General features: G+C 41.3%; 113 protein-coding genes, 1 pseudogene and 1 riboswitch (1 of these 115 cut by a window edge). Of the genes and pseudogenes, 39 read left to right on the top strand and 75 right to left on the bottom strand.

The window, feature by feature from the left end:
• The 7 genes from IQ19_RS16175 to IQ19_RS16150 all read right to left on the bottom strand — a co-directional run.
• Positions 1-678 carry the 5' portion of a 3-oxoacyl-ACP synthase gene (locus tag IQ19_RS16175; protein WP_144543406.1) on the bottom strand. 333 nt of this gene lie to the left of the window's left edge, so only the first 678 of its 1011 coding nucleotides appear in the window; the start codon lies at positions 676-678; its stop codon lies off the left edge, out of view.
• Between the two features lie 262 nt (positions 679-940).
• Positions 941-1117: a hypothetical protein gene (locus IQ19_RS27800; RefSeq protein ID WP_158638836.1), complete on the bottom strand. Its 177-nt coding sequence runs from the start codon at positions 1115-1117 to the stop codon at positions 941-943.
• A gap of 10 nt (positions 1118-1127) precedes the next feature.
• Positions 1128-2126 (bottom strand): branched-chain amino acid ABC transporter permease, encoded by a 999-nt coding sequence (locus IQ19_RS16170; RefSeq protein ID WP_144543405.1) that lies wholly within the window; start codon positions 2124-2126, stop codon positions 1128-1130.
• A gap of 4 nt (positions 2127-2130) precedes the next feature.
• The gene (locus IQ19_RS16165) at positions 2131-2991 is read right to left on the bottom strand and encodes a branched-chain amino acid ABC transporter permease (RefSeq protein ID WP_144543404.1); all 861 of its coding nucleotides are present in this window, start codon (positions 2989-2991) and stop codon (positions 2131-2133) included.
• 18 nt (positions 2992-3009) lie between these two features.
• Positions 3010-3717: an ABC transporter ATP-binding protein gene (locus IQ19_RS16160; RefSeq protein WP_144543403.1), complete on the bottom strand. Its 708-nt coding sequence runs from the start codon at positions 3715-3717 to the stop codon at positions 3010-3012.
• A complete protein-coding gene (locus IQ19_RS16155) occupies positions 3695-4468 on the bottom strand; it encodes an ABC transporter ATP-binding protein (protein WP_144543440.1) in 774 nt (257 codons plus the stop codon). Before IQ19_RS16155 ends, IQ19_RS16160 begins: the two co-directional genes overlap by 23 nt.
• Positions 4469-4577: 109 nt before the next feature.
• The gene (locus tag IQ19_RS16150) at positions 4578-5810 is read right to left on the bottom strand and encodes a substrate-binding domain-containing protein (RefSeq protein WP_144543402.1); all 1233 of its coding nucleotides are present in this window, start codon (positions 5808-5810) and stop codon (positions 4578-4580) included.
• A 185-nt stretch (positions 5811-5995) separates the two neighbouring features.
• Between IQ19_RS16150 and IQ19_RS16145 the strand changes: the two genes are divergently transcribed.
• Positions 5996-6325, top strand: coding sequence for a hypothetical protein (locus IQ19_RS16145; protein ID WP_242021025.1), 330 nt, complete (start codon positions 5996-5998; stop codon positions 6323-6325).
• 45 nt (positions 6326-6370) lie between these two features.
• On the opposite strand, the gene IQ19_RS16140 is transcribed toward IQ19_RS16145, so the two are convergent.
• The 5 genes from IQ19_RS16140 to IQ19_RS16120 all read right to left on the bottom strand — a co-directional run bounded on the left by IQ19_RS16140 (position 6371) and on the right by IQ19_RS16120 (position 14426).
• Complete coding sequence (locus tag IQ19_RS16140) at positions 6371-9634, bottom strand: winged helix-turn-helix domain-containing protein (protein WP_242021024.1); 3264 nt, start codon at positions 9632-9634, stop codon at positions 6371-6373.
• Positions 9635-9733: 99 nt separating this feature from the next.
• Positions 9734-10288, bottom strand: coding sequence for a signal peptidase I (gene lepB, locus IQ19_RS16135; protein WP_144543401.1), 555 nt, complete (start codon positions 10286-10288; stop codon positions 9734-9736).
• Positions 10289-10319: 31 nt separating this feature from the next.
• Positions 10320-10940: a TVP38/TMEM64 family protein gene (locus IQ19_RS16130; RefSeq protein ID WP_144543400.1), complete on the bottom strand. Its 621-nt coding sequence runs from the start codon at positions 10938-10940 to the stop codon at positions 10320-10322.
• A gap of 159 nt (positions 10941-11099) precedes the next feature.
• Positions 11100-12035 carry an LCP family protein gene (locus IQ19_RS16125; RefSeq protein WP_144543399.1) on the bottom strand — a complete coding sequence of 312 codons (936 nt, stop codon included), beginning with the start codon at positions 12033-12035 and terminating at the stop codon, positions 11100-11102.
• Positions 12036-12440: 405 nt separating this feature from the next.
• Positions 12441-14426, bottom strand: coding sequence for an alpha/beta hydrolase family protein (locus tag IQ19_RS16120; protein ID WP_144543398.1), 1986 nt, complete (start codon positions 14424-14426; stop codon positions 12441-12443).
• A gap of 274 nt (positions 14427-14700) precedes the next feature.
• Between IQ19_RS16120 and IQ19_RS16115 the strand changes: the two genes are divergently transcribed.
• Positions 14701-15090, top strand: a complete 390-nt coding sequence (locus IQ19_RS16115) for a YhjD family protein (protein WP_144543397.1) — start codon at positions 14701-14703, stop codon at positions 15088-15090.
• Positions 15091-15192: 102 nt separating this feature from the next.
• Here the strand turns inward: IQ19_RS16115 and IQ19_RS16110 are convergent, their stop codons facing one another.
• Complete coding sequence (locus tag IQ19_RS16110; RefSeq protein WP_144543396.1) at positions 15193-15762, bottom strand: competence protein ComK; 570 nt, start codon at positions 15760-15762, stop codon at positions 15193-15195.
• Positions 15763-15961: 199 nt separating this feature from the next.
• Here IQ19_RS16110 and IQ19_RS16105 point away from each other — a divergent pair, with 199 nt between their 5' ends.
• From IQ19_RS16105 to IQ19_RS28580, 3 genes are all read left to right on the top strand, one after another.
• Complete coding sequence (locus IQ19_RS16105; protein WP_144543395.1) at positions 15962-16198, top strand: IDEAL domain-containing protein; 237 nt, start codon at positions 15962-15964, stop codon at positions 16196-16198.
• Between the two features lie 64 nt (positions 16199-16262).
• Positions 16263-16661: a hypothetical protein gene (locus IQ19_RS28585; protein WP_242021027.1), complete on the top strand. Its 399-nt coding sequence runs from the start codon at positions 16263-16265 to the stop codon at positions 16659-16661.
• Positions 16579-16881 (top strand): Type 1 glutamine amidotransferase-like domain-containing protein, encoded by a 303-nt coding sequence (locus IQ19_RS28580; protein ID WP_242021026.1) that lies wholly within the window; start codon positions 16579-16581, stop codon positions 16879-16881. The genes IQ19_RS28585 and IQ19_RS28580 overlap by 83 nt, the downstream gene beginning before the upstream one ends.
• A gap of 83 nt (positions 16882-16964) precedes the next feature.
• Here the strand turns inward: IQ19_RS28580 and IQ19_RS16095 are convergent, their stop codons facing one another.
• The 3 genes from IQ19_RS16095 to IQ19_RS16085 form a co-directional block, all read right to left on the bottom strand.
• The gene (locus IQ19_RS16095) at positions 16965-18254 is read right to left on the bottom strand and encodes a M48 family metallopeptidase (protein WP_144543394.1); all 1290 of its coding nucleotides are present in this window, start codon (positions 18252-18254) and stop codon (positions 16965-16967) included.
• 498 nt (positions 18255-18752) lie between these two features.
• A complete protein-coding gene (locus tag IQ19_RS16090; protein WP_144543393.1) occupies positions 18753-19058 on the bottom strand; it encodes an AzlD domain-containing protein in 306 nt (101 codons plus the stop codon).
• Positions 19051-19779: an AzlC family ABC transporter permease gene (locus IQ19_RS16085; RefSeq protein ID WP_144543392.1), complete on the bottom strand. Its 729-nt coding sequence runs from the start codon at positions 19777-19779 to the stop codon at positions 19051-19053. Before IQ19_RS16085 ends, IQ19_RS16090 begins: the two co-directional genes overlap by 8 nt.
• 136 nt (positions 19780-19915) lie before the next feature.
• Here IQ19_RS16085 and IQ19_RS16080 point away from each other — a divergent pair, with 136 nt between their 5' ends.
• Positions 19916-20467 carry a helix-turn-helix domain-containing protein gene (locus IQ19_RS16080; RefSeq protein WP_144543391.1) on the top strand — a complete coding sequence of 184 codons (552 nt, stop codon included), beginning with the start codon at positions 19916-19918 and terminating at the stop codon, positions 20465-20467.
• Between the two features lie 515 nt (positions 20468-20982).
• On the opposite strand, the gene IQ19_RS16075 is transcribed toward IQ19_RS16080, so the two are convergent.
• The 7 genes from IQ19_RS16075 to IQ19_RS16045 all read right to left on the bottom strand — a co-directional run bounded on the left by IQ19_RS16075 (position 20983) and on the right by IQ19_RS16045 (position 28672).
• On the bottom strand, positions 20983-21777 hold the full coding sequence (locus IQ19_RS16075) for an ABC transporter ATP-binding protein (RefSeq protein ID WP_144543390.1): 795 nt from the start codon (positions 21775-21777) through the stop codon (positions 20983-20985).
• Complete coding sequence (locus tag IQ19_RS16070; protein ID WP_144543389.1) at positions 21752-22783, bottom strand: ABC transporter permease; 1032 nt, start codon at positions 22781-22783, stop codon at positions 21752-21754. Before IQ19_RS16070 ends, IQ19_RS16075 begins: the two co-directional genes overlap by 26 nt.
• Positions 22784-23090: 307 nt before the next feature.
• A complete protein-coding gene (locus IQ19_RS16065; protein ID WP_144543388.1) occupies positions 23091-24101 on the bottom strand; it encodes an ABC transporter substrate-binding protein in 1011 nt (336 codons plus the stop codon).
• A 195-nt stretch (positions 24102-24296) separates the two neighbouring features.
• Positions 24297-25073 carry an enoyl-CoA hydratase-related protein gene (locus tag IQ19_RS16060; protein WP_144543387.1) on the bottom strand — a complete coding sequence of 259 codons (777 nt, stop codon included), beginning with the start codon at positions 25071-25073 and terminating at the stop codon, positions 24297-24299.
• Between the two features lie 122 nt (positions 25074-25195).
• Entirely contained in the window at positions 25196-26752 is a 1557-nt protein-coding gene (locus tag IQ19_RS16055; RefSeq protein ID WP_144543386.1) for a fatty acid--CoA ligase family protein, read from the bottom strand.
• A 182-nt stretch (positions 26753-26934) separates the two neighbouring features.
• A complete protein-coding gene (locus IQ19_RS16050; protein ID WP_144543385.1) occupies positions 26935-27924 on the bottom strand; it encodes a lipoate--protein ligase in 990 nt (329 codons plus the stop codon).
• Positions 27925-27937: 13 nt separating this feature from the next.
• A complete protein-coding gene (locus IQ19_RS16045; RefSeq protein WP_144543384.1) occupies positions 27938-28672 on the bottom strand; it encodes an MBL fold metallo-hydrolase in 735 nt (244 codons plus the stop codon).
• A gap of 413 nt (positions 28673-29085) precedes the next feature.
• Here IQ19_RS16045 and yhfH point away from each other — a divergent pair, with 413 nt between their 5' ends.
• A complete protein-coding gene (yhfH, locus tag IQ19_RS16040; protein WP_144543383.1) occupies positions 29086-29220 on the top strand; it encodes a protein YhfH in 135 nt (44 codons plus the stop codon).
• Positions 29221-29273: 53 nt separating this feature from the next.
• On the opposite strand, the gene IQ19_RS16035 is transcribed toward yhfH, so the two are convergent.
• The 5 genes from IQ19_RS16035 to hemE all read right to left on the bottom strand — a co-directional run bounded on the left by IQ19_RS16035 (position 29274) and on the right by hemE (position 35811).
• Complete coding sequence (locus IQ19_RS16035; RefSeq protein WP_144543382.1) at positions 29274-31433, bottom strand: YhgE/Pip family protein; 2160 nt, start codon at positions 31431-31433, stop codon at positions 29274-29276.
• A 72-nt stretch (positions 31434-31505) separates the two neighbouring features.
• Entirely contained in the window at positions 31506-32078 is a 573-nt protein-coding gene (locus tag IQ19_RS16030; RefSeq protein ID WP_144543381.1) for a TetR/AcrR family transcriptional regulator, read from the bottom strand.
• Between the two features lie 138 nt (positions 32079-32216).
• A complete protein-coding gene (gene hemY / locus IQ19_RS16025; RefSeq protein WP_144543380.1) occupies positions 32217-33656 on the bottom strand; it encodes a protoporphyrinogen oxidase in 1440 nt (479 codons plus the stop codon).
• Between the two features lie 26 nt (positions 33657-33682).
• Positions 33683-34621 carry a ferrochelatase gene (gene hemH, locus IQ19_RS16020; RefSeq protein WP_144543379.1) on the bottom strand — a complete coding sequence of 313 codons (939 nt, stop codon included), beginning with the start codon at positions 34619-34621 and terminating at the stop codon, positions 33683-33685.
• A 143-nt stretch (positions 34622-34764) separates the two neighbouring features.
• Entirely contained in the window at positions 34765-35811 is a 1047-nt protein-coding gene (hemE, locus tag IQ19_RS16015) for a uroporphyrinogen decarboxylase (RefSeq protein ID WP_144543378.1), read from the bottom strand.
• A gap of 670 nt (positions 35812-36481) precedes the next feature.
• Between hemE and IQ19_RS16010 the strand changes: the two genes are divergently transcribed.
• Entirely contained in the window at positions 36482-36994 is a 513-nt protein-coding gene (locus IQ19_RS16010; protein ID WP_144543377.1) for an antibiotic biosynthesis monooxygenase family protein, read from the top strand.
• A 31-nt stretch (positions 36995-37025) separates the two neighbouring features.
• On the opposite strand, the gene IQ19_RS16005 is transcribed toward IQ19_RS16010, so the two are convergent.
• Genes IQ19_RS16005 through liaF form a run of 3 tightly spaced genes read right to left on the bottom strand, consistent with a single transcriptional unit; the run spans position 37026 to position 39547 of the window.
• Positions 37026-37673: a response regulator transcription factor gene (locus IQ19_RS16005; protein ID WP_144543376.1), complete on the bottom strand. Its 648-nt coding sequence runs from the start codon at positions 37671-37673 to the stop codon at positions 37026-37028.
• Position 37674: 1 nt separating this feature from the next.
• The gene (locus IQ19_RS16000) at positions 37675-38712 is read right to left on the bottom strand and encodes a sensor histidine kinase (RefSeq protein ID WP_144543375.1); all 1038 of its coding nucleotides are present in this window, start codon (positions 38710-38712) and stop codon (positions 37675-37677) included.
• Positions 38713-38722: 10 nt separating this feature from the next.
• Positions 38723-39547 (bottom strand): cell wall-active antibiotics response protein LiaF, encoded by an 825-nt coding sequence (gene liaF, locus IQ19_RS15995; RefSeq protein ID WP_144543374.1) that lies wholly within the window; start codon positions 39545-39547, stop codon positions 38723-38725.
• Positions 39548-39805: 258 nt separating this feature from the next.
• Here liaF and IQ19_RS15990 point away from each other — a divergent pair, with 258 nt between their 5' ends.
• Positions 39806-41212: a hypothetical protein gene (locus IQ19_RS15990; protein ID WP_144543373.1), complete on the top strand. Its 1407-nt coding sequence runs from the start codon at positions 39806-39808 to the stop codon at positions 41210-41212.
• A gap of 30 nt (positions 41213-41242) precedes the next feature.
• Here the strand turns inward: IQ19_RS15990 and IQ19_RS28575 are convergent, their stop codons facing one another.
• The gene (locus IQ19_RS28575) at positions 41243-41644 is read right to left on the bottom strand and encodes a phosphatase PAP2 family protein (protein WP_242021023.1); all 402 of its coding nucleotides are present in this window, start codon (positions 41642-41644) and stop codon (positions 41243-41245) included.
• Between the two features lie 332 nt (positions 41645-41976).
• Here IQ19_RS28575 and IQ19_RS15980 point away from each other — a divergent pair, with 332 nt between their 5' ends.
• Positions 41977-43185 (top strand): M20 family metallopeptidase, encoded by a 1209-nt coding sequence (locus tag IQ19_RS15980; RefSeq protein ID WP_144543371.1) that lies wholly within the window; start codon positions 41977-41979, stop codon positions 43183-43185.
• Between the two features lie 322 nt (positions 43186-43507).
• Here the strand turns inward: IQ19_RS15980 and IQ19_RS15975 are convergent, their stop codons facing one another.
• From IQ19_RS15975 to IQ19_RS15965, 3 genes are read right to left on the bottom strand one after another with little or no spacing between them, the layout of a single operon-like run.
• Positions 43508-44233, bottom strand: coding sequence for an EcsC family protein (locus IQ19_RS15975; protein ID WP_144543370.1), 726 nt, complete (start codon positions 44231-44233; stop codon positions 43508-43510).
• Positions 44234-44291: 58 nt separating this feature from the next.
• On the bottom strand, positions 44292-45521 hold the full coding sequence (locus IQ19_RS15970) for an ABC transporter permease (RefSeq protein ID WP_144543369.1): 1230 nt from the start codon (positions 45519-45521) through the stop codon (positions 44292-44294).
• Positions 45514-46254, bottom strand: coding sequence for an ABC transporter ATP-binding protein (locus IQ19_RS15965; protein WP_144543368.1), 741 nt, complete (start codon positions 46252-46254; stop codon positions 45514-45516). Before IQ19_RS15965 ends, IQ19_RS15970 begins: the two co-directional genes overlap by 8 nt.
• 860 nt (positions 46255-47114) lie before the next feature.
• Between IQ19_RS15965 and IQ19_RS15960 the strand changes: the two genes are divergently transcribed.
• From IQ19_RS15960 to IQ19_RS15950, 3 genes are all read left to right on the top strand, one after another.
• Positions 47115-47534, top strand: coding sequence for an HIT family protein (locus IQ19_RS15960; RefSeq protein WP_144543367.1), 420 nt, complete (start codon positions 47115-47117; stop codon positions 47532-47534).
• Between the two features lie 213 nt (positions 47535-47747).
• The gene (gene serC, locus IQ19_RS15955; RefSeq protein ID WP_144543366.1) at positions 47748-48830 is read left to right on the top strand and encodes a 3-phosphoserine/phosphohydroxythreonine transaminase; all 1083 of its coding nucleotides are present in this window, start codon (positions 47748-47750) and stop codon (positions 48828-48830) included.
• Between the two features lie 129 nt (positions 48831-48959).
• Positions 48960-49487, top strand: a complete 528-nt coding sequence (locus IQ19_RS15950; protein ID WP_144543365.1) for a tryptophan transporter — start codon at positions 48960-48962, stop codon at positions 49485-49487.
• A gap of 46 nt (positions 49488-49533) precedes the next feature.
• On the opposite strand, the gene yhzF is transcribed toward IQ19_RS15950, so the two are convergent.
• The gene (gene yhzF, locus IQ19_RS29435) at positions 49534-49725 is read right to left on the bottom strand and encodes a membrane protein YhzF (protein WP_144543437.1); all 192 of its coding nucleotides are present in this window, start codon (positions 49723-49725) and stop codon (positions 49534-49536) included.
• Positions 49726-50171: 446 nt separating this feature from the next.
• Here yhzF and IQ19_RS15940 point away from each other — a divergent pair, with 446 nt between their 5' ends.
• The 4 genes from IQ19_RS15940 (at position 50172) to IQ19_RS15925 (ending at position 52575) form a co-directional block, all read left to right on the top strand.
• Positions 50172-50531: a YtxH domain-containing protein gene (locus IQ19_RS15940; protein WP_144543364.1), complete on the top strand. Its 360-nt coding sequence runs from the start codon at positions 50172-50174 to the stop codon at positions 50529-50531.
• A gap of 301 nt (positions 50532-50832) precedes the next feature.
• Positions 50833-51408: an HTH-type transcriptional regulator Hpr gene (locus IQ19_RS15935; protein ID WP_144543363.1), complete on the top strand. Its 576-nt coding sequence runs from the start codon at positions 50833-50835 to the stop codon at positions 51406-51408.
• A 270-nt stretch (positions 51409-51678) separates the two neighbouring features.
• Entirely contained in the window at positions 51679-52227 is a 549-nt protein-coding gene (locus tag IQ19_RS15930) for a DUF3267 domain-containing protein (RefSeq protein WP_144543362.1), read from the top strand.
• 168 nt (positions 52228-52395) lie between these two features.
• Positions 52396-52575, top strand: coding sequence for a hypothetical protein (locus IQ19_RS15925; protein WP_009331432.1), 180 nt, complete (start codon positions 52396-52398; stop codon positions 52573-52575).
• A gap of 65 nt (positions 52576-52640) precedes the next feature.
• Here IQ19_RS15925 and IQ19_RS15920 read toward each other — a convergent pair whose 3' ends face one another.
• Positions 52641-52733, bottom strand: coding sequence for a YjcZ family sporulation protein (locus tag IQ19_RS15920; protein ID WP_144543361.1), 93 nt, complete (start codon positions 52731-52733; stop codon positions 52641-52643).
• A 69-nt stretch (positions 52734-52802) separates the two neighbouring features.
• Positions 52803-52886 (bottom strand): YjcZ family sporulation protein, encoded by an 84-nt coding sequence (locus IQ19_RS15915; RefSeq protein WP_064503397.1) that lies wholly within the window; start codon positions 52884-52886, stop codon positions 52803-52805.
• 302 nt (positions 52887-53188) lie between these two features.
• Between IQ19_RS15915 and IQ19_RS15910 the strand changes: the two genes are divergently transcribed.
• Entirely contained in the window at positions 53189-54079 is an 891-nt protein-coding gene (locus IQ19_RS15910) for a peptidylprolyl isomerase (RefSeq protein ID WP_144543360.1), read from the top strand.
• A 96-nt stretch (positions 54080-54175) separates the two neighbouring features.
• Here IQ19_RS15910 and IQ19_RS15905 read toward each other — a convergent pair whose 3' ends face one another.
• From IQ19_RS15905 to IQ19_RS15880, 6 genes are all read right to left on the bottom strand, one after another.
• Entirely contained in the window at positions 54176-54361 is a 186-nt protein-coding gene (locus IQ19_RS15905; RefSeq protein ID WP_144543359.1) for a sporulation YhaL family protein, read from the bottom strand.
• A gap of 125 nt (positions 54362-54486) precedes the next feature.
• Entirely contained in the window at positions 54487-55431 is a 945-nt protein-coding gene (gene yhaM, locus IQ19_RS15900; RefSeq protein ID WP_144543358.1) for a 3'-5' exoribonuclease YhaM, read from the bottom strand.
• Between the two features lie 239 nt (positions 55432-55670).
• A complete protein-coding gene (locus IQ19_RS15895) occupies positions 55671-56360 on the bottom strand; it encodes an LrgB family protein (RefSeq protein WP_144543357.1) in 690 nt (229 codons plus the stop codon).
• Complete coding sequence (locus IQ19_RS15890) at positions 56357-56716, bottom strand: CidA/LrgA family protein (RefSeq protein WP_144543356.1); 360 nt, start codon at positions 56714-56716, stop codon at positions 56357-56359. Before IQ19_RS15890 ends, IQ19_RS15895 begins: the two co-directional genes overlap by 4 nt.
• A gap of 153 nt (positions 56717-56869) precedes the next feature.
• Entirely contained in the window at positions 56870-59869 is a 3000-nt protein-coding gene (locus IQ19_RS15885) for an ATP-binding protein (RefSeq protein WP_144543355.1), read from the bottom strand.
• 30 nt (positions 59870-59899) lie between these two features.
• Positions 59900-61156, bottom strand: a complete 1257-nt coding sequence (locus IQ19_RS15880) for a metallophosphoesterase family protein (RefSeq protein ID WP_415802238.1) — start codon at positions 61154-61156, stop codon at positions 59900-59902.
• A gap of 442 nt (positions 61157-61598) precedes the next feature.
• On the opposite strand from IQ19_RS15880, the gene IQ19_RS15875 reads away from it, so the two are divergent.
• A complete protein-coding gene (locus IQ19_RS15875; protein ID WP_144543435.1) occupies positions 61599-62231 on the top strand; it encodes a LysE family translocator in 633 nt (210 codons plus the stop codon).
• Between the two features lie 50 nt (positions 62232-62281).
• Here IQ19_RS15875 and IQ19_RS15870 read toward each other — a convergent pair whose 3' ends face one another.
• Together IQ19_RS15870 and IQ19_RS15865 are read right to left on the bottom strand one after the other, a co-directional pair.
• Positions 62282-63532, bottom strand: a complete 1251-nt coding sequence (locus IQ19_RS15870; RefSeq protein WP_144543354.1) for an ABC transporter permease — start codon at positions 63530-63532, stop codon at positions 62282-62284.
• Entirely contained in the window at positions 63525-64424 is a 900-nt protein-coding gene (locus IQ19_RS15865; RefSeq protein WP_144543353.1) for an ABC transporter ATP-binding protein, read from the bottom strand. Before IQ19_RS15865 ends, IQ19_RS15870 begins: the two co-directional genes overlap by 8 nt.
• Positions 64425-65000: 576 nt before the next feature.
• Here IQ19_RS15865 and IQ19_RS15860 point away from each other — a divergent pair.
• A complete protein-coding gene (locus IQ19_RS15860; protein WP_144543352.1) occupies positions 65001-65186 on the top strand; it encodes a YhzD family protein in 186 nt (61 codons plus the stop codon).
• Between the two features lie 46 nt (positions 65187-65232).
• Here the strand turns inward: IQ19_RS15860 and IQ19_RS15855 are convergent, their stop codons facing one another.
• From IQ19_RS15855 to IQ19_RS15835, 5 genes are all read right to left on the bottom strand, one after another.
• Positions 65233-66024 (bottom strand): enoyl-CoA hydratase, encoded by a 792-nt coding sequence (locus IQ19_RS15855; protein WP_144543351.1) that lies wholly within the window; start codon positions 66022-66024, stop codon positions 65233-65235.
• 150 nt (positions 66025-66174) lie between these two features.
• Positions 66175-67800: a long-chain fatty acid--CoA ligase gene (locus tag IQ19_RS15850; protein ID WP_144543350.1), complete on the bottom strand. Its 1626-nt coding sequence runs from the start codon at positions 67798-67800 to the stop codon at positions 66175-66177.
• A 142-nt stretch (positions 67801-67942) separates the two neighbouring features.
• The gene (locus IQ19_RS15845) at positions 67943-69460 is read right to left on the bottom strand and encodes a coproporphyrinogen III oxidase (RefSeq protein ID WP_144543349.1); all 1518 of its coding nucleotides are present in this window, start codon (positions 69458-69460) and stop codon (positions 67943-67945) included.
• 473 nt (positions 69461-69933) lie between these two features.
• Entirely contained in the window at positions 69934-70800 is an 867-nt protein-coding gene (locus IQ19_RS15840; RefSeq protein WP_144543348.1) for a Cof-type HAD-IIB family hydrolase, read from the bottom strand.
• A gap of 224 nt (positions 70801-71024) precedes the next feature.
• A riboswitch (TPP riboswitch) is annotated at positions 71025-71125 on the top strand.
• 139 nt (positions 71126-71264) lie between these two features.
• Entirely contained in the window at positions 71265-72176 is a 912-nt protein-coding gene (locus IQ19_RS15835; protein WP_144543347.1) for a TIGR01777 family oxidoreductase, read from the bottom strand.
• Between the two features lie 157 nt (positions 72177-72333).
• Between IQ19_RS15835 and IQ19_RS15830 the strand changes: the two genes are divergently transcribed.
• Positions 72334-72534 (top strand): alpha/beta-type small acid-soluble spore protein, encoded by a 201-nt coding sequence (locus IQ19_RS15830; protein WP_144543346.1) that lies wholly within the window; start codon positions 72334-72336, stop codon positions 72532-72534.
• Positions 72535-72600: 66 nt separating this feature from the next.
• On the opposite strand, the gene IQ19_RS15825 is transcribed toward IQ19_RS15830, so the two are convergent.
• From IQ19_RS15825 to IQ19_RS15815, 3 genes are all read right to left on the bottom strand, one after another.
• Complete coding sequence (locus IQ19_RS15825; RefSeq protein WP_144543345.1) at positions 72601-73125, bottom strand: D-glycero-alpha-D-manno-heptose-1,7-bisphosphate 7-phosphatase; 525 nt, start codon at positions 73123-73125, stop codon at positions 72601-72603.
• A gap of 184 nt (positions 73126-73309) precedes the next feature.
• Complete coding sequence (locus IQ19_RS15820; protein WP_144543344.1) at positions 73310-73660, bottom strand: YlbF/YmcA family competence regulator; 351 nt, start codon at positions 73658-73660, stop codon at positions 73310-73312.
• A 119-nt stretch (positions 73661-73779) separates the two neighbouring features.
• Entirely contained in the window at positions 73780-74919 is a 1140-nt protein-coding gene (locus tag IQ19_RS15815) for a DUF445 domain-containing protein (RefSeq protein ID WP_144543343.1), read from the bottom strand.
• A 179-nt stretch (positions 74920-75098) separates the two neighbouring features.
• Here IQ19_RS15815 and IQ19_RS15810 point away from each other — a divergent pair, with 179 nt between their 5' ends.
• From IQ19_RS15810 to IQ19_RS15795, 4 genes are read left to right on the top strand one after another with little or no spacing between them, the layout of a single operon-like run.
• On the top strand, positions 75099-76481 hold the full coding sequence (locus IQ19_RS15810) for a YheC/YheD family endospore coat-associated protein (RefSeq protein ID WP_144543342.1): 1383 nt from the start codon (positions 75099-75101) through the stop codon (positions 76479-76481).
• Position 76482: 1 nt separating this feature from the next.
• Positions 76483-77586, top strand: a complete 1104-nt coding sequence (locus IQ19_RS15805) for a YheC/YheD family endospore coat-associated protein (protein WP_144543341.1) — start codon at positions 76483-76485, stop codon at positions 77584-77586.
• A complete protein-coding gene (locus IQ19_RS15800; protein WP_144543340.1) occupies positions 77564-78928 on the top strand; it encodes a YheC/YheD family endospore coat-associated protein in 1365 nt (454 codons plus the stop codon). The genes IQ19_RS15805 and IQ19_RS15800 overlap by 23 nt, the downstream gene beginning before the upstream one ends.
• On the top strand, positions 78925-80097 hold the full coding sequence (locus IQ19_RS15795) for a YheC/YheD family endospore coat-associated protein (protein ID WP_144543339.1): 1173 nt from the start codon (positions 78925-78927) through the stop codon (positions 80095-80097). Before IQ19_RS15800 ends, IQ19_RS15795 begins: the two co-directional genes overlap by 4 nt.
• 152 nt (positions 80098-80249) lie before the next feature.
• Here IQ19_RS15795 and IQ19_RS28135 read toward each other — a convergent pair whose 3' ends face one another.
• On the bottom strand, positions 80250-80420 hold the full coding sequence (locus tag IQ19_RS28135) for a hypothetical protein (RefSeq protein WP_199749487.1): 171 nt from the start codon (positions 80418-80420) through the stop codon (positions 80250-80252).
• Between the two features lie 105 nt (positions 80421-80525).
• Between IQ19_RS28135 and IQ19_RS15790 the strand changes: the two genes are divergently transcribed.
• Both IQ19_RS15790 and IQ19_RS15785 read left to right on the top strand, forming a co-directional pair.
• The gene (locus IQ19_RS15790) at positions 80526-80735 is read left to right on the top strand and encodes a YheE family protein (protein WP_144543338.1); all 210 of its coding nucleotides are present in this window, start codon (positions 80526-80528) and stop codon (positions 80733-80735) included.
• A 101-nt stretch (positions 80736-80836) separates the two neighbouring features.
• Positions 80837-81028, top strand: a complete 192-nt coding sequence (locus tag IQ19_RS15785) for a hypothetical protein (protein ID WP_144543337.1) — start codon at positions 80837-80839, stop codon at positions 81026-81028.
• A 66-nt stretch (positions 81029-81094) separates the two neighbouring features.
• On the opposite strand, the gene IQ19_RS15780 is transcribed toward IQ19_RS15785, so the two are convergent.
• Positions 81095-81355 carry a metal-sensitive transcriptional regulator gene (locus IQ19_RS15780; protein ID WP_026583956.1) on the bottom strand — a complete coding sequence of 87 codons (261 nt, stop codon included), beginning with the start codon at positions 81353-81355 and terminating at the stop codon, positions 81095-81097.
• Positions 81356-81486: 131 nt separating this feature from the next.
• Between IQ19_RS15780 and IQ19_RS15775 the strand changes: the two genes are divergently transcribed.
• Positions 81487-82380 carry a PucR family transcriptional regulator gene (locus IQ19_RS15775; protein WP_144543336.1) on the top strand — a complete coding sequence of 298 codons (894 nt, stop codon included), beginning with the start codon at positions 81487-81489 and terminating at the stop codon, positions 82378-82380.
• Between the two features lie 115 nt (positions 82381-82495).
• On the top strand, positions 82496-83605 hold the full coding sequence (locus IQ19_RS15770; protein WP_144543335.1) for an ABC transporter ATP-binding protein: 1110 nt from the start codon (positions 82496-82498) through the stop codon (positions 83603-83605).
• 65 nt (positions 83606-83670) lie between these two features.
• On the opposite strand, the gene IQ19_RS15765 is transcribed toward IQ19_RS15770, so the two are convergent.
• Positions 83671-83913: a hypothetical protein gene (locus IQ19_RS15765; RefSeq protein WP_110065483.1), complete on the bottom strand. Its 243-nt coding sequence runs from the start codon at positions 83911-83913 to the stop codon at positions 83671-83673.
• A gap of 294 nt (positions 83914-84207) precedes the next feature.
• On the opposite strand from IQ19_RS15765, the gene IQ19_RS15760 reads away from it, so the two are divergent.
• The gene (locus IQ19_RS15760; protein ID WP_009331467.1) at positions 84208-84426 is read left to right on the top strand and encodes an alpha/beta-type small acid-soluble spore protein; all 219 of its coding nucleotides are present in this window, start codon (positions 84208-84210) and stop codon (positions 84424-84426) included.
• Between the two features lie 69 nt (positions 84427-84495).
• Here the strand turns inward: IQ19_RS15760 and fumC are convergent, their stop codons facing one another.
• From fumC to yfcC, 12 genes are all read right to left on the bottom strand, one after another.
• Positions 84496-85878: a class II fumarate hydratase gene (gene fumC, locus IQ19_RS15755; RefSeq protein WP_144543334.1), complete on the bottom strand. Its 1383-nt coding sequence runs from the start codon at positions 85876-85878 to the stop codon at positions 84496-84498.
• A gap of 612 nt (positions 85879-86490) precedes the next feature.
• Positions 86491-88503: an ABC transporter ATP-binding protein gene (locus IQ19_RS15750; protein ID WP_144543333.1), complete on the bottom strand. Its 2013-nt coding sequence runs from the start codon at positions 88501-88503 to the stop codon at positions 86491-86493.
• Positions 88500-90257, bottom strand: a complete 1758-nt coding sequence (locus tag IQ19_RS15745; protein WP_144543332.1) for an ABC transporter ATP-binding protein — start codon at positions 90255-90257, stop codon at positions 88500-88502. The genes IQ19_RS15750 and IQ19_RS15745 overlap by 4 nt, the downstream gene beginning before the upstream one ends.
• Positions 90258-91267: 1010 nt before the next feature.
• On the bottom strand, positions 91268-92056 hold the full coding sequence (locus IQ19_RS15740) for an alpha/beta fold hydrolase (RefSeq protein WP_144543331.1): 789 nt from the start codon (positions 92054-92056) through the stop codon (positions 91268-91270).
• Between the two features lie 232 nt (positions 92057-92288).
• Positions 92289-92606, bottom strand: coding sequence for a YbjQ family protein (locus IQ19_RS15735; RefSeq protein WP_144543330.1), 318 nt, complete (start codon positions 92604-92606; stop codon positions 92289-92291).
• On the bottom strand, positions 92587-92790 hold the full coding sequence (locus tag IQ19_RS15730; RefSeq protein ID WP_144543329.1) for a hypothetical protein: 204 nt from the start codon (positions 92788-92790) through the stop codon (positions 92587-92589). The genes IQ19_RS15735 and IQ19_RS15730 overlap by 20 nt, the downstream gene beginning before the upstream one ends.
• 11 nt (positions 92791-92801) lie before the next feature.
• Positions 92802-93008, bottom strand: a complete 207-nt coding sequence (locus IQ19_RS15725) for a sigma-Y antisigma factor component (protein ID WP_144543328.1) — start codon at positions 93006-93008, stop codon at positions 92802-92804.
• A complete protein-coding gene (locus IQ19_RS15720) occupies positions 93005-93355 on the bottom strand; it encodes a YxlC family protein (protein WP_144543327.1) in 351 nt (116 codons plus the stop codon). Before IQ19_RS15720 ends, IQ19_RS15725 begins: the two co-directional genes overlap by 4 nt.
• Positions 93309-93872, bottom strand: coding sequence for an RNA polymerase sigma factor SigY (gene sigY, locus IQ19_RS15715; protein WP_144543326.1), 564 nt, complete (start codon positions 93870-93872; stop codon positions 93309-93311). Before sigY ends, IQ19_RS15720 begins: the two co-directional genes overlap by 47 nt.
• A gap of 379 nt (positions 93873-94251) precedes the next feature.
• Positions 94252-95538, bottom strand: a complete 1287-nt coding sequence (locus tag IQ19_RS15710; protein ID WP_144543325.1) for an MFS transporter — start codon at positions 95536-95538, stop codon at positions 94252-94254.
• Positions 95539-96112: 574 nt separating this feature from the next.
• A complete protein-coding gene (iadA, locus tag IQ19_RS15705) occupies positions 96113-97285 on the bottom strand; it encodes a beta-aspartyl-peptidase (protein WP_144543324.1) in 1173 nt (390 codons plus the stop codon).
• A gap of 99 nt (positions 97286-97384) precedes the next feature.
• Positions 97385-98887 (bottom strand): putative basic amino acid antiporter YfcC, encoded by a 1503-nt coding sequence (gene yfcC, locus IQ19_RS15700; protein ID WP_144543323.1) that lies wholly within the window; start codon positions 98885-98887, stop codon positions 97385-97387.
• A 164-nt stretch (positions 98888-99051) separates the two neighbouring features.
• Between yfcC and IQ19_RS15695 the strand changes: the two genes are divergently transcribed.
• Positions 99052-101070 carry a sigma 54-interacting transcriptional regulator gene (locus IQ19_RS15695; RefSeq protein WP_242021022.1) on the top strand — a complete coding sequence of 673 codons (2019 nt, stop codon included), beginning with the start codon at positions 99052-99054 and terminating at the stop codon, positions 101068-101070.
• Between the two features lie 416 nt (positions 101071-101486).
• Positions 101487-101810, top strand: coding sequence for an HPr family phosphocarrier protein (locus tag IQ19_RS15690; protein WP_144543322.1), 324 nt, complete (start codon positions 101487-101489; stop codon positions 101808-101810).
• 443 nt (positions 101811-102253) lie between these two features.
• Here IQ19_RS15690 and IQ19_RS15685 read toward each other — a convergent pair whose 3' ends face one another.
• From IQ19_RS15685 to IQ19_RS15675, 3 genes are all read right to left on the bottom strand, one after another.
• Entirely contained in the window at positions 102254-102709 is a 456-nt protein-coding gene (locus tag IQ19_RS15685; RefSeq protein WP_144543321.1) for a class I SAM-dependent methyltransferase, read from the bottom strand.
• A 69-nt stretch (positions 102710-102778) separates the two neighbouring features.
• Complete coding sequence (locus tag IQ19_RS15680) at positions 102779-104851, bottom strand: transglycosylase domain-containing protein (RefSeq protein ID WP_144543320.1); 2073 nt, start codon at positions 104849-104851, stop codon at positions 102779-102781.
• Positions 104852-105182: 331 nt separating this feature from the next.
• On the bottom strand, positions 105183-105374 hold the full coding sequence (locus IQ19_RS15675; RefSeq protein WP_110065496.1) for a hypothetical protein: 192 nt from the start codon (positions 105372-105374) through the stop codon (positions 105183-105185).
• A 177-nt stretch (positions 105375-105551) separates the two neighbouring features.
• On the opposite strand from IQ19_RS15675, the gene IQ19_RS15670 reads away from it, so the two are divergent.
• On the top strand, positions 105552-106094 hold the full coding sequence (locus IQ19_RS15670) for a universal stress protein (RefSeq protein WP_144543319.1): 543 nt from the start codon (positions 105552-105554) through the stop codon (positions 106092-106094).
• A gap of 430 nt (positions 106095-106524) precedes the next feature.
• Here the strand turns inward: IQ19_RS15670 and IQ19_RS15665 are convergent, their stop codons facing one another.
• Positions 106525-106995, bottom strand: a complete 471-nt coding sequence (locus tag IQ19_RS15665) for a helix-turn-helix transcriptional regulator (RefSeq protein WP_144543318.1) — start codon at positions 106993-106995, stop codon at positions 106525-106527.
• Between the two features lie 721 nt (positions 106996-107716).
• On the opposite strand from IQ19_RS15665, the gene IQ19_RS15660 reads away from it, so the two are divergent.
• Positions 107717-108850: a histidine kinase N-terminal domain-containing protein gene (locus IQ19_RS15660; protein ID WP_144543317.1), complete on the top strand. Its 1134-nt coding sequence runs from the start codon at positions 107717-107719 to the stop codon at positions 108848-108850.
• Between the two features lie 45 nt (positions 108851-108895).
• On the opposite strand, the gene IQ19_RS15655 is transcribed toward IQ19_RS15660, so the two are convergent.
• Positions 108896-110164, bottom strand: a complete 1269-nt coding sequence (locus IQ19_RS15655) for a dicarboxylate/amino acid:cation symporter (protein ID WP_144543316.1) — start codon at positions 110162-110164, stop codon at positions 108896-108898.
• Between the two features lie 215 nt (positions 110165-110379).
• On the opposite strand from IQ19_RS15655, the gene IQ19_RS15650 reads away from it, so the two are divergent.
• The 5 genes and pseudogenes from IQ19_RS15650 to IQ19_RS15635 all read left to right on the top strand — a co-directional run bounded on the left by IQ19_RS15650 (position 110380) and on the right by IQ19_RS15635 (position 114555).
• Positions 110380-110922, top strand: coding sequence for a GNAT family N-acetyltransferase (locus IQ19_RS15650; RefSeq protein ID WP_144543315.1), 543 nt, complete (start codon positions 110380-110382; stop codon positions 110920-110922).
• A 268-nt stretch (positions 110923-111190) separates the two neighbouring features.
• Positions 111191-112483 (top strand): hemolysin family protein, encoded by a 1293-nt coding sequence (locus IQ19_RS15645; RefSeq protein WP_144543314.1) that lies wholly within the window; start codon positions 111191-111193, stop codon positions 112481-112483.
• Positions 112484-112736: 253 nt separating this feature from the next.
• Positions 112737-112922, top strand: a pseudogene (locus IQ19_RS29025) (MerR family transcriptional regulator); the annotation flags it as partial.
• Between the two features lie 9 nt (positions 112923-112931).
• On the top strand, positions 112932-113138 hold the full coding sequence (locus IQ19_RS28565; protein ID WP_242021021.1) for a MerR family transcriptional regulator: 207 nt from the start codon (positions 112932-112934) through the stop codon (positions 113136-113138).
• Between the two features lie 64 nt (positions 113139-113202).
• A complete protein-coding gene (locus tag IQ19_RS15635; protein ID WP_144543312.1) occupies positions 113203-114555 on the top strand; it encodes a hemolysin family protein in 1353 nt (450 codons plus the stop codon).
• Positions 114556-114613: 58 nt separating this feature from the next.
• Here IQ19_RS15635 and IQ19_RS15630 read toward each other — a convergent pair whose 3' ends face one another.
• Positions 114614-115195, bottom strand: coding sequence for a YdcF family protein (locus IQ19_RS15630; protein WP_144543311.1), 582 nt, complete (start codon positions 115193-115195; stop codon positions 114614-114616).
• Between the last annotated feature and the right edge of the window lie 148 nt (positions 115196-115343).

The raw sequence follows: 115343 nt of genomic DNA, 5'->3' as shown, positions 1-115343 counted from the left end.
CTTCATACCCTCCGGATCGAGCACATCGAGCTGATATAACCCCTGTTGGAGTGCTTCAGGAGTCATAGGATTCTTTGTCCCTCCTGCAACAACAACGACATCTTCAGAAAAAGATCCATCTGTAATGATTTCGGTCTCATACAATAGATTTTTGCAGATGCCTTTTTTCAGGATTATGGCTCCGCCCCCTGCCCCCAGGTTATACATAAATCTTGTTCTAGGATTTTTGTATCTAATAAAATCGCCATTCCGGTATCCTCCGGCAAGCAGAACAGTGTTAATGCCCGGGTCAGCCATCATCATATTTTTAGCTACCTTCAAGGCCATAACAGCTGTTCCGCACCTTAGAGCTGCATCAAACGCCCAGGCATTGGCTGCCCCCAATTCCTCCTGCATCTTGATGCCAGCCGTCCAGAGAGGATACTCTTTATATTCCTCGCCGATATAAATGATCAGGTCGATTTCAAGGGGATCTATCCCGGCCTTTTTTATAGCTGTCCGGGCCGCCTTGATCCCCATTTCACATGTATGGTCATTCTCTCCCGGCACCGGCTTTTTCTTTATGCCCATTTTACCTTCCACAATCTCCCGGGGGATTCCTGCTTCCCTGGCAATTTCCTCCCCCGTTATATATGAATTCGGCAAATAGAAGCCAGTGCTTAAAATTCCAATGTTCAAAACAGGCACCTCTTTTCTTTTCAAATGGAAATCTGGCTTTTTCTCAGCGAACAGCGTGCTGTCCGGTAGCCTCCTGGGCGCATCACGCGCCTGCGAAGTCTCCCTTTGACCGGCTCTCCCGCAGACTTTGATTAATCATCCTCGACTAAACACCGCACGAAGAAAATGCGAATGCATTTTCGAGGATCTCGCGCCATCAGCTTCAATCAAAAGGGGCAAAATAAACAATATGCTTTATAAACACAGCCTCTATCTTAAGCTATTAATCTCCTATTATCGTTTTCATAAAGCCCATCGCTTCTTCCATCGTTTCAAAAAGGTTTACCTTTTCATCTTGGACATGTGTAACCTTGATGCGCCACTTTTTTTCTCCTGTCCGTTCATCCGTTTCTGCCAAATGAAAACGGACAATAAACGAAGCAATCTGTTTTGTCTCCATCCTTCTCCCCCTAACTGGCAATCTTCTCCCCTGCTTTTTGCTGTTTTTCTTTTTTACCCTTAAACTTAATATTTCTTAATGTGCCGACAATGCCCATTGGGAAGAACATGACGGCCAAAATATAAATGATGCCAAAGAAAATAATCCACCTTTCAAAAATCCAATGAACCTTTGCCAGTTCTGTCAGCCAATGATGGGCAAATTCAATCAGACCCGCACCGATGATTGCCCCAACTAGCGTTCCCACACCGCCAATAATCGTCATCAATAAGGCATCTAGCGTTATATCCATTGTAAAAACGCTTGTATTAACAAAACGAAGAGAAATCGCGTATAAAATCCCTGACATACCTGCCAAAATACCGGAAACAACACTGGCAATGACTTTATAATGAAGAACACTGTAGCCAAGGGATTCCGTCCTTTGTTCATTTTCCCTTATTGCCTGAAGCACCCTGCCCAGCGGTGAATTAGTAAATCTTTTTAAAAGAGCAAAGACAGCAATCATTGATACAAGGCAAATCAGGTAAAAGTCTGTTCTGTCCTTCAGCATATCAGGGACTCGAAATGTAAATCCGTCATTTCCATAAGTAACCGTACGCCATTTTTCAGCCAGCACAAGAAACAGCCCGGCCACCGCCATTGTCAGCATCGCATAAAAATGGCTTTTCAGCCGCAAAGTTAGCAGCCCTAATACATAGCTGACCAAGGCAGTTAATAGAATGGTAACCAGTATCGAAAGAAGCAGATTCGGAACTGTTGGCTCAAACCGTTTCATAAATACGCCAACTGTATACGCTCCAATTCCAAAAAACATCGCGTGCCCAAATGAGACAATTCCGGTATAGCCGAGCAATATATCATAACTCATGGCAAAGATCGCAAAAATAAAAACCTGTGTAAGCAAAATCAATAGTGTGCGTGATTCATATACAAACGGCAGAATAATCAGGAAAATCGCCACAGCCAAATAGACTGCATTCATTCTATTGCCCATCAATTGTTTCATCTTCTCACCCCTTCAATCCAAACAATCCCTGAGGCCTAAAAATAAGGACTGCCGACATTAACAGCATATTGACAGCCAGCGAAAGGGAAGGCACATAATAAGCCATAAAGGACCCTGACAGACCGACCAAAACTGCAGCCAGTATAGAACCGGGAAAACTGCCCATTCCGCCGATTACGACTACAATGAAAGCCAGTATGGCAAACTCCAGTCCCATCTCTGCATAAATGACGCCTGAATATGGGGCCAGCAATACACCACCCAGTGCAGCCATTGCCGCTCCTACCATGAACACCATCATAAATATCTTTTGGATATTTATTCCAAGCGACTGAACCATTTCTTTATCCATGACTCCAGCCCGGACCACTAATCCAATTTTCGTGCTTTTCAATACATATTGAACAAGTGCAAACACCATCAGTCCTACTGCGATAATAAATACTCTATATTTAATGATAATGATATTGCCCAGCTCCCAGCTTCCTGCAAGATAGCTTGGAGGAGAAGCTGAAATTTGGTTAGGCCCCCAAACAACTTTTAGCATTTCTGATAATACCAGCATCAGCCCAAGCGTGATCAATATCTGCTGAATATGATTTCCGTACACTGGCTTAATAATCCACTTTTCCGTAGCCAATCCAAGAATCAGTCCTGTTAGGATCGCGCCGGCAATTCCGGCAAAAAAACTGCCTGTTGATGTATAAATCCATGTCCCGCTATAGGCTCCCCAGGCAAAAAGCCCGCCATGGGCAAAGTTGAGAACGTCCATTAAGCCAAAAATAAGTGTTAATCCAGCAGCCAGCAAAAAGATCAGCATGCCTGTAGCCAGCCCATTCAAAGTCAAATTAATAAGCACTTCCATCTTTAGATCCTCCTTCCTTTAAGCAATCCCCAAGTACTTTCTGCGCATTTCTTCATCTTCTTTTAAGAGCTTCATAGGACCGTTGCTGACTGTCCGGCCATCGTCGATGATGTAAAAACGGTCACCGACTGTGCTCGCCATCATAAAGTTCTGTTCGACTAGTACGATTGTGGTTTTTTCTTTCATTTCCATAATCGTTTCCATAACCTTTTCCACAACAATTGGCGCCAGCCCTTTGCTTGGCTCATCAATTAACAAAAGATCATTATCATTGATATAAGCTCTGGCTATTGAAAGCATCTGTTTCTGTCCGCCGCTCAAAAGTCCGCCAGGCTTCTTCCAAAACTTCTTAAGGTCGGGAAACAGCACCAAAATCAATTCAAGACGTTCTTTAGTTGAATCATTATCATTCTTCATGGCAACCTTCATATTTTCTTCAACAGTCAGGCCGGAAAAAATCCCCTGGTCTTCCGGGACATAGCCTATTCCTTTTTGGGCAACCGTGAAAGTCGGCAAACGGCTGATGTCCTCCCCTTTATAATGAATCGTTCCGCTGGAAGCAGGATTAAGGCCCATTATGGTCCGAAGCGTGGTTGTCTTTCCTGCGCCATTTCTTCCAAGAAGGACTGTAACCTCCCCTTTGCGGACCTCAAAGGACACTCCCTGTATAATGTGATATTGTCCGATATGAGTCTCAACCTCGTTAAGCCTTAACTGCACTGTCATCGTATAACCCTCCTAAATAGGCAGACTGGACGGTTTCATTTTTCATAATCTGCTCCGGAGCCCCATCCGCAAGCAATCTGCCATTAAACAGCACCATCACGGAATCCGATAAATCCATAATCATGTCCATTTTGTGTTCAATTAATACAATCGTCCGGTCGCCTTTCAGCTTGATTTTTCGAATGATTTCCAGGATGGCCGGTACTTCCTCAAGCGACATACCTGCTGTTGGCTCATCCAAAAGGAGCACTTCCGTATTCAGCGCCAGCAGCATAGCGATCTCAAGCTTCCGTTTCTCGCCATGGGCCAGATTTTTTGCAGGAATATCTTTTTTGCCTTGCAGGAACACCAGTTCCAGCCACTCTTCCGCCTTTTCTTCAAACTGCTTATACTTTTTAAAATGGGAGAGCATCTGAAAGCGGGTTCCGGCCTGAGACTGAACAGCCAATCTAACATTTTCAAGCACCGTCAGATTAGGGAAAACATTCGTAATCTGAAAAGAACGGCCAATGCCCAAACGTGTTCTTTCTGTCGGGGAATGCTTCGTGATTTCCTGGTTTTTGAAAAAGATCTGCCCCTTTGTAGGGGTAAGCTGTCCGCTTAACAAGTTAAAGAAGGTTGTCTTCCCGGCTCCATTCGGTCCAATAATAGATTTAAACTGATTTCTGGCAACCTGTACGTCTACACTGTCAACAGCAGTATGCCCGCCGAAGGAAATCGTCAGGTCCTTTGTTTCTATAAGTGATTCCAGCATAACCGCCACCTTTTTGATCATTATTCGATAGAAATAAGAACTCCGGTATAGCTACCGAAGTTCATCGACATTTTAAGAGCTTTTTAGACTAGCATTCTTTTTTCTGTTAATTTCTTACAGGAGGAGCTGTTTCTTCAGGAGAAAGCTCACGGATTAAAACTGGAACCGGATAAGGAACTCCGTCTTTCTTTTCCAGTTTAATCGCATACAGTGTCTGTAGCGCCTGGTGATCATCTGGACGGAAGGTCATCTTGCCTTTAGGTGTATCAAAGCTCATGCCTTCCATTGTTTCAATTAATGTATCGGCATCCGCATCTCCTTCTGTCTTCTTAAGTGCCTCAACAATTGCAATGGCAGCACTCATTCCTCCTGGAGTAAACAAATCAGGCTCATCGCCGTCAAATCGTTTTTTATGTTCTTCGACAAGCCAGTCATTAATATCGTTGGAAGGCAAATTATGGTAATAAACCGTGAAGCCTTCCATGCCGACAAGCGGTTCCATTGTTGCAAGCGCGGCAATATCAGGGGCGCCTGTGGAGATTTTAATTCCTTTATCCTGAACTTTCATATCGGCGATTTGATTCCATGGAGAATTTGCGCCCGCCCAAACCACAAATAAATAGTCGGGGTCTGAATCAATAATTTTTTGGATATTTGATGTAAAGTCTGTTGCTGCAGGATCTGCATATTCTTCATGTACAATTTCAGCACCTAACTCTAAAGCTGCTTCCTTAAATGCAGCGACTCCATCACGGCCAAACGAATAATCCGGTGCGAGCGTTGCGATTTTTACGCCTTTATCCGCAATGGCAGCAGCTCCTGCTACCGCATCCTGGGAGGAGTTCCTGGCTGTGCGGAAAATATAGGGATTGTATTCAGATCCTGTTATGGTATCCGCTGCAGCAGGCTCAACCACCATGATTCTTTCATATTCTTCCGCAAGGGGCAGGACCGCCAGCGTATCCCCTGAGCTCGAAGATCCGACCAGGAAATCTACTTCATCTTCTTCAAGAAGCTTTGTTGCTTTTTGAACCGCAACTTCAGGCTTTGTTTCCGTATCTTCCACAATAAACTCAATTTTTCTGCCTGCTACCTCTCCTGTTCCATCCGTAGCATAATCCAGTCCAAGCTCAAAGCCCCGCAATGTTTGCTCTCCGTATGATTCCAGTCCGCCTGTCTGGGAAGCCAGGACACCAATTTTAATTGGTTTAGCTTTTTCACCAAAGTCTTTTGTTCCGCCTTCCTCACTGCCGGTATTTTTTGAGCTGCAGGCACTTAAGATGACCATGGCCAAAATCAGCATAAAAATAAAGGCAAATTTCCGTGACACTCTCTTCATCTTCTTTCCCCCTTTGAACTTATAAAAATAAAAGCCATTTAGCTTTGAATCAATCATAAAAAAGGGCGGTTACAAATGAGTTACACCCCCCATACGGATTATGGTAATTTTTTGAATCGGTTTAATAGCCGGTAAAAAAGGCTAAGAAATATAAAACAAATGCCGGCAAGGTGAAAGGAGCAATCATGATGAAGATTGTTTATGGCTTAATGGCTCAAAACGGAGATGCCCAGGAATTGTTATGGGATCTGGGATTTTGGGAAAGCGAAGAATCCGCCAGGGAATATTTAAATACAGAAATGGCCAATACGCGCGGAATTACAGTAGAACCGATTAAAATTAATGATCCTATACCGGTCTCACCAGAAGAAATTGAAGAAGACGAAATGGTTGCCTGTTCCCTTTGCGGAATTGAATATAATCGCGAAGATGTCAATATGACTGATTATGATGCAAATGTATGTGTAAATTGTGAGCCTGAATATAAGGAGAATCCTAATTTGCATGTTATCTAAAAATATTTTAAGACCGCACAAATTATTTTTAAAAGAGAGCAGCCATTACGGCTGCTCCAATATGTGCATATTTTTATCCGATTCCAATATCATTTCATACATATGGCGGGTAGGCTCCAGCGGAGCTACACCCAATTCTTTTTCTAAAATATCACAGCACTTTTTATACCATTTGATTGCCTGCGGACGATTGTTTTTCCGGTAATAACAGTACATTGTCAGACGGTATGCTTCTTCCCATGTCCGATCCTTTTCCAGGATTCTGCTGCACAAGTGGATAGCCTTATCGTAGTTTTCGGCTCTAACATAAAATTGTGCAAGCTTTTCAGCTCCTCTTATAAAGTAGACAGACATTTTTTCCCTTTCGCTCATGCACCAGTCATCATACTTCCGTTCAGGCAGATAATCCCCTTTATACAAGCTCAATCCATTTTCTAAATAATGTACGGCTTTTTCCTTATATGTTTCTTCCAATCCTGATGTGATCCATTGTTCAAATGAGTGGCTGTCCAAATCAAGAACAGCAATAGGATTTAAGCCATACGCGGATCCTTCCCTGATAATAAAAAAGGAGGTTTCTCTTGCTTTTCGGTTTGGCTCCAGCACATTATTTAAAGCATTGAGGGCTACCTTGAAATCACGTGCGCTGCTTTTCTCATCCTGTTCTGGCCAAAGAAGCTGAAAGATCTCCTCTTTTGGAATCAGCTTTTGGTGATGGGTAACAAAAAATTGCAGCAGCTCTTTTGCTTTTCCTCTCGTCCACCCTTTTTCCTCTACCTCTGTTTCCCCAAGCCATACCCGAAACTTGCCAAGTGCCTGTACTTTCAGTGTATAGCCAGGGTGGGAATTGACTTTAGCCAAATTCATCTCCTGAAGAATTTTAGCAACATAGCTTGGCAAAATATTTTGTTTTTGGGCATGAATCAGGAGAGGGGCAAATATCTGCAGATCTCTCGGCCCAAAGGTTGTATTTCGATGGAAAACAAATTCGTATTCACCGGTTTGCACAGCCTTTAAAAACAGGGCCATATACCTTACAAATTGCTCCTGATTCTCCATCGTAAAATAACTATATGCTCTCCAGAAGGAGCTAAGCATTTCTCCATAATGGTCGCCACATTGACCAAACAACTCAGCAGCCCTTTGAAAATAGGATAGCCCATCCTCCGGGCGTGCATTATATGCATGGGCTATCCCCATTGATGTCAAAATCAGTCCTGACAGCCATAAATCTTTAACCTTCTCTGTCTCCTGGAGTGCAGATTCCCCAGCTGCTATGGCTCGTTCAAGCTCTCCCTTAATTCCGTATAAAAGGCATAACCCCATCAATGGTTCAGCCTTGCCCCTCTCGATTTGAAGCTGGTCCATTATGCCGAGTGCCGTGTTATAGCAGCTTAGCGCCAAGGTTTCTTCATAATCCTTTATTAGCTGAACCGCATGTCCCATCCTGATCCAGCCGCATGCTTCCACAAACGGGGCCTTAATGCTGATTCCATGCTGTATGCCTTCCTGGGCGAGAGTCTTTGCATTCGTTCCATTTCCTGTGAATGCCTCAATTAGAGCAAGCAATAGTTCGGTTTCCCGATGGGATTGCGGAAGCAAAGGCTTATGGACATCATTAGTTCCCAAATCTTTTTCCAATATTTTTTTGGCCTTTTCAAATCTGCCCGTCCTTAAGTATAATCTTGCTTCCAGGTTTCCATTTATAAGTGGAACATTCATGTCTGATGCCCTCTTAATCCATTTTTCCGCTTTTTCAGCCTTCCCCGAATTCAATAAATTTTCAGCAAGAAAATGGTATAGCTTGCCTGTCTCCTCAGCATGGCCGACAGCCTTTTTTTCCCGAATTTCAATGGCCCTGTAAAGTATTCTTTCCGCTTTATACGGCTGTATGGTATCCAGATATATCCCTGCTTGGCCTCCGAGTGCCTGGCTCTTTTCCTCAGCATCTCCTTTTTCATCTGCCAGCCTGACAGCTTTCTCATAGCATACTTCCGCTTCCTGGTATTGGCATCGATATCGAAGGATTTCCCCTTGCAGCCGCCAAAGGGAATAAAACCGATCCTTATCCCGATCCGGAATGGCTAAAAGGCGAGAATAAAGGCTTTCAAGCTTACCATTTTCAAGCATGCTAAAGCCAAGCGCATCAAGAATGGATGCAACAGCTTCTGTAACATTTATTTTTTCATAATGGTTAAGTGCCTCTTCCCATTGTTTATTCCGTTCAAAATAGCGGGCACTGCGTTCATGCAAAGAGCGGAATGTATGAGGATTATTTATTTTCAATTGGTTCTCCAAAAACTCTTTGAATAAGGCATGGTAACGATATTGCTTGTCGCCAATGCGATAGATAAACAAATTCTTTTCCAAAAGCTGTTCAAGCATAGGAGCGGATCCGTTCAAGCCCAAAACAGCATCGCAAATCTCTTCGTCTATTTCTTCAAAAATGCAGGTTTGTTCTAAAAATTGCTGAAGGATTGGAGGCTGCTTTGCAAAAACCTCCATGACCAAATATTGAAATAGATCGGCAAGAGACTGGGATGAATGCGAGTATATTTTTTGCAAATCGCCCTCTTCAGGGATTTGCTGCGCAATCATTCCAATCGCAATTACCCACCCCTCCGTAAGCTCGAAAATTCTGTTAAGCTCTTCTTCCCTGACTTTCAGGTTGTAATAATCATGCAGAAGCAGTTCCGCCTCATCCTTTGTCAAAATTAGATCATCTTTTGTAAATTCTAGCAGACGATTGCTTACCTTCATTTTCGTTAGCTGCTTCCATGCAGGGCGGCTGCGGCTTGAAATAAGAATATGGACATTGGCAGGGATGTGCTCCAGGACTCGTTCCATCCAGCTGTTCACAGTGTAGGAATGCTCTATTTGATGGAAGTCATCCAGTATGATATAAATCTCTTCCTCAATGCCCAGAAGTTCATTTATAAAAAGGGATGATAAAAAACCGAGTTCTTCTTCCCTTATGTATCGTTCCAAATTTTTTATATAGTTGAATAGCTCCCGGCCAAATTCCGGAAAACGAGTTCTGATGCTGTAAATTAAATAAGTTAAGAAAGGGAGAATTTCATCATCTGCGGAAGAAATTGAATACCAGCAGCATTCCTTTTTTTCATCCTGCACAAACAGGGCAAGAGCAGTGCTCTTTCCATAACCGGCTCCAGAATGCATGAGTGTAAGGGGATGTTGGGAAATCGCTTTCATTTTTCTTGTCAGCTTTGCTCTTCTAAGCGATTCTTCCTTCACCGCAGGAACAAGCAATTTTGTTTTTATTATTGACATGGATTCAATCATGGACATCCCCCTCCCTCCATTTTCTTAATATTATAAATTTTAACATAACCATTATAAAAAAGGACTCGAATTTTATCGAGTCCCTTGCAGCAGTATATATTGAATTTAAAAAGAAGCGTCCATTTCATCAAGCGGCCAATAGCGCAGGTTCACTTTTCCAACTACCTGCTCCGCTGAAATAAACCCAAAATGGCGGCTGTCCCAGCTTCCCAGGCGGTTATCTCCCATTACAAACAGCTTTCCCTCCGGCACTGTTTCCACGCCTGTCATCTCTTGAAGCGTGAAGTCGCCTGTCAGCCTGCCTCCAAATGTATCTTTGCGGTATTTTTCCAAATATGGCTCATCCACTTTTTTGCCATTGATATACAATTCATCATTGCTATATTCTATTTTATCTCCAGGAAGCCCAATAATTCTTTTTACAAAATCCTCTTTATCATTATGATGGAAAACGATCACGTCAAAACGGTCCAAATCGCTGACCTGATAGCCAATTTTATTGACAATGAGTTTATTTCCATCCTGAAGTGTAGGCATCATGGATTCACCTTCTACTACATAATTGGAGAAGAAAAAAGTCCGTATAAAAGCAAAGATAACAATGCCGATGGCAAAAGCCTTTAACCATTCTGCCCCTTCCTTTTTCAATTCTTCCTTCACACTGCATCTCCCCCAATGCTTTCCAGAATCGCTAATCTTTATGAGTGCGATCTTTTTCTACGCTCATATTCATCTTTATTTCAATAATTTTGCCGACATACCAAAGAATAAAAATAACCAGTGCAACGACGGCTGTCCGAATTGGCTGCGTCACTAATGACCTTATGTCATAGCCAACAAAGCTGATTGTAAAAATCATAACCATTTTGCCTGTCAGGACCGCCAGCATATATTGAGCAATGCTGATGTTTGATAGCCCAGCAACAATGTTTACAACAGCCGATGGAGTAAACGGAAAGCAAAGCAGAATGAACAAAGGACCGAACCCATGCTTTTCAACCCAGCTCATCAGCTTCTGCACCTTCTGATGCTTTTTCAAAACCCGCAGTATTCTTTTCTGTCCGTATTTGCGGACCAGCAAGAAAACAAGTACCGCCCCTGCAACCGCACCAATCCAGGAATACAGAAACCCCAGCCAGAGTCCGAATGCGCTTGCGTTTGCCATAACAAATAAAAACAGCGGAAGAAACGGCAGAAATGCTTCAAGCATAGGCAGCAGGATGCCTGGGAGAGGACCAAAAGAGCGATATTCCTGAATAAGATCCATTATATTTTCCAATGTAAACCAATCTTTGAACAGTTCAAAATCCATTTAGTATCTCCTTGTACAAATGCGGCAAGCAGCTATTTATAATTCGTCGCACAAATCGCGTTTTAATAAAAAGGGCAATTTCTTCTATTTTTATCACTTACCCTTATATTGTACACCTAATCAGCAAAAAAAGAGTATATCGAGCTCGGGCTCTTTATATTATTTTGAGAGAAATTCATGAATAGCTGCTTTGTTTTCTTCCAGATTAATCGCCAGTACAGCAGCCCCATTGATTCTCTGATTTTCAAATGTGCCATCAACAGGAACACGCAGAGTTTCCACATTCCGGCTATCTTTAGAAATAAAGTCTTTCCCCATATAAAGCATATCTCCTGTATCCATATTGGTATTTACGAAAGGTGTTACAACCCCAATCAGTTTCGGCAGCTTTGTAATGGTTTGGAGGCTTGTAAACTGGCTGGCCACTTCTTTCATCACTTTCTGCTGGCGCTCTACCCTTCCAAAATCGCCCACTGCATCATGCCTGAATCTTACATAGCCGAGAAGATGCTCGCCATCCAGGCGCTGCAGTCCCGGTTCAAGAGTAACGCCAATATTGGCGGACATTCTTTTTTCAACGTCAATTTCCACCCCTCTTGGGAAAGCTTCATCAATCAAATGGACAAAGCCCTCGAAATCAACTATTGAATAATATTGCGTATCTAAATCGAAGTTTTCCTTCAGCGTTTGCCTTAATAGCTCTGGCCCGCCATATGCAAGTGCTGCATTTATCCTATTTTGTCCGTGGCCCGGGATGTCTACATACATATCCCTCATAAAAGAAATAAGTTTATATGTGCCCTTATCAGGATGATATTGGGCAACCATAATCGTATCTGCCCTTGACTTCTCTTCCCCCCTGGCGTCACTTCCTAGCACCAATATATTAGTTCCACCGTACTGATCCTTTTCTCCATTAAATTCAAATTCTTCTGTCTCTATATTTGCTTCACCTTTTGATTGGGAAACTCCCTGCTTGAATTGGTAATAAGAATAAGCAAGTGTTCCGGCAAACAACAGAAACAGAATTAAGAGAACCGATTTCCATTTTCTCTTTTTTTTCTGCTTTTTATATTCATGTCTTTCAGATCTCATAAAAATAAGTCCTTTCTTTAAAGCGAAATGATAGTCCCTCCGGTTTGGCAGGCCGGGCTTTGTAGATATGTTAAACAGACCTTCAAATATATTTGACTGATGTTCTTATTAAAAAGTTTCGATATTGATACTGGTATATCCTGTATACCTTATATTTTGCAGAAGAATTACTTTCTTTGCAATTTATTTTGATTTGCTAGCTGAAACCTGAAGGGGGAGTTGGCCAGTAAAATTTAATTTCGTTGATATATCGGCATTTTCATTGGATATATTCAGGTTTTTTATTGATATATTGAAAAATTCGTTGATATTTCCATTTTTTCGTTGATATCTATACATTTTAGTTCTAAAGGCTACCCAAAACAAACTAAAAAACCGCAAACCCGAAGGCCTGCGGCAGATTTTTTATAGGTATTGATCGAACCAGCCTGCAATATAGTTGAGGCGGCTAATTCTTAAGTTAGGCTTACCGCTCCTTGAAAGCTCATGGTTCGATTCAGGGAAACGGACAAATTTAGCTGTTTTCTTGCGATGCTTTAAGGCGATGAATAATTGCTCTGCCTGTTCAATTGGACAGCGGTAATCCTTTTCACTATGGAGAATGAGCAATGGTGTATCCATTTCATTCACATAGGCAAGCGGGGAATGCTTCCATAGCTTATCAATATCATTCAAATCACTTTTAATTTGCCAGTCCGTAAAATAATAGCCGATATCGCTGACTCCGTAAAAGCTGATCCAGTTGGAGATGGAGCGCTGTGTGACTGCTGCTTTGAAGCGGTTTGTATGGCCGATTATCCAGTTGGTCATAAAGCCGCCGTAGCTTCCCCCTGTTACGCCAAGCCGGTCATTGTCGATAAAACCATAGCTTTCCAGCGCGTAATCGACTGCATCCATAATATCTTCATAATCTTTGCCGCCGTAATTTCCCCTTACAGCGTCAACAAACTGCTGTCCGTATCCATGGCTTCCTCTCGGGTTAATAAATAATACGGCATACCCTTTTGCAGCAAGGCATTGGAATTCGTGGAAATAGGAATTGGCATACATCGCATGAGGCCCGCCGTGAATTTCCACAACAAGCGGTACTTTATCACCATCCTGCAGATGGACTGGCTTCATAATCCATCCATGCAGATCCCAATCATCTGAAGATTTAAACTGAATCGGCTCTGCATCTGCAAGCTCTACTTTGCCTAAAAACTCTTCATTCACATTTGTCAGCTGTTCTACTTCCCCTGTTGGGACGTCCAGCAAGAATAAATCTCCCGGATATGCAGGCTTGCTGATGGCTACGACTGCCTGGTTGATGTTCCCACCGGTAGTCAAACCATACACATGCTGCTGGTCCAGCAGCGCCGGATACAATTCGCCGTCCAAAGAACCATAATAAACAACTGTATTGCCATTGTCTGTTGCCAGGAAATAAAAACTCCTGCTGTCCTCCGCCCAAAGAATTCCTGGTGTCACTACACCCTGCTGGAAATCTCCAATCGCATAATCCCCTGCTAAAATGTCAGATTCTGCAGTCAGGCACTGTATGTTTTCAGTTTCAAGATTATAAACCCAGATTTTTGTATGTGTGGCATTTTCATATTCTCTTTCATGTCCGAACATGCCTAGATATTTTCCATCTGGTGACCATGTGGCGCTTCCAAAATAACCATTTCCATTCGTTACCTTTTTTATTTCTTTTGTATCCGGATTGACGAGATAAACATCGCTTACGAAAGAAAAATCTTTTTCTTCGCTCAAATCAGCAGTTACAGCAACCGATTTTCCATCCGGAGACCAGCTTTGCAGCTGATAGTCATGCTCACCTGAGGTTAGCTGCTCAATCTTCCCAGTCTCTATATCCACTACTGCCACTTGGCTGTATCTGCCGCTCCAAAATCCCTGGGCATCCGATTTGTGTTTCATTTTATCAATTTCAAGCGGTACTGGCTTCTCATGTTTCTTTTCCTGTTTGTCTGCTGCATCCGCTTCTTCATCAGGCTTTAAAGAAACATTAAAAGCAAGCTTCTTTCCGTCCGGTGACCAAACCGGATTGGAAGCGCCATTTGTACATTGGGTCAGCTGGCGTGCTTCCCCGCCTGTTATGTTCATAATATAAATCTGCGGTTTGCCGCTTCTATCGGAAACAAATGCAAGGGCGTTCCCATCTCCAGACCAGCGCGGTGAATGATTTTTGTGATCGCCATAAGTCCACTGGACGGGTGTATTCTTTTCGCTGGTATTAATATAAAATAAATTCGAGCTATATGTATTTTTCTCTTCAAGCATTCTTGTTTCAACATATGCCAAATCGGAGCCATTCGAGGATAGCTGCGGGTCGGCAACCGATTTTAACTCATAAAGATCTTCGGGTTTTATCGTTCTCTTTTGGGTCATTTCTTTCATCCTTCCTAACTATGCTGCTCTACTTATTTCGACATCAGAAATAAAATCCCTTCTCATTCTGTGAATAGGTGAAACTTTTTTTGCAAAATGGAAATGATGAAGGATAGAGCAACTTTCAATTTATTCGACAAATAAAGGCTCTTGCAAGAAGAACCTTTCCTTTGTAAAATTAAATAGGAACATCTGTTCCGTAAAAGATTATTTGAATGAAACTTGCAAGCTCGTGTAATAGCAGGCAACTTTTGATTAAGGGAGTAGAAAGATTATGACGAGAATTCCTGAGGAAGACCGTAACGTAATGGAACAGGCTATCTATTTGCCAATGGTATTAACCATTTTAAACCGCGACCTGATTGTTATTAATAAAAGCCCATTCAAACTAAAACAGCCTTACCTGGATTTAGTTGAAGAAACCCTGAAAGTCATACAAAACGAACTGTCAGAAGTCAAACGCTATATGAACAAAAACCAGCTCAAGGTCCATGAAATTAAACGGGATGACGCATTCACCATGTTCATGTTTCTCTATAAAGGCTACGAGGAGCACCATAATTACTTTAATCCCCGCATTCGCAACAAAGTTCAGGAGCTAATGGTATATTATCTGTTTAAAAGGCATGTGGCCGGAACAGGCAAAAACCTAAAAGCAAATTAATTCGCTAAATTTGTAATGGGAAGAGCATGCTTTTAATATTGTAATATACACGGAAAAACAGAAGCATGAAAACATGCATGCTTCTCGCTTATCCTTCTAACCCTAATCCCTTCTTCCACCATAAGCTCCGGCTCTCTCCGAAGCATTCAAACTTCTGGAACCATTTAAAAAGTATAGTGCCTTTCTCTCTGATTCTTCTATCCTGCTTATTAGAGTTGTTTTTAGCAATGCTGTCCTCAGCAGCTGGTTATTAAAAGTATTATAAGACACGGGAAGAATAAAACTTTGCTTATTTTTGAAAACCGCCTGGGTATTTCCGTCATCCGTCCGTTTGTAATAGAGAATATGCTCCTGTGCGATCCAAATGCATTCAGCATTGCTCGGAGAGGTTGTTGGGAAAAAATAAATGAAGTTTGTGGGGTCAATTGTTATCGGAGCCTTGTGGGTTATCCCGGTCAATTGGCGTGTACCCTCTTTTCTGCCTTCATAGCTTGAACCGAAAAACCTGCAGCTTTTTTTAATAATATCGATGGGTTTAAAGGGGGAAGTCAATTCTTCATCAAGCTCCCAAATTTGTGAATAAACCTTCAGACCATAAGGGAGAGGCTTGATAATCATCGTATTTGGATTGATTTCATATTCTTCGATTAGTTGAGTATTTGGGCTTCTCATTTTTTCATCTCCTTTTCTTGTATACCGCCGCTTTTTCATAATAGCACCAATTTATCTAAAAATTACTAATTTTCGATAATAGTTGCTAAATTGTTCACATTTTCGACATCCACAAAATATTTTCTAAAAATTTAAAAAACTTAGTTGATTATTCAGATGGAATTCCATATAATATTAAAAAGCATCAGGGGTGATTTCCATGAAGGAAAAATCATACACCGAATTAATGAAAGCAAGCGCCATGAAGCGCAAGCAGCAGAAAGAATCCTTTGTTCTTGACCTTTACATTGACATGCTGATTTCTGAGATCCTGCTAAACACAGAAAAAGAAAAATTAATGAAAAAAGTGGACGCAGCCATTGACGAAGGAAACAAGCAGGCATTTATCCTTTTATCAAACCAGTACAGGGAACTTTCCAAACGTTTCGGTACTTAGGAATTGAAGCTGACCCCCGCCTACAAAGCGGGGGATTTTATTTTTACAGTTAGGAGAATGCCTTTTGAGTGACAGACATTTATTTTTAATGGGCGGCAGCCCGCCTTTCGGAGAAATTTTAGGAGGAAAATTTGCAGGGCTCTCTTCTGCATCTACAAGTAAAGTAGCAGTACTCTTTTTGGAAAGGCAAGGCTGGACAAACTATATGGACAAGTATACTAGGCCTTTAAGGCAATACGGAGTTAAAGATTTCACCTATCTTCCGCTGTCCTCTTCTCCGTCAGCTTCACTTTTTGAAGAACTGCTCTCCTGCTCCGGAATCATTATTGGCGGCGGCGAAACAGACAGCGGAAACAGCACTTGGGGAATGCATCAGGAAGATGTATTGGGAAGGTATTCCCGTAGCAGGCTTTTCGGCAGGGGCTTTAATTTGCCCGGAGCATTGCATAATCCCTCCCGTTGACACACCGAAAAAGCAGCATCTTTTTCTTAATGGGCTCGGATTAATCAGTAATTGTGCTATCAGTGTTCATTTTGCAAAATGGAATGAAAAGGAAAACTTAATTGCTGCTATGAAAAAGACTGGTGCTTCGATTGGTTATGGGATTCATGACCATGCAGGGATTTATTTTAATAATGAAAGACCAGGTTTTACGGAAGGAAGCATATTTAAAAAAGAGTGAAAATATAAAAAGCAGGCCTATTGGGCCTGCTTTGTTAGTTAATAAGAAGCGTGTTTTGAGAGTAACATCAGTCCGTGCATCCCTTATTGAGCCTGCTCTCTTTCCTTCTGCCTCTGTTTAATATCAAATTCCTCGAGCATGGAGATCCGTTCCAGCATAGTTGGATGGCCATATCGGAATATTTTCACAAGAAGCGGCGGGTTCACCTGGCTTAAGCCTGCACGTGTCAGCTCCTGAAATGTTTCGATTGCCGCATCCGAGTCCTCGGTCATTTCAATAGCATAACGATCAGCCCTTGTTTCCTGGTATCGCGAAACCAAATTTGTCAGCGGGCTTGAAATGAACAAAAGCATTGAAAGAATCATCAGGAATAATGGCAAGGATCTAATATCATTCACAGCAGGAATTTTAAGCGCCCTTCCCCATTTATCAATTGCCTTCTCCATTAATTTGGCGGTTAGGTAAAGACCTAGCAGGGACAGAAGCAAATAGCCACCGATTCCGATATAGATATGCTTTTCAACATAATGGGCCATTTCATGCGCCATAATAAACAGAATTTGGTTTTCATTTAATTTGTTCAGGGTTGTGTCCCATAGAACAATCCTGGAATTAGAGCCGATCCCTGTTACATAGGCGTTCAGCGCATTTGTTTTTTCAGCCATATCGACCTCAAAAACATGTTCAGCCGGAATATTGGCCTGATTCGCCAATTCAAGTATTTTGGTTTCGAGTTCTTTATTTTTTAAAGGATAAAAATCATTATAAAGAGGGTCAATGACAACAGGCTGCAAGAACATCATAAATAATGTGAAAGGAATGGATAAAAGCCATGCATAAAGCCACCATCTTTTCTTGCTCTTATTAATCAGCCAGTATAAAACAGACACAATCAGGACCATCGTTCCATAATTAACCCAAAAATCAATGAGTTCATCCTTCATCCACCCGCTAAAGCTTTGAGTCGAGATATTATACGTTTTCGATAATGAAAAACTGATGTAGCTTAATGGCATCGTAGCAATAAACGCAAAAAATGAAAGCCAAATAAGATAAATCGCCGTTTGCAGAAACTTATATGGTGTTGATTGCTCCGCCCATTTTTTAAAAGCCTTTGACAAGCCGAATAGAAGAATGAATAAATAGAAAATCCATTCAAAGGGTGTAGAGATGAAAAACAATAAATTTCTTATTTTTGAATATTCCTCACTCAGCATCAGTTCCCTGCCGTTCAGGAATGTTGCCGGATCTGCCCGTGAGCCTTCGTATTCAAACGGCAGACTGTTATCCGCAAAGTAAAATAAATACCAATAAAAAAATAAGCCGTATAAGCAAAAGGCTAACGCGCCGTAAAATCCTAGTTTTCTTGCCATCCGATTCCCCCCTTTTGGTACAACCTTTCTATAATTAGTTTAGTATAAAAATCTGTAATTAGAACTATTTTAGTTGGACATTCATCCAATGATTAGGACCGGTGTTCCCTGTCACTGGTTCCAAATATTTCAGCCAGGCCGCTGCCATGATTTATCGGCCAATTCTCGATAGTTATCGGCCAATTCTAATGATTTAACGGCCAAAGAGCAATGTTTATCGGCCAAATGTAAATTTTGCGGTTTTCCGGCCCCGGATCAGCAGGTGAAAATGACATTTACCGGCTGATCATTAGAATTTACTGGCCAATTTGATCCAAATACCGGCCAATTTTAATAAAATAACGGCCAAAGCGCGGGATTTACCGGCCTAACGATATTTTTGCAGCTTTAAGCTTATGTTCATAGCTCATTTAAAATCATTTCCGCAAAATAAATTTTCTAATGAAAAAACCGGCTCTATGCTGAACCGGTTTCATGCACAATCTATCATTATCATATCTAAATCAGGAACGAATATACAGATAAAACAGCAATAGATCCTAAAACGACTACAATGACATTTGCTCCTAAAAAGGCGGCAATAAAAGCGGCACCAGCGCCTAGCAGCCCGAACCAAATATCCTCATTTATAAACAAGATTCCAGGAAAAATAAGTGCCCCTAATGTGGCATAGGGAACATTTTTTAAGACGCCCTGAACAATGCCCGGCAGTTCTTTGCCTTTGAATAGCACGAAAGGCAAGAGTCTCGGGATATAGGTAACCAATGCCATGCCAGCTATCATCCACACCATTTGGCTACTCATGCTCCTGCCCCCTTTGCTTGTTTTTCACATTTTCAATCAATTCAATAATTACTGCAGATAAAAGTGTTGCCAATACGATTGCCCAGCCTGTTGATAAAGCATTGGTCAAAGTAAAAATAATATTAAAGCATGCGGCCAGTGCAGCAAGGAATACTACCTTAGCACTTTTTTTCATCGAAGGAACAAGGAGGCCGACAAACATGGCATATAGCGCAACAGACATACTTTCCTGCAAGGTTTGCGGAAGACTCGCCCCAATCAGGTGCCCAAGCCCAGAGCAGACCACCCAGCTGGAGTAAGAAATAGAGATGAGTCCAAGCATATACCCGCTTGTTACCTTTTCATCGCGGACTGCAGCAACTGAAAAGGTTTCGTCCGTAATTCCAAAAGATAGTATAGCTTTATTCGCGATCTGGTCGTCCTCCCATTTTTCGTTAAGGGAAGTGGACATCAAAAAATGCCGGATATTCACTATAAAGGTCGTCAAGATAATTTCAAAAATTCCCGTTCCCAATGAAAGGAGGCTCAGCGATATATATTGCGCTGCACCGGCAAACACGAGCAAGCTCATTAATGCTGTTTCACCAATTGAAAGCCCGGTTGTTTTTGCCAGCAGCCCGAATGTCAAAGCAATTGGTGCATATCCAATCGCGATGCTGATCCCTGACTGGAAGCCTTTCCTGTATTCAGTAGCAGGCTTGTTGACTGCAATTTCTGCCATTTCGTTCACCACCCAAAAAAAAATAATAATAGGTTCTGAAAATATACTATAATAGACATAATATAAAGTATCAATAATTCAATATAATATATTATACATACGTGCGTTATATTACACAATGATTTTGGAGGATATAATGGAGAATATTCAAAAAAGTATTGGGGAAAACCTGAGGATTATTCGAAAAACAAGAGGATACAGCCTTGATGCCACTGCAGAATTGACTGGTGTCAGTAAAGCAATGCTAGGGCAAATTGAACGGGGAGAATCCAATCCAACTGTCACTACCCTTTGGAAAATCGCCAGCGGTCTCCAAGTCTCATTTTCCTCACTTATAAATGAGGAGTCCTCTGATGTACATTTTATTGATTTACAAACGATTACCCCGATTATGGAAAGCATGGGTAATTACAGGGTATATCCCGTATTTCCGTTTGACCCTCGCAAGAAATTTGAAATCTTTACTGTAGAAATTGAACCAGGCTGCCAGCATACATCTGATAAGCATAATGAAGGGGTTGAAGAATATATTACCGTCATGTCAGGCACACTTGAATTGGAAATCGGCGACCAGCTGATTACCGTCCGTACAGGCAACTCTGTTAAATTCCTGGCGAACAAAGCCCACACATATAAAAATATTGGCAAGGAATTGATCCGGTATCAAGCTGTTATGTATTATCCGTGAAAAATAAAATTGATGGGCATATCGTCTGCGGGCGATATGCTTTTTGTTTGGAAATGTCCTTCATATAGGGCTTGATGGACAAAAATCAGTTTAAGAGTTATAGAAATGTCCTTCATAAAGGGTTTGAAGGACAAAAATCAATCTAAGAGTTACTGAAATGTCCTTCATTTATGGTTTGAAGACCCCAAAACAGTCTAAGAGTTATTGAAATGTCCTTCATTAATAGTTTGAAGACCCCAAAACAATCTAAGAGTTATTGAAATGTACTTCATTAATGGTTTGAAGACCCCAAAACAGTCTAAGAGTTATTGAAATGTCCTTCATTAATGGTTTGAAGACCCCAAAACAGTCTAAGAGTTATTGAAATGTCCTTCATTAATGGTTTGAAGACCCCAAAACAGTCTAAGAGTTATTGAAATGTCCTTCATAAAGGATTTGAAGCAGAAGCTGACTTCAGATGACCCCATAACGAAAAACAAACCGAACAAAGCATAACGCCTTGTCCGGTCCGCCAATCAGATAAGCACAGCTTTGTCGCTGCTCATTTTTTCGCCGCGGATTTTCTGGAATTCCTCCAAAAGTTTTTCCACAGTCAGATTTTGTTTCTGTTGTTCATTTGTTTCAAAGATAATCTGGCCTTTGTCCATCATGATCAGCCTGTTGCCGAGATCAAGCGCCTGCTGCATATTATGGGTAACCATTAAGGTTGTAAGTTTGTACGTTTCAACAATTTCTTTTGTGAGGTTGGTAATCAGTTCTGCACGTGCTGGATCCAGTGCAGCTGTATGCTCATCCAAAAGCAGGATTTTGGGTTCGGTAAAGGTAGCCATCAACAATGATAATGCCTGCCGCTCTCCTCCAGAAAGAAGTCCGACTTTGGCTGAAAGCCTGTTCTCTAGTCCCAGGTGCAGCATTTCAAGCTTCTCCCTGAAAAAATCACGTCTTTTCTTGGAAACGCCTTTACGCAAGCCGCGTGTCATTGTCCTGGAGTATGCAATGGCCAAATTTTCCTCTATCGTCATGGATGGAGCCGTACCTGCCATAGGATCCTGAAAAACCCGCCCAATTAGCTTGGATCTTTTATGCTCCTTTACAAGGGTAACATCGGAGCCATCAATCAGAACATCCCCCATATCAGGAATCAATTTTCCTGATATCATGTTCATAAGAGTTGATTTTCCCGCGCCATTGCTGCCGATAACCGTCATAAAGTCGCCTGGCTTTAATTGCAGGTGAATACGGTGCAAAGCGATTTTTTCGTCAGGTGTTCCCTCATTAAACACTTTATGAATCTGATTTAATTGCAGCAAGCTGTTCACCACTTTTCCCGTAAGCATTAGATGCCTGATTTTTTTTCGCTTCCAATAGTCTCCGACGCTTTCTTTGCTTTTCTTTTTGCTGCTGAATCAGCTTTGGAAGGATAAGTGCACTAATCACGATTACCGCTGTAATCAGCTTCATATCTCCTGTTTCCAGGAACTCAACCCTTAAAGCCAGCGTTACAATAATCCGGTATAAAATAGCTCCGCCGATTACCGCCAACGTAGCCCTAACAATTGTTTTTGCACCAAAAATGGCTTCACCGATAATAACGGATGCAAGGCCGATAATGATCATGCCAATTCCCATGCCGACGTCACTGAACCCGTTATACTGCGCCACTAATGCTCCCGAAAAGGCAACCAGCGCATTTGAAATGCCCAATCCAAAAATCTTCAGAATGTCTGTGTCAGCCGAAAAGCTGCGGATCATCGTTTCATTATCACCTGTCGCGCGAATCGCCAAACCGACATCGGTCTTCAAGAAGAGGTCAATCAGTACTTTCACAGCAAGTGCTAGAATAAGCATTAAGATAAGAATCCCCCAGGTTTTCGGTACAAAGCTCATTCCCAGCGCAGCCGTAAGGCTCTGAATAGCATGATCAATCCCAAGTCCCTGCCAGAATTCTGTAAGCTTCGTCATAGCAGTCTCCTCTGACAAAAGAGGCACATTAGACTTGCCCATTATCCGGAGATTAATAGAGTACAATGCGATCATCATTAAAATTCCTGATAAGAGCGCATTGATTTTTCCTTTTGTATGAAGCAGCCCGGTAAGGCAGCCTGCTGCAAATCCCGCAAGCATGGCTGCAATTGTAGCAAAAAACGGATTATATCCTCCTACAATCATGACAGCGGCTACAGATGCACCCGTGACAAAGCTTCCATCAACCGTCAGGTCAGGAAAATCCAGTATTCTGAATGATAAGTAAACGCCCAGCGCCATCAAGGCATAAATCGCTCCCGCCTCGATGGAACCAAAGATGGCTGTTGGCATAGTAATCTTCCTTTCTGACTTTTTTATTTTAGGCTCTGTTAAATTTGCCTGTTGATTTCAGCACGAGGCACTCCCTTTCCGCGGGCGGTCCGACGCTCCTCGTCGCTTTGCTCCTGTGGGGTCTCCCTTTGATCCGCACTCCCGCAGGACTTTGAATAAGCATCCCTGAAATAACACCGCACGAAGGAAATGCGAATGCATTTTCGCGGGATTAGTGCCTTCCGCTCCAATCAACAGGGTCCTAAAAAACAACAATAAGCTTTAACAGAGCCTTATTTTAAAGGTTGTTTCCAAGACCTTATATTATTTACTCAACAAACTCAGCAAGGCCGTTCCATTCGTCCTTCAGTTCAATGCCCATCTCTTCAGCTGCTTTTTTATTGATAACCAGCTTTAAATTCTGCGGATATTGAACAGGAAGTTCAGATGGCTTTTTACCTTCTTTTAATATTTGCGCAGCCATTGCTCCTGCTTCATATCCGATATCCTTATAGTCAAATCCGTAAGCGGCAAATCCTCCGCGTTTTACAGAGTCAAGCTCCCCTACGAATAAAGGTATGTCATTGTCGTTTGAAACCTGAATAACCGATTCCAAAGCAGAGACGACTGTATTATCGGTAATGATGTAGATAACATCCGCTTTGCCAACAAGTGACTCGGCAGCCTGTTTTACTTCTGATGAATTGGATACAGTTGCTTCGGCAAGCTTCATATCAGTACTTGACAGAGCTTCTTTCACCTTTTCAATCTGCACCTCTGAGTTTTGTTCGCCAGAATTATAGATAACGCCTACTGTACCGGCATCAAACTGTTCATCAATAAATTTAACCATATTTGGAATTGCATCAGGATGAGTATCAGTTGTACCTGTTATATTTCCGTCCGGGGTTTCCATAGATTTGACCAATTGGGCCCCTACTGGATCGGTTACTGAAGTGAACACAATCGGAATATCCTTTGTTGCATTAAGAGCACTCAATGCACTTGGCGTGGAGTTGGCAAAAATCAAATCCACTCCGTCTCCCGCGAAATTATTCGCAATGGACTGGTTATTATTTTGGTCGCCTTGGGCGATCTGTACGTCATAGCTTACTTCGAGGCCTTCTTCTTCCAATGCTTCCTTAAAGCCCTCAAGTGCGGCATCCAATGAAGGGTGTTCAACAATCTGTGTCACCCCTACCTTAAATGAATCTTCTTTTTCGTTATCTGAAGAACCGCTGTCTCCATTAGTGCTTTCACTGCCGCACCCGCTTAGAAGCACCGCTCCCATTACACCTGCTGCAGCTATTGCTTTGAATGATTTTAATTTTTCCAGCATTTTAGATGATCCCCCTCTTATTCTCTATCTCTCTTCCACTTCAACACTTTTATGCTTTTATGCTTTTATTCACTAAATTATATAGTTAACACTCTCCATATTCAAGACCTTTTTTATTATTTTCTAAAAATTTGATAATTTAATAGAAAAAACACGGCAAATTTTGCCGTGTTTTTCTATTAGTAACCTATTTTCCTATTTCCCTTTAAAATCCGGTTTTCTTTTTTCAGCAAATGCAGCGAGGGCCTCTACTCTATCTTCCGTCGGGATAATGACTTCGTAGGCTTTTCTTTCAATTTGCAAGCCGGTTTGCAGATCTACGCCCATTCCCTGTTTAACCGCAAACTTTGCCTGCTGCAGTGCCAGCGGTCCGTTTGTAAGCATTCCACCAGCAAATTCGAAGCATTCATTTAACAGATTATCTCGATCCGTTACTTTTGTAAGGATTCCATACTCGAACGCTTCCTCGGAAGTAAGCCTTTTAGCCATTAAGATTAATTCAAGAGCTTTTGCCTGTCCGATTAATCTCGGCAGCCTTTGGGTACCTCCTGCTCCTGGGATAATTGCAAGACTTGTTTCTGTAAGCCCCATGGAAGTACCGGAAACCGCAATGCGGAAGTCGCATGATAGGGCAAGTTCCATTCCACCCCCGAAGGCAAATCCATTTATAGCTGCGATCGTCGGCTGCGGAAGCTGGTCGATTAAAGAGAACACTTCTCCAATCTTATAGATATTTCTGCGGACTTCTTCATCCGATAAAGTTCGGCGCTCTTTTAAATCCGCTCCAACACTAAACGATTTTTCTCCGGCTCCTGTAAAAATAACCACCCGCACGCCAGGATTGGTGCGCAATTTTTCAACTGACTCCTGGAGTTCTGATAAAGTTTCATAATTAAACGCATTCAGCGCATCCGGGCGGTTAATTGTGACGACCGCAATATGTTCTTTTAATTCAACTGCGATAGAACTCATATGTACATCTCTCCTTCATTTACTTTGCTACATGTTTCAATTCGATAAACTTTATGAAAACCCTTTCAAATGTTAAAAAGAAAGAAAAAGGGGCAGACACCTGGTGATGTCCGCCGCTGCTTTTATTTTGTCTGAATTACTTGATTCTTCAATGCTCTTCGCAATATTTTTCCGGTTGTATTTTTCGGAAGCTCATCCAGGAACTCAATTGAGGAAGGCACTTTGTATTTAGCTAAATGCTCAGCACAATATATTAAAAGCTGATCTTCTGTAAGCTTCGGATTTTTCGAAACAACATAGCTTCTGACTGCTTCGCCAAGGTTCGGATCCGGCACGCCCAATACAGCGACCTCAACAACGTCCTCATGATTATAAAGAACCTCTTCTACCTCTCTTGGATAAACATTGTATCCTCCAACCAATATAAGATCTTTTTTGCGGTCAACGATGTAAAAGTAGCCTTCTTCATCCATTCTCGCTAAATCTCCTGTATAAAGCCAGCCATCATGGATTGTTGCAGCTGTTTCCTCAGGCTGCTTGTAGTACCCCATCATCACGTTTGGACCGCGGACAATCAGTTCCCCTACTTCTCCTACAGGAACTTCTTCCCCAAGCTCATTTACTACTTTATTTTCAACATTTAGGATTGATTGTCCAATAGATCCTGCTTTCCGCGGCTTGTCGAGCGGATTGAAACAAGTAACCGGCGAAGCTTCGGAAAGACCGTAGCCTTCAGAAACCATAACATTGAATTTCTTTTCAAAAACCTGCAGAAGCGCAACCGGCATGGCAGCCCCTCCTGAAATACAAAGGCGCAATGACTGCAAGTCCTCTGGATTTCCATCTTGATATTGAAGGAGGAAATTATACATGGTCGGCACACCCGCAAAAACGGTAGGTTCAAATTTTTTTGCGATCCTAAAGATTTCCTTCGGGCTGAATTTAGGGTCTATGAGAATAGTAGCCCCATTCATCAGCGGTGCATTTAAGGCAACCGTTAAACAAAAAACATGAAACATTGGTAAAGTTGTAATAACCCTATCATCCTCGCTCATATGCAGGTAATCGCTGACATCCTTCGCATTGCTGTAGAGGTTTTTATGGGTCAGCATGGCACCTTTTGGCTTACCTGTCGTACCGGAAGTATAAAGGATAACCGCTGTTTGATCCTCCTCCAGCTCTGGACCCTGAAATCCTAAATCGCCAGAAGCCACAAGCTGTGTAAACGATTTCATTTTTGGATAAACCGATAAAGAGGCCGAATCCAATTCTGAAGCTTGTCCCTGAGGAGTTTCGCAAATGATGAAATGCTCTACCTTTGGAAGTGCTTTATGCATTTTTTCAACCAATGGCACTAATAAATCAAGTGTTACCACTGCTTTGACATCGGCATTATTGACAATATAGCCAATCTCATCCGGTGTATAAATCGGGTTAATCGGAATGACAGTCGCCCCAAGGCGTAGTGCGCCATGCAGTCCGATGACAAAATGCGGCGAGTTTCCCAACACCAAGGCAACATGGTCTCCTTTCTTCACTCCCAATTTTGAAAGTCCATCTGCAAATTTCGTTACTGCACCATCAAGCTCGGCATATGTACTGGACTGGTCCATGAAATAATAGGCTGGTTTATTTCCCATTTTCTTCGCAGTTTCATGCAGCTGCTGAGTTAAATTCATCTTCAATCCCCCTCTAATGAATGAATGGTCATTCACTTATATTTAAAAAATTTTCTAAATTTATTATATTGAAAGAAATTTTTGTATTCAAGTAGGAAAGCGAATTTCTTTTGCATGTGTTTCACTTTACTTGCCTAACCTTATACAAAAATAGAAAAACCGGCCTATTGCCGGTTTCTAAATTAATACGCAAGATTGATAAATTCTTCTTTAGTGACATTTCCGAAGTAATGTTTAATGTCGACTTCGTCCAGCGCTTTTTCAATTTCTGTTTTTTCATAGCGAATTCCTGTGAGCTTGTTTTCAATTTCCCTTACATCGCCTACCCCAAAGAAATCGCCGTAAATTTTGCAGTCTTCGATTTTCCCTTTTGTCACATTCAGTCTGATATCAATTTGCCCAACTGGGAAGCGGTGGGAATGCTGCAGATCAAATTTAGGTGACTTCCCATAATTCCAATCCCAATTTTGATATCGCTCTTTGGAGAGCTGGTGAATTTTTTCCCAATCTACATCTGTCAGCTTGTATTCAGGGATTTCGTTCAAATCTCCGAAAATATTTTTAAGAAGCATTGAACGGAACTCTTCTATTGTGATTTTCTTTTCCATAAACTCAGAAATGTTTGCGACCCTGCTTCGAATGGATTTAATTCCTTTTGATTCGATTTTATCTTTCTTTACCTTTAATGCGGAAACTACACTTTCAATTTCCGAATCAAACAGGAGTGTGCCGTGGCTGAACATTCTGCCCTTAGTAGAAAATTGGGCGTTTCCGGAGATTTTTCTGCCTTCTGCCGTCAGGTCATTTCTTCCGCTAAGTTTAGCATTAACACCAAGTTTCTTTAGAGCATTAATAACTGGCTCTGTAAACTTTAAGAAGTTGTGGAAGCTCTCGCCATCATCTTTTGTAATAAAGCTGAAGTTCAGGTTCCCTAAATCATGATATACGGCACCCCCGCCTGATAGCCGCCGAACTACATGAATTCCGTTGCTTTCTACATACTCCGTATTAATTTCTTCAATGGTATTCTGGTTTTTCCCGATGATGATGGATGGTTCATTAATGTAAAACAGCAAATAGGTTTCATTAATATCAAGATTTTTCAGCGCATATTCTTCAATTGCAAGATTTATTCTTGGATCCGTTATCCCCTGGTTGTCTATAAATAACATGCTTTTTCACTCCTTAAAAAGTGTGTGACCATTGATAGTCCGCTATTGATATGGGTCCGTTATATTTCCTTGCGGCCTCTTCCTTCAGCTTCTGAATCTCGCCATAATGCGGCAAATGTGTCAGCAATAAATTTTTAACATTCGCTTTGCTGGCCAAAGTTCCCGCATCCAGGCTTGTCATATGTCCTGCATTTTTTCCATTTTGATGCCCGTAAAAATTGCATTCGCATACGAGCAAATCCGCCTTATCACTAAATGTCTCCAATTCTTCTTTATAAGAAGTATCAGCAGTATATATTAGCGTCTTTCCACCTGCTTCAATTCTCATTGCATAGCATGGAACAGGGTGATTTGTTTTTAAAAACCTGATTTGGAATGGCCCTGCAGACAGAACATCTTCAGGAGTATAGGCCACTCCCTTGGTAATATTTTTGTATGTAAGCTTGGCAAATTCCTGCTGATCCAAAGTATGTCCATAGATCGGAAGTGTATCTGATTTTTTGCCCAAAAAACCCTGAATCAGCCTGGCATGCTGCAGCACCCCAATATCCGCAATATGGTCTGGATGATAATGTGAAATGATCACTGAGTCCAGATCTTCCGGCTGGAAAAAATTCTGCATTTTTGCCAGAACCCCGCTGCCGCAGTCAATCAGCAGGTGAAATCCTTCATGCTCCAGCAAATAGCCTGAGCTTGCCCCATCGGCTTTAGGATAACCGCCCCAGCCGCCGATTACTGTTAACTTCATCACTATTCCTCCTAATTAGAAAAGCGCAAGGCGCCCGCTTATCGGCGACAAGCATAAGACGAGCGCTGTCAGAAGGCGTTCTTTGCCTTCAGAAGCGATTGGCTTATGACCTCGAGCCGATGGCGCCTGGAGCTAGATAATTATCAAATTATAAAAATGTAAAATCTTTTCCAAATAAAAGCGCAAGGCGCCCGAGTTAGAACATTATTAAGGTTCAGGGATCAAAACTTGCAAAGCTTCTACGCCTAAATAAGCTCTCATTGCCTAAGTCTAATATACTCGATTATGCCTATTTTTTCACTTTTTTAAAATTGTATTGAAACAGATGTTGACAGTATTAATCTGTTATAATACAATGAAATTAAATAATCAAACTATTTGAACAAAACAACAAATGATTGGGAGGCTTCAACATGATTCAAAACATTATGGAATTCTTCAGAAATTTACCGGCGAAACAATGTTCAGAGTGTGGGAAGTCAATTGATGAGCAGCATGAGTGCTACGGAAACAAATGTGATAAATGTATGGGAATGACAGATTTATAGGTTAATATACTAAAAGCCAGCCCAAAAAGGCTGGCTTTGTTCTTTTATTTCACCTATTCTACTACAGAGGAAAATCGTCTTTTATGCATAGCAGTGAAGTAGATAAATGTACCGGCAATAAACAGTGCAGTGAAAAGTAATAGAATCACAGCGTTTTCTCGTATAAAGCCTAAGTTACCGCTAGAAATTACTGCTTTAAATCCTGAGACTGAATAAGTCATCGGTAAAAAGGCATTAATTGGCTGCAGTGCATTTGGAATGAGTTCGAGCGGGAATGTCCCAGCACTCGTAGTTAATTGCAAGATTAATATGATAATCGCTGCAAAACGCCCTGGATCCCCAAACGCTGTCACGAGGAATTGAATAAGGGATATATACGTTAGGCTTGTTATGATGGTGTATAAAATAAATAATGGTACACTTTGAACTTCAAGACCAAGTCCCCATAGCAGGATAAATGCAGCAATTAGCGCTTGAATGATCCCTGCCCCGCATAGGATAAGGAACTTTCCTAAAAACCAGCTAACGCCTGAGCGGGGTACATCCGCAGGCTCCCTCATTGGAAACACAATAGACAGCAATAATCCCCCTACAAATAGACCAAGCGATAAGAAATAAGGAGCAAATCCTGTACCGTAGTTTGGAACTTCACTCATTTTTTCATTATCCACTTTTACAGGATCGGCCATCATATTAAAAGTTTCATCATTAGCATTTGCTAATGTAGCTTTTTCTGCTCCTTCAGCGAGTTTTCCAGCCAATTCTGAAGATCCCTCATAAATCTTTGAGTTTCCTTCAGCCATTGTAATTGCCCCGTCTTCAAGCTGCCTTGCACCGCCTGCAAAAGCATTTGATCCTTGGGTTAATAGGTCCAGTCCGCCGGATAATTCAGCCGTTCCGTCCGCAAGCTTGCCAGCACCTTTCCTGGCTTCCGTGAATCTTTGGCCGAACATATCCATGCCTGTCTGGAACTTCTTGTGTCCTTTAACGAGCTGCTGTGAACCGGTTTCAAGCTTTGAACTTCCTTCTGCCAGCTGATGCACTCCTTGCTGAAGCTGTTTTTGGCCGTCATTCAGCTGTCCCGCTTTTTGGGAAATTTCCACTCCGCCGGCTGATAGCTGGCCTGCAGATTCCGCAAGCTGCGCAGAGCCGGTTTTAAGCTGATTTAGAACGGCTGTGAGCTCAGCTCTTTCGTCAGAATCTTCAGGAAGCTGTGAAATAACCCCTTGCAGTTTCTGCTCGAGCTGTGCAGCACCTGAACTAAGCTTCTGTGCCTCGGACTCCCATTGCTCCAGTGAAGAAGATAGTGTTTTTGCTCCAGTTTGAAGCTGTTCAGTTCCGGAAATCACGACTGGAAATTTTTCATTGATGGTGAATATCCCCTCTTTCACCTGAGAAATTCCGGCTGAAAGCTCTTCAGTTCCTGACTCCAATCCAGTTGAAGCTTCTTTCAGTTTAACTTGAGCCTCCTCAAGCCGCCCCATCCCTTCAGATACGGACCGTGCACCAGCTGCTATTTCCTGTGATCCTTTGGAAGCACTGCTAATGCTGCCCTGAAATTCTATTGACTTGTCTGCCAAAAGTGCTAATTTTTCTTGGAATCTAAGTGAACCAGCTTTTAACTCGGCTGCACCTTCACTGATATTATTCGCTCCTTCACTGGCCTGCCCCAGTCCATCAGAGAGTTCTCCAATTTTTTCAAACATGGTTTCTGCATAGGTCTCTGTTACTTTTTCAGAAAGGGACTCTTTTATTTTATCAACTGCAGTACCCCCTATCTGCGCTGATAAAAAGTTATAGCTTTCATTTGGTACATAAACCAGCTTCATTTTTTGCGGGCTATCATTTAATAAAGTGGTGGCATTTTTAGAGAAATCCTCAGGGATTTCAACAAGCATATAATATTTCTGATTTTCGAGATTTTTATAGCCTTCTTCTTTTTCGATAAATCTAAAATCAAAATCTTTACTTTCCTTCAGCTTTTCTACAAGTTCATTGCCAAGCTTCAGTTCTTTATCTTCAAAAACGGCACCTGTATCTTCATTTACAATCGCAACTGGCAAATCCTCCAAATGATCATATGGATCCCAAAATGCCCAAAGAAACATACCGCTATATAAAATTGGGATAAACAAAACGGCGATGATCGGAATTAAGAGCTTTTTATTTTTTACTATCGCTGATAACTCCTTTTTAAAAAGACTGTTTTTCATGATGAACCCCTCCAGTTAACTAACTGACTAAAATATTCATTCGGTCATTAAACTCAAAAAATAGAGGACTATCTAATTAGATAACCCCTTCATAATATACTGTTCAAAAAGCATGGCTATTTTTTCTTTCTCCAAAGGTTCATGACGCTTTTCCCAGTCAAAGATCAGGGCAATATAAAGCTTTAGCATAACAAATGCGGTCAGCTCTGGATCACACTCGCGGATTTCGCCTTTTTCAATTGCCTGGTTTACCTTTTCCTTTAAATAATTTAAGATGGCATCCTCCATCTGGTCCATGACTTCCATTACAGCAGGCGTTCCCATTTCTTTTTCTTCCTGGAAAAGCTTAATAGTAAGCTGATGTTTTAAGCGAAACTCTAATATCTTATATAGGCCCCGGTGAACATTTTCGTGAAATGAAAGGGTTGGGTCAATCGCTTCATCTGCCGCAGCCTTCATCTCTGCAATAAGTGAATGGATAATTTCATCAAATAGCTCTTCTTTATTTTTAAAGAAAGTATAAATTGTACCCTTTCCTACATTTGCAAGCTTTGCAACCTGGTCCATAGTTGTTGCTTTATAGCCGAACAAGGAAAAAGATTTTGTAGCTGCTTCTAGAATTTGCTGTTTCCGATCAATTGACATTTTTTCACCTCACTTCAATTATGACCGAATGAACATTTTGGTCATATTGCACAAAAAATAATTTAACATATTTATTAAAAAAAAGCAATATACGTAACCTCTTATGCAGCGTTAGGTGATTTAACAAGAAAGAAGCTGTCACGAATGGACAGCTTCTTTCTTGTTGCTAGATAAATAGTCTAAAACGCTTTGAACTGCCGCTTCTCCCTGGTCAATACAATCAGGTACCCCTAATCCCTCATAGGAGCTTCCGGCCAGAAAAACACCTGGCAAATGTTCTTTAGCCTGTTTTTTGACACCTTCAATCCGCTCTTTATGCCCTACAGTATATTGCGGCATCGAATCTTTCCATCTTGTTACGTAAGCAAAGTCGGGATTCATTGTGATATTCATTGTTTTGTTTAAATCATCAAGTACAATTTTAACAATTTGATCATCTGACAAATCAACAACGGCTTCATCACCCGCTCTTCCTACGTAACAACGGAGAAGCACCTTTCCTTTAGGCGTGGAATGAGGCCATTTTTTGTGTGTCCAAGTACATGCTGTAATGGTGTAATCGCTATTCCGCGAAACGACAAAACCAGTTCCGTCAATATCCTCTTCAATTGCTCCTTCAGGAAAAGCAAGAGCTACAGTCGCAACGGAAGTGGACAGCATTTCTTTAAATTGGCCAAACAGTCCCCAGCCAGAAAATATCGTGTGTACCGCACGGTGAGGAGCTGCCATGACAATACTATCTGCTTGCAGCTTTTCTCGCCCATTGACATCAATTGTATAGTCGCTGGCGTTTTTACGGATAGATTCCACACGGTATCCTTTAAGCACAGAGCCAGGCTCCAGCCTGGTTTCAATCGCATCGACAAGCGATTGCAGCCCCGATTTAAACGTGAGGAACATCCCCTCTTTTTTCTTGAGGCTTCCTTCTTTTTTCGCCTGTGAGCCTGTGGACTTTTTCATTCCCAAGATCAGGCTTCTATATTTCTGCTCTACCTGATAAAACTGCGGGAACGTTGACATTAAGCTTAATTGATCTATATCACCTGCATAGATGCCGGATAGAAGCGGCTCAATCAGGTTTTCAACCACTTCATCCCCCAGCCTTCTGCGGAAAAATTCGCCAAGCGACTGATCCTGTGCAGGATTGGAGCGGGGAAGTACAAAATCAGCTGCTGCCCTTGCCTTTGCAGCAGGCGAGAATAGTCCGGTTGTGATAAAAGGAGCGATTTGAGTTGGAATGCCCATAATGGATCCGCCTGGCATTGGATAAAGGCGCTGCCTCACAAGCACATAGGATTTTCCTGATGTATTGCTGATAAGCTCTTTATCCATGCCAACTTCTTTGGCAAGCCGGGACGCACTTTGCTTGCGGGCCAAAAATGAATCAGGGCCTCTTTCAATGACATAGCCGTCTCTTTTTACCGTTTGAATCTTGCCGCCCAGACGATGCGTTGCTTCTACAAGCTTTACATCCAAGAGCATTCCTTTCTCTTTGGCTTCCTTCTGCAAATAATACGCTGCAGTAAGCCCGGTAATTCCCCCGCCGATAATAACAACCTTCTGTCTCTCTCCCTGCACGGTAAATCGCCTTCTTTACTTAATTTTTACTTGCTCGCATTCAGCATTTTAAAAATGGCATCAGACATTGCATCAATAAACTCAGGCTTGGAATTCGGCATTTCCGGACGGTAATAGCTTGCACCCAGTTCTTCTGTTACGACTCTGCATTCAAAATCATTGTCATAGAGTACTTCCAAATGGTCGGATACGAAGCCAACAGGAGTATACACAAATGCCTTATAGCTCTTCTTCTCATATAGTTCTCTCGTCAAATCCTGAACATCAGGGCCAAGCCATGGTTCAGGTGTGTTTCCAGCACTTTGCCAGCCGACAGCATAGTCGCTGACTCCAGCCTGCGCGGCAATCATATCAGCCGTTTCCTGCAGCTGATTCGGATATGGATCCCCTGATTGAAGAATCTTTTCCGGCAAGCTATGGGCAGAAACGATTAATACTGCGGAATCTTTTTCCTCGGAAGGCATCTGATCAAACGCTTCCTTCACCCTATCAGCCCAGTATTTAATGAACTTAGGCTCTTTATACCAGCTCTCAACAGACTTTATATCAGGGGCGCCGAGCTTTTCAGCTTCCTCTTTTGCTCTTCCGTTATAGGACTTCACGCTAAAGGTGGAAAAGTGGGGGGCAAGGACAATGCTGACTGCCTCTTCGATCCCATCCTCATGCATTTGTTTAACGGCATCTTCCACGAAAGGCTCAATATGCTTCAAGCCAAGATACATTTTAAATTCATACTCATCCTGGATTTCATTTAAATGCTGCTCAAGCTTTTCTGCCTGTTCTTTCGTAATTTCTGCAAGCGGTGATATCCCTCCGATTGCTTCATACCTGCTTCGCAGATCTTCGAGCATTTCCTCAGACGGCTTTCTCCCTCTGCGGATGTGTGTATAATAACGCTCAAGGTCTTCTTCCTTATAAGGAGTTCCATAAGCCATTACAAGTAAACCCACTGTCTTTTTAACCATGTTACCCACCTCTATTTTTTTCTGTCTCTAGTCCCTTATTGTGCCAAAAAACAGCCGGATTACCAAAACTAATGCTCATGGAAATGTGCTAATCCGGTACGCAGCTGCTTTTTTACAGTCAGTCTGTTTCTAGTGAAAAAGGGCTACTTGCTCAGTTTCGATGAAGAGTATTCATGGATAAACGCTGTTAATTTTCTCAATGTGTCAGGGTTAACTTCAGGGAAAACGCCGTGCCCCAGATTAAAGATATAGCCCGGCTGTGCCATCCCCTGGTCCAAAATAGCTTTAGCTTTTTCCTCGATGACATCCCAAGGAGCAAGCAATATAGCCGGATCCAGGTTTCCTTGTACAGTTTTGGTTATTCCCTTTGCTCTTGCCTCCTGAATTGGCAGGCGCCAGTCCAGCCCTATCACATCAAGCGGCAGATCGTGCCACTCCATTGCCAGGTGGCTTGCTCCAACACCGAACATGATAAGCGGTACATTTTCTTCCTTTAATGCAGAGAAAATATGATTCATAACCGGCTTGATGAAATAACGATAATCTTCAACATTCAATGCCCCTACCCACGAATCGAAAATCTGGATCGCTTTTGCACCTGCATTGATTTGGGATTTTACGTAAGCAATCGTCATTTCGCCAAGCTTATCCATTAAAGCAAACCATGCTTTAGGCTCTGCATACATAAAAGCTTTTGTTTTGTTATAGTTTTTTGAAGGGCCTCCTTCAATCATATAGCTGGCAAGAGTGAATGGAGCGCCGGCAAACCCGATTAGAGGAACGGTTAACTGCTCTTGTGTAAGCAGCTTAATGGTGTCCAGCACATATGGAACGTCCTCTTCAGGATTTATTTCCCCTAACTTTTCCACGTCAGCCAGGGAGCGGACCGGGTTTGAGATCACAGGGCCAATTCCTGACTTTATTTCCACGTCCACCCCAATGGCAGGAAGCGGTGACATAATATCTTTATAAAGAATCGCGGCATCATTGTTATATTGTTCAACCGGCAATCTAGTTACATAAGCACAAAGCTCAGGCTGATGGGTAATTTCAAAAAGGGAATACTTTTCTTTTATTGCTCTGTATTCAGGCTGTGAACGGCCTGCCTGGCGCATATACCATACAGGGACATGTTCAGTCTGTTCACCTCTGGCCGCCCTCAGGAATGTATCGTTAAATGATTTGGTCATTAAATTTTATCCACCTTTCAAGACTTGTCTGCATATTATTGTAATATATATGTACATAAAGTGAAACTTCAATCAGAGGGAGGTTTTTCCCCTCTGATTGTTAGTTGAACCAATCGGGCCTTTACGGGCAGTTTGAATCCCACTTATCCTCCTTCGATCCCTTTGATTCTTAAAGTGGGGGTCTTACTGCCCGTTAGACTGCGACAAATTAGAAACACGCTAGTGTCTATCCTTAATGAATATATCCTTTTTACACTGTTCTTGTATAGATTTGCAGGCCAAATGTCAAAAAATTGACGTTTTTACTGTTGAAATAAGGGAAATAATTAAAAGATTGGAAGTTTATAAATACATTTAAATTTTAGGTTCTGTTAACCTTGCCTGCTGATTTCCGCTCCAGGTGCTCAGCGAACACTGGCGGTCCGGAAGCTTCCTCGGCGCAAGACCCGACTGCGCGGTCTCCCATCACTCGCTTCTCCCGCTGGACGTTGAATCAACAGCCCCGAATTAACACCGCACGAGGGAAAAACGAATGCATTTTGGAGGATCTCGCACCTTCTGCCCCAATCAACAGGTTGCTAAGATTAACAATGCGCTTTAACTTAGCCAAATTTTAAATTGCTGCCCCCTGAATATAATGGGTAAAAACTAGCTTATCGAGGTGAAAAAAATGAAGTTATATATGACCAGCGGAACATATGATTATTTGAAGAAGATCGAAGACAAGCATCCAAATGAAACGATGGTTACCATGCAAAATCCTGACACTGCGGTATTAATCCATGAAACATCGGCCGAAACCCTCTTTAAAGAGCCGCGTTCCTATGAAGTGATTGATTCTTCAGGATCCTTTGACCTTGCAGGTTTTGCTGTTCTGAATAACATTCCTGTTACAGATGAAGGCAGGCCTCTTTTTGAGCACCGCTTTAAAAACAGGGCAGGACTTATAGAGAATGAACCAGGATTTGCAGCAATCCGGGTGCTGCGGCCGCTTGAATCGAATACTTATATTATCCTGACCCTGTGGAAAGATGAGAAATCCTTTAGAGACTGGCAGAGCTCCAAAGCTTACGAAAAAGCTCACGAAAATCGGGGGACTGAAAGCGGCATTGACAAGCAGCCGCAAATATTCTCAAGCCCTTCGTATGTAACAAAATACTATATTCCTGAGGAGGATGAATAATAGTGCAAAGAAAAGGATGAGCTAAAACCGCTCATCCTTTTTTATCCCTGCTTTTTATGATTCCATTTCGGTTAGCATATACGGCTGCCTGAGTCCGGTCAGAAACGCCCAATTTGCTCAGGATATTACTGACATGTGTTTTAACCGTTTTGATTCCTATAAATAATTCATCACTGATTTCCTGGTTTGTCATTCCCTCAGCAATGCACATGAGGACGTCAAACTCTCGTTCAGTCAAATCATCATGCGGCTTTTTTTCCTGCGCACGGAAACGGCTCACCATCTTATTTGCTACCTTTGATTCTATAACAGGCTCCCCTTGTGATGCTTTCTTAATGGCAGCTACTACTTCAGAGGCATTTGCTGTTTTAAGCATGTAGCTGAATGCACCCGCTTCAATAGCCGGAAAAACCTGTTCGTCATCATAGTAGCTTGTAATGATGATGATCTTGCAGCCGGGATAGCTTTTTAATATCTCCCTGGTTGCTTCAATTCCGTTCCCGTTTTCCATAAGCAGATCCATAAGGACTATATCCGGCCGTTCTTTTAGAACCAGCAGTACGGCTTCATTTCCGCTGCATGCTTCCCCAATAACCTCTATTCCCGTCTCCGTTGCCAAATAGGAAATAATCCCTTTTCTTACCATTTCATGATCATCAACAACAGCAACACGAATCACCTTAACCCCTCCCCTTTGCTGGAATTCTGATATCTATATAGGTACCTTCATTCTCCTTGGAACGGATTTTAAATATCCCGCCAACTTCCTCACAGCGTTCTCTCATTGTTTTCAGCCCATAGGAAGCCATTCTCTCTTTATGAGGATTAAAGCCCTTTCCGTTATCTGCAATAAAAAGATAAATATAATCTTCTTCCTCTGTTAAGGTTACTTTTATTTTCCCTGCATCAGCATGGCGGAGAACATTTGATAATGCCTCTTGAACAATTCGGAACAAATGCTCTTCAGACGCTTTCGAAAGATTTTCGATTTCATCAATGCTTGCCTGAAATTCGATATTTGTCTTAGCCTTTAATTCCTGTATTAACTTAATAATTCCATCACAAAGCCTGTCATCACTCAGCTGGATAGGCCTTAAGTGAAGGAGGAGCGCTCTCATTTCCCCCTGGGCTTTGGCGGCGATCTCCGATATTTCATTTAACTGCTCCCTGGCTTTGTCACTGTCGAGGTCAAAAACCCTAAGTGCAGCTGAAGACAACATACTTAGAGCAAAAAGCTGCTGGCTTACCACATCATGGAGGTCCCTTGCCAAACGCTGTCTCTCCTCCATTACAGCGGCAGAGTGGGCAGTTTGTGCCAGTGCGGATTTTTCATCAGCCAGCCTTTGCATGGAAAATACCTGCTCCTGAATATTTTCCGCCAGCTGATTAAGTTCTTCTGATATTAAGCCTATTTCATCTTTTTCATATGATTCCATTCTGTCTGTATATTTTCTGCTTCTTAATGTGGAAACAAATAATAAAATATCCCCCAGCCGCCCTTTGATTAAGTAGCTGCCCTTCAGCCCGAAATATGCACCGGTAAGCAATAAAATGGATAATGCGTACAAAAAAAGCCAGAATGTGCTTTGTATAGTCAGAGGTGCATCGGGATTATAAAATAAATAAACCTGAAGACCGACAAAAAAAATCAATGAACTAATAATTGCCATCATGATAAAGCTTTGTACAAACCAATACCTGATTCCGGTTTTTTTCATGATATTACCTCTAAACTTTATCGATCCGTATGGACCCTATTTTTACTTGGACAGCTATTTTTAGCTTTCTTGAAGCTTCATCATAACCTGGAGACTTATAATGAAGGCTCCTGTTTATGTCACCGGTTTTTTGGCCAAAAATCCGGATATCTCCAATATTGATTGTGGATTGAATCATTACCGGAATATTTTCAGGGATAATCATTTTTACGTCCCCGATCCATCCCCGCACAATGACAGGTGTTTCTTTTTCAGGGATGAACGCCTTGCTGAAATCAATGAAATAATCGCCGATCATGGTATATAGATCCATAGGCTCCAGAGCCCAGTTTGGCTGTTTAAAGTCAACATCACCAATAGAAAATCCTCTAATGTTTTTTAGCGGCTGAGGGCTTTCGGGTTTTGAGATATGAATAACTTTCCTTTCGGCCTGATCTCTGCTTTTTTCATGAATGTCTGCAGGAAAATCCTGTTCAAAATGAACCTTAAAGCGATCTTTTTTCAATAAAATCGTTATTCCTATAAAAACAAGAAGCAGCGGCCAAAGCTTCCATAAGTCCATAAATTTAAACTCAATCACTTCCAGACGATCCAGGATCAACAGAAAAGAAAAGACAGTCAGAAAAAAACCTGGAAACATTCCGCTGCGATTTTTTTTGAAGATGGCAGACATCAAGGAATAGGCACCAAAAATAAAAATAATGAAAGGATAAATTACGACAAATACCTCTTTTATTTCCAAGGAAATGACACCGATATTCATGAGGAGAAGCAAAACTCCAATTGCCGTTAAACTTACCGCGAAGAGTATTTGATTGACTGATCTGTATCTCAATGGCGTTCCCTTCCTTCTATTCTCCTATTCTAATATTCGCTGAGCCACAAGCTATTTCCTTTTAACCTATTAGTACTTTTATTCTATCAAACGTCTATTCCATTGAAACAATCCCCGGAGTGTTTCTGCCTCCGCCTCCAGACTGATTGATCACATATCACAACTTTTTTATTCCATCATATTCTGTATTACATTCCGAACCGGGTGATTCGCCCAGACGGCGCTTCTCCCAAGGAATTATGAAAGGAGGAAAAAAGGATGGGAGTAGAATTAACAGCTATTCATTGGATATACGTTCTTTTTATTCTGTTTATCATTGGCTTCATGGTCATGAGAAGAGACACAACACTGGTTTGTATTGCAGGAATTTTCTTAATTGCCATCACTGCAACAGGCTCCTTAAGCAGTTCGGTCAGCAGTATTTTTACAAGTTTCATATTTGCCATTACAGAACTTCTTTCTACTATACTGGTCATTTCAATTATAGTGGCAATGAGCCGGACGCTGACAACAACCGGCATCAATGATGTAATGATTTCACCTTTTGCCAGGTTTATCAGGACACCCGCACTGGCTTATTGGACAATCGGAATTTTAATGATGGTTATTTCGTGGTTTTTTTGGCCATCGCCTGCCGTGGCGCTAATGGGTGCAGTTCTCCTTCCTGTAGCGATTAGGGTAGGACTGCCGGCACTAGGAGTGGCAATGGCTATGAACCTTTTTGGACACGGAATTGCTTTGTCTGGTGATTTCATTATCCAGGCTGCTCCAAAATTAACCGCAGATGCAGCCGGACTGCCTGTCGGGGATGTTATTTCAGCGAGTGTTCCGCTTGTAATCGTCATGGGGGCAGTTACGACGATTACAGCTTTCTATTTAATTAAGAGAGATATGAAAAACGGGAAACTGACAGCTACTACCGGTCTAACCAAAGACTCACCAAGCGAGCTTCGGACAGACGCCAGCCAAAAACAAATGCTTTCTCTTAATCAGAAACGGATTTTCGCCCTATTAATTCCTATTTTATTTGCCGCAGACGTGGCAGCCATGTTTGTACTGGACCTGCAGGGTGGAGATGCAACAGCTTTAATAGGAGGGACTTCAATCTTTATCCTGCTAATCATTACACTCGCAGCCCATAGAAATAAAGGGCTCGAAAAAACAACCAGTTACTTAATTGAAGGCTTTCAGTTTGGATTCAGGGTATTTGGTCCCGTCATTCCAATTGCAGCTTTCTTCTATTTAGGGGATTCAGGATTTACTCAAATGATTGGAGACCATCTGCCAAAAGGCTCTCATGGAATCGTCAATGATCTGGGTTTCGGGCTTGCATCTGTCGTACCTTTAAGCAAGGAAGTCGGTGCGATCACCCTAACAGCAGTTGGTGCCATTACTGGGCTTGATGGATCTGGTTTCTCTGGCATATCGCTTGCAGGTTCTATCGCCAATCTTTTTGCAACTGCGATTGGCACTGGAGCGGCCACACTAACCGCTCTTGGCCAGGTAGCCGCGATTTGGGTCGGCGGAGGTACACTTGTCCCATGGGCGCTCATCCCTGCCGCAGCCATTTGTAATGTAGATGCCTTTGAGCTTGCACGAAGAAACCTGCTTCCAGTCACTATTGGTTTAGTTGTGACTACCATTGTAGCCATGTTCCTGATATAAAATTGTCTTAAGACATTAAAGAGACTATCATTAGGATAGTCTCTTTTCATATGCCTTTTTAGTGAACATTGCCCTCAAGGCTTCATAAAGAACAATCGAGAGAAACACCCACATAAAACCCGCTGCAAAGCCAGCTGCAATATCGGAAGGATAATGCACCTTCATAATGACGCGGCTAATTCCCATCAGAAAAATCCAAACCCCTGCCAAAATGCCTGTAACCCATTTTACTTTAGCAGACTTTAACTCTTTTATAAGGATAAATGCAATAAATGTATAGAGGATCATCCCGATCATGGCATGCCCGCTCGGGAAGCTAAGGCTTGCCACATTTACCAGATGTTCCTGGTCAGGGCGAGGCCTGCCAATTGCATCTTTGAGCCATTTGTTTACCTCATTCCCGATGGCTACGGCAAAAACAAGCGCTGCCATAGCTGTATAATTCCTATGTTTCACCCATAGCCAAACTAAAAAAAATAAGGTAACGATTCCAACACCAAGCTTGTTTCCTAAACGATCCATGAGTTCAAAAAATGGATAAGAACCTTTAGTAAATATGCCTATAAAGAAAGATGGCAGATAGCGATCAAAGCTTAATGGATCCCCGTTTTTGACAGCAAATAAAAAATAAAGAAAAATAGCTGCTGATGCAATTCTTTTTTCACCTTTATTATGTAAAATTTTCTGAATACGATAATTTCCTCTTTATCTTAATAAAGAATGTTATAATAATGGAAAAATTAAATCAGTTGGGAGAGAGAATCATGGCCGAAAATTTATTTAAAAAATTAGAAAGCTATTACGATGAAATGGTATCCATCCGCCGTTATCTGCATCAGCATCCGGAGGTATCTTTCAAGGAAGAGAAAACCGCCCATTACATTAAATCCTATTATGAGAAACTGGGTGTTGAAGTCCGTGGACATATCGGCGGAAATGGAGTAGTGGCTAAGGTTTATGGCAGCAAACCCGGCAAAACAATTGCTTTACGTGCTGACTTTGATGCACTCCCTATTCAGGATGAAAAGGATGTACCATACAAATCTTTGGTACCAGGGGTCATGCACGCCTGTGGCCATGACGGACATACAGCAACATTACTTGTTCTGGCAAAAGCACTTCATGAAATGCGTGAAGAATTAGAAGGTACATATGTGATGATTCACCAGCATGCAGAGGAATATGCACCGGGTGGAGCCATTTCAATGATTGAAGATGGATGCCTTGATGGAGTTGACGCCATCTTCGGAACCCACTTATGGGCATCAGAGCCAACCGGAAAAATTCAGTATCGTGTAGGGCCATTTATGGCAGCAGCAGACCGATTTGAAATTACCGTCCAAGGGAAAGGCGGCCATGGAGCGCAGCCCCACAAAACGAAGGATGCGATTGTCACAGCTTCACAGCTTGTTGTTAATCTCCAGCAAATCGTAAGCAGAAAAGTTAGTCCAATTAATTCAGCGGTAGTAACAATTGGCTCATTTGTTGCTGATAACGCGTTTAATGTTATTGCCGATAGAGCTAAATTAATCGGAACAGTTCGTACATTTAATGAAGAAGTGAGAACAAACATTGAAGAAGAAATTGAACGCGTCGTAAAAGGAACATGCTATACAGCTGACAGTTCTTATGAATATAATTATCATAGAGGCTATCCTGCTGTGGTAAATCACAAGGCTGAAACAGAATATTTAGTGGACTGTGCCGAAAAAATTAATGATGTCAATTGTTTAGAAGAGACAGACCCTGAAATGGGCGGAGAGGATTTCGCTTATTATCTGCAGCACGTAAAAGGAACTTTCTTCTTTACTGGAGCCAAACCAGAAAACACTGATGAGAATTATCCGCACCACCATCCAAAATTTGATATCGATGAAAAAGCAATGCTGATCGCAGCAAAAACGCTGGGTGCAGCTGCATTAAATTATCACAGCTTCGAGGGAAGTAAAGATTCAGTTGAAGTAGGACAGTAAGAGGATTTAAGATATGGAAAAGCTGTCCGGTTTATAACTGGCCAGCTTATTTATTCTTTTTGACGCAAATAGTTAGGGCAACCACGTAATCCCTCTTGGAAGATCATTAGACTGCTTTTTGACGCAATTAATTTCTGGGACGACGTATTGACCAGTCTTATCAACGCAATTAAATCGGGAGACGACGCAATCCCTTTCCCGCAACGCAATAATCTGCTTTTTCGACGCATATAATTGCCGGGACGACGCATTGATCGTCCATAGCGACGCAATTACTCCGGGGAACGACACATTATCCCCTACATAAAAAACAGCCCCAAGCCTAATCAGGCCTTGGGGCTGTTTTTAATATTCGAAGGCGGTAGGCATTTTTCGCCGTTTCACCCAGATGGTCAAGCAAATTGTAGTTCGCATATGCCCCAACTGCAGCTCCTATTCCTGGCACAAGCTGAAGCATCTTAACGAAGTCGATATAATCGCGGTATTCCTGCTGAAATTCTTTCCAGTCCAATTCTGCCAATCCCTCTTTGCGGTATTCCCACTCTTCAATCAGCTTAAGGGTGTCCTTCCTTTTATCATCGCTTGAAAACGCGAGCTGAAAGATATGCAGGATGAAGAGCCGTTCTTCATACTCATTTGTATCATAGCCATAGATGGCAGCAGCCTCAAAAAGGAATTTCATTTTAATGCTTAGCAGGAGAGGAAAATCAGCCAGGCCAAGGAGAATGCCTCCCGCTCCTGTACCAGCTCCCTCTACAGCAGCCGTTTTGCGGAAAGCCGCAATCTTTTGATTCAGCATTACATCCATGTCGGCCAATGTGCTGCCGGAATCTTGTTTTTTCCTTGTGGTTGCGTTTGATCCTATCAGAGTTGCCTTCACCATATTTTTAATGCTATCTGTGATGAATTGATGTGCTTTTTCCGGTATAAGGCTATTTACCTTGGTTTGCGCTTTTTTTGAGAGGCGATTTAGCAGGCTGGAGCGTTTATTTATTTGCCTCTTCCATTCCTCGATTTCCTGATATGCTGTTAATTCATACTGTTTCATGACATACCTTCCTTTTGTCAGGATTGTTATTTAATACGCATATCACCAGGTAATAGTTTCAATTTTCTTTATTATTGGCCCCCCGCAAGCGCTTTTGGATATACATATGGGTATACACATAGGCAAAAACTATGCCTGCGGCTAGAGATAACAGCGAAGCCAGCCAATCTCCCTTTGCCAAAACAGCAATCGATAGTAAGAATGACTGCAAATATAAAATGCCTGACAGCAATTGTCTAAAGGATTTTTCTTTAAGCTTTTCTTGAACAGGGTATAGTTTCACCCATAATTTATTTTGATAGTGGTTCCAAAGCGGCAAAAGCTGAAAGCCTGTTAAATACATAAAAAGCAATACCAGCAGAACTTGGCCAATACCAAATGAAATTAAATAAATTGCTCCCCCTCCGATGATTGTTAAGCGGATAAAAAGTCCCAAATAATCACCTGAACGAAGAAATGTCCTTATAAATAGATTTTTGAAAGTCTCTTCCTGCTTAAAAGGAATGCTTGCCAGCAGCCAATCAAGCCATTTACGCCTCTTCACCCGGTCCCTCAGCTTAGGAACATCTGTAAACATATTAGCCAGCCGGTAAAAAGAAGTCATTCTTCTTTCCTCCTGGTCAATTAAGAACTCCCATTTTAACGCCTTATCTTTTGATTTCATGCTGAAGTACCAATACAGTACGACTAGCAGGACTCCGACCGCCAGAGTAAAAACCGGGGATGCACCTGAGAACAGCAAAAATAGAAATACGGCATTGACTGCATAACGGACAAAAGCATCCAATAAATGAACGTTTGTATCAACATAATATTGAATTTTCCAGCGAATAAGCAGATTGACTGCTTTTAACGCCAGCAAAGTCAGCAAAAACGGCAAAAAGACTTGGAAGTCTCCTTCATTGACACGTGCATACATTGGCATAAAAATCCCGAGCCCCATGATAAGCAAGTATGCATGCACCAAAAAGCTGACAGCCATGGAACGTTTAAAATATCCTGAAAGCCGGTCTTCAAGCGGCAGAAGAAACACTTTATCCGCTTCTAAAAGGAACGTATAAATTGGGCTGTATGTAAGTAAAATAGCGAGAATAAGTGCCATCACTGCGGCAGCGGGAAACTGCTCCGGCAATGTCTTTAGCCATTCCTGATAATAGTATGCGGCTGTGCCCAGCAGGAAAACCATGACAATGACAATATGGCCATTAAAAATATATCGGAGGTAGCGGGAAAGCTCTTTGCTTGTCTTTCCGAACCGCTCTTTCCATAATCGTTTTTCATCAAACATAGTCTTCTTCCTTTGTGAGCTGAATATATAAATCGTCAAGAGTCGCTCCCGGCATGGCAAATTGCTGCTGCAGCTCTGCTAAAGTGCCTTTTGCCCTTACTTTACCTTCATGTAAAATAACGAAGCGGTCACAATATCTTTCTGCGGTGGCAAGGATATGTGTAGACATAAGAATGCCTGCCCCGCTCTCTTTCATCCTTTTCATGAGGTCAAGCAGTGACTGGATTCCAAGCGGATCAAGCCCTACGAAAGGCTCATCAACTATATATAATGACGGCTGGACAAGAAAGGCACACATAATCATGACCTTCTGCTTCATCCCTTTTGAAAAATGGGCGGGAAACCATTTCAGTCTCTTTTCCATCCGAAATTCCTTCAGAAGCTTTTCCTGTCTTTTTTTATATTCCGCTTCCGGAACATCGTAGGCCATTGCTGTAATCCTCAAATGCTCCTCCAGTGTTAATTCATCATAAAGAATAGGCGTTTCGGGTACAAAGGTAAATTGCTTGCGATAGCCTTCTTTATCTTTAAGAAACTCCTTGCCATTTATCGTGACCCCGCCTTCATGCGGTTCCATCAGGCCAATTACATGTTTTATGGTCGTGCTCTTTCCTGCACCGTTCAGACCTATCAGGCCCACTATTTCATTTTCCCCCACTTCAAAGGAAACGTCCTTCAGAACCGGGTTTCTAGTATAGCCGCCTGTCACATTCTTTATCTCCAAAAGAGCCATTCTCAACGTCCTTCCCTTATGCTATAAGACCATTGTAAAAAAAGCCAAAGCGAATTGTCCAGTTTGGCAAAAACTCTTTAAATTTATTTACATATAAAAACTCATAGCGGGCATTCTAATTTATGAAGGGGAAACAAGTCATTTGATTCCATCGAATGATCAAAACTTGAAATGAGGTGTCTGTCGCAGACAGTTTCCTTTCAGTATAAGCTTCAAACGTTCCTAACAAGGGGATGGTTGCATTGCACAACAGTGTGAAAACCTACTGATCTTAAACACTTGATCGCTTTACCCGTAAGTGGTCACTAAGTCATTTTTAAATGAGGTGTTTGTTAAAGACTATCATCCAGGCTTTATACGTTGAGAAACATATAAAGAAATAAGGGGATGGTCCGATTGAACAAAGATCGATTTTCTCTAGAAATAAACACAATTCATTAAAAATGAGGTGTTTGTCAAAGAGAATTTCCTGAAGTAGAAACGTCCAAATAGAAGCTTCCCCTTCACGAAGGCAGGATTCCCAGCGGATCCTGCCTTTATTATTTATCCCGCATTAACGGGCTGCAAGACCCCTTTTCAAAAATATCAAGGTACGAAAAAGCATAGCAGGGTTCAACCGCCCGAAAAAGCCCTTAAAACTAAATCGCCATCCCGTGGAAGCGTCTGAGTGACCCGTGTCCTCCCAAAAGCCGGTGCTTTCGGTCGTGCAAGGAAAAAGCCTTGAAGCCTTCCCTATCCTGCGGGCCTCAATTAACCATCAGTTAGGAACAACTCCACCGATGGAAGTTTCACTTTATCGTTTTTTGATGAATATGGTAAAATCGTGTAAAATAGCTAAAACGAAGATTGGAGATGTTTAAATGAACGATTGTATTTTCTGCAAAATTATCGAAGGTGAAATCCCTGCAGCCAAAGTTTATGAAAACGAACATGTGATGGCGTTCCTGGATATTAGCCAGGTCACAAAGGGACATACGCTTGTAATCCCTAAAGTACATAGAGAAAATTTATATGAAATGGATCCGGAAACAGCTCGAAATTATTTCGAAGCAGTTCCGGAAATTGCAAAAGCCATTAAAGCCGAGTTCGATCCGGTGGGTTTAAATTTGATTAATAACAACGGTGAACTTGCAGGGCAAACTGTATTCCATTTTCATTCGCATCTTATCCCTCGCTATGGCAAAAGTGATGGGTTGGGAGTTGTCTGGAAGTCACATCAATCAGAATATACGGCATCAGACCTTCAAGAAATCTCAGAAGCCATAAGAAAGCATCTTTAGTACTCTGGCTTTCCTGTTCCCCACAGGAAAGCATTTCGTTTTTAGCTACCTTACTCCCCTTAGATAATATGCCTGCCCTTCCAAATAATTTTCTAAATGTTCATTATTTTCTCTGTACAAAACAATAAATTTTGATAACATATAAACTATCTTTATTTCTTCACAGCGTTATAGTAAAACAATAATATTTTCATTTAATTTGGAGGGAGAAAAATGAACCGTGCACTAAATTTTAATGCAGGTCCTGCAGCATTGCCAGAAGCGGTTTTAAAGGAAGCAGAAAAAAATTGGCTGGATTTCAATGGTACAGGCATGGCAGTTATGGAACTTAGCCATAGAAGCAAGGAATATCAAGCTGTCCATGATAAATCAATCTCATTGCTAAAGAAATTATTATCTATCCCCGATGACTACGAAGTGCTTTTTATCCAGGGCGGAGCAAGCCTCCAATTTTCAATGGTTCCCATGAACTTGCTTAGTAAAGGCCAAACAGCCCAATATGTTTTAAGCGGCTCGTGGTCGGAAAAGGCTTTAAAAGAAGCAAACAAAATCGGCAAAACCTTTATTGCAGCATCAAGCAAGGATCAGAAATACCGCTTTATTCCGGAATATAACGAAGATGGTGATCTGGATAATGCTGCTTACCTTCACATTACAAGCAACAATACCATTTATGGAACGCAATGGCATTCCTTTCCTTCAAATGAGAAAACGCCATTAATTGCAGACATGTCCAGTGATATTTTAAGCAGGCCATTAGATATGAGCAATTTTGATTTAATTTATGCTGGAGCCCAGAAAAATCTTGGACCTTCAGGTGTTACAGTGGTAATTATCCGCAAAGAACTTTTGGAAAAATCATCTGATGAATTGCCATCCATGCTGAATTATAATACTTATGCCAAGAATAACTCCCTATATAACACACCTCCTACCCTGGCAATCTATTTGCTGACCTTAGTGCTGGAATGGGCGGATAAGGAAGGCGGCCTTGAGCAGATCGAGAAAATGAATGAAGAGAAAGCAAAAATCCTCTATGATGTAATAGATGAAAGTGACGGCTTTTACCTAGGGCATGCTCTTAAAGATAGCAGATCCCGTATGAATGTCACTTTTAACCTGCACAACGAAGAAGCCTCAAAGGACTTTTTGCATCAAGCAAAAGAAGCTGGCTTTGTTGGACTGGGCGGACACCGTTCTATTGGAGGCTGCCGTGCTTCCATTTATAATGCTGTACCGGCTGAACATGTCCAAAAACTTGCTGAATTTATGAAAGCTTTCAAAAACAAAAATTAAAAGATATTAACACCCTTTTAATTCAAATGATATATGTTATAATGAGTTAAAGTTTTTCGCTGCAGGCAACGAGTGCACTGCAGGAGGAACAATTTTAAGAGCTTGAGATTAGCAGAGGAGAGATGAGAAATGAATACAAAAAATTTGGTGGCCCTTTCCCTTTTAGTTGGGATGGGAGCAGTACTGCATGCTGTAGTTCCTGGATTTTTCCTTGGAATGAAACCAGATATGATGCTTACAATGATGTTTTTGGGAATTATCCTTTTTCCTGACAGAAAAAGTGTTTTGCTTTTAGGATTGGTAACAGGTTTAATTTCCGGCCTAACTACAACCTTCCCCGGCGGGTTATTACCTAATATTATTGATAAGCCAGTTACAGCTTTCACATTTTTCGCCTTGTTTTTAGCATTAAACAAATTCCGTAAGTCCATTGTCAGTGCAGCTGTGCTAACAGCGGTCGGAACAATTGTTTCAGGGGTCGTATTTTTAACTTCGGCATTCCTGATCGTCGGACTTCCCGGGCCATTCGCAGCATTGTTCGCAGCAGTTGTATTGCCGGCAGCTGCCGTTAACACAGTGGCTATGGTAATCCTTTACCCGGTTGCACAATCAATTGCAAACAGAACAAAGCTGACGCAGCAACCCATCAGTCAATAATATGAAACAAAAAGCCCGCAGACTGCGGGCTTTTCTATATTTTTACTTATTGAAAACTCCCCACAATCAGGCCAAGCAAGAATAAGAGTGCTCCCACCGCCGCTAAAGCAGCGGCTCTTTTTTTAAGAACATATCTCGGAGGATAGACTCCCGGTTTTTTTATTGAAAGCAAAAAATGAATTCCCCCCAAAAACAACACCATACTTAATGCAAATAAGCCAGCCGCCGCTCCCGACAACCGATCTCCTCCCTTCAAACACCAGGCTGTAAGTACCCTTAGTGAATTGTATGCCTGTTTCTGGCCAGCTATGAGAGGATATGGTTTACCCTCCCTCCTTTTGTGATATAGATAGAAGAATGCTCCTTTAATTTTTGGCTGTGTTAAAGCTCAATGTTGATTTTTGCACTTTATTGATTGGAGCGGAAGGCGCGAGATCCTCAAAAATGCATTCTAATTTCCTTCGTGTGGTGTTTATTCGAGGGGGCTTATTCAGTGTCCTGTGTGAGTGCGGCTCAAAGGGGGACCCCGCAGGCTTAATGCTTGAGGAGTGTCGGACCGCCCGCTGTTCGCTGAACGCTTGGAGGGAAATCAACAGGCAAAGTTAAAAGAGCCTATTTTTTTGCTTTAGAAAAAGGAATAATGTAGTAAAATAGACATATAATCAAGATTTTGAGGTGAAGTACATGAAAGCCAAATCTTTATTGCTTGGATTCTTAGTTGGCGGTGCTGCTGCCGGCATTTCCACTCTTTTAACAGCACCCGCTTCAGGAAGAGATGCAAGGCAATATTTAAAAGACAGCAAACACACTTTAAAAACCCAATTATCAGAGCTAAAGGCTGAAATAATGGATATAAAAAATTCAGCTTCTATTGCATCCAAAGAAGGAAAATCTGCATTTAAAGAGTTCTCGAAAGACATCAAACATTCCATTAATAATTGGAAGAATGAGATTCTCCCCCATCAGCACGAGCTGCAGCGCGAATTGCAGGAAATTGAAGCAGCGATCCGCGAGCTTGAAACAAACTTAAATTCAAATAAATAATTATCCAAAAAGTCCTTCTTTTTATTTGGTTAGAAAGAAGGATTTTTTAATTTTTAGCCGAAAACCAATATATTATAAAAATGCTTCATTTTTTTATTTAAAATAAAAAGTTGCTATAATCCCTGTCGTAGAGCCTTTTACAGAAATGCGGAAAGATATTTCTAAAAATTTTGTAAATTTATATCTTTATTAATTTTTGTTTTATTGGCATAATGATAATAAGAAAAGCAAAAGCACAGCTGGGCTTCTGTCCAGAAAAGAAAGCTTTCTTATTAATTTTATAAAGTAGGTGAATTATTGAATGACGGATAAACCAATTTCTATGAAGGAAGCAATGATTTTCAGCCAAAGAATTGCACAACTGAGCAAAGCCCTTTGGAAGTCGATTGAGAAAGATTGGCAGCAGTGGATTAAGCCTTACGACTTGAATATTAACGAACATCATATTTTATGGATTGCCTATCATTTGAACGGGGCTTCTATCTCCGATGTGGCAAAATTTGGTGTTATGCATGTTTCAACTGCATTCAATTTCTCCAAAAAACTCGAAGAACGCGGTTTTCTCAAGTTTTCAAAGAAAGAGAGCGATAAAAGAAATACTTATATCAAATTGACTGAAGAGGGAGAAAAGGTTTTATTAAGCCTTATGGAAACCTATTCACCTGAGAAAAATGCCGTATTCTCCGGTGCTATGCCATTGAGGGAACTGTACGGAAAGTTCCCTGATATCATTGAAATCATGGCTATCGTCCGCAATATTTACGGTGATGACTTTATGGAAATCTTTGAAAAGTCCTTCGCTAATCTTGAAAATCAATTCGAGGAAGATGAAGGAAAATTAAAGAAAAAAGAAACAGCTGAAAAGGAACTTGTATAGAAATAGAAAAGTTCTTATCCTTCTAAAATAGTATGTAAACCCTTACAAAGCGGATGCATCACATTCGCTTTCCGTCTTGATTCTATTTGCTCACTTCTTCACATAACAACCTCATATTTTCCCTCTTTTAAATAATCCGATTCCCTTTTTTAAAAAAGATTTTTTTCGACAAAATCCTTTAAATTTCCCTATTGATTTTTTTCTATATTCATCGTAAAGTATCTTAGTGAGTTTGGAAGAATACTAATTTCTCCTTTTGGAGGTATTGATATGATGAATTGCTGGAAGACGATAAACTTCACGAAGCAATATGGATCGCAAAGGCTTTTTATATTGTCTTCCTTAACCATGCTGGCTACATTTATATTTACTTATGTTCCTGCAACATACTTATTTGTGCCAGAAACCTTTTACGATAATTACTTTATTTTCTTTGCGGCAGGGTTATGGTTTATGTATCCTTTGCATAAACTGCTTCACTATTTGCCGATTGCCCATCTAGGAAAAATTGTTAAAAAACGCGTATCATTTAAATATGGAATTTTGCCAGTTATATATATAAGGATTACTGAGCCTATTACAAAATGGCTTTTCCTGACTGCCATTATGGCGCCGACAATCGTTATAAACAGCTTACTTTTAGCGGCTTGCTTTATTTTTCCGCATTATGTTCATTATTTAGTGATTTTATTTGCATTCCATGCAGGAATTTCCTTTTCCGATATGGTTTGTGCCAAAAATGTGCTTACTGCCCCAAATCATTCATATATTGAAGAAAATGAAGACGGATTTGAGATTTTACTGCATACACATCAATAATTTTATCGTTTGACAATGGGTATCCTGAAAAAGGATACCTTTTACATACCATTGCCTTTCTTCATAGGCAATCTTTTATACTATCTTTTTTTTGTGAATTTTGTTATTGTAAATAACAGACAAAACCATGCAAAGCCACAAAATGACTGCCCAAGGAGGGAATCTTGGATGATCTCCATTTTTATTATTTTTGCCGTTTTCATTTTATTTTATATTAACAAGATGACAAATTCGCTTTGTCTCCAAAAAGAGATTCCTGAGGAACGGCAGCCTAAAGTTTTTAGAACGATCAACATTCTTATTACCATACTGCTTATATCTTCCTTTGTAGAAATCTTGTATGCATAGCTAAAGCGGCGGAAATTTTTTCCGCCGCTTTTTAATATATACATTTATTATTAAGCATCAAAAGCTTAGTACAGCCAAGATGCTCCAATGATGATTAACAAAATGAACAGCACGACAATTAACGCAAAACCTCCGCCGCATCCATGTCCTCCAGACATATGATTGCCTCCTTTCAAATTCCGCACAGGGCCCAATTAAATAAAATAGACCCTATGCCACTCTTAAATTTACAGCCACGCTGCGCCTACGATGATTAATAAAATGAACAATACAACGATTAACGCGAAACCTCCGCCGTATCCAGCACCCATGATAACACCTCCCCTTCAGGTTGCTACCATATCCTATTCATTTGCCTCTGTGGTCGGATAGGCTTTTATCACTGCTAACCCGACTTTTTTTCAGGCTGCTTGAAACCTCTATTAGAGGGTTTCCATGTATCATATGTACAGAAGGACAGAATGGGATGGGCAAATACCCAGATTTTTTAAAATTAACCTTGGATAGACATCCACTATAATCCTTTTATACCTCCCTTTTGCTTTTGATATTTTTTACATTTATGGTATAGTAGGGATTGTGATTAAATTGAAAAAATTTAGGAGTGTTCAACATGAAGAAATGGATGCTATCCCTCTCCATTGCAGCCGGAGTAATTGGATTAAGCGCATGCAACAATGCTGGCGGCGAGTCGGGTGATGTTGTCGTTGAAACAAAAAGCGGAAACATTACGAAGGACGACCTTTACGAAGCAATGAAGGACAAATACGGGGAACAGGCTCTTCAAGAGCTCATTTATGAAAAAGTTCTTTCTGATAAATATGAAGTAACTGATGAAGAATTAAATGAGAAAATAGATGAATTAAAGCAGCAGCTTGGCGCTAACTTTGAAATGGCGCTAATGCAATATGGCTATAAAGATGAAAAAGATTTAAGGGAAACATTCAGAACAGGCTTAATGCAGGAAAAAGCGGCCATTAAAGATATCGAAGCAACAGAGGAAGAAGTAAAAGAGTACTACGATAATTATAAGCCAGAAGTAAAGGCCCGCCATATCCTTGTCGAAGATGAAAAGACTGCCAAGGAAGTAAAGAAAAAGCTTGATGAGGGCGGAAAGTTTGAAGATTTGGCAACAGAATATTCAAAAGACCCAGGCTCTGCAGCTAATGGCGGTGATTTAGGCTGGTTTGGCCCTGGCAAGATGGTCCCTGAATTCGAAGAAGCAGCTTATGCACTCGATGTAAACGAAATTAGTGATCCAGTAAAATCTGAACACGGTTTTCACATCATCCAAGTAACAGAGAAAAAAGAGAAAAAGTCATTTGAAGAAATGAAAGACGAAATGGAATACCAAGTAAAGGTGTCCAAGCTTGATGGTGAAAAAATCCAGCAGGCAATGGAGCGTGAATTAAAGTCTGCAGATGTAGACATTAAAGATAAAGAGCTTAAAGGCATCCTTGATGAACCTGGAGCTGAAGCTGAAACAGGAACTGAAGAAAAATAATTTCACTTAAAAACGGGACTCCTAATGGAGACCCGTTTTTGTTTTTAATTAATGGATTCTTCAGTTTCCAGGTATCATAGTGGACGCTGTGTTCTTTCACCCTGGAGATTGCTGGCCAGCTTTTCGCACTTCTTTTTCCCGTTCAAGACGTTTCATATAAATCTCGCCTTCACGTTCAATGCTGTCGTGTTCTACCTGTTTTTCTTCCCGGCCTGTCTTGACGGCCATATATGCACTTACAACGATTCCGGCTGCTACAAAATATACCCAAATTGGAATCATTATTCTTCCCCTCTTTCTATCAAAATATTTGTCCAGTTACTATAGAAATGTATGCTTGTACCTATAAAATAATGATTGAGGGAAACAAAAAAATCACCCTTCCCAAAGGGGAAAGGTGGTTAATTTTACTTATGAAAAGTTGGCTTATAGAATGAACGGTTGTCCAGAGCAAATACCCGTTCAGTAAATTCTCCCGGTTTCACTCTCTCAAGAGCCCTGTCCAGCATATTCATTTTTGCATCAATATTATCGATGTAATGAAGGATTTCTGCTTCCTTAATAAGAGGCGGCTTGGGACTGCCCCATTCTGCTTTGCCGTGATGGGAGAGAACCAGATGCTGCAGAATCATGATTTCTTCACCGTTGATGCCCAGTTCCTCGGCTGCTTTGCCAATTTCATTAATCATTATGGTAATATGGCCCAGCAGATTTCCTTCTACCGTATAGGATGTTGATATCGGCCCAGACAGCTCGGTTATCTTCCCTAAGTCATGCAATATGACTCCTGCGTATAATAGATCCTTATCCAGGCTTGGATATAGCCCGGCAATCGCTTTGGCCAAATCAAGCATGGATACAACATGATACGCAAGTCCAGATACGAACTCATGATGATTTTTGGTAGCGGCCGGGTACTCAAGGAAATCCTTTTGGTGCTTCTTCAACAAATGGCGAGTGATCCTTTGGATATTGGGGTTTTTCATTTCGAATATATATTGGGTGATTTTACTCATCATTTCATCTGTACTTAATGGCGCTGTTTCGAGGAAATCTGCCAGTTTTACCGGGTCTGCCGGGGACGCCGGCCGAATTTGGCGGATTCTAAGCTGATTGCGGCCACGATAATTAAGGATGTCCCCTGCCACTTTTACAATCGTTTCAGAGCTGTAGTTCTTCGCATCATCATCTGAAACATCCCAAAGCTTCGCTTCAATTTCTCCGCTTTGATCCTGAAAAATAAGTGTTAAGAATGGCTTTCCATTACTGGCAATCCCTTTTGTTGCACTTTTAATCAGTAAAAAAAGCTCGATTTGTTCTCCTACTTCGTAATAAACAATTCCTTTTGACATACGTGCACCGACGCTCCCTTCAAGAGGTTGTTTAAAAAGTCCGGGAAAAATACCAGTCAGGCTTTTTTGTCCACCTTTTTAAACACGCAATTCTATTAACCTAGTATACCATACAGACCCCTTCCCCTACTAAACTAATCATTTATCAATCTATCGGACTGACTGGTTTATTGCTTTATCCCGCAAAAAAAGCCCATTCAGTATTGGATGAATGGGCTTCTCCCTTTTTTGATATTTTACTACAGCAAAAGCAATAATACCGGAATCAATAAAGATAACAAAAGGGCGGATGTCGTCATCGCAATGCATCCCATTGCCCCTTCTTCCTCTCCCCACAGGAGCGACCGATTGGCGCCCAGCATTTGAGCGGAGGTACCCATCGCAAGGCCTTTTGCAGCTTTACTTTTAATTCCAAGCCATTTCAAAAGCTTGGGTCCTAGCATGACAGAAAAAATGCCCGAAAAAAGAACAAAGAAAACAGTAAAGGCGGTGGTTCCTCCCAGTCCATCGGAAACGGTTAAAGCAACAGGCAGTGTTACAGAGCGCGGAATGAGAGACGCCTTGATTTCCTCACTAAAATGAAAAGCCTGAGACATCAGATAAACTGCAAATATACCTAAAAAAGTTCCGCTAAACACACCTGAGAAAATCTTCTTAAAATGTTTTTTCATTAAAGGCCACTCTTTATATAATGGCACTGCAAAAGAGACAATGGAAAACTGCAAAAGCAGTTCAAATAAACTGCTGCCTTTTTGATAGACAGAAAGAGGGATATTAAATAAAAGGAGAATAATGATCAGAAGGGCTGTTCCAGTGTACAAGGGATTAAGCCAGCTTTTTTTAAACTTCCTGAAGATCTGCAGGCTCGCTATATAACTGCCAAGAGTCATCGTTATGCAGCCTATACTGGTGAATAAAATCGAACTCATTTTTGGCTCCTCCTCCTTATTTTTTCAAACCATTGAACAGAGTACGCTGTTCCCAATAAACAGCAGAAGCTGCTTACAATCAGTACCAAAATAAAATGAAAATCCAAAAGTGGAATGAAATTGGGAGATAAAAACAATCCAATGACAAAGGGGATAAACAGCAGGGTCAAGTGTTTGATTTGAAATGCAGCTACTCTCTCTATCCAATCCAATTTAACCAAACCTTTTACCAAAAGGGTTAACAGCATAATCATCCCCACGATGCTGCCGGGGAGCGGAATATGGAAGAATGCAACCACAAAATTCCCTGCAAGAAGAAAAACAGCAAGTATCAATATTTGAATGGGCCATGGCAACTTTGTTTTCTCCTTCCTGATTTCTTTTTATCATCATAAAGGATATAATCAGAAAAATCATGAAATGTGTAAGGTTAACTGACATACTTTTAAAAATCTAAACACATTTTTGTTAGATTATCTTCCTTCTCTGACATATATAAAAGCTGCCTGTCATAGTTGAACAGGCAGCTTTTCCTTCATAACCGACTTTATTTGTTCTTGCTGAAAATACGAAAGCAAATGTTTATGGCAGGTAAAAAATAAAATTTGCCGGTCTGGAAGGTTTTTTAACAAACTGATTATTTTCCCAGTCCGTACATGGTCAAAATTAACAAAGCTGTCATCAATAATGATCGGGAATGGATGTTTTCCGTAAATAGTCATTGCCAGCGCGAGCCTCAAAGAAACATATATTTGCTCCGCTGTCGCCTGGCTAAGCTCTTTTGCTTCAAAAGTAGGTCCTTCCTTGCTTTCAATAAGAAAACCGTTCCCTTCCTCTTTCGGATAAATGCGGACATAGTTGCCATTAGTTAAATATGAAAGGTATTCTTCTGCCTTATCAAGCATTTTGGGCAAGCGCTCATTTTTAAAGCTGCTAATCGTTTTTTCCAAAATATCCTTTGCCGCTGCATATTTGGCCCATTCCCTGGCCTCTTCCTCAAATTCAGCTTTTAATAAAGCAAATTTGTGAAGCAGCTCGGCATAAGTCCCTCCCTCTTCAAGCAGCTGGATCTCGTATTTTACTTCTGCAAGGCTGCTTTGCAGAGTAGGGATGCTGTCATGAAGCTTGTTTAATTCTTCAGAAAGAGCACGGATAGCCAATAGTGGATTTTCCACATTCATATATTGGTCGATTTCATCCTGTGAGAAGGAGTGCATATTAATTTGTTTAGCTATTTGTTTAATTTGTTCATCAAGCCTTGCTAATTTTTGTGCAGCAATTCCTTTTTCACGATACTCTTCAGCAGTTTCTGTTCCCGCAAGTGCAAGCCGCTGCCCGTATTCTTTTTTAAAGTGGCCGAGTTCAGCAAGTACCGTGCTGTATTCATCCTTTAGCTCATAAAGCTTGGTTTTTCTTTCGGCCAGCTTAATATGTTTTTCCGTTTCTTCCTTTAGCCTCTTTCTTAAGAGGTAAGAAACTTCTTGGACACTGCCCTGCTGCTCCTCCAAAAGTTCTTTTAGGCTATGAAAATGAATGAGCTTCTCTTTGACCCCCCTGGCTGCTGCAGCTTTTCTTTCCATTACATAATTTTTCTCCCTGTAGAGCGCCTTAAGCTGTTCAATAAGGCCAAAAGCCTCAGGCAAATGGGATTTGGATATTTCAACAGAAAGGAACAGCAAATTCCCAAGCCCAATCATTTCTTTGTCCAAATCAGCATATTCCTTCTCCCACTTTTCAAAAGATGCAATGACTTTTTCATATTTCTCATTGGCCAGACCAAGCTGAAATTTGTATTGGAGAAACTGGCTTTGCAATTCACTGTCTCTTTTAAGCTGTGCCTCCAATTTAGCTGCATGCTGAATATCCGGCTGTTTCAATTTATCCATTAGTAAACTTTCCTTTTCGGCTAGAGCTCTTATTTCGTCTTTTATGAAGTTGTCATTCTCCCCCTGCTGCTTTTTGTAAACCATGAAGCCACAAAAGGCTATTCCTATCAAACCTGCAAATGCAAGGACCCATGTTTGGCTCCATAATCCCCACCCAGACAAAGCGGCAAAAAGAATTCCGAAAATAAAAAGCTGAGCTTTTTCCTGCTTTCTTTTTTCAGAGCTGTTTTTCCGCTCTATTTCTTCAGCTTTATGGAGAAAAAGAAGCCTTTCCTTGGTATCCTGCAGCTCTTTTTCAAGAAGATGCCTGTCTGCAGAAAGGCTCAACTTCTCCTTAATAGCCGCCCGTTCCGCTTCCGTTAGGATCTGTTCTTTCAGCCCGTCCATTTTGCTTTCGATATCCTCCAATGCGGACTTTTCCTCGTTAAAGCGCTCGTCCAGCTCCTGCTTTTTTGTAAGCAGCCGACTATGGCGCATTTGAGCTTTGTTTACCTTTTCTTTCATGAAAACGCTGGTGTCTATTGCTTCCAGCTGTCTTTCATCCGTTTGAAGATGAAGTTTTTCATGCAGAATTAAAATTTCCTCTGAAAGGTTTGCCAGCTTTAACGATAATTCGCTTTCTTCTTGCCTAAGCTTTTCCAATAATGGGATTCCCTCAACTGCTGCATTTATTTGCGGCTCTTTCTCCAGCAGAGCATGGTCAGGCTTATTCTTCTCCAGCTCTTTTTCAAGGGTGCCAATCCTGGCCTCCAGGCTTGTTTTACGCGCCTCGAGCGGATGAATCAAACTTTCAAGTTTTTCAATCATTGCCAGTCCATCTGCCGGGAATGAAATGTCTTTAAATTGTTCCCTTTCCCTTTTTAGCTCTCTTTCCTCTGCAATCAGCGGGAAAATTTCCTGCCATTCCTTTAAGCGTAAAAGCTCCTGCTGGATATGCTGCTGGTCATCATGCATCCTTGTTATTTTCTTTTCAAGTGTTTCTTTTTCATGAAGTAAAGTCCAGTACTGTTCATTTTGCTGCTCCGCTTTTTTCAGTTCCTGATGCAGCTGCTTCAGTTGCTTTAACTTTACGTTCAAACTCGGCTTTTTTCCGTTTGGCTTAAAGCGGTTTTCCAATTCTTTTTGAAGCGCGTTTTCCGCTGTTACCAGCTGGTCAGTCCCCAATGAGCCTGCTGAAAATAAATATCGCCCCAAATCTTCACCCTTCATTTGATTTATATTTTGCAAACCATGGATATTAAAAGAAAAAATGGATTGAAAAAGGGATTTATCAACATGGTGAAGAAGCTCGCTTAAAAGCTCTTCCCCTCCCCTTGTTCCATCCGCAAGCACAACGCTAACGTCTCCAGCAGCCTTTCCTTTTACTCTCTCAATAACAGCCTTCCCTGCACCAGGAAAGAACGCTGTAAGCCTCCCGCCATACTTTGCGCCGTCCTTTGGCTCATACCTTAACTCTGACTGCAGCTTAGTCGGAAAACCAAAAAGGATGCTATGAATAAAAGACATGATGGTGGATTTGCCAGCTTCGTTTTCACCATAGATCACTTGAAAAGATTGAATATCCGATAGACTGAAATCCGTTAACTTTCCGTATCCATAAATATGTATATCGGTAATTTTCATATCCCCACCTCCTTCAGTATATACTGCTGTTTAAGCGTGCTCTTTGTATAAAAGGTCTACAAGCAAGGCCTCTGCTTCCCCGGCAAGCCTGCGCTTTTCTTCCTCATGAAGATCTTCCAAATATTTCCTTGCCAGCGGGTGCCCATACAAAGGGAGAGTACTTTCGCTAATATCTGCAACTTGCTCTGCTGTTTTAAAAAGCTCGGTGAAAAAATCGGATTCATATGCCAGCTTTTCTTTACTCCAGATTCTTTTTTCATTTACAGCAAGATTGGAGACCCATACGAATGATTCCTCTTCTATTTCTTCCTCCTGCAAGGCGTCAAGCAGCTCACCATTTGCGATACTTTTCATTTCGTGCCCAGAAAGGCTGACATTGTTTAATGTCAGATTAACTATTGTCCCCTTCGTGTTCTGCCTTTTATCTTCAATAAGGCTTTTACACATACCAAATAGATCATGAAAAGAATCAGCATTTGAAGCATCCACTTTCGCTTCTTCCCATATTACAGCTGACGCTTCCAGGAACTCTGTCTTTGCACCCGATTCAGTCAATTCAACTAAATAGCATCCTTTCGGACCAGTTTCTTTCCGATTTCGTCCCTGTATATTGCCGGGATAAATGGCTGGAGGGTGTTCGTTTAATGTTTCCCGTTTATGTATATGGCCGAGAGCCCAATAATCAAAGTCTTTTTCAAGCAAATCCTTTAATCGGAATGGAGCATATTTGTCATGCTCACTGCTGCCTTCAAAATGGCCATGAAGGATCCCGATATGCAGGTCGGCTCCATCCTTCCTCGTGTAACGGTCAATCATACGCTCCAGCACATGTCTCCTCGGATAGCTGAAACCATATAAATGGACAGAGGTGCCATTTTCAACTGTATGCTTCATCACTGCAACTTCATGTGAAAAGATATGGACATTATCGGGCATTGGCATATGGACCCATTGCCCCTCCATATGATCATGGTTTCCATGTACCGCAAAAACAGGAATTCCTCTTTCCGCCAGCCGTTCCATCTCTTTGCGAAAGCGGATCTGCGCCCTGATGCTCCTGTCTTCCCCATCAAACAAATCCCCAGCCAGAATAACAAAATCCACTGAATGGATAATAGCTGTATCAACAATTTTGGAAAATGCCGCAAACGTGCTTTCCTGAAGCTTTTTAAAAATAGCAGGAGGCAAACTCTTCAATCCGGCCATCGGACTATCCAGATGCAAATCAGCAGCATGAATAAACGTTACCCTCTTCATATAAACTTCCTTTCGTTCCTTTTCTTTCATTTTAACTCATCCAAAAAGCGAATGCACGTTCCTATTAAAAATAGTTGATAAACTTCTTTTTCCCAGGTTCTGTTAAACTTGCCTGGTGATTTCCGCTTCAGGAGCTAAGCGAACCACGGGCGGTCCGCCACTCCTCGGCCCATTCGCGCCTGCTGGGTCTCCCTCTGACTCGCTTTTACCGCAGGACATTGAATAAGCAGCCTCGAACAAACAACGCATGAAGGAAATGGGAATGCATTTCCGAGGACCTCGCACCCTCCGCTCTAGTCAACAGGGTGCTAAAATCAACATTAATCTTTAACACAGCCTTTTCCTAAAAAGTTTGAAGGAAATACTCTATCCGGTTTTAAGCATGGAGGCTTGTGCATAAAAATGTACAAGTACTCTTTCCAAGGGCTGAAGTTACAGCCTGCGGAAAAATAAATGGGCGGAGTGGTCATTGTTGGGAATAGGAATTTATTTAAGTTATGTTTTTCTTGGACTGTCATTAGCAGCTCCAATCGGGCCGGTTAACGCAGTAAGACTTGAAAAAGGCATTAAAAACGGGTTTTGGCATGCCTGGATTGTAGGGGTCGGCTCCATGTTTGCGGATGCCTTTTATATGCTGATTGTATACCTCGGCCTTGTGCACTTTTTAGACACCCCAATCGTACAGATCTTTCTGTGGCTTTTTGGAGGATTTATTCTTTTATATACAGGCTTTGATAGCATTATGAATGCCAATAAAATTTCCATTAATTACGTCCGCAGCAAAGATTCATTGCTCAAATGCTTTTTTTCTGGCTTCATTATGTCTGTTTCAAGTCCACTTTCAATCCTGTTTTGGCTGGGCATTTATGGATCGGTTCTGGCAAAAACAGCGGCAGCGTATGGGAAAGCCGAGCTCTTTTTATACAGTACGATGATTTTTATAGGGCTCATGCTCTGGGATTTATTTGTAGCGGGGCTTACCACAGGCTTCCGAAAGTTCCTGACATCGAAAGGAATTATCCTCATCTCCATCCTCTCTGGATTATCTCTAATCGGATTTGGCGTTTACTTTGCATTTGAAGGAATAAAAGCATTGTTCACCTAAAATCATTGAGAGTGAAAAAAGCTCCGCTTCAAACGGAGCTTTTCTCATTATTATTCATTTTTGGTTAACTGAAGGGCTTTTTTAATATCTTTAAAAGAGTTTGACTTTCCGTACATCAGCACGCCGCCCCTATAGACTCTTGCCCCGAACACAGCCAGTATCGTAATGGTCACCATAAGAATTAGAATTCCAATTATAGGCTCCCAAACAGGCAGTGACAGCATCCCGACCCTCATAAACATAAGCATTGGCGTAAAGAATGGAATATAAGATGTGATGGTCACGAAGGGCGCTTCCGGCTGGTTTAAACCGAACATGGCAATCATAAAGCCTGCGACAACCATCATTGTCATCGGTGTAATCATCTGCTGAATATCTTCTATCCTGCTGACAAGCGAACCAAGAAAAGCTGCCAATGTTGCATAAAGAAAATATCCAAGCAGGAAAAAAATAAGTGCATAGGCGATTGTGGAAGCAGGAATATCCCCAAATCCGAAGAATTCAAAAAAGCCGCCTTCCATTGAATCGAGATTTTGTTTGATTGAATAATAGCCTACCAGTAAAATCAATGCCATCTGTGTTAGGCTGAGCAGCCCGATGCCCAGTATTTTGGCAAACATCTGCTTGATCGGCGACACACTGGAAATTAGAATTTCCATCACCCGGGAGGACTTTTCCGTCGCTACTTCCATGGCAATCATATTTGCATACATGATAACGGCAAAATAGATGACAAATAAAAGTACATATACAAGTCCTCTCGCCTGGTTCAGCTCTTCCTCAGTTTTGGCATTTTCCTCCAGGGCAATTTGGTTAAAATTAATCGGCTCATATAATTTCCCCAGCTCCTCAGGACTGAGATTGATTTGTGAAGCCGCCTGCTGGGTTTTCAGCTGCTGCAGTCCACTCTGCAATTCGGAAGGAACGGCAGAATCGGCAATGCTCCTTGCTTTATAGGTTGCTTCGGGGAGATTTTCATTGTCAAAAGACAACAGCAGCAGGCCCTTATATCCACCGGCTTTGACAGCTGTTTCTCCTCCTTCTTCAGTGCCTTTATAGGCTTCTAAATGGATATCTTTATTTATCACCTTCATTTGTTCTTCTAAAGGAGTAAATAGTACACCAGACTGGTCAATTACCGCTATTTTTTCTGTATTATCTTTATTAAAAAAGTCAATAATGCCAGATAAATTTGCAAGGCCTACCACAATCAATACAGTAATAATTGTCGTAATAATAAACGATTTGGTTTTCATCTTGCTAAGATAGGTATGAAGAAGAATAGTCATAAAATTATTCATAGGAAGCACCTGCCTTTTCTATGAAAATATCATTCAGGGATGGTTCCTCAAGTACAAACTTACGTACAAAGCCCTTCGCGGCAATCTCCTTAAATATTCCCTCAGCCATTTCCTCTCCTGAAATCTGCAGATGTATTCCTTCCGCAGTCTGTCTGGCCTTAGTTACACCAGGGCTATTGGCCAAAAAGCTTAAATCATAATCGGCGTGGATCACAAGATTCTTCTTTCCAAAGGAGCGTTTAATTTCTTTAAGAGAACCGTGGACGACAGTCCTGCCTTTCTGCATAATACATAAATGCTCGCAAAGCTCTTCCACATGTTCCATCCGGTGGGAAGAAAAAACAATCGTCGTACCATTGTCATTTAGTTCCAAAACAGCTTCCTTCAGCTGCTCCACATTAACAGGATCAAGCCCGCTGAATGGTTCATCCAGAATCAACAGCTTCGGTTTGTGAATGACAGCCGTAATGAATTGGATCTTCTGCTGGTTTCCTTTTGAAAGCTCCTCCACCTTTTTATTCGCATTTTCAGGTACTTTAAAGCGCTCAAGCCAATAGCTCAATTCTTTTAAAGAATCCTGCTTGGCCATCCCTCTAAGCTTCGCAAGATAAACAATCTGGTCCTTTACCTTAAGCTTAGGATACAATCCTCTTTCTTCAGGAAGGTACCCGATCAGCGGACTGGTTGAATAATCAATACGCTTTCCGTTCCAGGTAATCTTCCCTCCGCTTGGATCCAGCAATCCCAGAATCATCCGAAATGTAGTCGTTTTACCTGCCCCGTTTGCTCCAAGAAACCCAAACATCTCACTTTCGGGTATCGACAGAGACAAATCATCAACAGCCGTAAACTGGCCAAAACGCTTTGTAACATGTTCAAGCTGCAATGCCATTTTTTAACTCCTCCTTTGCCTAATTGTTAATACGGACAAAAGGCGAAAAAGGTTCAATTTTCTATGAAAATATATTAAAGGTAATTCCTTTAGCGGGGATTAGGCTTTTCTTCCGTATAGGAACGATTCGTTTTGACTTAAGGCTCTTCAGCTCGTTTTTTCTACTTCCTTGGGAACTACTCATTCAGATTAGGGCCCTTCAGCTCGGTTTTCCTCCTATGACGGGAATATTCACTCCGATTAGGGCCCTTCAGCTCGGTTTTCCTCCTGTGACGGGAACTATTCACTCTGATTAGTGTCCTTCAGCTCGGTTTTCCTCCCGGGACGGGCACTATCCACCCCGATTAGGGCCCTTCAGCTCGGTTTTTCTCCTGTGACGGGCACTATCCACCCCGATTAGGGCCCTTCAGCTCGGTTTTCCTCCCGGGACAGGAACTATCCACTCCGATTAGGACCCTTCAGTTCGGTTTTGTGCTGAGACGAGACTCGTGCTAATAAATTTCTTTTGCACATTTATAGAAATTATGCAAGAATAATAGTAAATATCTGAATTTTATAATAAAGGAGTTTATGAGAATGAACACTTACAAACTTACTGCATTTGAACTGGACGGGGAAAAGATTTTGGACGAGTCCTTCCAGGCAGCTAATGATGATGAAGCAAAGGGTCTCGGCGAAAAAATGCTGAAGGAAAAAGGATTGGATGAAAAAACTCACCGCTGTACTTCTCCAGCAGGAAAACTTATTTTGTTTCATAGATAAAAAAAGCAAAGAGCCCAGGCTCTTTGCTTTTTTCTTTGAATTCTATTTATTTTCCTTTGAAGACAGGATTCCTTTTTTCAATAAAGGCCTGGATGCCTTCCTGATGATCCTCGGTTTGTCTCATCTTATGCTGACCGAGTTTTTCAAGCTCCAGCACTTTTAATAAAAGAGGACGGTTTTTATCTGCAAGGATTTTCTTCGTCTTAATCATGGCTTCTGTTGGGCTGTTAAGCCATTTGCTTAGCTTCGATTCAACAGCGGTGCTTAATTCGTCTTCAGCCACTTCATGAATAAGACCTATTTGCATCGCTTCGTCCGCAGAAAGTACTTTTCCTTCCCAGATTAATTGCTTGGCTTTATCCTCGCCAATACGCTGCTGGAGGAAGAAATGAGAGCCTCCATCCGGGATTAATCCTATTCCAATAAAATTCATTGCCAGTTTGCTTGATTTCTCTGCCAAAATATAATCTGTTGCTAATGCAAGGCTGAAGCCAAGGCCGGCAGCTGCCCCTGTAACTGCACTGATTGTCAGCTTCGGCATGCTGTAAAGGGTTACAACCAGCTCATTAATGCAATCCATAACCGAAGAGAAATCGCTTTCATTTGCTTCCAAAAGCATTGTTTTAATATCTCCTCCTGAGGAAAATGCACGGCCGTTGCCTTTTAAGACAACGATGTCGACCTCATTCAAATGGCTTACTTCCTTCATTACCGCCAATAAACCTTTAAGCATTTCAAAATTTAATGCATTTAATGATTCCGGCCTGTTCATCTCAACGGTTGCAACACGCCCATCGATTTGCAGATTGACAGTATCAGTTACAAAATCTATTGCCAAAATCCTTCCCCTCCTTTTCTTCGCTTCTTTTATTATAAAGAGTATTATTATATTTAAAAAGCATTATGTCTAAAAATTTTAAATTTTTTCATTTATTTTCATAGTTAAAGGGCAGCACCTAAAATAAGGATGCTGCCCTTTATTAATGTATTACTGTGTATTTCCTGTATATTCTTTTTGAACTTGATTTCTTAATGCCATCTTTAGAAATTTTCCAACAGAAGTCTTTGGGATCTCCTCAAGGAACATAATATCATCCGGAAGCCACCACTTCGCAAATTGCGGTTTAAGGAAATCATATAATTCCTCTTTCGTTGTCTTGCCTCTAAAAGGTTCTTTTAAGACAACACATGCTACCGGCCGCTCTTGCCATTGCTCATGAGGCACAGCAACTACTGCTGCTTCGAATACAGCTTCGTGTGCCATTAAGGTATTCTCTATATCTACAGAGGATATCCATTCTCCTCCACTCTTGATCAAGTCCTTCGTTCTGTCAACAATTTTCATAAACCCTTCTCCATCTATTGTCACGACATCACCTGTATACAGCCAGCCATTGCGGAACGCTTCATTTGTCCGTTCATCCTTGTAATATTCGGATGCAATCCAAGGGCCTCTTATCGCAAGCTCGCCCATTTCCTTTCCATCCCAAGCGGCTTCCCCATCCTTGCCGACAACCATCATCTCCAGACCTGGAACAAGGATGCCTTGCTTGGCTTTAATATCAAGCTGTTCCTCCGGAGAAAGCTCCTCCTGATAGCTTTTTAGAGTCGAAATCACAACAAGCGGACTTGTTTCAGTCATTCCATAGGCATGCACGAAAGGAATTTTATGCTTTTGCTCAAACGCTTTAATCATACCTTTCGGAGCTGCAGATCCGCCGCAAAGCACCGAACGGAGCGAACTCATATCATACTCGTTTTCATCCAATTCTTTTAAAAGGCCAAGCCAGATTGTCGGCACCCCGGCTGTAATGGTTACTTTTTCTGACTGTATGAGCTCAGCTAGCAGCTTGGGTGTAAAATAAGGTCCAGGCAGTACAAGTGTTGTGCCGAACCAAACAGCAGCAAATGGCAGCCCCCATGCATTTACATGGAACATTGGCACAACCGGAAGTGCTATATCCTTCTCGCTAACAGCTGCGCTATCGGCCATTCCCAGTGCCATGCTGTGGAGGACAATCCCTCGATGTGAATATACGACCCCCTTTGGATTGCCGGTTGTAGCAGAGGTATAGCACATCCCTGCAGCTGAATTTTCATCCAAATCATCAGGATATTCATATTCTCCGCTTGCTTCTTCAACCAATTTTTCATAATGGTAAACAGGCGAGAGCGATGTCTCCGGCAATTCTTTGTCGTCGGTCATAATAATAAATGCCTTGACAGTCTTTAACTCATCCTTTACCTTTTCGATTAGAGGAACAATGTCCGGATCGATGAGCAGTACCTTATCTTCAGCATGATTAATGATATAGGAAATATGCTGAGGCGACAGGCGGATATTAATCGTATGGAGAACGGCCCCGCTGCATGGGATCGCAAAATAGGCCTCAAGATGGCGATGATGGTTCCAGGCCAGCGTTCCAACCTTATCCCCTCTATCAACCCCTAGCTTTTGCAGACTTTCTGCGAGCTTGCGGGTTCGTTCTGCAATCTCTTTATATGTAAATCTTTGAATTCCGCTGGACGTCCTGGATACGACCATTTTCTTTGGAAAATACTGTACTGCCCTCTTAATCATCTGCGTCATAGTCAAAGGTGTTTGCATCATCATTGCTATTCCTCCTTTTTTGAAAACGCTTTCATTTTATAGAAGCTTATGATCGGTTATACCTATTTCATTCTATTTATTTGAGAGAAAATCCTTTAATTTTTATCTAAACTTTCTAAAAACGGCACACAAAAAAATCCCTTGCCTATTCAGCCAGGGATTCTTGTTTTTTATTAAATAGTTCGTTTAAAATTTTTAATTTCTCGTCCGCGTAATGCCCGAAGCTGTCATTATATGACTTGGGGTCTTTCGGATTGGCAAAATGAGTTATTTTTCCTGTTTGAGGATCAATGAATTTGCTTGAGGCTCCACATCCAAGACCAATGATTGTTTGCTGTTCTTCCATGATCATAATATTATAGATGCTCTCCTGGTTCGGAAGTGCATAACCGACATTTTCAAGATTGCCGAGAATATTTTTCTGGCGGTACAAGTAATAGGGTTCATAGTTATGTTCTTTCGTCCAATTTTCCGCCATTTCCATCATTCTTTCGATTTCATCCCGATCGGCAACCTTATATTTTTGCTTATTTTTCGTCATTTCCGATGCACGTTTAAAAGATAATGTATGGACAGTTAAAGATTCCGGCATCAGTTTCTCCGTTTCATTCAGAGTATGGGAAAACTCGGATACACCTTCCCCAGGAAGACCGATAATTAAATCCATGTTAATATTGTTCATCCCCATATTGCGGGCAAGGTGAAATTTATCAACTGTTTCTTCCACTGTATGATGACGGCCAATCGCCTTCAGCGTTTCCTGGATATACGACTGCGGATTGATGCTAATGCGGTCAATATTCCATTTCTTCAGCACTTCCAGTTTTTCAGGTGAAATTGTATCGGGACGGCCGGCTTCCACTGTTACCTCGCGGATGTTCTTTACATCAGGGAAAGACGTGTACATTTCCTCATAAAGCATATCCATTTCTTCCGCGGTAATGCTTGTTGGAGTCCCGCCGCCGTAATAAACTGCCGTAATTTTAACATTATTTTCTTTCAACCACTCGCCAATTTTGCGCATCTCATAATGCAGACCGCCTAGGAAGGAGTTCACAGATCCCTGTCTGCCGTTGATTGCATACGCCGGAAACGTGCAGTAAGCACACTTTGTCGGACAGAAAGGAATTCCGATATAAATGCTGACCTCATTTTGCAGCTTATATAAATCCGGAACAACAGCCAGCTGTCTATCCACGATACTCTGCATTAGCTGTATTTTTTCATCCGTAATCAAATACTCTTCCTTCAGCTGCTGATGGGCTTCCTGCTGCGGTGTCTGGTTCTGCATTGCGCGATGGAGAAGCTTCGTAGGACGAACTCCCGTTAAAATCCCCCACTTTTGCGTAATGCCTGTCCAGTCCTGCAAAACAGTCAAATACACATGAGAAACCGCATTTTTAATTTGTTTAAATCTCTCCTTCTCGGTTTCAGCAGGCACGAATTCTTTTTCAAAAACAGCCGACCTTTTTTGGCCTTCTTTGTCAGTCAGTTCTGCTTTTGCTTTAATGCTGGTACCTTGTTCCAGTTGAAAACCAATTTTTAAATCAGCTTCTGGAGCTTCTCCTAATACCACTTCGCACTCCTCGAAAAAAAGATTCCCAATCAATCGCAGCGGCCGATGAAACCGTTCATCCTGTATACCTAATATCGAAATTTTCAAAGCGATCACCTTTTTATAAAGAATATAATGAAAACTGCCATCATTCTGTTCGCTAACGGCAGCTGAAAAGTCTGTTATATAAAGAGTTTCAATGTTGCTGACAAACTTCTTTAAGTGTACAGAAACGGGTAAAGGAGGTCAATACAGGGGAAAAGATTAGATTGGAAAACTGCTTAGAAGGGTATATGGTGGCATTGTTATATATTAAGCCGGAATCCTGCTTTTGCGCCGTTCTGCTACTTTTATGCGTCGTGCCTGAATGGGCTTGCGTCCTCCTGGCACTTTATTACGTCATTTTCACGACTCTTTGCGCTGTTCTCCCCCTTTTGCGTCGTCTCCCCACTTTTATGCATCGTGTCAGACTGCATTTTACGTCCTTATCGCTCATACTTGTGTCAATTTCCCAACTTTATGCATTGGTTTTCACATCAAAAAAGAGCCGATTCTCATAATCGCACTCTCTTTTGTTCGCTTTATTTTAATAGATTCATTTTCCTCAGGAATTCAATTGGATGCTGCTTGCGAAAGTGTTCTTTGACCATGTAGCTGACTCCATTCTGGTTATTGGATCGGGTTAGCCAGTCGGCAGCTTTTTTCACTTCCGCCGGGGCATTGCCCATTGCCACACCGAGACCGGCTGCTTCGATCATTTCCAGGTCATCTATAGAGTCGCCGATAACGACCATTTGGTTTCTTGAGATTCCCAGATGTTCACCCAAATAGAGCAATCCGTTCAGCTTGGATACTCCTGCCGGAACGATATCCATGCGCAGGTCATTCAGTTTAATGGTATCGGTCTTTTCAAACATGCCTTTAATGGCAGCCTGAGCATCTTGAAGGTCCTCTTTATCTTCAAAGTAGACTTCAATTTTTGGAGGTGTGACAGGTTCATCCAAAATGGTATCACTCAATGAATCTACAAATTGCTGGGAGTAAAAGATGGGATCACCTGTAGTAAATACTGTTTTGGCAAGCATATTGGTATTTAGTTTTGTTTTGTTTGCCAGGGAATATTTTTCGTGCACCAGCCTGATTTGGCATGTGAAGCCTTCAAGCAGGCGCACGATTTCAAACGTTTCATCTTCCTGTATGTGTTTTACAAAAATCGGCTTTTCCTGGGAAGCAGCAATATAAGCCCCCCTATGTGTGACCAGCAAAGAATTAATTTTCAGCGCTTTTGCCACTTTCTTTGCAGAAGGAAAGCTCCTTGAGGTTACAAGCGTTACGTAAATTCCTTTTTGCTGTACATATTCAATCGCTTCTTTAGTGGATTTATGAAGTCTTCCATTTGATTGAAGAAGTGTTCCGTCAATATTTAAAGCAAGCATTCGGTATATCATCTAATTTGCCCCCTATTCTCGGTGTAAAATTGTCCTATTACACTTTTATGAGAAGATGGAATAGATTAGAACATTACATGGACAATGCAAATATTTTTCTTTAGCTTGTATGCTTTGGCACTTGTATTTCAATTTAAGGGACTTCTTAAATCAAAGAAATATAAATTATCCATTTACAATTTATTTTTCACGTATTAAGATGGATCAAATAAAAACTTCATATTAGTTTGCATTAAGGGAGCTTCTGGCTGAGAAGAACAATCCGTTCTGACCCTTATGACCCGATCTGGATAATACCAGCGTGGGGAAGTGCAGGTGAACGGCTATCATTTTTATGTATTGATACCATTCAACTGCATTTCCTCATGGGGATGCTGTTTATAAATATTTTTATCAGCATTCTTATCTGTATGATAGATTTTTCCGAAAAACAGACGTGCTGCCAAAGCACGTCTGTTTTCCTCTTAAATAAGATCTCGCAATGCTGCTTCCAGATTTGTATACTTAAATTTAAATCCTTGATCGAGCAGTTTCTTCGGAATGCAGTTCCGGCCCGTCAGCGCCAGGCTCGGGTCAGCCTTCATGATCGTATATGCCCCCAGTTTTACCAATGCTGTGGGTGCAGGCGGAGCCCAGCCTTTGTTCATAACCTTTCGTAAAACCCCCATGAATTGTTTATTGGTAACAGGTTCCGTTCCAGTAGCATTATAGATGCCTTCATAGTTCTCATTTTCTATGGACTCCATAAACATAGCATTCAGGTCGTCCATATGAAGCCAGCTGATATATTGGCGGCCGGACCCTATGGTACCGCCCAGTCCATAACGGGCCAGCATTTGCAGAGGACCGAGTGCCCCGCCGTCTTTCCCGAGCGCAAATCCGATTCGCAGCATGACTTGCCTTGTTTTCGGCAATGTCTCACTAAAAAAGGCTTCTTCCCATTGCTGGCAGACGGAAACTGAAAATCCATCGCCATGAGCTGCATCCTCATCACATACATCGGCGGTGTCTCCAAAAATCGCAAGAGAACCTGCCTGAACAAAAGCCTGCGGCGGTGATGAACTTTTCCTAACAGCTTCCATCAAAATGCTGATTGAATCCATCCTTGAAGCAATAATCTCTTCCCGATTCTTTTTTGTATACAGGCAATTAACACTTTTCCCTGTAAAATTGACGATGGCATAACTGCCGTCAATTTCACGAACCCAAGAATCCTCTAGCGTTCTGCCGTCCCAATGTACATATGTAATCCCGTTTTTATCAGCCGAACTGCCTCTTGTCAAGATCACTGCAGTATAGCCTCTTCTTTTTAAATGATCGGCAAGCGCCTGGCCTAGAAAACCACTTCCTCCCGCAAGCACAACCCTTCTCTTCATTTCCCATCCCCCTTTTTGCTTCTATGAAAAGTATAACAAATTTGCCAACAATAAAAATCCCTTAAATTACCAGAAATAACTATGAATAAATTTTAATTTCCCTTCTAAAGCTATGATTGTAACAATCAAGAAAACTACACCAAAGGAGATGATTTACATGGCAAGAAGCAACAATTCTAATCAGCTTTTAGTATCAGGAGTCAGTCAGGCAATTGATCAAATGAAGTATGAAATCGCAACAGAATTCGGTGTGAACCTTGGCCCGGAAACATCTTCAAGAGCAAATGGTTCTGTAGGCGGAGAAATCACTAAACGCCTTGTGCAAATGGCGGAGCAGCAGCTTGGCGGAGCACGCTAGTTTATTAGGCAATTATCGTAAAATAAAAAGCCGCTTCCAGCAATCTGGGAAGCGGCTTTTACTCTCTTATTTAAGCAACTCCAGAATATCTCCTACTGCCTCAAACAGCGAAGGTGCCCGAATATCTGCTTTTGTCGGGTCTGATCCAATAAAAACTGTTTTACAGCCTGCCTTCTTACCTGCTTCAATATCACGCTCGTGGTCGCCAACCATAATGCTATTAGCAAGATCGAGATTATACCTTTCTGCAAGATCCAGCAGCATGCCTGCATTTGGCTTACGGCATTCGCATCCCGCTTTTGGTTTATGCGGACAATAAGCTACCTCTTTAATATGGCCGCCTTTTTCTGCAACAAGCACCTGCAGCCTTTCATGGATTCTCTTTAATTCTCTTTCTTTTAAAAACCCCAATCCGACGCCGCCCTGATTGGTCACGACAAAGATCTCATAACCTGCTTTTGTCAAATCGGCAACTGCTTCGGCTGCGCCTTCGAGCAAAAATAGCTGTTCCGGCATGTTGACAAATTTGACTCTGTCAGACAAAACCTCATTTAAAACACCATCCCGGTCAAGAAAAATGGCTTTTTTCATTCTGTTCCCTCTTTCCTTTTTCCATGTTCTATCATAAAGTTACCCAATTCAAAGAATCTTTAATACAGAGAAATGCCGCTGTAAAAGATCTATCTGAAAAAGTTGGAAAAAACGAACACAGTATCCTGTTCCATATAAATAGAAGAACTCCCGGATGCATTACCGGGAGTTCTAATACAACTATTTATTCAGCAGCACCATATAACTCTTCAAGAGGCTTCATGATAATTTTGTTCATTTCAGCTACCATCATGCTCATGCGCTGTTCTGCTTCCATAAGCTTTGAAATTTGCTCATGCTGCTGAACAAGCGCTACTGTTTTTTGTGCCTGCTCTACTTCTTCCTGCGTAATATCCTGGCCCATCATTTGCTTTTGCTGAAGTTCCATTTGAATATTGCGGAAGTTTTCAAACATTGTTTTTGCAGATGGATCTGCATTCACATCATCGTACGCTTGTTTTAAAGCCTTGTATTCATCGCTTTCACGCACTGCTTTCTCAAGTTCATAGGCTGAATCATATAAATTTACTGCCATTTTAAACACTCCTTCCGGTTCTCGTTCAAAAAGGAGAATAATAAAACAAACTATTTCCCGTACTTTGAACATCCACTCCACTATAACAAACTATGACAGTAAACGCGAGGCGATACCTTCTAATTAATAAAAATAACCAGAATTCCCTGGAAAAGCCCTATCACACCGCCAAGCAATGCGCCCAAATAGGTAATCATTTTCAGTTCGCTTTTTGTAATGGACAGGACCATTTCTTCAAGTCGTTCAACTGAGAAAGTTTCCACCTGCTGACGGACAATTTCCGCAAGGTGCAGGCGCTCCATAAGAACATCAATGCGGCGGGACAGCCAGCTGCCAAGCAGTTCAACGCTTTTCGGCGCTATCTCTTCAATTATCTTTGTCCTGTATGAAACCGTCAGCTTAGATAGAGGTGTCTGGAATATTCCATCAAGCTTTACCACTTTTTGTACAAAACCTTTGATCATATTAACGAGCTTTTCTTTTTCAAACTGCTCTTCAATCCGTTCTGCTTCCCAATCAAGCACCTTATCCCATTCTTTTTTCAATATTGTCGTGATAAGTTCTGCCGTTCCTTCACTTTTTAAAAACCTGACGATTTCCGGCTGGATCTTATCCGCTAGATTGATGTTTCCCATGAACATTTGCAGCATATTGCTAAGCATTCCGCTACGCTCACGGACAAAGTCATCAGCCATTCTTTGGATGCGCATTTTTCCTTCGATGCTTGAAAAATAGTCGACTCCCTTTTCCAGAATATAAGAGGAAATGACAGGCAGCTTCACATCTACTTTTTGGATGATTTCCGGTGAAATAACTTCCTTTAACGGTTTACTCCGGTATTTCACCATTAAGGTTTCATATTTTTCCTCAACAAACTGATTCAGCTTATCCTCAGCTTTATGCTGTGCATCATCAATCCCCAGAACCGTAAGCAGTTCAGCTGGTGTCTTTTCAGTGTTCAGAAGATTTTCCAATTCCTTTTGGACAAGCCCGGTCATATCCTTTTGAAAGCCTTCGTTTAAAAATTTCCGCTGAATGCTTTCCGGTGTCAGCAAATGATCTGTTACCATTTTTCCCATTTGTCCTGCCAGCTCGTCCCTTCGCTTCGGAATCAGCCCTGGAGTGAATGGGACTCTCCAATTTTTTATATAGATTGGCTTATAAGGCCTGAATAGCATTTTAATGGCCAGAGAGTTGGTAAATCCACCGATGATGGCCCCTATTATAATCATAAATAAAATTGTGATTGCGATTTGCATTTACATCTACCTTCCATGCAGAAATTTAGAAAAGCGGAAGCGGATTGCCCTGCCTGTCCGCATTCCCTCCGCTCCGCCGTTGCACCATTTTTTAACCTTTTACATACGATACCGTATCAGCTTTTGCCTATTTTTTCATTATACGCGCACACATAAAGACGAGCAAATGAGGAATGATCATGTCAGTTTCTTTATTGCCTATTACGATTGTTCCGGTAAAAATGTTTCAAGAAAATCAGTATCACATTCAAATTAGCCATTCTCTTATCCATTACTGGAATATAGATCTGCATATCCCCCATATGCTGAACATTGGGAGGCGCTCCATACAGATTACCATTGAAGGAGCAAGTATTACCAAGGATGAGCTTTTTCTCAGTGATCGGCTGTTTCAGGAATGCTGTCTTCCCATCCAGGAGCTCGATTTTGTTGCGAGTTATTCCAAAAAAGAGCACTCCATTTCTCTCGGGCCTGTTATTGGCCTCATGACAGATTTGAATGATAAGGGTACAGAACCAGACTTCCGCTCCATTCATGCTTTCTGCGAGGAGCTACATGAGGTTGTGTCAAATATGGGCGGCCTTTTTTATGTGTTCCACTTCAAGGATTACGAAGAAGGCAGACTGCAGGGTTATTGCCTTCAAGCAGGCCAGTGGATAAAAAGTGAGGTTCCGCTTCCAGAGGTCATATACAACCGGATTCACTCCAGAGCGCTTGAAGCCAGCACTCTCTTCCAATCATTTAAAAACAGCATAAGCACACTTTTCATTCACCTGTTTAACGATCGTTTTTTATCAAAAAAAGAAGTTCACAATCTGCTTTATTCCGAAGAACATATGCAGCCATACTTGCCTGAAACCATTATGGCAGACGAACATTCGATCAAAGAACTATTAAATAAGCACAAATCCCTGTATCTAAAGCCGATTCATGGAAGCCAGGGCCGGAATATAATCAGAATAACCTTAAATGGGGAAGAAATCCTAGCAGAATTATCATCTGGGAACCGCAAGGAAGAGACGCTGCTGTTTGAGAACTATACCCGTTTTTCCCAATGGTTTAAGCAGCAGAAGAAGAAAAGAATTTTTTTAGCTCAGCAGGCAATCCCCCTGCAAACCTATAAAAACAGGCAGCTAGATTTCCGTGTTCTCTGCCACAAAAATTTTCAGGATACTTGGAAAGCCACTTCAGCGGTTGCAAGAATCTCTGCTGAGCAGCAATTTGTTTCCAATATCGCAAGGGGCGGTGAGATCATGAAGCCATTAAAAATTTTTTCAATTTTGTCAGATCAAAAAACTGCTATTCAGCAGCTTGCATTGATGAAAGAACTTGCGGTTGAAACAGCCTCCATAATCAGCCAAAAATGCAATGGGCTGATAGGTGAGCTTGGCATTGATATAGGCGTTGACAAAAATGGAAAGCTATGGATCATTGAGGTCAATTCGAAGCCCTCGAAAAACTTTGAAGATAGTGATAAAAGAATAAGGCCATCCGCCAAAGCGCTGATCGAATATGCTGCGGCCTTATCTTTTTCAGGCATACCCGCAAAGGAGGATTACTAGAATGCTTTCATTCGGAATCATGACATTAAATAAACGCAATGAAAAATCTTACTTTCTGGAATTGGCTAAAAGGGCCAATAAATACGGCATTGACTGCTTCCGTTTCGTCCCTTCGGATATCAATCCCATTTCGGAAAAAATCAGCGGTGACTTCTTTAATCCAAGTTTAGGCGAATGGGAGCCAAAGGAGTTTCCAGCTCCTGATATCCTGTATGACCGCTGTTTTTATGGAGAGGATCCCCACTCAAAGCAGTGCATGTCCATTGTAAACTGGCTGAAAGCTAGAAATGATATCCATTTTCTTGGCTACGGCTTGCCTAATAAGCTTGAATTATACGAACTTCTTTCCCATTCAAGCATTTCACCCTATCTGTTAATAACAGATCCTTTTACAAGTGCTGAAAAATTCATTAAAAGCTTGCGCCCTGATCAGCCCCTTATTCTAAAGCCTGCGAGCGGATCTCAGGGACAGGGAATCTATAATATTGAAAAAGCCGGCAAAGATATTCTGGTTAAAACGGATAAGAAGGATGGACAGATTGCCCATTGCTTCGAAAAGCCGGAAAAGGCAGTTGCTTGGCTGAACAGGCTGACAGCAAAGCGGCAATATCTCATACAGCCTTATGTGAATCTTTCAAATAAAGAAGGCCAGCCCTATGATATAAGGATTTTATTGCAAAAGGATTCAAAAGGCACTTGGAAAGAAATAGGCCGGGGAATCCGAACAGGGAAAAATGGGGGCATCATTTCTAATTTAAGCGCAGGCGGAACAAATATTTCCTTTAATGACTGGATCGCTGCCTTTCCTTCTTCAATGCAAAATTATATTTGTGAAGAGCTGAATGAAATTATAAATACACTTCCTGCTGTCCTGGAAAATAAACTCCCGCCATTATTTGAGATGGGGATAGATATAGGGGTTGGAAATAACGGCTCAATTTGGATTCTCGATGTTAACTCAAAGCCGGGGAGAAAAACGGTTCTAAACACCCAGCCTGAAAAAAAAGAAGAATTATATACCGCTCCCCTCCTTTACGCAAAATACCTGGCAGCCTACAGGCAAAATGAAAGGAGACAGGATCATGCGAAAACAGTATCAAATTGAAATTCTGGAGTCAGCCTCCCAAACTGTTTATATCCCGAATGAGCTAAACCTTCATACCCATTTAACCAAGCTGGCATTTGGCACACATTCGGTCGATGCTGCTTTCGTACTCCATAAAACGAAGAAGAACTCGATTGTCCTAAGCAAAGATGTAGCAGATGCTCTTAATTTTCCTGATTTAACTATTCCCTTGCACGCTTTCACCAATAATGAAACACTGTTTATTGGCCCGCTTGTCGGGATTTTCACATCGGGTTTTACCTCTTTTCCATTAAGGCCAATTGGCGACAGAACTTTGTTTTTCGCCAAACTTTTATCAGTCAAGAAATCGGTGGGAGCCATTCCCTTTTTATTCGGTGAGCAGCATATTAACTGGGAACAAGGGACCATCCAAGGTCTTTTTTATCATCAGGATGGATGGGAAACCTTTGAAATTCCTTTTCCAAATGTTGTTTACGACAGGCTCCCCAACCGGAAGAGTGAAAGAAAGAACGAACTTAAGGCAGTACGTGACCGTCTCCAGAAGGAATATCTGATTCCCTGGTATAACCCTGGCTTCTTTAATAAATTGGATGTATACGAAAGGCTCCAAAATGAGGAATCGATCAGCGGATATTTGCCTGAAACCCATCCTTTTTCTTCTTTTTCAATAATCGAAAGGATGCTTTCCGATTATGGCCATGTTTTTTTAAAACCGATTAATGGCAGCCTTGGCCTTGGTATCCATCAAATTATTTATGACAAAAAGGAAGAAAATTATTATTGCCGATACAGAGACCGGGATGAAAACCGGCTAAGAAAGTATAGCAGCCTGGAAAGTTTAATGCGCAATGTATTTGCAGGCAGAAATTTAAGCCGGATGCTTGTCCAGCAAGGGATTCATTTAATGCGCCATGGTCAGCGGCCAATCGATTTCCGTATTCATACCAATAAAGATGAAAATGGAGAATGGAAAGTTACCGCAACGGCTGCAAAGATTGCTGGGCCGGGCAGTGTTACGACCCATGTAAAAAGCGGCGGAGTTATCAAGACATTAGATGAAGTTTTTGAATCAGCCGACGAAAAGGAAGAGGCACTGAAAAAACTAACTTCCGCAGCACTTAAGATCAGCAAAGCCCTTGAACGGAATATGGAAGGGATTATTGGTGAAATTGGATTTGATTTTGGACTGGACCGCAAAGGGAATGTATGGCTTTTTGAAGCAAACTCCAAGCCGGGAAGATCTATATTTAAACACCCGCAGCTGCGTGAATTTGACCTTCTTACCCGGAAGCTTTCACTTTCATTTGCCGTTTTCCTTGCAGAGGCGTCCATCACTAAACCTGAGGAAATTTTCAGATGAGGGTCTTTTATGACTGGGCCAGCAAGGAGTGGTTCAGTCATTCTGGAGCCAGCCTGGGCAGCAATCTCCTCCCTTTAAAGTCCAGTGATCGAGAAACAGAACAAAGACCTCTTTCCTTTGAATTATCAAGCAACCATCATAATGCAGGCCCGGTTATAGGCATCCTGACTGGCAAAGGAAAGGATAACACTCTAGCAGGCAATGGTCCGTTATTTAAAGCCCTTCAAAAAGAAATTCTGCAAAACAAAGGGGTTTCGTTTGTTTTTACCGCAGAGGACATAGAAGAAAATTCCGTGAGCGGTTATATTTATTTGCCCGAACATGACAAATGGATTCAGGCGTGCTGCCCGCTTCCTCATCTTGTTTATAACAGAGTCCCATTCCGGAAGCTTGAACAAACCGATTCTTTTAACGAAGCCTTCCTTTTTTTTAAGGAGCTTAATATTCCGTTTTTCAATCCCGGCTTTCTCGATAAATATGAGGTTTGCCAGCTTTTCTTGGATCATCCTTATCTGCAAAAACATATACCGGACACAATCCTGGTTACTGGTGATTCCGAGCTGAAGAATTTTATCGGGAAACACAGAGATATTTACCTAAAACCCATTCAGGGAGCAAAAGGCAAAGGAATCTATCGTTTAAGTCAATTGGATGGGAAAAAGTTGACCATGGCAGGGATTAAGCATTCATTTTCTTTCAGTTGTTTTGAAAGCTTTTGGAATGAATGGAGTCTTCAGGTTACAGGCAAGCCTTATTTGGCACAGAAAGCGATAAGCCCCGCCAAGCTTGACGGCAAGCGCTTTGATTTTAGGATTCTGGCCCATTTCGGCAATGGTGAGTATCGGGTTACCGGCATTGGTATTCGGCTGGCTCAGGATCAGGATATCACCACCCATATCCCTAATGGCGGCATAATGGTCCCGTATGAAAAGGTGCAGACAAAGGAACATGATGAATTTATTAATATGGCAGTGGCAGAGGCTGGAAAGCTCCTAAAAAAAGAAAAAGGCTTCTTTGGAGAATTTTCAATGGACGCGGGATTAACTGATAAAGGCAGGTATGTTATTTATGAATTAAATGCAAAGCCTATGAGCTTTGATGAAACTTCTATTGAAACAAAGAGAATCCAAGAACTCACCCGCTTATTTTTCAATATGGCGGGATTTTAGGAAAAAAGTGCCGAAACATGGCGCTTTTAATAAAAATAGCCGTACACCAGGCAGGTGAACGGCTATTTTTATGCGATTTCACAAAATCTTCTATAGTGTAATCAGAGTTGATTTTTCACAAGATGCTTGTCCAATCGCAACAGGCCATATGATTAAGTAGTTATAGGTCTTTTTGTTGTTTTCACATTATTTTTCTTGGAGGAAGAACCGGCAAATGACTGAAATTGATCTTTAAGCTTCTGGCGTGCTTCTGGTTTTCTCATTAAATATGCTGCTCCAAGAGCCATGGCTGACATCATAAATTTATTGTTTCTTTTCATCATTTTTACCTCCTTTTAATGTTAAAATGTTTCTACATCTATTCAATTCCCTTTTACTTGGACAATAAACTGGAAATTCACAAAAGATAGTCGGGAGGCAGCAGCCAAATGTTGACACACTTTCAATTCAAGCCTTTATATGAAAATAAGCAACTGCCAGGATGGACATTCTCCTTCTATTTCAAAAAGCAAAAGATAACGGGCATTTACCATCCCGATGGCAAAATTGAATGGACATCCGGCAAACCAGCCAGCCGGGAGGAAGAGCTGAAATCGCAGATACACGAACTAATGTTATTTCATGTTTATGATCAGTAAACAGTCTGCTGGGTATACCACTTAATCCTTTGTATGATTCTTGCTTATCTTGGAAAAATAACCGCTACAGAATGATTTTCAAAAAAAGGAGCGGGAAAACGATGGACAAAGATAAGAACCGGCAGGTGCCAGAGGATTTAGGTAATGAAGGACGGGATAAAGCCTATGTGGACATTGACAGAATCATTAACGAAGGATTATCAGGCGGGTCTGTGCATGGACGCGGTGATGAAGTTAATATCGAACAGGCCAGGGAATTCCATGAGGAAGAGCCGCCTTATAAAGCAGATTGAACAGCCAAAAGGCACCTTGAACGAATGCCGTTCAGGTGCCTCTTATGTTTGATAAACAGACTATTATTATCTGCTTTTTACAATCATGTTAACTGCTTCCTGGATTGCATCTTCAGCATTTTTGCCTTCTGTGTTTGCATCCCGGATACAAGTTTCAAGATTCTTTGCTACAATATATCCCATTGCACGGTCAACCGCTGAGCGGACTGCGGATAATTGTGTGACAACATCCTTGCAATGCTTTTCTTCTTCCATCATACGGATTACGCCCCGAACTTGTCCTTCGAGCCTTTTCAAGCGATTTTTCATTTCTGGTGTGTACTCCATATATCTCACCCCTTAACTTTCTTTCCCCATTTATAAAAACTAAGACTGTTTGCACGATAGTTTTTTCAATTAAATTATAACTGCTATAATATAAGAAACACAAAAATTTATCAAATTAAAGGGATAAAAATATGTTAAAAAAATTACATGGCAAATATCCTAGCTCTATCCTAATGGAAGTAAAGCCTGATTTCCACTATTTTTCAAACACATACTGGTTTTATTATCATGAAACTGGAGAATGGCTTGGCCTACCGGCCAAAGATGTTTCAGAGGAAAGCCTGATGATATTGAAAACCCTATTTGATTTTCATGATATCTCTCATCATCATAATCCTGCTGCACAAACATGGTTTGATTTTTTATTTTCTAATGGGAGTGTTCCCAAAAGTGCAAGGGATCTTCCATACCGGCTTATTCAATTTAAAACTGCCCAGGGCGACTGGGTACGCGAAGATATGGAGGCTGCTTTTAAAGGTTTTTTTGAGAAGGATATTATTATTTTATGGAATGAACCGTCAAAGGGCGTCATTGTTGAAGAATTTGAAGAGCCTCTTGCAGAAGACGATTTCTTTGCCATTTCAAATGCTTTGGAAAGCGACTTTTTTGTAAAGACAAATTTTTATATTGGTGTTCCAAATAGGCCTGGGGATGATTTCTCCAATCATTTTAAAGAAGAACTGCTTTTTTTCGAACAGGCCTCATCTTTGCTGCCTTCAGAAAGGGTGTTTTCATTCGAGAAGACGTTCCCGTCTCTAGTTGCGGCAAACATGGATATTTTTTTAAAAAGAAGCCTGCTATCCCGTCTGTCATTTCTTAAAGAGGATCCAGAACTATTAAATACCATTAAGATATTTTTACAACATGGTTCCAATGTTTCCTTAACAGCAAAGAAATTGTATATTCACCGAAACACCCTGCAATACAGATTGGACAAATTCACGGATAAAACAGGCATTCAATTAAAAGACTTTTACTGTGCCGTGACAGTATACCTGGCTTGTTTGCTGTATGAACAGCACTAAATTTGAACACATTGCATAAAACCGCTTTCAGTAATTTTGTGCAGTTTGGCCATATGGGATTAGCCATATTTCCTTTAAACTGAGTGTAAGCAAAAAAAACTGGGAGGTTACCCAAATGGCTGAACTAAAATTAGATAATATATACAAGATTTATGACAATAAAGTAACAGCAGTAGAAGATTTCAATCTTCATATCCAGGATAAAGAATTTATCGTGTTTGTCGGGCCTTCAGGCTGCGGAAAATCTACCACACTTCGCATGATTGCTGGCCTTGAGGAAATTTCCAAAGGCGACTTTTATATCGATGAAAAGCGTGTGAACGATGTACCGCCTAAAGATCGTGATATTGCGATGGTATTCCAGAACTATGCACTTTACCCGCATATGTCCGTATATGACAACATGGCTTTCGGACTTAAGCTCCGCAAGTTTCCAAAGGACGAAATCGACCACCGCGTAAAGGAAGCAGCTAAAATCCTTGGTCTTGAACCATATCTTGACCGCAAGCCTAAAGCATTGTCAGGCGGTCAGCGCCAGCGTGTAGCTTTAGGCCGTGCCATTGTCCGTGACGCAAAGGTCTTCCTTATGGATGAGCCTTTGTCAAATCTTGATGCAAAACTTCGCGTACAAATGCGTGCAGAAATTGCCAAGCTTCACCAGCGTCTGCAAACAACAACGATCTATGTGACACATGACCAGACAGAAGCCATGACAATGGCAACTCGCCTAGTAGTTATGAAAGATGGGCTTATCCAGCAAGTTGGTGCGCCAAAAGAAGTATACGAAAAACCTGAAAACGTATTCGTCGGCGGTTTTATTGGCTCGCCTGCTATGAACTTCTTCAACGGGAAGCTTGAGGATGGCAAATTTGTTGTCGGCCAAACACAAGTGGCCGTTCCAGAAGGCAAAATGAAGGTACTTCGTGAACAAGGCTATGTAGGCAAAGATATTATTCTAGGCATCCGCCCAGAAGATATTCATGACGAGCCTGTCTTTATTGATGCTTCCACGGGTTCAAAAATCAATGCCCGCATCGATGTTTCCGAGCTGACTGGTGCTGAAACAATGATTTACTCAAGTATTGAAGGCCAGGATTTCGTTGCGCGTGTAGACTCCCGGACAGATATTAAGCCTGGGCAAAACCTTGATTTAGCATTCGATATGAACAAAGCTCATTTCTTTGATGCCAACACTGAAAACAGAATCCGCTCAATAAAAGAATAAATGAAAAATCAACCCCCGTCCGGAATGACGGGGGTTTTCAATTTTGTGAAAAAATTTATACACTTTTATTCTTTAATAAACTTCACTTCGTCATAGCCGCATGAGGGACATTTCAAAAGATGCGGACATTCCTCTTTTTGATAGTCCTGTGGATAGCCATCTTCCAGCTTCATTTGGTCAATCGGCATATAGGCGCTGTAATCATCGTAAAAATCCATGATTCTTCCACTATCCTCCATATTTTTTCCGCAGGAGCTGCAGGTAGCTTCTAGTTTTTCAAACCCATTGCAAACAGGGCAAATAGCCATTTTCAAAACCTCTCACTTTCGTTTATCAAGTTTCTTTCTTATATCGTTTGTTTGTTTCGGCTGTGTTATGTAAAGCTGCTAATCAGCAACTCTATCTGGAAAAAATTCCCGTTTTTATAAAAGAATAAACTTTTATAAATCAAACATAATAGAGAGTAAACACAGCGGCAACAAGCCGCCACATACCTTATCCGATGGGTTAAGCCAGGCAGTGGAGCAGGATTTAATCCTTGCGCTGGTGCAATTCCAGCTAACCCAACCAAATCCAACAAAAATTTATGAGGAGGAAATCACATGAACAACCAATCATCTAGCAGAAGCAATTCCTCAAACCAATTACTAGTACCAGGAGTATCACAAGCACTTGACCAAATGAAGTATGAAATTGCAACTGAATTTGGCGTAAACCTTGGTGCAGAAACAACTTCTCGCGCTAACGGATCTGTAGGTGGAGAAATCACAAAACGCCTTGTACAAATGGCTGAACAACAGCTTGGCGGCGGTTCTTTCTAATAAACTAAGCAAGATAACAATTGAATAAATATGGCTTGGCCCCCCCTCTTGTAAGGGGGGCCTTTTCATTTACACCATCTTTTCCGGTACAACCCACTCATCATATTGTGCTTCTGTAATATAGCCCGTTTTTAATGCAGCTTGCTTTAATGTTGTATTTTCCTTGAAAGCCAGCTTCGCGATCTCCGCCGCTTTTTCATATCCAATATGGGGATTAAGGGCAGTTACCAGCATTAGTGACTTTTTTACATGATCATGAATTACTTCTTCATTAGCTTCAAGTCCTGCCATGCATTTTTCATTGAATGAAGCCATTCCATCAGCAAGGATGCTGATGCTTTGAAGGAGATTATAAATGATAACTGGCTTAAATACGTTTAGTTCGAAATTGCCCTGGGACGCAGCAAATCCGATGGAAGCATCATTTCCGAAAACTTGGCATACGACCATAGTCAGGGCTTCGCTTTGAGTGGGATTTACTTTTCCAGGCATAATAGAGCTTCCAGGTTCATTAGCAGGAATTGATAGTTCTCCTATCCCGCTGCGAGGACCACTTCCCAGCCAGCGTACATCGTTGGCAATCTTCATGAGATCCGCCCCAAGCGCTTTTAATGTACCGTGCACATGGACGATTTCATTATGGCTGGTCAGAGCCTGGAATTTATTTTCGGAAGAGCGGAATGGATGGCCTGTAAGATTGGATATTTCCTTTGCCATTTTCTCTCCAAATGTTTTATCTGCATTAATACCTGTTCCTACTGCAGTGCCCCCAATCGCCAGATCCAGAAGGTACTGCCTGGATTCCTCCAGCATTTTTTCGTTCTTTTCAAGCATTGTACGCCATCCGCTGATTTCCTGCCCCAACGTAAGCGGAGTTGCATCCTGCAAATGCGTTCTACCTATTTTCACAATATCTTTATAGGCATTTTCTTTTGCCTCAATCGTCTTTTTTAATGCACGCAATGAAGGAAGCAGGTTTTCAGCCACTTCGGTATAGGAAGCTATATGCATCGCTGTCGGGAACGTGTCATTGGAACTTTGAGACATATTGACATCATCATTTGGATGGACTTTCATGCCTGAGTGTCCCTGCTCTTCCAGTATCTCATTTGCCCTTTTCGCCACAACCTCATTTACATTCATATTCGTTTGTGTGCCGCTTCCTGTCTGCCAGACTGCCAAAGGAAAATGGCTATCAAATTTGTGTTCAATAATTTCATCACATGCTTTTGTGATAACTTCTTTTTTCTCATCAGGCAGCTTGCCGAGCTTATTATTTACCACTGCAGCGGCACGTTTAACTATTGCATAAGCATAAATGACTTCCATCGGCATTTTTTCAATGCCGATCTTAAAATTATCCTTGCTCCGCTGCGTTTGCGCTCCCCAATATTTATCAGCAGGAACCTTAACCTCACCGAGCGTATCCCTCTCGATCCGATAATCAGACAAACTTCATACCTCCTTAAAGTTTCACTATGCTACATATATATTCTTTTCCCTGAATTTCAAACTTTAATGATAAAATTTGGATTGAATGAGAATTTGGCCACAAAAAAACTGCCTGGCTGAAGCAGCCGGCAGCTATGCTTTTACAATCGTATAACCGATGAAATAACCAAGTACCATAATACTTGCTATCGCCAGGGTAATAGAAAATTCCTCCACGCTCATCCCTCCAGATATGTATGATAGTTTAAAACTATCATGGAATTTCTTATCTGGAACATGTGTCTCGGTACGATTCTGTGTCAGAGAAGTGAATTTTGTATGGACAAGACAGTGCTCTTATTATGAAAGGCTAATTAAATATTTTCACAGGGAAAATCGAAATTTCGCTGTTATAATGATTTTTTCACGGATAAAACTGGAATTTAGCTAATATCTGGAAAAAAGAGTATTCCAACATTAATTTTTGAGTTTTCAGTCAATATTTTGCTGTTTAAAGTAGTTTTGCTTTTAAAATCCTGAAAATCCTGTTTTAACGATCACAAAATCAAGTTCTTGCCGTTATATTTCCACTGACAAGTTTAAAAAGAAAGCGCCATCCGGCGCTTTCTCTTCTTACCCCGCAAGTGATGAGCCCTGCTGGAGCTGATACATTTGATAATATTTTCCCTTTTGCATCATTAATTCTTCGTGGTTTCCTTTTTCAACAATTTTTCCTCGGTCCAGAACGAGAATTTGATCTGCATTGCGGATGGTTGACAAGCGGTGGGCGATGATAAATGTTGTTCTTCCCTTTTTCAGCACATCCATTGCTTCCTGTATGATCATTTCCGTTTCGGTATCAATGCTTGAGGTTGCTTCATCCAGTATCAAAATCGAGGGGTCAAAGGCCAATGCCCTCGCAAAGGAAATGAGCTGTCTTTGCCCGCTGGATAGCGTACTGCCTTTTTCAATAACTGGCTCATCAAAGCCTTTCTCAAGATGCTTAAAAATTTTATCTGCCCCAACATCCTTCAGAGCCTTTTCCACTTTCTCACGCGAGATATTAGGATCATCAAGGCTGACGTTTGAAGCAATGGTGCCGGTAAACAGGAACGGATCCTGCAGGACGATGCCCATATGTTTGCGAAGCTCCTGCCTAGGAACTTTTTTAATATCCATGCCATCAATCATAATCCTGCCTTCCTGGCTATCATAAAAACGGAACAGCAAATTCATAATTGAGCTTTTTCCTGATCCGGTATGTCCGACCAGCGCCACTGTTTCTCCGTGCTTCGCTTCAAAGTTGATATCCTTTAATACATATTCTCTCTCTTTATAGCCAAAATGCACTTGGTCGAATGTAACATTTCCTTTATAGCGAGAAATTTGTTTATCGCTTACATCAATGCCTTCTTCATCAAGAAGGCTAAATACTCTGTCTCCCGCTACAAGAGCCTGCTCCAAATTGGCTAACTGATTCACAATACCCTGTACCGGCTGGAATAGACGGTTAATATAGTCGACAAAAGCGTATAGCATCCCGAGTGAGATTACAGATGATGCTTTTAAGGATTCTCCCCCGAAATACCAAATAAATGCTACGAATACTATATTCCTTAACACTGCGGTTAAATTATGGGAGGTCAGCGAATTCAGGCTTAGAAGTTTATTTTGATACGTAAAATGCTCTGTGTTCAGCTTTTCAAAATCCTTTTGTGTCTCTTTTTCCCGGCCGAATGCCTGGATGATGTTCATTCCGTGAATCGATTCGTTAATCATTCCGTTAATATCACTAACCCTGGATCGGATGACGTGATTGTATTTGGATGCATATTTACGGTACACTACCATCCATACATAAAGAATCGGCAGAAGGATTAAACAGATTGCCGCAAGCTTGGCATTTAGAATAAATAAAGCGATATAAATACCAGAAATATAAATGGCGCTTGTAAAGAAAGTGGCCAATACGGTTACGTATAATTCGCGGATTGCTTCCGTATCGTTCGTAATTCTGGCGACCACCTTGCCGGCAGGCAAATTATCAAAATAACCGATTGGAAGCCTTTGGATCTGCCCAAATACATCCTTCCGCATTTTTTGAATTACTCTGTTTGCCGACTTCTGGAGATAAAAGCGCTGCCCATACTGAAAGAATGCAGCTATAACCAACATACAAAAGTAAAAGGCCAGCAGCTTAAAAATCTTCGGAATCTCCGGCCTGTAAAATTGCATTAATTCATCAATGGTCAGTACCTTTCCTTCGTAAGCTTCTGTTTGTCCGCCCTTTTCTATTACGAGCGTACCATCTTTAAAGGCTCTGTTCCCATCAAAAGCAACTTCCCCATTTACAAAAATAAATTGGCTGCCCACCTGGAGGATGCGGGCCTGGTTTATTCTTTGCTCTCCATTAGAGATATTTTGTTCTTTTTTATAAAAATGGCCATCGTACGGCACTGCCTCTTTATCCCCCTGTGTCTGGTACCAGACAGATTCAATGCCAAGGATATGGTCATCAATCATTTTCTTTGCGATAAATGGCCCTGCGAGATCCGCTGCAACAGCTACCGTTAGCATCAGCAATGCAGCAATAATCATTTTTTTATAATGAAGGGCATAGTGGAATAACCGCTTCCCTGTGGTCATGAGAGCACCTCCTCATCTGCAGCAGCCTGGGTTTGCTGCCTTTCAAATTGCTCATTGTACCAGCCATTCCTGGCCATTAGCTCCTCATGTGTGCCTTCTTCAACAATTGCACCTTCATTGAGGACGATAATGTGGTCAGCATGCTGGACAGCCGACATCCGGTGGGTTGTGATAATCGTTGTTCTATTCTTTCGTTCAGATCGAATATTATCGATGATATTTTTCTCCGTTTTTGCATCAACTGCTGACAGCGAGTCATCCAGTATGAGTATTTCCGGATCTTTTACAAGTGCACGAGCGATGGAAATCCGTTGTTTTTGACCTCCTGATAAAGCAACCCCTTTTTCGCCGACAAGCGTTTCCAGCCCTTCTGGAAGCATCTCCAGGTCTTTGCGGAAGGCCGCCAAATCAATGGCCTTTTGCATATCCTCTTCAGTCGCATCCTTTTTTCCAAAAAGGATGTTTTCTCGTACAGTTCTTGAAAAAAGAACGTGATCCTGGGGAACATAACCGATCCAGCCCCTTGTTCTCTCTAGTTCCTGATCTACAATCGGGACATTTGCAATTGAAAGTGTACCGGTTCCCGCTGGATACTCTCTCAACAGCTGTTTAATAAAAGTGGTTTTCCCGCTGCCTGTTTTTCCGACAATTCCCAGCGTTTCCCCCCGCTCAATATGCAATTTTATCCCTTTCAGGTTTGCTGCTTTGGATGAAGGATATTGGAAGTGTACATCTGCAAAAGAAACATTATCTGGTGATTCAACAACGGAAGGTTCTTCCGGATTTTTTATATCCTGTTTTGCAGATAAGGTTTCCTGTACCCGATCGAGTGAGGCGTTTCCTCTTTGCATAACATTGATTAATTCTCCGATTGCAAACATCGGCCAAATCAGCATTCCTAAATACACATTGAAAGAAACAAGCTGGCCCAATGTAATGGATTGATGGAAAACAAGATAAGCCCCGTATCCAAGCCCAATAAGATAGCTTAGACCAACAATGACTTTTATGGTTGGCTCAAACAGAGAGTCAATTTTGGCCACTTGAATATTTTTCTTATAAACGTCCTCGGTAAGATTATGGAAGCGCTGCTGATCGGCTCTTTCCTGTACATAAGCGCGCACAACCCTCACTCCCGATACCGATTCGAGGACCCGATCATTCAGCTCTCCAAATGCATCCTGCGCACTCATAAATCGGGTATGAATCTTCTTGCCGTATACCTTTATCAAATAAGCCATAATAGGCAGAGGCAAAATGGCTGCAAAAGTTAATTTCCAGCTCACTAAAAACCCCATAGTAAACAGAATCGTCAGCATAAAAACACTTGAATCCACGAGTGTTAGTATCCCAAATCCGGCAGTGACCGAAATGGCTTTTAAATCATTTGTCGCCCTGGCCATTAAGTCACCGGTACGATTCTTTTCAAAAAATGTTGGAGTCATTTTCAGCAAATGGCCCATAAATTGTGCCCGCAGCTTTCTTTCTACCAGAAATGCCCCGCCAAAGAGCTGATACATCCAAATATACGTAATGGCATAGGACACGATAGTGATTAATGCCAATAAACCCAGGTACTCCATAATATTTGCACGATCCATTTCACCCAGGTGAATATCGTCAATCGCCATCCCTACAAGCCTCGGAGGCATCACATCCAGGATGCCGACAATGATTAACAGGGTGATTGCTACCGCATACCTTTTCCAGTTTTCTTTAAAAAACCAGCTTAATTTCCCTAAAATTGAAAACAAAGTTCTCTCCCCTTTCCGGCAGGAAGCCCACGGGTTAAACATCTAATTCAATCCGTTGCTTCACCTAACCAATAACTGATCCTTAACTAGCCGCCGTCGAGATCCTCTGGCAAAACTGCTTTTCTTTCCATTCTTAATGCAATCATGTAAATCTCCTCCTTATGTTTGTTTTCTGCTGTTCAACAGCAGCGCGCTTTTTCAAGCAATAGTATATGGAAACAGGCATAGCCTGCAGCTCTCAATAAAAGCGGAGGCGCCCTTGCCCATCGACGGAGCGTGGTGGACTGAGGCCCACAGGATGTGGGTCACTCAGACGTTGCCACAGGACGTGGCGCTTTTAGTCTGAGTTCCTTTTTTGAGATAAAGGAAACACGAAGAGCGTTAGCGATTCGATGTTGACTTATCGCAGACGAGGTGAAGGAAGCACGTCGAGTCGATAGGGCGCCAGAGCTAGACAGTTATCAAAGTTGGTATTGCTTATTAAGGCAAAAAAAAGACATACCGCGGCATGCGATATGTCTTAAAAGACAAAAGAGCCCACGTTACGAATCGTAACCTGTGCTCCCTAAAAAAGTGCAGAAAATACCTGCTTACATTTTTATTTTATTCATAGGAGAGGTTACAATTTTTCTGTATTCAGCTATTTTCTGAAGATGATGGTATAAGATCATTTTGTACCCCTCCTTTTCATTTTTTTCCATATTGGTAAGATTATCATCGCTTCTCCCAAATGTCAATCAGCTTTTTTCCCATTCTTAAAAATTTTCTGTCATTGAAAAAGATCCCTATTACTAGGGATCTTTTTCAATGACTGTTTTCGCATACTTTGTTGCTTTTTAAATACAATTAACCTTGTCTGTTGATTTCCGTTGCAGGTACTCAGCGAACATCGGGGGGTCTCCTTCCACACGCTTCTCCCGCAGGAGTCGAGCACCTTCCACTCCAATCAATCAGCACCATCTCTAATTTAGATAGCTAAAAACAAAAACCTTTACCAAAAGAGCCTTTTCTTATGAGGCCAATCTTCTCTTTTGTCTATTGATAAACTCAATCGTAATCTGATTAAATAAGTCCGGTTCGTCAATATTGCAGACATGCCCCGCACCTTTAATTACCTTAAATGTAGCCGTTTTTGCTTTTTGGGCGATTGTTTTAACAGACTTAATAAACAGGTGGTCCTCCTGCCCCATAATGAAAAGGGTAGGAATATAGGAAATGCTCGATTGGAGTTTTTCAAGGTAAGGATTTACCGACTTGGTCAGTGATAACCAATTGATAAATTCCTTTTGGCACATTTTCGCTGCCTGCCTTACAAAAGCATGTCTTGATTCAAGATGGTTCTTCTTTGGCATAATGATCCAGGCAAACAAGCGGTAAAGAAGCATATAAGGCAGAATGTACTTTGTGGCATTGGCAATGGCAATTAGAAATCTTGTCCGCCAATTCAATTCCGTGATGGCTCCGCCAAGAATCATGGAAGCAACTCTCGCAGGGTGCTCCTGGGCAATCGTTTGAATCACAATGGTTCCCAGAGATATTCCAACAAAATGGGCTTTTTCGATACGCAAATGATCCAGCACATCAATAATTTCTCGGGACACTTCTGAGAAATGATCCCCATCCTCCCAAGTACCTCTGCCGGACTGCCCATGGCCACGCAAATCTACCAGCAGTACATTAAAATACTTTTTATAGGCCTTCATTTGTTTATACCAAATTGCAGAGCTTCCCCCTGCGCCATGCACAAAGGTTACCCAGGGCAAAGATTCGTCTTTCACATAGGTGCGGTAATATAGCATATAAAACTCCTATCCTTTTTCCAGCGTCATTTTGTCAAAGTGTGATTACATAAAAGAAGTTTCACTTTATTTTAATGGATTTCAACAAAAAAAGCTTATAACTGCCAAATTCCTATATCCTACAAATACCTTCCCTCTTTTTTACATGCAAAAACCAGACAGCCCCTTTTTCCTTTCATTTGTTGAGAGACACATATAAAAAACCAGCCGAATGCAGCTGGTTAGCTTTCTATTATTCTTCAACAACTGCTGCTGTTCCATAGGCGATAATCTCGGCAGCATTCTGCATGACTGCCGAAGTTTGAAGGCGCATGCCAATGATTGCATTTGCCCCTTTTGCCCTGGCTTCCTCCACCATTCTGCCAATAGCTTTTTGCCTGGCTTCATCCATCATTTCTGTATACTCGCTAATTTCTCCGCCGACAATTGTTTTTAACCCAGCCAATAAATCTTTTCCGATATGTTTGGTCTGTACAGTACTGCCTCTTACAAATCCTTTTATTTCTTTAATTTCTTTTCCATGGATCATATCAGTAGTTACGATAATCATTCCGGTCATCCTCCTCTTTTTCTTTCCTTCTCTCAGCCAGCAGCACAATAAAAATCGCAAAAATCATGACTGCATATAAAATATAAAACATGATCGCTGCTTTAATATTAATGAACAGCATGGCGATTCCCAGTAGCTGCCCGCCTGTAGCTGTAAGCAGCAGCATTTGTTTTAACCTTTTCATCCTTCCATCCCTCAATACTTATCTTTTTTCTGCCAAATCTTTCTAACAAAAATCAAATAAAACAGTGTCGGCATTGGTGCCTGAATTAATCCGATTATTCCCCATAGCCAATAATTATGCCCGTGCTTTCTTGCATCCAAAAATAAAAAGGTGCTCTGTGCAATTAAAATGATTCCGACAATTATTAGTAAAGGAAGGGAAATTTCTTCGTTATTCATGTACCATTCACCTGCTTAACAAAACTGACTGTACTATAAGCAATTATAAAAACAGTGACAATTCCCTGCAAAATAAAAAAGGCAACCGGAAGCTGGTACAGCATGAATAAAACAGAACTTACGACAAGGAGCGCAACAACTATAAAGATGGCCAAATCCCTCAATAATTTCTTTTTCATGATTTGTTTTTGGTCAGTAATCAACTGTTCAAAGAATTGCAGATCTGGAGTGTACACCGGAACATTTTTTTCCAGCAAATCCAAACCATCCTCTATCTCCTTTATAGCAGCCAAATCGTTTTCATCTTGATGTTCGTGTTCGAGCGGCAGCACTTTTCGGTTCGTCATGAAGTTTCAACTCCTCTCTTACAGCCATGATCCCGTTATGCACCCTTGATTTAACGGTACCAGCAGATATTTTCATCATCTCTCCTATTTCTTCATAAGAATAGCCGTAATAATGTTTAAGAATAATAGGAATTCGGATATCTTCTTTAAGCTTTCCAAGAGCTGATAAGGCATCATTCCATTCCTCATTTCGGCTTTCAAGCTGCCACTTCATCCTCCTGGATGTTTCTTCCTGATACTTCCAATTTTTCTCTCTTTGTGACTTCCGCTGCTGATCAATAAATAAATTGGTCGCAATCGATATTAGCCAGGAGGAAAATTTGGCTTTACCATTAAACATACCTATTTTTTCTACACATTTGGCCATTGTTTCCTGAGCGAGCTCTTCAGCTGTGTCAGGATTCATCGTAATTTTAATTAAGTACTTAACCAGAAAGGGATAGTTATTTTTAAAAAGCATGGCAAAAGCGAGCTGATCTCCTCGTTTGGCACTTATAATAAGGTCTTTCTCCTCCATCAGCTTCTATCCTCTCTTCCCCATCATCCCATTGTTTACTGTTTATTTCACTCATAAGACGCTCAAGAGATGAATTCGTTCATTATTTTTAAAAATTATTTCTTAAAATATGGGCTCTGTTAAATTTGCCTGTTGATTTCTGTTCCACGCACTCCCTTTCCGCTGGCGGCCCGGGAGCCTCCTAAAGCAATAAGCCTGTGGTCCCCCTTTGATCCGCCCCCCGCAGGACATTGAATAGCCATCCTCGAATAAACACCGCACGAAGGAAATGCGAATACATTTCCAAGGATCTCGCGCCTTCCGCTCCAATCAACAGGGTCTAAAATCAACATTGATCTTTAACACAGTCAAAATATAAAAAGCCCCTTAAGTTAATTCATTATACTGTACCGGTTTGTTCCAAAGAATGCGATTTTATATTTTTCTCGACTTTTTTGGTTAACTTTGGCAGTACCAGGCTGTAAAACACACCTACGAGCGATAAGCAGCCGCCTACCATCCAATACAGCATCTCAACTTTAAGTAATGACGGGAAGCTTACAGCTATGAAGCCGAGTGTTATGGATTGGGATAGCATCATTAAAGGGCTGATCCACCCCTGAACCCTTCCCATCATTTTGGGATCAACAATGCTTGGCATCCATCCCCCTATGGAGATATTTACTAAAGGCAATCCAAAGGCTGCAGCAAATAATAGCGCAAGGAAGAGATACGTATTTTCCGCGAATGAGGCAACTACAATAAAACTTCCCGATATCAATAATCCGGCTATAATAAGCTGATAAAGCTTGAACTTCTGAGTGAGCAGAGAGGCAACAAAGCTGCCAATCAGCACACCAACCCCAAAGAACACACCCAGCAAAATTGAATATTCTTCGTAGGTTTGCGGCTCCAGCTTATATTTCAGCATAAAGATCGGCATCACAGAATAGCCGCCATTTACTACCCCAAACACAAAGAAGCCAACAAGCAAAGCAGTTAGTAATTTATGCTGTAAAATATATTTCATCCCAAGCTTAAAATCCTTGAAGACAAGCGGGATATTAAGGTCTTTAAGTTTATGGCGCCCATTTGGCAGCCGGACTTCCTCGGGGATGCGGCACGATTTTATTAACAATGCACTTCCAATGAAGGTAAGAGCATCGGCAAGAATGGCTCCGTAAACGCCGACAGACCAGTATACAAGAATACCGAGGCCATTGCCAAACAGCATGAAAAGGCTCATAACAACCTGGTTCAATCCAGCAGCGGTTGTATAATCTTCACTCTTCAATATACCTTGTATCATTGCATGCTCAGCGGGGAAGAAGAATTTTTGAATCGCACTCCTTAAAAATAATTCAGCAAAAACGAGCGGCATCCAGCCGATGATAATGGTCATTAACAGCACAATAGATAGAAAAGCGCCGATCCAGTCACAATAATAAGCTATTTTCTGGCGGTCCACCCTGTCCGCAAACACACCGACAAGGAAGAATACAGCCAAAGTCGGCACCGAAAACATCAGCTCAGTTAAAGTTGCATAAAAAGGCTGTTCTGAAAAACGATCGAGAAGAAAAAACATAAATGCTGTAAGACCGATCGTACTGCCCATCTGTGAAGTTAAGTTAGCAAAAAACAATTTCACATAATTGGCATTCTGAAAAATTTCTTTAAATTTTTTCATCTGTTTATACCTCAGTTTCCCAGTTTTATAGCTATATATTATCTCAGGAATACCCTTTGCATAAGCGGCTTCTGATGGTAGTCATCTCCTCCTGGAGACTGAGAATGCATAAAAAGTCCTTCCTTAATTATATACGCTCTTTTCTCATAGATTGTTGTTTGTGTTTATGAATTCTGCCTGTTGATTTCCGCTACAGGCACTCAGCGAACCCGCGGGGAGGGTTGCGAGCCTCCTCGGCTTCGCCTGTGGGGTCTCGCACTTCCCTCTCTTCCCGCAGTACATTGTCTAAACATCCCTGAATTAACACCTCGTCGTAAGAAATGCGGATGCATTTTCGAAGAGTTAAGTGCCCTCCGCTGCAATCAACTCAGTGGGTAAAATAAGTTTGCCTTCAAAAAGCAACAAACTTTACGAAAACAGCCATTATATAAAGCTGTTAGTTTTATTCCCTATTAAAAGCTATATAGTGGATTTATATATCATCAACTTCCCAAATATATCGTCAACTTTACGTATTTACGGGCCAAACCATATAAAAAGGCTTGAACTTTTACAGTCCAAACCTATCTCGTCTTTATTCAAATGTCCCTTTAACAAGCGCTTCCCCATTCTCAGTCATTTTTCTGCCAAGGGCAAAAACAGAATGGATTGACAGATCGTCTTTATTTAAAAGCACCAGGTCTGCATCCTTTCCTGCCTCTACTGACCCCTTGCGATGAAGCTTTAAAATGGAAGCTGGGTTTTTGGTAATAACGGATATAGCATCTTCAATGGGTATACCCTCATTTAAAATGGCATCACGGACCTCTTTATACAGTGTAGAGACTTTGCCGATTTGTAGTCCGATTAACTCGCCATGTTCATTGAAGTCCGGCAGGCTCGCTTGTCCGTCGGAAGTAAATGTAATGCGTGAAATTGGTACTCCTTCACCAAGCATTCTCTTTAGGCCAACGCTGCATTTAATCTCCCCTTCCTCAAAAAACTTTGGAATGCTGCTTGTCGTAAAGTCGACAAAACCCCCTTTTCGGGCATAGCGAATACCCTCTTCAAATAAATGAGGATTGCGGTTGATATGAGTTGGATAGAACTGCTTGATTGGTATATCCGTTTTATCCACCACTTCTTCAAGCAGCTTCAAGTGATCAAAACTGTCACCAACATGGACATTCACGATCCCGGCTTTGCCGGAGAGCATCCCGCCAATCCGGGCAGCTGAGGCAATTTTGGCCATTTCTTCAACTGTTGGCTGGGATGAGCGATGATCAGCAATGGCTATTTCCCCAACCCCAATAATATTATCCACAAGGATAAGATCGTCCTCAATCTTGCCTGTCAGTGTTTTGACAGGCACCTGGTACGAGCCTGTCTGAACATAGCAAGTGATTCCTTCCTCTTCCAGCCCTCTTGCTTTTGCAATAAGGCTGACCATTGTCCTGGTGGTGCCGTCTGTACCGATAACCCCTACCAATGTAGTAATACCTGATAAAGTGGCATCTGTCAGCTGTATTTCAGGAGTTCGTGTTTTATAGCTGCCTTCCCCGCCGCCCCCTATAATATGTACATGTGAATCAATAAATCCTGGAACGACAACCATCCCCTCTGCATTTATAACTTCGATATCAACAAACCCTTCAGGTTTTCCAATAAAGTCCCGGATAAAGCCGATTTTATTGCCAACGATTAATAGATCTTTTTTCCCTAAATATTGAGGAGCATATATTTCTGCATTTTTTATGAGAGTTAACACTGTTAGACCCCTTTCTGTAAAGACATAGCTGTTATTTATTTTAATGTAAAAATTTGCTGGTAATCAATCCAGAAGAAGCAGGGTATCCCTGCCCCTCTATTAGAAACCGATCAGCACTGCTCCTATCACAAACATAGAAGAAAGAGCTACGAGAAGCATCATGAACTTGATGATAAATTTAGCCCATGTTCCCCAGTCCATCCTTGCGGCACCAAGAGTTCCGAGCAGGGCAGCAGAAGTTGGAACAAAAATATTTGTAAGACCATCTCCAAGCTGAAAAGCCAGTACAGCGACTTGCCTTGAAACACCTGCTATGTCTGCCAAAGGAGCCATTAAAGGCATGGTTAATGCTGCCTGTCCAGATCCAGATACTACAAAGAAATTGAAAACAGATTGAAATAAATACATAAACCAAGCTGACATTGCAGCGGGGAAATCTCCTATAACCTGTCCGGCCCCATAAAGCATTGTATTTAATACCGAAGGAGCATCTGGACTGTCTCCGCCCAAAATGATAACAATTCCTTTAGCCATCCCGACCACCAAAGCCGCAGGAAGCAGGTCTTTTGCACCCTGAATAAAGCCTTCTGCGATATCATCAATTTTCATATTATTTAATTTAAAAATGACTGCAACAAACCCCGCGACTAACCCTATCGTAAAGAACTGTGAGGCAATTTCAGGAATATAATAAGCATGTTCCACTACGCCCCACACAACCCAGGCAATTCCTGCTGAAATCGTCAATAATACCAAGCCATGTCCTAATGTAAACTTGATATCCAGGTCTGCTGCTTTCATGTCTTTTCTAAAGTAATGGTCAGTTTCATAGCTTACTGACTTAAGCGGATCCTTTTTTATGCCTGAAGCATAACGCCATGTATAAATAATGCCAATCAGCGTAAAAACGGCCCACATTCCCATACGAAATGGCGTTCCAGATAAAACAGGCACTCCGGAAACTCCCTGAGCTACTGCAACCCCGAATGGATTCATCCAGGAAGTCGCAAAACCAATTTGCGTTGCTACATAAGTAATCATAACCCCTGTTATCGCATCATATCCAAGAGCTACCATTAAAGGAACAAGAATCATAGCAAAAGCAATAGCCTCTTCTCCCATGCCAAATACAGCGCCCCCTAAAGAAAACAGGAAAAACATAATCGGGATAATTAAGATTTCTCTCCCTTTTGTTTTATCAATGACACTTAGAATGCCTTCTTCAATTGCCCTTGTCCTCATGATGATTCCAAAAGCTCCGCCAATAATAAGGATAAAAGCTACTACGCCAACTGCAGAACCCCATTTATCCCCTGAAACAAGGCCTTCAAAAACATAATTTAAAAGACCTGCTCCGCCGCCAGATTCAAATAAGGCTGTTCCCTCTTTAACCGGATTGCCTTCCTCGTCCTTTACAATTTCAAAACTGTCTGGTGTCAAAACCGTTTTTGTCGTTTCTTCTCCATCTTTGGAGTAGCTTACCTCTTCCGTTTGAAATTGTCCCACCGGAACAAGATATGTAACAACCGCAGCCAAAACTACTACAAAAAAGACAATGACAAATGTATGCGGCACCTTCCATGCTTTGTTTTTCTCACTCATCCTCTTTCCCCCTTATGTTTTATATATTTCTAGTAATCATTATTGCAATTTCTGTGCCAACTTAAAAGTTCAGAAAATAAGGAAAAGTGAGAGTTAATGGTGCTTTAATGGTTATTTTATTGGTATAATCATAACCATTAATAAACATTAAAGGATTGATTCGGTTGAAACAAGAGCTAGTATTGTTAGCTGGTACAAAAGAAACCTGCAAGGCCCTTACTGAACAGCTAAAAAGCATGCTGGGACGCTATGTAAACATCAGGAGCTACGCCTCAGAGGATTTCTTGCCGGCAAATATTAAGGATTCACTTATCGTGTATTCATCTTATTTAATCCATGATGAAGTAAAACATATTATCGATTCAAGCTGTAAAGTGATCGTTGCCCATCGGACCATTAACTATGACTATATTGATTCATTATTCGAGATACCGAAAGAAACTTCTGTACTTTATGTAAATGATTTTCCTGAAAGCGTTCATGATTCAATAGAGACTTTGAACAGACTCGGAATAAGCCATATCCAGTATATTCCATACTCACCAGGCTGGGATGTACCTGGCTCGATTAAAATTGCGGTTACTCCCGGGGAAATGGAGTTGATCCCTTCCTTTATTCCGATAAAAATAAATCTTGGTGTTAGGCTGATCGATATTCATACGATTATGAAGATCGTTGATTACTTTAGGCTTCCTGAAACACTTAGCGTGAATATAACCGATAAATATACAAGTAAAATTATTAATCTCAGCAAAAAGCTGTCTGCCCTTAAGCAGGAGGCTGTTACATTGAATCAATATTTAAAAAGGGTGGTTGACGGTGTTAATGATGGAATATTGGCTATCGATTCCAAAGGCACTATTACTGTTTTTAATGAAGCACTTGAAAAAATGACCGGAATTTCAACTGAATTTGCCCTAAAAAAGAAAGTGAGCAACGTTTTCAAAAACATAGAACTTCTCCGATTTTTATTGAAAGAAAAATTAGAAGCACAGGAAGCATTTACTGTAAGGCAAACAAATGTAATGGTCCATCGTTTTCCTATTGCAAATGAAGAAACCGTTGTAGCCACATTCAAAGATATGGATGAAACAATTGAAATGGAGAAAGCTGTTAAACATGAGCTTCAAAAGAAAGGATATGTATCCAAATATACTTTTCATAGCATCTTGGGCAATAGCAGCATTCTCAAAGATACTATTAAAATTGCCAAAAAACTTGCTTCGACTGACTTGCCAATTTTAATACAGGGAGAAAGCGGGACTGGCAAGGAGTTATTCGCGGGGGCAATCCATTCTGAATCAAGCAGAAAAAACTCTCCTTTTCTGGGTATCAACTGTAACGCCCTTCCTGAAGAGCTATTGGAAAGTGAGTTATTTGGATATGAAGAAGGAGCATTTACTGGGGCAAGAAAAGGGGGAAAAAAAGGACTGTTCGAGCAGGCAGATGGAGGGACTTTATTTTTGGATGAAATTGGAGACATCAGCACGAAGCTTCAAGCCAGACTTCTTCGTGTGCTCGAGGAATGGGAAATCAGAAGAATCGGAGGCAATAAAAACCTCCCTATTAACGTCCGCATTATTGCCGCCACAAATAGGAACTTAAAGAAAATGATTGACCGGGGAGAGTTTCGCGAAGACCTTTATCACCGGTTGAAAGTCCTATCCTTAACTTTGCCTTCCCTGAGGCAAAGAAGTGAAGACATTCCTATTTTAATACAGGCCTTTATCGATCAAAGCCACAAACCTTTTGCCTCCATAAATAATGAAACACTAGAAAAATTATCGCGAATGGAATGGAAAGGAAACATAAGAGAACTGAAAAACACTGTCCAATACATGCTTGCCGTATCTGAAAATGATGTTATAACAACCGCCGATCTGCCAGCTGATTTGGAAGAAGCTGATGAAAATAGAACACCTCCCATTCTTATCAGCAGCAAAAAGAAAAAGGAACAGCTCCTATTGCTAAACATGATTGATGAGCTGAACAAAGCAGGGAATCCTGCAAGCCGAAAAAAGCTTTCTGCACTTTCCCGGGAAACACCTATTCCATTATCTGAGCAGCAGATCAGAATAAGGCTGAAAGAGCTCGAACAACATGGCTATGTCGTGGTCCATCAAGGAAGAACCGGAACTCAAATTACGGAGAAAGGCCTGCATGCCCTTAGACAATCATATTAGGAACCTATTACAGGTTTCTTTTTTATTTTTTCAGCTGTGTTAAAAGCTATTCTGGATTTAGCACTGTGTTGATTGGAGCGAAAGGAGAGAGACTTCCCGAAAATACATTCGCATTTCCTTTGTGCAGTGATTATTCTAGGATGCTGTTTCAATATCCTGCGGGAAAAGCGTACCCAAGGGAGGCCTCGCAGGCGTAGAACGCCGAGGAGCGTCGGAAGCCACGGAATGCGAGCGCCTGCAGCGGAAATATCACGCAAGTTTACAAAGCCTATTTTTCAGTCCTTAAAAATAGGTAATTATTCACACTTTATTCATGTGTGGTTTACCTTTTCTTCCCCCTGGGTAAATTCCTAGTACAAACGACATCACCTATTAATCGATTAATATAAAAAACTTTTAAAAAGGAGATTTTAAAAATGAAAGAAATTATTTCTACCAACGTTCTAGTACAAAATAAATTCACCATGAAGAAAATGCTGGAAATCCATCAGGCATCAAAACATTTTAAAGGCACTACATATTTATACAGCAAGCATAAAGCTGTAGATGCCTCAAACTTGTCCAAATTGGTTTCATTCTTACTGACTGTTAAACCGCAAACGACAATAAAAATTATTGTAGAAGGAAATGAAGTCCAGGATCACCTTGAAAAGATTAAGGAAATGTGCACAAGCCATATTTCAGTACTGCGCATGACAGAGAAACGCTTCATCAATTCTTCAGAAACAATTCAAATCTAAGTTAACTATACAGATTATTTATATCGCAAAGGGATTGGGGTGAATTTGAATGATACGCACTATTTTTATGGTTGTTGGAGCTATTGTGGTAATCGGCGCTTTAATTAGCTGGTTATTCTAATTCATATATAACGGTTAAAAAGGCCTGCCTGCAGGCCTTTTTAATTTTATTTATAGGCAATCGCCATTGGCTGATAAAATCCCGTTTCTTCCGGAAAGAGCCATTTTACACGTGAAAACCAGCATTTAATGCTAATTCACCCAGTTCACACCTTTTATATGCCCTGTACTGGGATACTCTCTCGGAAACTGCCCATTCTCCTTCCTTTTGCAGCATGGTAAAATGCTTTAAATCATAAATATTTGATTCCTTATGCCATCCCCAGAGCTTTATCGTATTATGCTGAGAAAGCAAAGTGGAAGCTGGTTTTTTTAAAAGAATTTCATCGTAATCCCTGATGGAAAAAAAAGATTCCTTCCGGTTTAAGCAAACTATAAACCTCTGAAAGTGCCGATGCACAATCCTCATCAGTCAATAGATGCGGCAAGGCATTATCAATTGAAAGAATAACATGGAACGGAAGGGGAAAACAGATGACAATGCCCGATATCAGCCTGAAAAAATGGGATTTTAAATTCCTCCCTTCAGCTTTACTTTTCGCACGTTCAATAGATTTCCCGCTAATATCTGATGCAATTATTTTATAGCCGCTCTTAGCAAGTGCCAATGTCTGTGTACCAATACCGCAGGTGCAATCCAATATAGAAAAGGACCTTTTTACGCCTTCTGCGGTTAACACCCTTGCCAGCACTTCCCCCTGTTTAGCGATGGAATGATCCCAGTCTTTAAAAATAAAGTGATATACTCCTGCCAAATCATCATAGAATTGTTCTGCCATAATGCATAACCTCCAATAGGTATAAAAAAGAGTACAGCTTTTCAACCGTACTCTGAAGATTTTATACTATTAATCATTCTTCTTTTCTTTATCTTTTCCTTTGCCCTTTTCTTTCTCTTTATTCCATTTCTTTTGCCATTTTTCTTTTTCCTTTTCAATCTTTTCTTTTATCTTTTCTGCTTCCTTTTTAATGTTTTCCTCCCATGCTTTTCTTTGCTGATCCCTTTGTCTTTGCTCCATAAGAGCAGCAATTTGTGGAACATTAAATGACTCAGGTTCCTGATTCTTAAGGGCCCCCGACATGATTTCCCGGAATATTGGCGCCGTTCCTTCACTGCTGGATGTAGTAAGGTAATTATTTGCATCTGTTTTATCATGCCCTACCCACACAGCACCGACCAGCTGTGGTGTATACCCGACAAACCATTGGTCTTTAACCCCGTCGATCCCTTCTATTGTCATTTGTGTACTTCCAGTTTTTCCGGCTACTTCCCTGCCGGGAATCTGGGCAGCCTTGCCCGTTCCATGCTGGACTACCCCCAGCAGCATCGTTGTAACTTTCTCCGCTACGTCCTTAGATATGACTCTTGTATTCTTTCCTGTCCATTCTGCAACTGTCTCGCCATCTTTATCTACTATTTTAGTAATAGAGTGAGCTTCGGGCCTTTCGCCGCCATTTGCAAAGACAGCATATGCCTGAGCCATTGTTAACGGTGAAACATTCTCACTCGTGCCTCCCAGCGCAAGCGCGAGATTCCGATTTATGGCTTCATCCGGTATTCCAAACCGCTTTGCAGCACCTACACCTTTATCCATACCGATTTCATCAAGCAGCCATACTGCAGGAACATTTAAAGAGTCCTTGACTGCTTCATACATTGGAACATTCCCGCGGAATTGGCCATTATAATTATTTGGCTCATAATCTTTTCCAAAAGTCATTTTTTCATCTTTTACTTGATCAGTTATGTTCCAGCCCATTTCCAGGGCAGCTGTGTAAGGAACGATAGGTTTCATTGTTGACCCCGGCTGTCCCACCCCATGAACTGCACGGTTATGGCCTAATAGGGTATGCTCCCCCCTGCCGCCAGCAAGAGCACGGATGCCGCCATTTTGAGGATCAAGCAGGATGGCTCCGCTTTGCACCAATTGATCGCCAGTGCCTTGAGGGAAAAGGGAATCATTTCTATAAGTCTCTTCTACACTGGTTTGCATCTCCTGATCCAATTCAGTATAGATTTGATAACCGTCGCTAAGCAGCTCATCAAGTGATAGATCATATTTCTTGATAGCTTCCTCCAGTACCACATCTACATAATAAGGGAATTTCCCCTTAAAAGGATCGCCGCCGCTGTCATTAAATACGAGCTGTTCATTTTTCGCTTTTTCCCATTCCTTTTTAGTAATAAAGTTGTGTTCCTTCATTCGGTCAAGGACTATGTTTCTTCGTTCAATTGCCTTCTCTTTACTTTGATATGGATTAATTGCTGAAGGGGCTTTTACCAAACCGGCCAGCAAAGCTGCTTCGCTTATAGTCAGGTCCTGCACATCTTTTGCATAGTATTTCATAGCGGCCCGCTTAATGCCCCATGCCCCTTCTCCAAAATAAACCTGATTTAAATACATTTGTAAAATTTCTTCTTTGCTATATTCCTTTTCAATTTCCAATGCGAGAAAGAATTCTTCCAATTTTCGCTTATAAGTTTTCTCTGAAGACAGAAGGGCATTTTTCGTCAGCTGCTGGGTAAGCGTGCTGCCCCCTTCAACAATTTCCCCTGACTTCATGTTAGTGAAAAATGCTCTGCCTATTCCCTTTAAATCAATGCCGCCATGCTCATAAAAACGGTGATCTTCAATGGCAATGACAGCATCCTTCATATGATCCGGAACTTGGTCAATCGAAATTCCTTCATTTTTATTTGCCGAAATCTTGCTGGCAATTTCTCCATTGGCGTCATAAATTATTGTAGACTGCGCCAACCCGGCTTCAAGCGCACTTATATCCGCATCTTTGTATGAAAAATAAACGAAGCTAAGAAATGCTAAAACGAATGAGGATGCCAATAATATGGATACTTGCGTTAAATGAAGATTTTTCCAGGTTGATTGAAATTTGTTAATAAATAAAGTTTTCTTGCTCATAAGTCCTCCAATATCGCTTACTATAAAGCTCCTGCTGGGTTCACATGAATTGAAGAGGAGCTCCAGTTCTTTTATCCAATTTTAAATCATGCCTATTTAAGGCAGCTATCAGTCTATACCGATTTCAGGATAACTGCAAAGATAAAGTTTTCATATAGTATTTTATTCCCAGAATGGCAAACAGAAATATACCTGACATATACATTTACCCAAAAAACCAGCTATTACACACCTTTGTTAATAAAGCAAAAACTTCATAAAAAACACCCTGTAAATGTTATTTGGTGTCTAACATTTACAGGGCAGTACAGAGTCCGAATGCTTTCCTTTTTCAATGCTCTGCTTGTAAAGGAACTTCTGCTTGCAGGTTAGGAAGCTGTGCTGATTTCGCTGATTCTAAAAGAAGTGATTCCATATACATATATACAATTTGTTTAGTTTTATCATCTGCCTGCAAAACATCAAGATGCTGCAAACATTTTTTTATTGTCGGATGAATGCCTTTACTGCTTTCCGGCCTCATGTATGCTCACCCCAATTTAAAGTATTACTAAAATTTTCGCAGCATCATTGCTTTTTTTGGGGGCTTTAAAAATAATGCCCATTCCGGTCTTAATGTGTTAAAGATTGTTTTTTGTACAGGCGGGTATATATACAATAGAAAACTACATTTCTATTCCTCACGAAAGGATGATCGATAATGAGTTTACAGTTTAACCGAATCGTAGTTGGTTATGATGATACAGATGGAAGCAAGAATGCTTTAAATTTAGCTATTAGGTTAGTGAAAGAAAATCCTGATGCCCAATTGCTGGTTGCCCAGGTTTTTGAAGAAAAAATTGAAAATATTCCTGTTAGCAATGAAAAGGTCGTAGAGCCGGTTAGAACGAACGGCTATTTGCTTGAAGGGATTCAGATTCCTCCGCTGCCAGTCTACCACGATGAATCGAATACCGTCACACATGCAAAAGTTACACACAGTGTCGACAAAGCCTTTTACAACGCAAGGGAAGCAATTGAACCATATAACATTAATGCCAAATATGATGTTCTTGAGGGAAGCCCTGCCGATAGCATATGTGACTATGCTGCTGTTGAAGAAGCAGATTTAGTCATTGTCGGGAACTCCGGTAAAGGGGGAATTAAAAGGATGTTTCTTGGAAGCACCAGTGCCAAAATCGCACAAAACGCTCCATGTCCGGTGCTGATTGCCAAAGACAAAGAAAATCCGAAGATACCGTAATGAAGATTAGCCATTTTAATCAAAGAAGCAGCCCAATAAAGGCTGCTTCTTTGATTAAACGATCCTATAGTGCTTCTTTTTTGCTGTGAGATAACCTGCCATGCTTCACCCGTATTTTACGCGCTGCAGCTGGAACCTTGTCATATATCCAAAGAAATAAAAAACTTATGCCTATGTATAGAAAGGTGAATGTATCAGGCACCAAAAATAGATCTATCCACTGCCGGAACTTTAAGTCTGTAAACAGTCCAAGCTTGAGTATTTCCTGATTAAGCAGCCTTTTTGTAAAGGCTCCCTCCACAAAAATATATATTAAGAGAGTGATCCACCATTAGCCCTGTTAGAGCCGAAACATCACAATAGCCGAAAGCGGGTAAATGAGGAAAAGCGCCATGTTTGGAGCCATCTTCTCCCCTCAGGAAATAAAATATTAGCCCAAAAGGCCTCCGTTTTCTGCTGACAATTCTTCAAACCGTTCTGTCGAGGAAGCTTCATCAAAACTGCTGTAGATGCGGAAATGATCCTGGTCAATGATCCGGTAGTGCTGGCTGATTATATTCTGCTGAAGAATTAAACCATTGCTTCTCTTTATTTCACGCCACCAGATTTTACCGCCAAGCGTCTTTTCCTTCCTATAATCGATTCCCTCTCTGGCAACCGTTTCCAAAACCTCAAGCGGTTCATTCCCAAAAAGAAATCTGACTGTTTCCGTTTCCCGGAACAATGCACAAACAGCTACAACTGTTGACCAGCCTGCTTCCGCTCTCCCTTTTTCTATTTGTACAAGTGTCTTCTTTGAAACTCCGATTATTTCTGCCATCTTATCCTGTGTATAGCCTGCTTCTGTTCGTATCAGGCGAATTTTATCAGATACCTTTAATATAATTTCGTCTCTTGTCAATGCAGCTTCATCCCTTTTCATTTATGGTGTAAATTTACACCTGGTCATTTTATTATAAAAGAAATAGTGGCAAAATTTCAAATAAAATAAACTGCTGTTTGCCCCGAGCAGTTTATTTCTCATTACTCATTTTTATTATTCCCAGCAGTGGTACAGCATAGCGGAGGAGGAATTCTTTATAGGCAGCTTGCATATTTGCCTTTTTTAGATTTTTGAACAAGGCTGTTTTTGCAAACTTTGTTGCTAAGTGAGGAGAGGTTGATTTCCGCTCCAGGATGCTCGCTTTCCGCGGGGCGGGCGGTGAGCCTCCTCGGCGCGCAGCACCTGTGGGGTCTCACCTGTCCCGCTTCTCCCGCAGGAGTCTCGCACCTTACGCTCCAATCAACCAACCTTGTTTATCTCACATAACCTATTCAAAAACAACAATCTTTTAGAAAAGAGCTTTAAACAAACTTAAACAGTGGCCAGCCTGTATATCCAAAAATCAGGATACCCAGTAGAATGTTTGCCGCCATATCGGTCTCACCCCATCTTTAGCAGCTGCAGGTTTTTGGCCCAAATGTAAATCACCAGGGAAACAATTGAGCTAAATCCTAAAAGTTTAATCTGATTTTAAGAAGTCTTCTTTAATTTTCCATAAAATTTACAAAGGATTTTGCCGCAATCTAGCGAAATTTATTTATGGAATAGACTGTTTTTTTGCGAAAGAGTGGAGGTAAAAATGGCAATCGAAACAAATGATGTCGTATTGGAACTTTTGCATAACGAAAGAGAAACCCTTTTGAGTGAATGGAAGAATAAAATTCTCATCACTGACGATGATCCTTATAAAGAGCAAATTAGAGACAACGGCGATGCGATGTTCAATCTTGTTATTCAGTTCCTGCTAAAGAGTGAGAAAGATTTGGAAGGATACATTCAGCAGCTCGCATTTTCTGTAGCTGAACAGCGTGTTAAAGCTGAAATAAACATTGGAGACTTTGTTTACAATGTGAATATTGGCCGTTCAATCATTCACAAATATTTAAACCATGCCGATATTAGCTATCAGGAATTGCAGGAATATCATGAAAAAATCAGTTATTGCTTTGATAAGTTTTTATATCATGCTGTTTCAAGATATACGGATGCTAAAGATCAGATTATTAGAGAGAAAACCCAATTTATCGATTCAACCCATAAAGACAGATTAACGCTGCTGGGGCAAATGACATCCAGCTTTATTCATGAATTCAGAAACCCGCTTACTTCCGTGCAGGGATTTATCCAGCTGCTGAAATCCGAACATCCAACTATGAAGTATTTGGACATCATTTCAAATGAGCTTGAACAATTAAACTTTCGAATATCCCAATTTTTGCTTCTTTCAAAAAAGGAATTGATTGGAAAGGAGAAAATCACATTTTCCCTTAATGAATTAATTGAAGAAGTACTGATTTTTTTGTACCCAAGCATTTTGGATGGGAAAGTCAAAATTTTGCAGGATCTGCAGCAAGAGATTTACCTAAAAGGCTATGCAGATGAAATCCGCCAGGTATTAATTAATATCATTTTTAATGCGATCGATGTCCTAACTCAGTACCGAAGCGATCCTGTGATTGAAATCAAAAGCAAGTTAACCGGAAAAGGCCAAATTAAACTTGATATCGCTAACAACGGTCCGAGAATTCCCGACCATCTTGTTTCTTCCATTTTCGAACCATTCGTAACCACCAAAACCCTTGGAACCGGACTTGGATTATTTGTTTGCAGGGAAATAATTGAAAAGCATCAAGGTAAACTTACATGTGACTCTGATCCTGACCGGACTGTTTTTAGCATACTCCTGCCGATTGTAGAGCAAAAGATTGAATAAATAATAAAGGGCTGACTCCCTGAAATGAGGAGTCAGCCTTTATTTTTATATTTCATTCATGGATGTCTTGTAGGATTTTTCTTTTTTTCCGGCAGAAAGCTTGAGGGTCCGCTTTCTTTCCGTTTCTGCCACTACAACCGCACATGATGCGTCACCGGTTATGTTGACTGAAGTCCTGATCATGTCCAGCAAACGGTCAATTCCGAGAATCAATCCAATCCCCTCTACAGGAAGGTTAACAGATTGGAGAACCATGGCCAGCATGATCAACCCTACACCTGGAACGCCAGCTGTACCAATGCTTGCCAATACAGCTGTCAGGACAACTGCAGCCATTTGCCCAATGGTTAAGTCTGTATTGTATACCTGGGCAATAAAAATTGTCGCAACCCCCTGCATAATGGCAGTGCCATCCATATTAATCGTTGCTCCAAGAGGCTGCACAAAGCTGCTGACCGATTCGGGAACTTTGAGATTTTTTTGGGCAGTTTCCATCGAAATTGGAAGAGTCGCATTACTGCTTGAAGTACTAAAGCCCACTCCCATGGCAGGAGCAAATCCTTTAAAGAAAGAAATAGGGTTTCTGCCTCCCAGGAAGTATACGGCTGATCCATAGGTAACAATAGCATGTAAAAATAATGCTCCCACAACAACGAGCATATAAACGCCCATTGCCTTTATAGCATCCAGCCCCTGGCTGCCAATTGCAGAGGCAATCAGCCCAAAGGTTCCGTACGGAGCAAACTTCATTACAATGCCAACCAGGAACATCATAATTTGGTTTCCTTGCTCAACCAGATTTAGGATCCCTTTTGTTTTCTCGCCTAATGCTGTAAGAGCAAAACCAATAAATATAGCAAAAGCAATAACCTGGAGCATGTTTCCGGAAGTTAATGCCTCAAAAGGGTTTACTGGAATAATATTCAATAATGTCTCACTGACAGGCGGAGCTTCTTCAGACTTGAATTCTGCCCCGGAAGTATCAAATTTGCCCATTTCACCAGGCTTAATGACTAAAGCGAGTGAAATCCCGATAATAAGGGCAATCGCTGTTGTGGAAAGGAAATAGGTAATTGTTTTGGCGCCTATTCGGCCAAGCTTTTTCGGATCGCCCAAACCTGCCACACCCAGAATGATTGAGAACAATACAATCGGCACAACAAGCATGCTGATTAGATTGATGAATATCTTACCAAGAGGGCCAAATAGCCATGTATCTGCGATTTTAAATAATTCAGGTGCTGCCATATTTAACACCAAGCCTGTTATGGCACCCAGAATTAAGCCCAGTATAATTTTTGTTGTGAGCTTCATAGTTTGTACCTCCGTTAATATAATTTAAAAGACAAATATTTAAGACAAAATATTTTCAGGAATTATACCCGGATAAGAATATTTTGAAACTCACTTTAAACGGGAAGAATAAAGAATTAAGTTATTTGTTATTTTTTCCAAAAAGCTATGTATTATTTTAAAGATTCCTTTTATTATAGAAATATTTAAATAGAAAGAAAGAAGGAGAGTTGCCTGTGTTTTGCTTAAAAGTAAATCAGGAGATTGAATTGCAACTGTTTCAGCTTCACCACTCTGAAGAACTATTCAATTTGGTGGATAGCAACCGCAAGCATTTAAGGGAGTGGCTGCCCTGGGTGGATAATATGGCTTCGCCTGTACAGTATCACTCCATTATTCCAATGTGGCTGAAGCAGTTTGCTGATAATAACGGCTTTAACGCTGGCATCCGTTATCGGGGCCGGCTAGCAGGCTCAATCGGCTTTCATCAGATTGACTGGCACAACAGGCAGACTAGCATCGGGTATTATCTGGCCAAAGGCTTTGAAGGAAAGGGAATCATGACTCGCAGTGTCCAGGCCATGGTAAATCACGCTTTTCTTGATTTGAAATTAAACAGAGTCGAAATTCGCTGCGGAGTAAGAAATTTGAAAAGCCGGGCCATTCCTGAAAGGCTCGGCTTTAAACAGGAAGGAATGATCCGTGACGGGGAGTTTCTTTATAATCGATATCATGACCTTGCTGTGTACGGAATGCTTGCAAGAGAATGGAAGTTTTAAAAAGGAAGCCTAATCTGCAGGCTTCTTTTTCATTAATGATTCCTGAAACCTTTTTCTGCAGGAGATTTTCCGGTACATTTCATTGAACCTAACAGGTTCATCCAACTTTCGCACTTTTTGCTTTCCTTAGTTATCTTTCTCCTTTATAAGGGTAGTCTCATGGTAAACAAGCTTTTTAAGCGTATCTATTTTTAAAATCCATGAATAAGGGAAAAGTACATATTATAAAGGAGGTGCAGGCCCCTTACATTTCATGTAAGGATTTTATATGACTATCCTTAACGTTTTCTTATTATTTTTCCTAATCGCTTTAACAGCTTTTTTTGTTGCTTCTGAATTTGCCATTGTAAAGGTTCGGACTTCACGGATTGACCAGCAGATTGCTGAAGGAAACACCAAAGCTCATTCCGCGAAACAGGTTATCAGCAACCTGGATGAATATTTATCTGCCTGCCAGCTTGGAATAACCATTACAGCACTAGGCCTTGGCTGGCTTGGAGAGCCAACCATTGAAAGACTGCTGCGGCCTTTGTTTGAAAGCTTAAACCTGCAGGCATCCATTACCCATATTCTTTCTTTTATTATTGCGTTCGCTGTCGTGACGTTTCTGCATGTGGTAATTGGGGAGCTTGCGCCGAAAACGTTTGCTATTCAAAAAGCAGAGGCTATAACGCTAACTTTCTCAAAGCCATTAATTTGGTTTTATCGTATTATGTATCCCTTTATTTGGATTCTGAATGGTTCAGCAAGGATTGTCACTGGGCTTTTCGGACTTAAGCCGGTGTCCGAACACGAAATGGCCCATTCTGAAGAAGAACTTCGCATCATTTTATCGGAAAGCTTGAAGAGCGGTGAAATCAACCCTTCAGAGTTTCAATATGTGGACCGAATTTTCGAGTTTGATAACCGGGTAGCCAAAGAAATCATGGTTCCAAGAACCGAGATTGTCAGCCTTCCCGAGGAGTCCACCTTATCCGAAATATTCGACGTCATTTTGGATGAGCGATATACAAGATATCCCGTCACTTCCGGTGATAAGGACAATATTCTGGGCATTATTAATGTCAAAGAAATTTTGACGGACTGTGTAAGAAAAAAATGTGAAGGCGAAAAACCACTATTGCAGTATATTAAGCCTGTTATAAGGGTTATTGAAACCATTCCTATTCATGATTTACTTTTAAAAATGCAAAAAGACAGATCCCATATGGCATTACTCCTGGATGAATACGGAGGAACAGCCGGATTGGTCACAGTTGAAGACATCCTTGAAGAAATAGTTGGTGAAATCCGGGACGAATTTGATGCAGACGAACTCCCGCTTGTACAGAAATTGGATGAAGGCCATTTTATCCTGGATGCCAAGCTGCTGATTTCGGAGGCAAATGACCTCCTTGGCACTAATCTTAGCGAAGAGGACGTAGATACCATTGGAGGCTGGATCCTGACTCAAAAGTATGATCTTGTACAGGGAGACTTAGTTGAGGAAGAGGGCTACAAATTTATCATTCAAGAAATAGAAGGCCACCATATATCTTATATCGAAGTCATAAAAACTTAACAGCTTCTTTTGCAAAGGTTCCAGGATCTATTTTATCTCCTGGAACATTTTTTAATTTTTTCGAATCTTTTTATTTCATATTTCATGCATTTTTTCATAAAATAAAAATAACCCTTTTTTCCAAACTACTACGTTTGACTGTATGGTTTGGGCTAAAGTATAATTAACTCTAACTATATCTCTTTACGGATCGGTACTCCGGTGAGATATAAGTAACCAAAAGCAGAGGTGATATGATGGGGCTTACTATCGTATCGGCGAATTAGCAAGTATTGCTAATGTATCTAAAAGAACAATTGACTATTACACTAGCATCGGCCTTATAAAAGCGAAACGCTCAAAATCGAATTACCGAATATATTCTGAAGACGTACTGTCTGATTTAAGGTTTATTGAAGAATGCAAAAAACTGCATCTTCCGCTTGAAGAGATTAAAAGAAAACTAGAAATGAAGACGAAAAGGGAGATACGTACAGGGGAAGTTGAAAAGCACATCGACGCAGTCACACTGCAAATGAAGCAGCTTCACCAGGAAATATCGGTTCTCATGCCGCTAATTAACACACTGGATGAAGAACAGAAGGACGGCATTTCCAAGAAGCTGACTGTTGAAAGCATTGCATTGCTCCGTTCCCTTTCCAGCCTGACAAGCTAATCCCATTTTCACATTATCAGGAGGTGACACCCTGCCCGTTTCTAGCGGGATATGGGGAACTTATTTGGACATATTAAACTTGGTTTTTATAGCCATTTTAATTGCTTTAACGGCTTTTTTCGTAACTTCGGAATTTGCCATCGTAAAGATACGAAGTTCAAGAATTGATCAATTAATTGAAGAAGGCAATAAAAATGCAATTGCTGCCAAGAAAGTCATTTCAAACCTGGATGAATATCTTTCAGCCTGCCAGCTTGGAATCACGATAACCGCTCTTGGCCTAGGTTGGCTTGGTGAACCGACGATTGAACATCTGCTTCGCCCTGTGATTAACCAGTTCAATCTGCCGGATTCCATTTCCCAAGTCGTTTCATTCAGCATCGCGTTTGCTTTTATTACCTTTCTTCACGTGGTTGTTGGCGAATTGGCTCCCAAGACGCTGGCTATTCAAAAAGCTGAAGCCGTTACCCTTTTAACATCGCGTCCTTTAATTTGGTTTTACCGGATCATGTATCCGATTATCTGGGCGTTGAATGGCTCTGCCCGTCTTTTAACCAGCATGTTTGGACTAAAGCCCGCTTCTGAACACGAATTGGCCCATTCGGAAGAAGAACTTCGCATCATTTTATCTGAAAGCTATGAAAGCGGCGAAATCAACCAATCTGAGTTTAAGTATGTAAATAAAATTTTCGAGTTTGACAATCGTATCGCGAAAGAAATTATGGTTCCGCGTACAGAGATTGTCTCACTCTCAAAAGATGATACACTGGAAAACTTTCTTCAAATCGTCCAGGAAGAAAAATTTACACGTTATCCAATTATAGACGGGGATAAGGACCATATTATCGGCATGGTCAATATAAAAGAAGTCATGACGGACCTGATCATGAATCGTGAATTATCTTCAAGCACACTCGAATCGTATATTCGTCCAATTATCAGGGTCATTGACAGCATTCCGATCCATGAACTGCTTCTAAAAATGCAGAAGGACCGAATCCATATGGCCATTTTGATGGATGAATATGGCGGAACTTCGGGTCTCGTGACAGTAGAGGATATCATCGAAGAAATTGTCGGAGAAATCCGGGATGAATTTGATATGGATGAAGTGCCAATGATCCGAAATACAAAAGAAGGACACTATATTATTGATTCAAAAGTTCTTGTCAGCGAGGTCAATGACCTTCTTGGAACTGACATCAATGATGAAGATGTCGATACCATCGGCGGCTGGATCTTGACTGAAAATTACGAAGCCAAACAGGGCGATACAATCCAGCACGAAAAGTACCTCTTTAAAATCCTTGATATGGAGGAACACCATATTAAGTACATTGAGGTAACAGCCGTTCCTGAAACAGAAACGGCTCCTGCACAAAAAATACCCTTAACGGAGACCGAGGTCTTGTCATAGGACTATAGTAAAGGAACAGCCCATTGGGAGCTGTTCCTTTTTTATTGATCCACTATTATTAACGAAAAGGACAGCTAATCATATAGCCTATATAGAAAAAAAGCTCTCTAAAGAAAAAAGGAATTTTCGTTTTTAATGATGTATAAACCGAACTCTGTGTCGGGGATGAATAAGCCTCCATCCCAACATTCTCCGTCATTAGCATAGCTCTTTTCATATGCAGAGGATCGCCGACGATGAGAAATGTCTCCAAGTGATTATTGGAAGCAACATTAAGGGCGTACTGGAGATTCTCTTCTGTTATGGCAGATTTTGTTTCAATAAGAATGTCTTCTGTCTTAACATTATTTTTTATAGCATATTCCCTCGCGGCCTCCGATTCAGCAAACATGTCCTTACCACTCTTGCCGCCTGTAAAAATTATCTTCTCAGCATATCCATTTTCATAGAGCCAATTCGCATGGTTTATTCTCTCACGTAAAACAGGAGATGGCTCGTCATCCCAAGCTGCAGCCCCGAGGACAATCGCTGCATCCGCCTTAACCAATTCATTTTGGGAACTGAAAGACCAAATGCTGTACGCTGAATAGCCTATGAAAATAAGAAAACTAATGCTGAAAACAAAGACAATCCTGTCAATCCGCTTTTAGGGCATTATTATCCATCCTTTTATCCATTTAATAGTGCTCATATGGATTTTTCTTTCCCGTTCTTTGTGTGTTTCTAGGTGCATGGGCACGAATCGGCTGCTTTCGTTCCCTTTCTTTGCTCTTTTCTTCATCTATGGG

Origin of the sequence: Cytobacillus oceanisediminis (genome assembly GCF_007830235.1) — a bacterium.
Lineage (GTDB): Bacteria > Bacillota > Bacilli > Bacillales > Cytobacillaceae > Cytobacillus > Cytobacillus oceanisediminis.
This window is presented reverse-complemented; position numbering and strand designations above follow the sequence as displayed.

Coding starts and splice junctions, on each gene's coding strand:
- IQ19_RS16105 (WP_144543395.1), top strand. CDS start 15,962: ATGAAGGAAAAATCATACACCGAATTAATGAAAGCAAGCGCCATGAAG.
- IQ19_RS16160 (WP_144543403.1), bottom strand. CDS start 3,717: ATGACAGTGCAGTTAAGGCTTAACGAGGTTGAGACTCATATCGGACAA.
- IQ19_RS16165 (WP_144543404.1), bottom strand. CDS start 2,991: ATGGAAGTGCTTATTAATTTGACTTTGAATGGGCTGGCTACAGGCATG.
- IQ19_RS16095 (WP_144543394.1), bottom strand. CDS start 18,254: ATGGCAAGAAAACTAGGATTTTACGGCGCGTTAGCCTTTTGCTTATAC.
- IQ19_RS16125 (WP_144543399.1), bottom strand. CDS start 12,035: ATGAGATCTGAAAGACATGAATATAAAAAGCAGAAAAAAAAGAGAAAA.
- IQ19_RS15815 (WP_144543343.1), bottom strand. CDS start 74,919: ATGCAAATCGCAATCACAATTTTATTTATGATTATAATAGGGGCCATC.
- IQ19_RS16085 (WP_144543392.1), bottom strand. CDS start 19,779: ATGGCAGAAATTGCAGTCAACAAGCCTGCTACTGAATACAGGAAAGGC.
- IQ19_RS16130 (WP_144543400.1), bottom strand. CDS start 10,940: ATGGATTTTGAACTGTTCAAAGATTGGTTTACATTGGAAAATATAATG.
- IQ19_RS15965 (WP_144543368.1), bottom strand. CDS start 46,254: ATGGCTCTTTTGGAGATAAAGAATGTGACAGGCGGCTATACTAGAAAC.
- IQ19_RS15820 (WP_144543344.1), bottom strand. CDS start 73,660: ATGGCAGTAAATTTATATGATTCAGCCTATGAACTTGAGAAAGCAGTG.
- hemE (WP_144543378.1), bottom strand. CDS start 35,811: ATGACCAAATCATTTAACGATACATTCCTGAGGGCGGCCAGAGGTGAA.
- IQ19_RS28565 (WP_242021021.1), top strand. CDS start 112,932: ATGAAGACGAAAAGGGAGATACGTACAGGGGAAGTTGAAAAGCACATC.
- IQ19_RS15950 (WP_144543365.1), top strand. CDS start 48,960: ATGAATACAAAAAATTTGGTGGCCCTTTCCCTTTTAGTTGGGATGGGA.
- IQ19_RS15730 (WP_144543329.1), bottom strand. CDS start 92,790: ATGAAAAGGTTAAAACAAATGCTGCTGCTTACAGCTACAGGCGGGCAG.
- IQ19_RS15735 (WP_144543330.1), bottom strand. CDS start 92,606: ATGATTATCGTAACTACTGATATGATCCATGGAAAAGAAATTAAAGAA.
- IQ19_RS15775 (WP_144543336.1), top strand. CDS start 81,487: ATGTTAAAAAAATTACATGGCAAATATCCTAGCTCTATCCTAATGGAA.
- IQ19_RS16070 (WP_144543389.1), bottom strand. CDS start 22,783: ATGCCAACAGCCATCTTTGGTTCCATCGAGGCGGGAGCGATTTATGCC.
- IQ19_RS15655 (WP_144543316.1), bottom strand. CDS start 110,164: ATGAAGCTCACAACAAAAATTATACTGGGCTTAATTCTGGGTGCCATA.
- IQ19_RS16115 (WP_144543397.1), top strand. CDS start 14,701: ATGACGAGAATTCCTGAGGAAGACCGTAACGTAATGGAACAGGCTATC.
- IQ19_RS15675 (WP_110065496.1), bottom strand. CDS start 105,374: ATGAGGCCGGAAAGCAGTAAAGGCATTCATCCGACAATAAAAAAATGT.
- IQ19_RS16145 (WP_242021025.1), top strand. CDS start 5,996: ATGATGAAGATTGTTTATGGCTTAATGGCTCAAAACGGAGATGCCCAG.
- IQ19_RS16050 (WP_144543385.1), bottom strand. CDS start 27,924: ATGTTATTTATAGACAACCAGGGGATAACGGATCCAAGAATAAATCTT.
- IQ19_RS15970 (WP_144543369.1), bottom strand. CDS start 45,521: ATGTTTGATGAAAAACGATTATGGAAAGAGCGGTTCGGAAAGACAAGC.
- serC (WP_144543366.1), top strand. CDS start 47,748: ATGAACCGTGCACTAAATTTTAATGCAGGTCCTGCAGCATTGCCAGAA.
- IQ19_RS15685 (WP_144543321.1), bottom strand. CDS start 102,709: ATGGCAGAACAATTCTATGATGATTTGGCAGGAGTATATCACTTTATT.
- IQ19_RS27800 (WP_158638836.1), bottom strand. CDS start 1,117: ATGGAGACAAAACAGATTGCTTCGTTTATTGTCCGTTTTCATTTGGCA.
- IQ19_RS28580 (WP_242021026.1), top strand. CDS start 16,579: ATGTATTGGGAAGGTATTCCCGTAGCAGGCTTTTCGGCAGGGGCTTTA.
- IQ19_RS16055 (WP_144543386.1), bottom strand. CDS start 26,752: ATGAATTTAACTCAGCAGCTGCATGAAACTGCGAAGAAAATGGGAAAT.
- yhaM (WP_144543358.1), bottom strand. CDS start 55,431: ATGTCAAAAGGAATTGTTTATTACGAAGTAGGAGAACAAATCGAGCTT.
- IQ19_RS15825 (WP_144543345.1), bottom strand. CDS start 73,125: ATGAAAAAAGCCATTTTTCTTGACCGGGATGGTGTTTTAAATGAGGTT.
- IQ19_RS15830 (WP_144543346.1), top strand. CDS start 72,334: ATGGCAAGAAGCAACAATTCTAATCAGCTTTTAGTATCAGGAGTCAGT.
- hemH (WP_144543379.1), bottom strand. CDS start 34,621: ATGGTTAAAAAGACAGTGGGTTTACTTGTAATGGCTTATGGAACTCCT.
- IQ19_RS15865 (WP_144543353.1), bottom strand. CDS start 64,424: ATGGCATTGCAGCTTGAACATGTTACAAAGCGTTTTGGCCAGTTTACG.
- yfcC (WP_144543323.1), bottom strand. CDS start 98,887: ATGAGTGAGAAAAACAAAGCATGGAAGGTGCCGCATACATTTGTCATT.
- IQ19_RS15770 (WP_144543335.1), top strand. CDS start 82,496: ATGGCTGAACTAAAATTAGATAATATATACAAGATTTATGACAATAAA.
- IQ19_RS15940 (WP_144543364.1), top strand. CDS start 50,172: ATGAAAGCCAAATCTTTATTGCTTGGATTCTTAGTTGGCGGTGCTGCT.
- IQ19_RS15750 (WP_144543333.1), bottom strand. CDS start 88,503: ATGACCACAGGGAAGCGGTTATTCCACTATGCCCTTCATTATAAAAAA.
- IQ19_RS15810 (WP_144543342.1), top strand. CDS start 75,099: ATGTCAGTTTCTTTATTGCCTATTACGATTGTTCCGGTAAAAATGTTT.
- IQ19_RS15850 (WP_144543350.1), bottom strand. CDS start 67,800: ATGATGATGCAAACACCTTTGACTATGACGCAGATGATTAAGAGGGCA.
- IQ19_RS16045 (WP_144543384.1), bottom strand. CDS start 28,672: ATGAAGTTAACAGTAATCGGCGGCTGGGGCGGTTATCCTAAAGCCGAT.
- IQ19_RS15780 (WP_026583956.1), bottom strand. CDS start 81,355: ATGGAGTACACACCAGAAATGAAAAATCGCTTGAAAAGGCTCGAAGGA.
- IQ19_RS15990 (WP_144543373.1), top strand. CDS start 39,806: ATGGGAGTAGAATTAACAGCTATTCATTGGATATACGTTCTTTTTATT.
- IQ19_RS16090 (WP_144543393.1), bottom strand. CDS start 19,058: ATGAGTAGCCAAATGGTGTGGATGATAGCTGGCATGGCATTGGTTACC.
- IQ19_RS15690 (WP_144543322.1), top strand. CDS start 101,487: ATGAAAGAAATTATTTCTACCAACGTTCTAGTACAAAATAAATTCACC.
- IQ19_RS15885 (WP_144543355.1), bottom strand. CDS start 59,869: ATGAAAATTACCGATATACATATTTATGGATACGGAAAGTTAACGGAT.
- IQ19_RS16120 (WP_144543398.1), bottom strand. CDS start 14,426: ATGACCCAAAAGAGAACGATAAAACCCGAAGATCTTTATGAGTTAAAA.
- IQ19_RS15725 (WP_144543328.1), bottom strand. CDS start 93,008: ATGAATAACGAAGAAATTTCCCTTCCTTTACTAATAATTGTCGGAATC.
- sigY (WP_144543326.1), bottom strand. CDS start 93,872: ATGGAGGAGAAAGACCTTATTATAAGTGCCAAACGAGGAGATCAGCTC.
- IQ19_RS28135 (WP_199749487.1), bottom strand. CDS start 80,420: ATGATGAAAAGAAACAATAAATTTATGATGTCAGCCATGGCTCTTGGA.
- IQ19_RS15915 (WP_064503397.1), bottom strand. CDS start 52,886: ATGGGTGCTGGATACGGCGGAGGTTTCGCGTTAATCGTTGTATTGTTC.
- IQ19_RS15805 (WP_144543341.1), top strand. CDS start 76,483: ATGCTTTCATTCGGAATCATGACATTAAATAAACGCAATGAAAAATCT.
- IQ19_RS16065 (WP_144543388.1), bottom strand. CDS start 24,101: ATGCTGGAAAAATTAAAATCATTCAAAGCAATAGCTGCAGCAGGTGTA.
- IQ19_RS16030 (WP_144543381.1), bottom strand. CDS start 32,078: ATGTCAATTGATCGGAAACAGCAAATTCTAGAAGCAGCTACAAAATCT.
- IQ19_RS15840 (WP_144543348.1), bottom strand. CDS start 70,800: ATGATATACCGAATGCTTGCTTTAAATATTGACGGAACACTTCTTCAA.
- IQ19_RS15765 (WP_110065483.1), bottom strand. CDS start 83,913: ATGGCTATTTGCCCTGTTTGCAATGGGTTTGAAAAACTAGAAGCTACC.
- IQ19_RS16010 (WP_144543377.1), top strand. CDS start 36,482: ATGAAGTTATATATGACCAGCGGAACATATGATTATTTGAAGAAGATC.
- IQ19_RS15710 (WP_144543325.1), bottom strand. CDS start 95,538: ATGAAAAAATTTAAAGAAATTTTTCAGAATGCCAATTATGTGAAATTG.
- IQ19_RS15925 (WP_009331432.1), top strand. CDS start 52,396: ATGATCTCCATTTTTATTATTTTTGCCGTTTTCATTTTATTTTATATT.
- IQ19_RS15670 (WP_144543319.1), top strand. CDS start 105,552: ATGAGTTTACAGTTTAACCGAATCGTAGTTGGTTATGATGATACAGAT.
- IQ19_RS15870 (WP_144543354.1), bottom strand. CDS start 63,532: ATGAATAATTTTATGACTATTCTTCTTCATACCTATCTTAGCAAGATG.
- IQ19_RS15975 (WP_144543370.1), bottom strand. CDS start 44,233: ATGAAACAGTATGAATTAACAGCATATCAGGAAATCGAGGAATGGAAG.
- IQ19_RS16000 (WP_144543375.1), bottom strand. CDS start 38,712: ATGAAAAAAACCGGAATCAGGTATTGGTTTGTACAAAGCTTTATCATG.
- IQ19_RS15720 (WP_144543327.1), bottom strand. CDS start 93,355: ATGACGAACCGAAAAGTGCTGCCGCTCGAACACGAACATCAAGATGAA.
- IQ19_RS16170 (WP_144543405.1), bottom strand. CDS start 2,126: ATGAAACAATTGATGGGCAATAGAATGAATGCAGTCTATTTGGCTGTG.
- IQ19_RS15930 (WP_144543362.1), top strand. CDS start 51,679: ATGATGAATTGCTGGAAGACGATAAACTTCACGAAGCAATATGGATCG.
- IQ19_RS15645 (WP_144543314.1), top strand. CDS start 111,191: ATGACTATCCTTAACGTTTTCTTATTATTTTTCCTAATCGCTTTAACA.
- IQ19_RS15935 (WP_144543363.1), top strand. CDS start 50,833: ATGACGGATAAACCAATTTCTATGAAGGAAGCAATGATTTTCAGCCAA.
- IQ19_RS15860 (WP_144543352.1), top strand. CDS start 65,001: ATGAACACTTACAAACTTACTGCATTTGAACTGGACGGGGAAAAGATT.
- IQ19_RS16060 (WP_144543387.1), bottom strand. CDS start 25,073: ATGAGTTCTATCGCAGTTGAATTAAAAGAACATATTGCGGTCGTCACA.
- IQ19_RS15740 (WP_144543331.1), bottom strand. CDS start 92,056: ATGCTATATTACCGCACCTATGTGAAAGACGAATCTTTGCCCTGGGTA.
- IQ19_RS28575 (WP_242021023.1), bottom strand. CDS start 41,644: ATGGCAGCGCTTGTTTTTGCCGTAGCCATCGGGAATGAGGTAAACAAA.
- IQ19_RS15880 (WP_415802238.1), bottom strand. CDS start 61,156: ATGAAAGAAAAGGAACGAAAGGAAGTTTATATGAAGAGGGTAACGTTT.
- IQ19_RS15795 (WP_144543339.1), top strand. CDS start 78,925: ATGAGGGTCTTTTATGACTGGGCCAGCAAGGAGTGGTTCAGTCATTCT.
- IQ19_RS16035 (WP_144543382.1), bottom strand. CDS start 31,433: ATGAAAAACAGTCTTTTTAAAAAGGAGTTATCAGCGATAGTAAAAAAT.
- IQ19_RS15980 (WP_144543371.1), top strand. CDS start 41,977: ATGGCCGAAAATTTATTTAAAAAATTAGAAAGCTATTACGATGAAATG.
- IQ19_RS15920 (WP_144543361.1), bottom strand. CDS start 52,733: ATGTCTGGAGGACATGGATGCGGCGGAGGTTTTGCGTTAATTGTCGTG.
- IQ19_RS16140 (WP_242021024.1), bottom strand. CDS start 9,634: ATGTCCATGATTGAATCCATGTCAATAATAAAAACAAAATTGCTTGTT.
- IQ19_RS15800 (WP_144543340.1), top strand. CDS start 77,564: ATGCGAAAACAGTATCAAATTGAAATTCTGGAGTCAGCCTCCCAAACT.
- IQ19_RS15760 (WP_009331467.1), top strand. CDS start 84,208: ATGAACAACCAATCATCTAGCAGAAGCAATTCCTCAAACCAATTACTA.
- IQ19_RS15960 (WP_144543367.1), top strand. CDS start 47,115: ATGAACGATTGTATTTTCTGCAAAATTATCGAAGGTGAAATCCCTGCA.
- IQ19_RS16150 (WP_144543402.1), bottom strand. CDS start 5,810: ATGAAGAGAGTGTCACGGAAATTTGCCTTTATTTTTATGCTGATTTTG.
- IQ19_RS16110 (WP_144543396.1), bottom strand. CDS start 15,762: ATGAGAAGCCCAAATACTCAACTAATCGAAGAATATGAAATCAATCCA.
- IQ19_RS15680 (WP_144543320.1), bottom strand. CDS start 104,851: ATGAGCAAGAAAACTTTATTTATTAACAAATTTCAATCAACCTGGAAA.
- IQ19_RS16080 (WP_144543391.1), top strand. CDS start 19,916: ATGGAGAATATTCAAAAAAGTATTGGGGAAAACCTGAGGATTATTCGA.
- IQ19_RS15905 (WP_144543359.1), bottom strand. CDS start 54,361: ATGATTCCAATTTGGGTATATTTTGTAGCAGCCGGAATCGTTGTAAGT.
- IQ19_RS15790 (WP_144543338.1), top strand. CDS start 80,526: ATGTTGACACACTTTCAATTCAAGCCTTTATATGAAAATAAGCAACTG.
- IQ19_RS15785 (WP_144543337.1), top strand. CDS start 80,837: ATGGACAAAGATAAGAACCGGCAGGTGCCAGAGGATTTAGGTAATGAA.
- IQ19_RS15910 (WP_144543360.1), top strand. CDS start 53,189: ATGAAGAAATGGATGCTATCCCTCTCCATTGCAGCCGGAGTAATTGGA.
- IQ19_RS15835 (WP_144543347.1), bottom strand. CDS start 72,176: ATGAAGAGAAGGGTTGTGCTTGCGGGAGGAAGTGGTTTTCTAGGCCAG.
- IQ19_RS15660 (WP_144543317.1), top strand. CDS start 107,717: ATGGCAATCGAAACAAATGATGTCGTATTGGAACTTTTGCATAACGAA.
- IQ19_RS15895 (WP_144543357.1), bottom strand. CDS start 56,360: ATGAGTTCGATTTTATTCACCAGTATAGGCTGCATAACGATGACTCTT.
- yhfH (WP_144543383.1), top strand. CDS start 29,086: ATGATTCAAAACATTATGGAATTCTTCAGAAATTTACCGGCGAAACAA.